Source organism: Chryseobacterium culicis (assembly GCF_900108365.1).
Lineage (GTDB): Bacteria > Bacteroidota > Bacteroidia > Flavobacteriales > Weeksellaceae > Chryseobacterium > Chryseobacterium culicis.
The window spans coordinates 1-89,646 of the sequence record NZ_FNWQ01000010.1 but is presented as its reverse complement, the minus strand read 5'-3'; the positions used below and the strand labels follow the sequence as shown (position 1 = coordinate 89,646).

Below are 89,646 nucleotides of genomic sequence, written 5' to 3'. Positions count from 1 at the left end.
TTTGATGATCTTTTGTTGTGTTGTCATAATACTTAATCTGTTTTTAAAGTTATTCAATTTGATTGTAACTGTCAGATTAAGTATTGACTAATTCATATAAGACTTATATCACTAGTCTATCTATATGGAAAACATCCCCCTCCTCATAAGTGTTTTTTGGGTGATCCCCCTTGTTAGTTTTCGTTTCTAAATTAACAAAGTATCAAAACTCACAAGACCTGCTGGCTTATTTTCAATACAATAAAACCTTTCTTCTTTCTAAGAAAGGTTTATCTTATAGATTAAAATCAACTAAAAACACATTAATTCCAAACACTATTTAGCTTATCAACAGAATCATTATCAGCAAACTTCACATAATTTTGAAAAACAGCAAAATCCTCATGCCCCGTAATTTGCATAATTTCAAGAGGCTGTAAGCCTCTATTTAAACAACCAATAATAAAATACCTTCTACCATAGTGAAAAGTAATCCAATCATATAAAGGCTTTATAATTGAAATCACATCCCCTTTATAATTTTTCTCATTGATTAGAACTTCACTATTTATTTCTGCCTTTATAAGGATTTTTGTTAGATGCTTATTACTTGTCTGGTTTGTATAACCTTTTCCAACACCATAAAGGTCATTAAATTCCTTTATATAAGAAACTGCTTTATCTGACATTGCAATTATATCTGGTCTGTTTTTCTTAGTATTTTTAAAATGATATTTGCCAGCCTTTATATTCTTATAATTTATGTCCAAAACATCCGAATGCCTTAAACCTGTAAGACAGCTGATACAAAATAACCTCCTAGTAATATCTAAATGATTATCATTACTAAGGTCAAGGTTAAATACTTTCTCAAAATCAGCTTCTACAAAATCTACAAATTGTCCTTTTTCATGCTCTCTATCCAATTTTTCAAAAATTTTATTGGTATGGTAATTTCTATCATACATGAACTTTAAAAAGGCTTTAATATTTTTGATTTGCTTTGACCTTGTGTTAGTCCTTTGCTTACAGGTCATTTTCAAATAATTCATAAAGCCATCAAAAAACCTAATATCTAAATCATCAAATAACAAGTTTTTTTTACTAATAGCAACTGAATAAGCTTTCAGATGATTTCTGAGTGTTGTATATGCCTTAACTGTCCCTTCTTTAAGATTTGATTTTCGTATTTCTAAAAATTTTTCAAATGCTTTATCAACAGTTAAATCAGTTTCAGAGTTTTCAAATTTCCCAGCTAGATAAGTCCTAACCTCATCAAAAAATTTGGCTGCCTTCGATTTATCATCCTCCACAAAACTCTTTGTGTACAAATCCAATATTTTAGATTCTATCGTATTGAGTATTTTATTAAAGTTTAATGCATTAGGGGCATTGGCTTTAATTCTCTGGCTGTTTTCATTCCAGTATTTAGGAGTAATTTTTAGGGTTGTGGAAAATTTTGGTCTTTTTCCATTCAGGCTGATTGTAACTAGAACTAATGAATCTTTTATTGATTTTGGCTCTTTTAGGTAAAAGTTAATTTTCATAGTATTTACGTTTAGGGGACACTTTAATTTACATTAGGGACACTAAAGGGGACACTATTTTATGAATATAATTGAACAATCCTGAAAGTAAATATACAAAAAAATCCTCGTATTACTTATGAATACAAGGATTTTACGTTTAACTGTGTTCAGTTGATTTTAACTGTTTTCAGTTGTTTGTGGTCCCACCTGGGCTCGAACCAGGGACCACCTGATTATGAGTCAGGTGCTCTAACCAACTGAGCTATAGGACCTCAAAACTTGGTTAAATTTTGTGTTTGCAAAAATAGTAAAATTTCTTTCACTACAAAATTTTTTATTGCTTTTCTTGGCAAAGTTCTACCAGCACGCCGTTTGTAGACTTTGGATGAAGGAATACAACTAATTTGTTATCAGCACCTTCTTTCGGTTCTTCGGAGATAAACTGAAATCCTTCTTTTTTTAATCTTTCTACTTCTTGCAGGATATCTTCAACCCCAAATGCCAGATGATGGATGCCTTCCCCTTTTTTATCAATGAATTTTGAGATCGGGCTTTCAGGATTACTGGCTTCCAGGAGCTCAATTTTGCTTTCACCTGTCTCATAAAAGGAAGTGACAACTCCTTCCCTTTCTACGCTTTCTTTTTTATAGGATTCTTTTCCTAATAATTTGGCAAAAAGTTCATCAGAAACTCCCAGAGACTTTACAGCAATACCAATATGTTCTAGTTTCATAAGGATAAAAGATATAATTAAATCGTAAATTTGATACTACAGTTGATTTTCAAAGTATCAATTCAAACAAAAGTACTAAATTTGCAGAAATTATGGAAAGTAACAGACAAAGAAAAGTAGCACAGATCATTCAGGAAGACTTCGCAGAGCTATTCCGCAAACAGGCTGCAGAAAGCAAACAGAGCATATTGGTATCTGTTTCAGATGTAAAGGTAACTGCTGACTTAGGAATTGCTAAGATTTATTTAAGCATTTTCCCACAGGAATTCCGTACCGCCGTGATGAAGGAAATTGAAGAAAATAAACCTCAGTACAGAAATTTCATCGGCCAGAAGATGGCAAAACAGGTGCGTATTATTCCACAGCTCAACTTTTATCTGGATACTGCTCTTGATGATGTTGAAAAACTGGAAAGAGAGTTAAGAGGTGAAGGCGATAATCCTGTTTTATAGATCTTGAAGAATATTGCATTTTACATAGCATCCAGATACCTTTTGGCTAAAAAAGGCAGTACTGCTGTTACGTTCATTACGTGGCTGGCTGTAGGTGCCATGACGGTTGCTGTGGCTGCAATGTTCGTAATTATTTCTGTATTTTCAGGGCTTGAAGACCTGAATAAAGATCTTATTTCCAATCTTCACGCAGATCTTACTTTAAAAAGTACTTCCGGAAAAACCATTAAAAATCTGGACAACGTTAATAAAGTACTGACCAGTAATAAAGAAATCAGCAGTTTCTCCCGTGTCATCGAAGAAAAAGTATACATCAGCTTTAATGGAAAAGGTGATATTGCTTATTTAAGAGGTGTTGATTCTGCTTACATCAAGGTAAATCCAATCAATAAAGAAGTATTTTACGGAACCTATCCAAGTTTCAAATATTCTAATGAGGTATTGATGGAAAATAGCCTGGACAACAGACTTTCTATTCCTGTGGATTCATCCAATCATTATGCAACGGTCTTTATGCCGAAACCAGGAACCGGAATCATCAATAAAGAAGAAGATATTTACAATAAAAAAGACATTCTGGTAACGGGTGTTTTCCCGGGAAAAGATCAGCTGGACAGCTATATCATCTCTCCTATTGAACTTACTGAGGAACTGCTTAATCTACCTAAAAAATCAGCTTATCAGATTGTTGTTAAATTAAAAAATCCTGAGAATGCAGATGCTGTAAAACAAAGTCTGATTTCTTCTCTGGGAAAAAACATAGAGATCAAAACCAAGGAAGAAGAAAATGCTGCTTTCTGGAAAATGATCAATACTGAAAAACTATTCATTTATCTTATTTTTGCGCTGGTCATTTTCATTACCACCTTTAATCTCGCCGGAGCCATTATTATTCTCCAGCTTGATAAAAAGGAGCAGGCAAAATCTCTGATATCACTCGGCTTTCCTTTAAGCCATTTAAGAATGACCTATTTCTACACCGGAATACTGATTGTTATTTCCGGAGTTATTACCGGCTTGATTCTGGGAACTGCACTTTGCTATTTCCAGCTTTATACAGAATTTTTCAGAGCCAATGAAACACTGCCGTTCCCGGTAAAAATTGTAGGAAAAAATTACTTTATTGTAGCCCTTACAGCCTCTCTTTTCGGATTTACGATTTCATGGTTCTTTTCAAAAATCAGTAAGGAATATATTACTAAAAACTAATATTTTAAGTTTATATATTACATTAAATTAATATTCTTCGTTTTCATTTTTTTGTACCTTTACGCCCCAATTTTAAATAAATGAAACGAATTCTATCTTTTTTTCTGTTAAGCTTTGTATTTATCAATGTACTGGCTCAAATTCCAGCCGGATATTATAATGCAGCAGCAGGCCTGAATGGCGCATCTCTTAAAACCGCCCTTAAGACTATTATTACCACAGGGCATGCTACCAATATCACTTATAATGACGTATGGAGCGCCTATCAGACCACTGACCGTGATTATGATTATGATAATGACGGTACCATTCTGGATATGTACTCAGAAACACCTGTAGGACCAGATCAATATAATTTCATATACGGGCCCACAGATCAGTGCGGTTCTAACGGTTACTCTAATGAAGGAGACTGCTACAACAGAGAACACGTTGTTCCTCAAAGTTTATTCAATGAAGGTTTACCGATGAAATCAGATGTTCACTTTATCAGAGCTACTGACGGAAAGGTAAACAATGAGAGAGGAAATTTGCCTTATGGAAAAGTAGGCGTCTATAATTACTTATCAAAAAACGGATCCAAAAGAGGGAATTCTGTGTCTCCCGGATACTCGGGAGTCGTTTTTGAACCTATTGATGAGTTTAAAGGAGATATCGCGAGAATGATTTTTTATTTTGTAACAAGATATGAAAGCCAGCTTTCGGGATTCTCTACAGGGAATATGCTTGCGCAAAACACATATCCAAGCCTTCAGGATTGGGAATTGAATCAGCTTTTACAATGGCATACGCAAGATCCTGTATCAGCTTCGGAAATCAGAAGAAACAATGCTACCTATGCATTTCAGGGGAACAGAAATCCCTATATAGATCATCCTGAATATGTCAATATGGTTTGGGGAACTCCGGTAATAGATACGCAGGCTCCAACAGTTCCTACAAATTTAATTGCCAACAACCCAACTTCCAGTTCCATTGCAGTAAGCTGGACAGCTTCAACGGATAACGTGGGAGTAACTTCATATGAAGTGTATGCGAACGGAGCGCTTAAAGCTACTGTTTCAGGAACAACAACTTCTACAGTTGTATCCGGATTATCTCCATTGACTCAGTATACATTCTATGTAATTGCTAAAGACGCAGCAGGAAATTCTTCCCCGCAAAGTACAACGGCTACAGAAACTACTCTGGACGGACCTGCAGGAGGCGGAAGCTGTGGAACAGAAGATTTCAGCACAATACAGGATGGCTCAGCGCTAGCATCTCAATACGCAACAAGAACATGGACAAACAACAATATAACATGGACCGCTACACTGGCAAGAACTGACGAAACAATCAGCGGTAAGGCAGTTTGTACTCAAAAAGGTACATTAACGAGTTCAGTTGTTTCAGGAGGTGTGCAAACATTAACCTTAACAACTCAAAGAAAGTACACCGGAAGTAACGGTACTTTAAATGTCTTAGTAAATGATGTTTTGGTAGGAACCATCCCTTACAGTCCTACTGTTACAACAACCACTATCACTGTAGGAGTAGCCGGAAATGCCGTTATTAAAATTGTAAATCCAAACAATGACAGAGTTGCGATGGATGACCTTACCTGGACATGTGCTGCTTCATTGGCAACAGCTGAAACTAAAAAAGATCAGTCAGAATTCATCATCTACCCTAACCCGGTAAGAAATAATGAACTTTTTGTAAAAGGAGAAAACCTGAGTAAAGTTTCAAAAGCTGATATTTATGATCTTTCCGGAAAACTGATTGAAACAATAGCCAATCCTTTCAGAAATTCCAACAAGATCAACCTTAAAGGCCTGGTAAAAGGAACTTACATCCTGAAAACAGATCATTTCTCTTCTAAATTTATTGTAGATTAATTATTAAAAAATATTTCAAATCAAAGGCCGGATTTTTCCGGTCTTTTTTTTTATTTTTGATCTATGGATTCCAATAAAAAATTAGGATTGATAGGACGAAATATTTCTTATTCTTTTTCTAAAAAATTTTTCGAGAATAAGTTTCAGAAGCTTATGCTGAAAAATTTCTCTTACGATATTTTTGATCTTAAAGAAATCAATGAAGTGGAAAACCTTTTTGCTTCTCCTGAACTTTTAGGCTTCAACGTAACCATTCCTTACAAAGAAAAAATAATTGATTATCTTGATGAACTGAGCGATGAAGCAGAAAAAATAGGTGCTGTAAACTGTGTTCTTATTCAGAATGGTAAGAAAACGGGGTATAATACTGATGCCTTTGGATTTGAAAAAACTTTACTTTTGCACAAAACTCCTGCACAGGATAAAGCGTTGATTGTAGGAAACGGCGGGGCTGCAAAAGCAGTAAAATATGCGCTAGACAAACACAATATTCCCTCAGTAACTGTGTCAAGAAGCACAGAAATCAATTTTGAAAACCTAAGTAAAGAAACGGTTGCAGAACATAAAATAATCATTCAATGTACACCGGTAGGCACTTTCCCGAATGTGAAAGACTGCCTCGAGTTCCCTTTTGACGGACTTTCTTCTGCGCATCTGGTTATTGACCTGATTTACAATCCCAACTATACCCAATTTATCCTCAACGCCTCCGAAAAAGGAGCAAAAACCGTCAATGGGTATTATATGCTTGAACAGCAAGCAGAAAAAGCTTGGGAAATTTGGAATTTTCAAAAAAAATAACATAAATTAGTACTTTAATTGGCCTTAAAGCTATATTTAAAGGATATTAACGCCACTCACATAAAAGATTTGCTATGACTACAGAAAACAATCTTTCTGAAAACGAAGAAAAGAAAATTCCTAACGAAGTATCTCAGGATCCATCAGAAAACGCCGTTTCTCATGATGCAAACCAACATGAAGAGGATGCTGAGCACCTGGAAGAACATGAAGAGGAAGAAATTTCCCTTACGGATGCGTTGAAGGAAATGGAAAAAATCATCAACACTCCCAATGCCGGCGAGAATTTCAAAAGATTCAATCTGCTGAAAGAAAAAGCAAGTCATTACATCCATGATGAAGTGGAAGACAAAAAGCATGAATATGTAGAAGCAGGTAATCCTGCCGAAAACTTCAGCTACGAGCATCCTTCCCAGGCTAAATATTCTGCACTGGTCAACATTTTCAGAGAAAAGCATGACGACTTCCAGAAAGGACAGGAAGAAGAGCAGAAGAAAAATCTTGAGCACCGTCAAAATATCATTGAAAGACTTAAAAACCTATACACAAGCTCCGAGCCGGGCATCAATCTCTTTAAATCCATCCGAGAAATAAAAGAAGAGTGGTCAAAAGCAGGACAGGTTGCAAAATCTGAATTCAAGATTCTCAACAATAACTATTTCCATCACCTGAATCAGTTTTATCAGATGCTGGATCTGAACAAAGAATTTCTGGAGCAGGAATACAGCCATAATCTCGAGAAAAGAGAACATATCATCGCCCGTGCTAAAGAACTTGAAAACGAACCCGTGATTCAGAAGGCTTTGAACGAGCTTCAGTATCTTCATAAACTGTGGAAAGAAGAAGCTGAGCCTGTAGCAGAAGAATTCCGTGAGAAAACATGGGAAGAATTTAAAGAAATTTCAAACAAAATTCACGAAAGAAAATCTGAACTTTCTGCTTCTATTGAAAAAGAGCAAAGTGAAAATCTTGAAAAGAAAAATCAGATCATAGCAGAAATCAGGAAACTTTCTGAGCCTGCAGAAACTCCGAATCATAACTATTGGCAAAACGCCATCAAAAGAGTTGAAGATCTGCGTTCAGAATTCTTAAAAACCGGAAGTGTACCCAGAAAACTATCCAATCAAAACTGGAATGAATTCAAAACTACACTGAGAGGTTTCAATACAACGAAGAATAACTATTACAAATCTTTGAAAGGATCCCAGCAGGCCAATCTTGAAGAAAAACTCAAGCTGATTCAGACTGCACAGGATAATATGAACAATGAAGAATGGGACATTGCCGTTCCGTTATTCAAGAAGCTGCAGGAAGACTGGAAAAAAATAGGACACGTTCCTAAGAGCATGACCAATAAAATCTGGGATGAATTCCGTGATGCCTGCAATGCGTTTTTCAACAATTACAGAGAGAAAAGCAACACTTCTACAGACAACTGGAAAGAAAACTATAAGAACAAGAAAGCACTTCTTGATGAACTGAAAGAAGTTTCCAATGAAGACGGAAGCATCGAAAAAATTGAGCAGATCAAAACTTCATGGAATAACATCGGTAAAGTTCCGAGAGATAAAATTTCAATCAACTCTGAGTTCAACAGAACTTTGAGAGAAAAATTAAAAATCAATAAAATCAATGAACTTGAACTGAAAGAAGAAGGCTTATCTGAAAATCAGCTTACTGATAAAGCGAGAAAGATCAAAAATCAAATCTCCGATCTTGAAGCAGAAATTGTAAAACTGGAAAACAACCTTTCTTTCTTCAACAAACCATCAAGAGAAAATCCTCTTTTAAGAGATACTTACAACACTATTGATGAGAAAAAAGCTCATCTGGAAACCTTAAAACAAAATCTCCACAATATTATCAGCGGAGAATAATACATAACACAATAAATAAAGGCGGAGCAAAGCAATTTGTCTTCGCTTTTTCTTTTTATACAATATGAACAACGACGAACTTTATATTCAAAGATGTATTGAGCTGGCTCAGAAAGCCCTTGGCCATACCTATCCTAACCCTCTTGTAGGAAGTGTGATTGTACACAATGGAGAGATCATTGGTGAAGGATACCATCATAAAGCAGGAGAAAACCATGCAGAAATCAATGCTATCAATTCCGTAAAGAATAAAGACCTTATTCCGGAATCAACAATTTATGTATCTCTGGAACCCTGTGCCCACTATGGAAAAACACCGCCTTGCGCTTTAAAAATTAAAGAGCTTGGATTTAAAAAAGTAGTGATTGGCGCTATGGATTCCCATGATAAAGTGAATGGCAAAGGAAAGAAAATCATTCAGGAGGCAGGAATTGAAGCCATTTCAGGAGTTCTTGAAAAAGAATGTATTGAATTGAACAAAAGATTTTTCACCTATCATGAAAAGAAAAGGCCTTATATTATTTTAAAATGGGCAGAATCCGGTGACGGCTTTCTGGATAAAGATTTTAAACCAACCGCTGTTTCCAATTCATTAGTGAATCAGTTTGTCCATCAGTTAAGAGCTGACGAACATGCTATTTTAGTAGGAACTCAAACCGCTTTACATGACAACCCAAGTCTTACGGTAAGAAATGCCGAAGGCGTAAATCCTGTAAGAATTCTAATTGATTTTGATTTAAAAGTTCCTTCTGACTTTAATATTTATAATGCAGAAGCAAAAACTTTGGTTTTAAACTCCGTGAAAGAATGTATCGAAGGACATATTCAATTTATTAAAATCGATAAAAATAACTTCCTGCCCGAGTTGATGGAGGCCTTATACAAAGAACAGATTCAGTCTGTCATTATTGAAGGCGGCCGTTTTACACTGCAGCAATTCATCAATGCTAATCTTTGGGATGAAGCCATGATTATTAAAAATGAAAATCTGAAATTTGAAAACGGCACAAAAGCCCCGGAATTCAATCATACAGCTTTGAAAACCGAAACATTCAGAGATAACACGATTTCATTTTTTAAAGTAAAATAAACACAATTTATCACCAACAAATGAAATAATTTCATTACATTAGTTTTACAAAAAAAATTAATACTATGAAAAATCTAAAGAAAGTTTCCAAAAAGGAACTGAAGACCATTCAGGGAGGTATTGCCCCCGAATGTTGTTCTTATTATCCCCCATCGCTACAGAACTGCTGTGCCACTCCTTCGAGTATGAGCTGTCCACCACCGTGGGCAGACGGAACATTCCCATGCTAATATTACTAATCCAAAAAAAGATATTATTATGAGAAATTTGAAAAAAGTATCCAGAGCCAATATGAAAACCATTAAAGGCGGTGTTTTTGTAACTTGTACGCTGCCTAATGGAGAGCCTACAAGATGCAGAGACAAATGTCCTCAGGATTTCTGCGGTCCAACCAGCTACATGTGCCTGATTCCAATGGATTTGTGTGGAGATGGAATGTAAAAAGTCTGTTTTCACATCAAAAAATAGATAAGCCGTCAAATTTTGACGGCTTAATTTATGATCATGGTGCAGAATCCTAAAGCATTTAATATTTTTGCATAAACAAAGCAGGAATTCAATGACGTTTGCATACAAAAGCATAGAAAAACCCATAGAAAATACTCTCTTAAAGGAAAAAGGAAGCAAGTTCATAGGCTTTGCCTTCCCGGTAACCAATGAAAAAGAGCTAAAAAATGCACTGGAAAAAATCAGGGAAGAACATCCTAAGGCTACACACCACTGCTACGCTTTCAGAATGGGATTAAACGGCGAAAATTACCGTGCCAATGATGACGGCGAACCTTCAGGAAGTGCGGGACTACCTATTTACAATCAGCTGCTGGCCAATGAGATCACCAATATTCTTGTTATTGTTGTACGGTATTACGGAGGAACCAAATTGGGCGTTTCCGGGCTGGTAAAGGCCTATAAAGAATCCGCCAAAATCACACTGGAAGAAGCCCATATCATAACCAGAGAACTGGAAACTGAAGTGGAAATTCAGTTTAACTTCAATCAGCAGAACACAATATTTACGCTTCTTTCAAAATTTGATGCTAAAGTTTTAAATTTTGATGCTCAAGAAAATTGCATTCTGAAAGCCTCTCTGAAGCTGGCCCAAAAAGAAAGCATCTCAGAAAAACTTTCCGAGATGCAATATGTTTCATTTGAATTTAATGATTAATCCCTTCTTCCACCAAGAAGCAGAGAACCCCAGTACAGAAGCTGCGCCAGAGAACCTAAGGCTGCCACTACATATGTTCTTGCGGCCCACTTTAAGCTATCCTGTACACCGACAAATTCTTCTGCAGTAACCGTTCCGGTATCTTTAAGCCATTTCATTGCTCTGTTACTTGCATCATATTCTACAGGAAGCGTTACAAAAGCAAATAGCGTTGTTACCGCAAACATTGCTACTCCTATGGCAAGAACAGTTGTATTTCCATTCGGATTTTCAATTGTTCTTGATGCAGCCATCACTGCGATACCTGCAATAAGGACAAACTGCATCAGATTAGAACTTATATTAACGATAGGCACTAATTTTGAACGTAAATTCAACATAGAATATCCTACCGCATGTTGTACAGCGTGCCCGCATTCGTGAGCTGCAACTGCCGCTGCCGCTGCATTTCTCTGCATATAAACCCCTTCAGAAAGGTTGACTGTTTTATCTGCCGGATTGTAGTGGTCCGTCAACTGCCCGGGAACTGATATTACCTGAACATCATTAATCCCGTTATCTCTCAACATCTTTTCCGCTACTTCTTTCCCCGAAAGCCCGTTTCGAAGGTGTACATTGGAATAATATTCAAATTTAGATTTCAATCTGGAGGAAACCCACCAGCTCACCAGCATCGAAATACCAATAATGATATAATAACCCACCATTTTTAATAAATTTTGTGTTTAATTTCACCCATAATCATGTAAAAACTGTGCCAAAGTATAAGATAATATTATTTATATTTGTTCTCTAATTTCTCTCAAAAAACATGTCTACAATTTCAATTATTGAAGTAAAAACTGCGGATCAGCTCAAGCAATTCGTAAAGTTTCCCATGGATTTGTACAAAAACAATCCTTACTATGTTCCGTCTTTTATCAATGACGAAATTAACATTTGGAATGCTGATGAAAATCCTGCGCTTCAATATTCGGAAGCAAAGCAGTATATGGCCTATAAGAACGATAAGATTGCGGGACGGATTGCGGTTCTTATCAACCACAAAGAAGAGAGAGAGTTAGGAATTAAAAAGGTACGTTTCGGATGGATAGACTTTATTGATGATGCTGAAGTTTCAAAAGCACTTATTCAAAAGGCGGTTGATTATGCCCGAGAAAAAAATATAGATAAGATTGAAGGGCCAATGGGTTTTACGAATCTTGATAAAGCAGGAATGCTGGTAAAAGGTTTTGATCAGCTGGCAACCATGATCGGCATTTACAACCATAATTACTATCCTAAACACCTTGAAAATCTGGGTTTAGTCAAAGAAAAGGAATGGGTAGAGTTTGAAATCATCTTTCCTGAAACCTTACCTGAAAAGATCCATAAATTCAATCAGCTTATTTCAGAAAAGTACAAGCTGAAAGTATTGAAATTCAAGACAAAAGAAGAAATCATTCAGTATGTGGATCCCATGTTTGATCTTCTGGACGAGACTTACAAGCATCTTTCCACCTACACTCCTATTTCTGATGAGCAGCGTAAAACATACAAAGAAAAATATTTTAAGCTCATTGATAAGGATTTCATTGTGTGTATTGCTGATGAAAACAACCATCTTGTATCTTTTGCCATTACCATGCCTTCGTATTCCAAAGCTTTGCAAAAGTCTGGCGGAAAACTGTTTCCATTTGGCTGGTGGCACTTCCTGCAGGCCGGAAAGAAAAATGACAGGGCAAATTTCTATCTGATCGGAATTCATCCGGATTATCAGAGAAGAGGAGTAACTTCTATTATTTTTAAAGAAATCTGGGATATCTTCAGAAAAAAAGGCGTAAAATATCTTGAAACCAATCCCGAATTGGAGGAGAACAAAAGTATTCAGCTATTGTGGCAGGATTACAATCCGGTTAATCACAAAAGAAGAAGGACCTATTCTATGGAGGTAAACAGATAGTAGTGCGCTTCCATCCTGATAAGAGGAATACCGCAACTTTAACGCTAAATTGAATTTCATGAAACCACAACTCATCATATTTGCTGTTTTAATCGCTGGATTTATCAGTTATAATCTCTTTTTTCAGTCGCAGGATGACAGAATGAATACTATCATCAACATTGCATTTGCCAGTATTCTTTTTGGCTATATCTCATTTATGGCATATACCCTGCTGAAAAAAATGAAGAAATAAGTAAGAAAAACCTCGGTTTGCTCGTCTTCCGGCAGCCAAAACCTTTTCTCCATAAAGAAATCATAAACACCCTTTGTAACTTTAACGGGTGTTATTGTCTGTACTCACTACAAAAAATGGTGAAAAACACGCTAAAAAAATAATAATAAAAAGCTAATTTTTATTGATTCTAAATTACCGATTTAACTCATTTTCACCCTACTTTTAAGCTGATAAATTTCATGCTTTCTTGTTTATTCGCTAAATTTGCAAATTGAGATAATAATGCAAAAATGAATTTACCTGAAAGTTATATTCCAATCCTTATCCAGGCTGGTGTAGCAGTAGGATTTGTAGCTGTTTCTTTGCTTGGTGCACATTTTCTGGGCCCACAGCAGAAAAAAGGAAACTCTGTAAAAAACCAAAGCTGGGAATGTGGAGTTCCTGTAGAAGGAAATGCCAGAACGCCGTTTTCTATCAAGTACTTCCTGACTGCGGTATTGTTCGTCCTATTCGATATTGAAATCGTATTCTTTTATCCTTACGCTGTAAACTTCAGAGAATTTGGTATGGAAGGATTCCTTGCCGTACTTACATTCGTTGCGATATTCTTTATGGCATTTTTCTATGTCTGGAAACGTGGCGCGCTGGATTGGGATAAATAAATTTTAACATTAAAAGATTGAACAATTTAATCGTTAAAATGAACCCAATGATTGAATTACTAAATGCTTTGATCTTTAAACATTTAACAAAAGAAAATGTCAGATAAAAAACCAGTAATAAGAACAGATGCACCTGCTCCCGAAGGATATGAAGGAGAAGGGTTTTTCGCAACAAAACTGAGCAGTGTAATCGGGATGGCAAGAAAGTTTTCACTTTGGCCGTTACCATTTGCTACCTCTTGTTGTGGTATTGAGTTTATGGCTACCCTGAACCCAACATATGATGCTTCAAGATTTGGTATGGAAAGAAACTCTTTCTCTCCAAGACAGGCAGATATGCTGATGGTTTGCGGAACTATATCGAAAAAATTGGGACCTGTCCTGAAAGAAGTGTACACCCAGATGGCTGAGCCGAAGTGGGTGGTAGCAGTTGGAGCCTGTGCTTCCAGCGGTGGTATTTTTGATACGTATTCTGTGCTTCAGGGAATTGATAAAATTATTCCGGTAGACGTGTATGTTCCCGGATGCCCTCCAAGACCTGAGCAGATCATTGAAGGTGTTATGCAGGTACAGGCTCTTGCAGAAAGCGAAAGCATCAGGCGAAGAGACATGCCTGAGTATCAGAAATTATTAGATTCTTACAACATAAGCAACTAACGGAAATGACAAACGAATTTGTATTAGAAGCAATCACAAGAGAATTTCCGGAATCTGTCATTTCAAGCTCAGAACCTTATGGAATGCTGACCATTGAAGTGAAGAAAGATGATATTAAGAAAATCATTCACTACCTTAAAGATTCATCACTGGAAATCAATTTCCTTACTGATGTCTGCGGAATTCATTATCCTGAATTCCCGGAAAAGGAAATTGGAGTTGTTTATCATTTACACAATATGATGACAAATTTCAGATTACGTCTGAAAATCTTCATGTCCAGAGAAAATATTGAGGTGGATTCTCTTACAGATCTGTATGCAGGAGCCAACTGGATGGAAAGAGAAACATATGATTTCTATGGGATTAAATTTAAAGGACACCCGGATCTGAGACCTATTTTGAATATGGAAGACCTGGGATACCACCCAATGTTGAAGGAATATCGACTTGAAGACGGTACAAGGACCGACAAGAACGATAGTATGTTCGGAAGATAAAAAATAATGCATAAGCAGTAAGCAGCAAGCAATAAGCTTAAAGCCTAGAGCCTATAGCCTAAAGCATTTAAATTATGAAAGATAACTCATTATCTAATATACTAAACCAGTACGAAAGTAAGGAACAGATTGACGGACAGTTATACACCCTGAATCTGGGACCTACCCACCCTGCTACCCACGGGATTTTCCAGAATATCTTAACGATGGACGGAGAGAGAATTCTTCATGCAGAGCAAACAGTAGGATATATCCACAGAGCATTTGAGAAGATTTCTGAAAGAAGAAACTATTCTCAGATCACTACCCTTACAGACCGTATGAATTACTGTTCTGCTCCTATTAATAACTTAGGATGGCACATGACAGTAGAAAAACTGATTGGCGTAGAAGTTCCAAAACGTGTAGACTATATGCGTGTTATCCTGATGGAGCTTGCAAGAATCGGTGACCACCTGATCTGTAACGGGGTAACCGGGATGGACTCAGGAGCTATTACAGGTCTTACTTACATGTTCATCGAAAGAGAACGTATTTACGATATGTATGAGCAGATCTGCGGAGCCAGAATGACAACCAATATGGGAAGAATCGGAGGATTTGAAAGAGACTTCACTCCTAAATTCCATGAGTTATTAAAAGACTTCCTGAAAACTTTCCCACCAAGATTCAAAGAATTCTGTACCCTATTAGAGAGAAACAGAATTTTCATGGACAGAACCATCGGTACAGGAGCAATTTCAGCAGAAAGAGCTTTAAGCTATGGTTTCACAGGTCCTAACTTACGTGCAGCAGGAGTAGATTACGATGTAAGAGTTGCACAGCCTTATTCTTCATACCAGGATTTCGACTTCATTATTCCGGTTGGAACTTCAGGAGATACCTACGACCGTTTCATGGTTCGTCAGCAGGAAATCTGGGAATCAATCAAAATTATCAAACAAGCATACGAAAATCTTCCGGAAGGTCCGTTCCATGCGGATGTCCCTGATTTCTATCTTCCCGAAAAGGCAGATGTATATCAGAAAATGGAAGCACTGATCTACCATTTCAAAATCGTAATGGGAGAAACAGATGTACCTAAAGGAGAAGTTTATCACGCTGTAGAAGGTGGAAACGGAGAATTAGGTTTCTATCTTGTGAGTGACGGAGGAAGAAGTCCTTACAGACTTCACTTCAGAAGACCATGTTTCATCTACTATCAGGCATATCCTGAAATGATTACAGGTTCTGTAATCTCAGACGCCATTGTAACGATGTGCAGCATGAATATCATTGCGGGAGAATTAGACGCATAAGAAAGAAGAGGTCAGACATCAGATTTCAGATGTTAGACTCTTCGCTTTATACATAAATTTAAAAATCTGATGTCTACAATCTGACATCTGAAATCTTAGATAAAAAATGAGCGAAACAATAGCTTTTAAACCGGAAAGTTTAGCACAGGTACACAAAATTATCGCAAGATACCCTGAAGGAAGACAAAAATCTGCTCTTCTGCCTGTACTTCACCTGGCACAGAAAGAATTCGGAGGATGGTTGGATGTTCCTGTGATGGATTATGTTGCCGGACTATTAAGTATCCAACCTATTGAGGTATACGAAGTAGCTACTTTCTATACCATGTTTAATATGAAGCCGGTAGGTAAATATGTATTGGAAGTTTGCAGAACAGGACCTTGTATGGTATGTGGAAGCGAAAAAATCCTGAACCATATCAGAACCAAGCTGAACATTAAAGACGGAGAAACTACGGAAGACGGTATGTTCACATTAAAGCCTGCAGAATGTCTTGGAGCGTGCGGATATGCACCCATGATGCAGCTTGGAAAATTCTTTCATGAAAATTTAACGATAGAAAAAGTAGATGAAATCCTTGATCTTTGCAGACAGGGACAAGTTGCTTTAGACTAAATAAATTTTAACAAATTAAAATAGCATAAGTTAGAAGCCAAAAGCCAATAGCTGACTGCTAAAAGCATAATATACAATGAGTAAAAAACTTTTACTTAAAGACGCACATATAGAAGGTATTCGCTACTTTGAGACTTACCGTAAACAGGGAGGTTACACAGCTGCTGAAAAAGCCTTGAAAATGACTCCTGACGAAATTCTTGAAGAAGTAAAAGCTTCAGGACTGAGAGGTCGTGGTGGAGCTGGATTCCCAACAGGAATGAAATGGAGCTTTCTGGCCAAGCCGGAAGGAGTTCCAAGACACCTTGTTGTGAATGCGGATGAATCTGAGCCCGGAACATTCAAGGACAGATATCTGATGGAGTTCCTTCCTCATTTATTGATCGAAGGAATGCTGATTTCTTCTTACTGTTTAGGTTCCAATACTTCTTATATCTACATCCGTGGAGAATATTCATGGATTCCGGATATTCTTGAAGAAGCTATTGAAGAAGCTAAAGCAGCAGGATTTTTAGGTAAAAATATTTTAGGAACAGGTTTCGATCTTGAAATCTATGTACAGAGAGGTGGTGGAGCATACATCTGCGGTGAAGAAACTGCATTGCTGGAATCCCTTGAAGGAAAAAGAGGTAACCCAAGATTAAAACCACCATTCCCGGCTGTAAAAGGTCTATGGGAAAGACCAACGGTAGTTAATAACGTTGAATCTATTGCTGCGGTAGTTCCAATCATTGATATTACAGGTGCTGAGTATGCTAAAATCGGAGTGGGAAGATCTACAGGTACAAAACTGATTTCTGCCTGTGGAAACATCAACAAACCGGGTGTATACGAAATCGATATGACAATCACTGTAGAGGAATTCATCTATTCTGATGAATATTGCGGCGGTATTAAAGATGGTAAAAAATTAAAGGCTTGTATTCCTGGAGGAAGTTCTGTTCCGATTGTTCCTGCCAATTTATTGCTGAGAACAGTGAACGGAGAGCCAAGATATATGAACTATGAATCATTGGCTGATGGTGGTTTTGCTACCGGAACCATGATGGGTTCAGGAGGTTTCATCGTTCTGGATGAAGACCAGTGTATTGTAGAACATACCATGACTTTGGCAAGGTTCTACAACCACGAAAGTTGCGGACAATGTACACCTTGCCGTGAAGGAACAGGATGGATGTACAAGATTTTAAAGAAAATCGAGAAAGGAGAAGGAAAAATGGAAGATATTGATTTGCTTTGGGATATCCAGAGAAAAATCGAAGGAAACACGATTTGTCCGTTGGGTGATGCCGCAGCTTGGCCGGTTGCAGCAGCAATCCGTCACTTCAGAGATGAATTCGAGTGGCACGTGAAAAACCCAGAATTGTCTCAGACACAAAATTATGGATTGGCACATTATGCAGATCCTATTCCGGCTGTAGAAAAGAACGCATAGGTGAAATGAAAAAATTGTTGGTTGTCGGCTTAATGATGTCGAGTTTTGTTTTCGGACAAAATAAAGAAAAGGATTCTTTAATAGATAGAAGTTCAGATAAAGGAGCACTGGTTTCCAGAAAGAAGCCTGAACCTTTAAGCAAGAAAGGACAGATGTTCGTTTTCTTCGGATGGAACAGAGCAGCGTTCAGTAACTCTGATATCCGTTTCACAGGAAATGGTTACGACTTTCAGCTGAATAACGTATCTGCACAGGACAGACCTACCAAGTTTGGTATTGTTTATATCAATCCGGGATGGTTTACTGTGGTTCAGTACAATTTCAGAGCAGGATATTTTATTAAAGATAATTTAGCCCTTGTTTTGGGGATAGACCACATGAAATATGTGATGAATCAGAACCAGACAGTTAATTTTAAAGGCCATATTTCCGATCCTGAATATGCCGCAATGGTACAGAACGGACAGGTAAATCTGGCAGATGAGAAGTTCCTTACTTTTGAACATACAGACGGACTTAACTATGAAAACTTAGGTCTTGAAAGATATCAGAATCTTATCAACAAGAAAAACGTTGACCTGGTTTGGTCTTACGGAGCCGGTATCGGATTTATGTTTCCGAAAAGTAATGTAAAGCTTTTTGGTAATGAAAGAAGTGACCGTTTTCACGTAGCAGGTCTGGGAACCGACCTGAGAGCCAGTCTTAACCTGGTGCTTTGGGACCATGTGATGGTAAGATTAGAAGGAAAAGCGGGTTATATCAATATGTGGGATATCAAAACCACCTTGAATAATAAGCCGGACAAAGCCCAACAGGATTTCGTTTTCGGACAGGTCCTTGCAGGAATTGGATATACATTTAATACTAAGAAATATAAATAACAAAGCCTATTGCTTAATGCATAAAGCTTAAAGCATACAATATGAGCGAAGAAGTTAAAAAATTCAAAATAACTATAGACGGACAGACTACCGAAGTGATGCCTGGCACTTCCATTCTGGAAGCTGCAAGACAAATCGGTGGAAAATCTGTACCTCCTGCTATGTGCTACTACAGCAAACTGGAAACCAGTGGAGGCAGATGCAGAACTTGTCTGGTAGAAGTTTCTAAAGGATCTGAAGCAGATCCGCGTCCTATGCCGAAATTAGTGGCAAGCTGCAGAACGAATGTAATGGACGGGATGGAAGTAAAAAACCTTACTTCCGAGAAAGCACAGGAAGGAAGAAAAGCGGTAACCGAATTTCTATTGGTGAATCACCCGCTGGACTGCCCTATCTGTGACCAGGCCGGAGAATGCCATCTTCAGGATTTAGGGTATGAACATGGTGTGGAAAATACAAGAACAGAATTCGAAAGAAATACTTACGAAGCCGATGATCTTGGACCGAACATCAAATTAAATATGAACCGTTGCATTCTTTGTGCAAGATGCGTTCTGACTGCTAATCAGCTTACAGAAACAAGAGAACACGGTATCCTTTTCAGAGGGGATCACGCTGAAATTTCAACCTATTTAAATAAGGCTTTAGACAATGACTTCATTGGAAACGTTATCGACGTTTGTCCTGTAGGAGCATTGACAGACAGAACCGCTCGTTTTGCAAGCAGAGTATGGTTTACAAAACCGATGAACGCTTCTTGCAAATGTGACAAGTGTTCAGGAAAAGCTGTGGTATGGATGAAAGGTGATGAGATTGTAAGAGTTACCGCCAGAAAAGACCAGTGGGGTGAAGTGGAAGAATTCATCTGTGATACATGCCGTTTCGAAAGAAAAGCCTTGTCAGACTGGAATATTGAAGGTCCTAGACATATCGACAGACATTCTGTAATTTCATTGAACCACTACGAAAAGCCTAAAGATGAGCTAAGAGTTTTAGACAATCCTATGGCTAAAGAAATCAGTGAAAAAGACGAAAAATAATTAATAAGACATCAGATTTCAGACCTCAGACTTCAGACCATCTGATATCTAGCATCTGACATCTTAAAATCTAAATAAAAAATGGATTTACTTACATTTAAACTTATACTTGTACTAGCACTTTTCCTGCTGTCACTAACGATCGCAGCCTACTCTACCTGGGCAGAAAGAAAAGTTGCCTCTATCATGCAGGATAGAATTGGTCCTAACAGAGCCGGACCTTTCGGATTGCTGCAGCCTCTGGCTGACGGTGGAAAGTTTTTCTTTAAAGAAGACTTCACCCCTGCCAATGCAGAAAGATTTCTTTTCGTATTAGGGCCAGCTTTGGTAATGTTTATTTCATTGATTACAGGAGCGGTGATTCCGTGGGGTAAAAGTTTAAATATTGCAGGTACTTCTTTTGATCTTCAGGTGGCAAACATTGACGTTGGTGTCCTTTTCATCATCGGTATGGCATCCATCGGAGTTTACGGAATTATGATCGGAGGTTGGGCTTCGAATAACAAATACTCATTACTAGGTGCTATCCGTGCTTCTTCTCAGATGATTTCTTACGAATTGGCAATGGGGTTGGCACTTCTTTCTATCATCATGATGACAGGAAGTTTAGATCTGAAACAAATTACGGAAAGTCAGACTACCGGAAAATTATGGGGTGTTATTCCTTGGGTTTCCGGAATGAACTGGAATATTTTTTACCAGCCAATCGCTTTCCTTGTTTTCTTTGTAGCTGCTTTGGCAGAAACCAACAGACACCCGTTCGATTTACCTGAGTGTGAGTCTGAATTGGTAACAGGATATTCTACAGAATACTCTTCTATGAAATTGGGATTATATATGTTCGGAGAATACGTAAACATGTTTATTTCTAACGCTTTCATGGTAGTTCTTTTCTTCGGAGGATACAACTATCCAGGTATTGAATGGGTAACGCAGAACTGGGGAGAAAACACAGCAGGAATTCTAAGTATTGTGGCGTTCCTTACAAAAACAGTAATCGGAATTCTGATTTTCATGTGGATCAGATGGACACTTCCAAGATTCAGATACGACCAGTTAATGCACTTGGGATGGAAAACATTAATCCCGATGGCATTGGTAAACCTGTTGATTACAGGAGCTGTAATTTTAGCATTTGCAAACTAAGAGATAAGAATATATTTTTAATGCTGAATAGAAGTTCAGCCTAAAAAAATTAAATAAATGAAACTTACAAACAGATCAAAAGTTGTTTCTAATAAAGAAATGACCCTTGCTGAAAAAATCTACCTTCCTGCTATCTTTACAGGGATGGGGATTACATTTAAGCATGCTGTAAGAACCGTGATAAAGGGTGCTCCCGCAGTATATTCATATCCGGAAGTACAGAAGCCAAGAACCACAATATGGAGAGGCCAGCACGTTCTGAAAAGAGACGAAGAAGGCAGAGAAAGATGTACAGCTTGTGGACTGTGTGCGGTAGCTTGTCCTGCAGAAGCCATTACGATGACTGCTGCTGAAAGAACAAAAGAGGAAAGAGGTCTTTACAGAGAAGAGAAATACGCTTCAGTATATGAAATCAATATGCTAAGATGTATTTTCTGCGGTATGTGTGAAGAGGCTTGTCCTAAATCTGCCATCTATCTTACCGACAGACTGGTAGACGTAGAAACCAACAGAGGTTCTTTCATTTACGGAAAAGATAAATTAGTTGAAAAAATAAATGAAAGGATTGATATTACGACAAGACAATCCGAGAAACAAAAAAATGCGGTAAAATAATGGATCAGTTTTTATTTTTCTTGGTGGCGTTTTTAGCAGTTGCAAGTGCTGTATACTTTGTATTTGCAAGAAATCCTCTTTATGCTATTTTGTCATTAATTGTTACAATGTTTTCAATTGCAGGGATGTACATTCTTCTTAATGCACAGTTTCTTGCAATTATCCAGATTATAGTATATGCAGGTGCCATCATGGTACTTTTCCTTTACATCTTAATGATGCTTAACCTTAATAAAGGAGACGAAAGTAAGAAGAACAATACTTTAAAATTTGTTGGAGTTTTTACAGCAGGTATTCTTTTGGTAGGAGTATTGGGTGTTTTCCGAGGAGTAAGAGAGAACCACATTGTGGTAGATAATGTAGACAGAGGTGTAGGTCTTACAAAAAATCTGGGTAGACTTTTGTTTAATGAATATGTTTTACCGTTTGAGCTTGCTTCTATCCTGATTCTTGCAGGTATTGTAGGCGCGGTATTAATCGGTAAAAAAGATTTATAAAATTATGGGAGAAGTAAATACATTTATACAAAGCGTCCCTTTGGAATACTTCATCATCCTTTCATCAGTATTGTTCTGTTTGGGAGTAATGGGAGTATTGCTTAGAAAAAATGCTATTGTGATTCTGGGCTGTGTAGAACTTATGCTGAATTCAGTAAACCTTTTATTGGCAGCTTTTTCAGCGTATAAAGGCAACGGCGACGGACAACTTTTAGTTTTCTTCATTATGGTGGTAGCAGCTGCTGAAGTAGCGGTAGGTCTGGCAATTATTGCAATGCTGTATAGAAACACCCGTTCTGTAGATGTGAGTATATTTAATAAATTAAGAGGATAAGAATGGAGAATCTAGTATATGCAATAGTACTTTTACCACTTTTAGGGTTTCTTATTAACGGGCTGTTCGGGAAAAATCTTCCAAAAATAGTAGTTGGATCTTTAGCTACTGCAATGGTTTTCGGATCTTTCTGTATTGCTGTAAGTATTTTCATGAATTTCAATTCTGAAAGCCAGCCTGTTATTGTAAAAGCTTTCGAATGGTTTAGAGTAAATGGTGTTCAAATCAATTTTGGGTTCCAGATTGATCAGCTTTCTTTAATGATGGTGATGATCATCACGGGTATCGGTTCACTGATCCACTTATACTCTATCGGATATATGAGCCATGATAAAGGATTCTATAAGTTTTTTACTTACCTGAACCTTTTCATCTTCTCTATGTTACTTTTAGTAATGGGAAGCAACTACCTTATCCTGTTCATTGGATGGGAAGGCGTAGGTCTTTGTTCTTACCTGTTGATCGGATTCTGGTATACCAATGAAGAATACGGAAAAGCAGCAAGAAAAGCTTTCATCATGAACAGAATTGGTGACCTTGCTTTATTGATCGGTATCTTCATGATCGCTTCACAGACCAATGCTGTAGATTACCTTTCTGTAGCAGAAAATGCTTCCAAATTTGAACTAGACGGAACAGTGATTATCTTTATCACAGCGAGTTTATTCATCGGTGCTACCGGTAAATCCGCTCAGGTTCCTTTATATACATGGTTACCGGATGCGATGGCCGGCCCTACTCCTGTATCTGCTTTAATCCACGCGGCTACGATGGTAACTGCAGGGATTTATCTGGTAGTAAGATCCAACTTCTTATTTACCTTGGCACCTACCGTACAGGGAGTCATTTTATTCATCGGATTCCTGACTGCTGCTTTGGCAGGATTCTATGCACTTCGTCAGAACGACATCAAAAAAGTATTGGCATATTCTACGGTTTCACAGCTTGGGTTTATGTTCATCGCTTTAGGTCTTGGAGCATATACTACAGCAATGTTCCACGTAATGACACACGCTTTCTTTAAGGCATTATTATTCTTAGGTGCAGGTTCTGTTATCCACGCGATGAGCAACGAGCAGGACATGCGTTTTATGGGAGGACTTAAAAAATATATTCCTCTTACGCATGCCACATTCCTTATCGGAACCTTAGCGATCTCAGGTTTCCCTTTATTATCAGGGATGATCTCTAAAGACGAAATTTTAGTGGCAGCTTTCGCTAAAAACCCTGTTTACTGGGTCATCTTATTTGTTTTAGCGGCAATCACCGCAACCTATATGTTCAGACTGTACTACCTGACATTCCACGGAGAATTCAGAGGTACTGAAGAGCAGAAACACCACTTACATGAAAGCCCGTCTAATATGACCTTACCATTGATCGTATTGGCTATCCTTTCTGTAATCGGAGGTTTTATCAACCTGCCTCACTTCATCGGTCACGGCCACTATGCTAAACTGATGGAATGGTTAAAGCCTGTTCTTACGGAACAAAGCTTCAGCCAGATGGAAGCTACTCTTTCAGGAGTACCTTTCAATACTGAAATGATCTTACTAGCAGCTACAGTAATTATGTTCTTCTCTGTATGGTTCATCGTTAGAAATACTTATGTAAGTAAGAAAAAGATGGCTGTTGCAGAGGAAAACTATACCGGATGGGAAAAGCTTTCTGCTAAGAAATTATACGTTGACGAACTTTACAACGCATTGATTGTAAAAACTGTTGAAGGATTAGGACGCGGAGGAAAAATGTTTGATAAGGGTATCTTAGACCGTTTTGTAAACTTTGTAGGTGATGGTGCTGAAGACAGCGGAAAAGCTATGAAGCGTGTACAGAACGGAAATGTAGAGACATATATCCTTATCATGTCTTTAGCGGTGGGAATTATATTAATTGTTAACTTTTTATTACAATAATAATGTCTTGTTTGTTATTAACATTATTACTTTTACCTCTAGTAGGTTCGGGATTAGTTTTTGCCTGGAAAAATAGTTCCAGCAAATATTTGGCGCTTGGAATTGCATTGGTACAGATGCTCCTTACCTTCTACATGCTTTCGGATTTCAATTTTGGACCGACCGTAGACAGTAAGCTTCAGTACGAAATCACTTATCCTTGGTCTCAATTTATTAAAAGTTCTCTTCATTTCGGCGTTGACGGAATGAGCATGCTTCTTTTAATATTGACCAATATTCTGGCTCCAATTATCATTTTATCATCTTTCAATGAAAATGTAAACTACAGAAATACATTCTACGGACTGATTCTGTTAATGCAATTTGGTCTTGTAGGAGTCTTTACTTCTTTAGACGGATTGTTATTCTACATTTTCTGGGAAGTCACGCTGATTCCAATTTGGTTCATTGCCGGACTTTGGGGACAGGAGAATAAAAGGTTTGAATTCACTACGAAATTCTTCGTATATACTTTCGTGGGATCATTATTTATGTTAGCAGGATTGATCTATGTGTACAACCACTCTGCATCATTCGCTTTAACAGATTTATACAATGCCCAGCTTAACGAAGTACAGCAGACTGTGGTATTCTGGTTTATTTTCTTTGCTTTTGCAGTGAAATTACCGGTATTCCCTTTCCATACATGGCAGCCTGATACCTATACCTACTCTCCTACTCAGGGATCCATGTTATTATCAGGGATCATGCTGAAGATGGCAGTATATGGTGTAATGCGGTACTTACTTCCAATTACTCCCCTTCCGATTGCCGGAATTTCAGGACAGATTGTGATCATTCTTGCCATTGTAGGAATTGTTCACGGTGCTTTGATTGCAATCATCCAGACAGATATGAAGAGAATCATTGCCTATTCATCTTTCTCTCACGTAGGACTGATGGTAGCGGGGACCTTCGCTTCTGCAGTTGTTACTCTTAGAGGAACTTTCAATGTGGAAGGAGCTGAAGGAGCATTGGTACAGACTTTTGCCCACGGTATCAACGTAGTGGGATTATTCTACTGTTGTGATATTTTATATAAGAGATTCAAATCAAGAGACATCAGACAAATGGGTGGTTTAGCTAAAGTAGCGCCTAAATTTGCTGTATTGTTCCTGATCATTATATTAGGTTCAATGGGAGTTCCATTAACGAATGGATTCATCGGAGAATTTATTTTGTTGAAATCTGTATATGATTTTAACGGAACAGCAGCAGTAATTGCTGGTCTTACGGTAATTCTTTGTGCGGTGTATTTATTGAGATTCTACGGAAAAGCAATGTTCGGAGAAGGAGATGCAGCGGTTTTAAGTACAGCAAAAGATTTATCAGGAGTAGAATTTTCTGTATTGGCAAGTTTAGCGGTTTTTGTGATTTTACTGGGTATTTTCCCACAACCGGTAATCGACATGGTGAGTAGTTCGGTGAAGTTTATCTACCAATCAATGGTAAGTTAATTTGATATTTTAAGAGATGAGTGTTTTAATTATTGTTTTCCTAACGGCAGTTATTGCGTTATTTTCAGGAGTTTTTGAACAAGGAAAATTCGCAAGATACATTGGGATTTTGGGATTAATCATTGCATTGTATGTAAGTTTTATGCCGGAATGTTCGTTCTTCGACCATTACAAGCATATGTATGAGTACAGTGGCAATACCGCATTATTCACTAAAATATCAATCGTAACAACTTTATTATTATTCTTCCTGGGAGGTTTTGCGTTCAGCAACCACAGAAGCCACCAGTCAGAATTATATGCACTGATGCTATTTGCATTATGTGGAGGGATCATCCTTTTCGGATATCAGAACTTAGTGACGATGTTCTTAGGTGTTGAAATCCTTTCTATTCCATTGTATGTAATGGCAGGAGCTAACAAAACTGATCTGAGATCTAACGAAGCTTCTATTAAATATTTCCTTATGGGTGCCTTTGCAACAGGTTTCTTACTGTTTGGTATAGCGTTCATCTATGGAAGTGCAGGAAGTTTTGATCTTTACAAGATTCATGATTTCGGAGTAGCTAATTCCGGAAATGTAATGTTCATTTTAGGAGTATTACTGATTCTTTGTGCATTGGCATTCAAAGTAGCTTTAGCACCTTTCCACATGTGGAGCCCTGATGTATATGCAGGTTCTCCTTCACTGATCACAGCTTTTATGGCGAGTGTGGTAAAGATCTCCGGATTTTTTGCCCTGTTCAGACTGATGACGCTTGGTTTTGCCGGGGTTACTCATGAATGGATTAATGTTCTGGGAGTATTCTTAATCATTACATTACTTTTAGCAAACGTTATGAGTCTTGCTCAGACGAATGCAAAAAGAATGCTGGCTTACTCTTCAGTATCCCACGCAGGATATATCGGATTGGTATTCTTCGGAATGACAAGCCTTTCTACCTATAATTTGGCATTTTACTTATTTGCATATTCTTTATCTACCGTAGGTGTTTTCATGTGTCTGATCTGGGTAGAGAAATTAAAGAGAGAAACTTCTTTCGGAGCCTTTAAAGGATTGGCGAAAACTGAACCTTTATTAGCAACAGCTGCAACAATCTCTATGCTTTCAATGGCTGGAGTTCCGTTAACTGCCGGTTTCATGGGGAAATTTGCTTTATTCTCCCAGGCTATGAACGGTGCCGCTTTCTTAGTATTGGTAGCAGTATTAGGTTCTGCGTTATCCATTGCTTATTATTTAAGACTGATCATTGCAATGTTCTTCTTCAAAGAATCAACATTCAAATCATCAGAAAAAGTAACACTTACTTATAACATTATTGGAGTAGTTGTTATTGTTTTAATTGTTATTCTTGGGGTATTCCCGGATATGTTTGCAAGAATGTTCGGATTGTAACATCTGAATTTACAATATCAAAAGCACAACTTTCAGTTGTGCTTTTTTATTTTTGAAAGTGCTGGAATTCATTAATCAGTAATGCCGCAATTCTGCTTTCCGGATAACAGCAAAAAATTACTAAATACATTGCAGAATTTTCCCAAATATCCTGTGAATTATGTGCAATAAAATAAAAATTTCAGACGGGCAATATTCCGCTTTTTTCATAACTTTACTCTAAATTTCCAGCGCTTGGCTAATCTGTATAAAAAAGACTCCCCTTTTCAAGTTTACATATCATTCAAAAAATATTTGGATGTTCTGGAACATATCCGGTATAATGACAGATTGGAATACAGAGCCAACTATGCAGAGTCCCTGATTGAGAGCACCAGAAATTTTAAAGAGCTTAAAGAGGGCTTTCAGGATACCAATTTTCTGGAGCAGCACGAAGACCTCATCAGACTTCTTCTTGCAGATCTTTTCCCGACAGGCCTTACCAGAAACGAAATAAAAGCGGCAAGCATACCGCTTTCCAATATCACATTCAATTATACGGAAAGGTTTAAAGACATTCTTAAAGATGCCGGAAAAGACTTCGAAATAGAACTCAGGAACATTACAGATAATGAGTTTTATGTTTTCTGCTGCTGCCTGATTCTTCAGAGCTACTTTAAAAAAGACATTAAAAGTACCATCCCGTTCTATTATGATATTCCCAATAAACAGGGAATCATGAAGCATTACAAAATTACCGTCAATTCAGATTTTACAGAAATAACCCCAACGGAAGATGCTAAAATTCCATCTGATGATGTTTTGGATATGCTTTTGGAAAACCTGGATGATTTTAAGCTGTGGAAAAAATATTTCCCTTCGCAGTCCTGGATACTGAAAGGGTTTACGATCATCTCTCTCGTAGACTGCACCTCTGAAGTTGCACTTTCTGACCTGAAATCAAGCATGATAGAAATTGATCCTGAAGATCTGAATCCCAATGAAAATCTTACGGAAATTTTCAAATCTTATTTCGATGTTTCGGAACTGAGTTTCGGGCTGATGACTTTTAATAAAAAAGAACAGAAACTGGATAATCTTCCGATTTATGAGAGCCTTCTGACAAATCATATCCTGGATTTCTGGATCAATGCATTTGACGAAGAGACAAGAAAAAGTACATTCAATAACTTAAATCATAATTCAAAGCCCATAGTTGTTTCCAATGTTAATAATCTGGATGAGAGCGTAAAGCAGCTTCCTTCATTTAGCATTTTAAAGGATAATAATGTCAACAGTTTTATGGTAATTCCTATCATGAAAGACGGTGAACTTCTTGCCATTATGGAATTTACCTCGCCTGTTGCGGGGAGTTTCAATGGTTTGAAGCTTAAAAAGCTTGAGTTCTTTACTGATATGATACTTTTCTCCCTGAACAGGTTTTACTTTGAGAAAAACTATCAGATAGAAGCCATCATCCAGCGTGAATACACTACTATTCACGACAGCGTGGTATGGAAATTCAGAAACGAAGCTGAAAAATATTTTACGGCATCACTTGGTAAGAAAATATATACATTAAAGCAGATTTCGTTTAAAAACCTTACTCCGCTGTTTGGGGTTTCAGATATTCGTTCTTCTTCGGAAAAACGATATAATCTGATGCTGCAGGATCTTAATCAGCAGATTGAATGGCTGAATGAGATTTTTACACTCACCAATTCCGACTCAGAAAAATTTCTGCTGGCATTGGATATTTTTGAAAATGAGCTGAATAACGAAATTAAAGCTGATACAGAACAACGGTTTCAACGGCTGTTAAGGGAAGAAATTCATCCTTTTCTGCAGGGAAAACTGGAAATAAAAACATCCAGGGAAATTAAAACGAAGATCAAGGATTATTTTTCACATGTCTTCACTCCTACTGATTTATTTTATCATCACAGAAAGAATCTTGATGATTCTATTACGCTTGTCAACCGTAAACTGGCCGATCTGCTGGATGAAAGCCAGATAAAGGCACAGGAAATTTTCCCACATTATTACGAAAGATTTAAGTCTGATGGTGTAGAGCATAATCTGTACATTGGTTCTACCATCGCACCTGAACTTCATTATACCTCAAAAGTTGTCCACAAACTGAGATACTGGCAGCTGAAAACCATTTGTAAAATGGAACTTGAATTTCAGTCGTTTAAAAAAAATCTTCCGGTACCGCTGGATATTGCTTCACTGATTTTCGTTTATAATGAGAAAATAGACATCCGCTTCAGAATGGATGAAAAACGTTTTGATGTAGACGGCGCTTATAATTCTTATTATGAGATCATCAAAAAACGCCTTGATAAAGCGCACATCAAAGATTCTTCAGAACGCATCACGGCTCCCGGAAAAATTACCATCGTCTATTTCGGAATGGAAAACCAGAAAGAATACCTCGACTATATTTCCAAACTGCAGAAAAAAGGGGTCCTGCAGCATGATATAGAATTCTTACGGGTAGAGGATCTTCAGGGAATAACAGGACTGCTGGCACTGAGGGTTTCTTTTACGCTTCCGCAGGAATAAATAATTAGACGACAGCAATGATCTGATTTTTTCATTATGAAAAAACCGGTTTAAAATATCATAAGCTCTACAATCAAATTCAGGCTTTATTTACGAATGGATGTTTGTCTTACTAAAGACTAAGAAATGCAGCCCCAAACGAAAGCACGGAAATAATAATCCCAGCCATAAAAATTTTGTAGGTAATAGATAAAAGCTTGTATTTTCTGTTAAGAACCTTCCCCAGATAATAGAGATCTTTCACCATAGAATCGTAGATATAATCTCTGTCTTTGATCAGGTCTTTCATGGCATTATGATAGTCATCAAACAGCATCTGCTGAAAGTTTCCGAAGAAAAGAAGATTTACTTTCCGGTTCGTAATGTCCTGTGAGGTAAATGTAGTTTTTGTCACATTAGGTTTGGTGGATAAGATGGCAAATATAATGGTGAGTACACTTGAAAGCAACAAGATAAAACTCGGAAGAATCAAATGGGAATTCTTAGGAGCATCGAGCTTGGGTACCAAGACAGAAAGACATACTGAAATGATAATTGCATTTACCGATAAAAGAATATTGGCTTTGCTGTCTGCAATATCACTTAGCCTTGTATGGTTATTCAATGTTACCCTGAATAAAGTATCTACGCTTCTGTCAGATTTTTCTTTCTCTTTTTTTCCTTCTGCGCTTTCCTTTTTATTTTCTTTTTTCTCTTCTTCTTTTTCCAGCTTCTTTTCGATCTTTTTGATGTTCTTTTTTTTCAGCGGCTCCCAGTTTTCTTTGGCGTAGTCGGTATAAAAAGTATGCTTATTTTTCAGCATATCAAGATTTCCGGCATTCCATTCTTCGTTGGAAAAACACCTTACGTTGGTCAGTTCCCACTCTTTTCTCAAAGCATCGGAAATGTCACTGTAATCATGGCCTGCAAAATGGCTGAAATCAGCATCTTTTACAATTTTCTCCAGTAAATTCTGAGGTTCGTAATGAATTTTGGTAGCCAGAATCAGTTTTTCAACATCGGCAATGTAGTTTTCCGGGTAATTTTCCTGGTGTAAAAAAGCTTTCATCACCTCCACACTCCTCTCTTCATGGTTCAGAGCACATTCTATATACCCCGTATCATGAAACCATAATGCAACGAGTACTTTCTCCTGATCCTCTTCAGAAACAGGAGTATTTTTCATGATTTCCTCTGCCTTATTCACGGTGTAGGCAGTATGGATAAAATTATGATAAAAATATACTGAAGATAACTTATCTTTGAATAAGATTTCAACATAATTTTTAGCTTTTTGTAAAATGCTCATCCCTGAAATTTTGTTAATGTAAATTTATGAATTTATCCTTTAAAACTCATCTAAAAAATACTTCTATTGTTCTTCGAACGGTAATGTCTGCAGGAGTGCTTTATTCCTGTGCTACCTATAACGTACAAAAGGGCAAAAACTTATTTGAAGTAAAAGATTCCGAAATAAAATCTGATAGTGATTTTAAACTCTTCCTGATTGGAGATGCAGGAAACTCAGATGAACCTCAGGCACAAAAAACACTGAATTTACTGAAAAGTAAACTGGATTCTGCCGACAGTAATTCTATGCTGATCTTTCTTGGAGATAATATCTATCCGAACGGCATGCCGAAAGAAACAGATAGCGGGTATACAACGGCTAAACAAAAACTTGAAAATCAGCTGGCTATAACCAAAAATTTCAAAGGCAAAACGTTAGTCATCCCCGGAAACCACGACTGGTACAGTGGTCTGGAAGGATTGAACACCCAGGAAGGACTGGTAAAAAAATACCTTGACGATAAAAAAGCGTTTCTGCCTAAAAACGGTTGCCCTATTGATGATATTAATGTTTCTAAAGATATAAAGCTCATTGCTATTGATACCGAGTGGGTAATTGCGAATTGGGATAATTATCCGGGTATTAATAAAAACTGCAACATCAAAACGCGTGAAGATTTTTTTACAGAATTTAAAGATCTGATCATTAAAAATCAGGGCAAAAGAATTATTGTGGCGCTACACCATCCTATCATCAGCAGTGGAACACACGCTGGCTTTACTGCTGCAAAATCACATCTTTATCCCTTCAACAGTAAAGTTCCTGTTCCGGTAATTGCCAGTGTAGCCAATATATTACGAAGTTCTTCCGGAGCGAGCCCGGAAGACATCAATAATCAGCATTATGCAGATCTGGCCAACCGGCTGAAAAGTATTGTTCAGGATAAGGAAAATATCATTTTCGTTTCCGGACATGATCATAATCTGCAGTATCATGAAGAAGGAAATATAAGACAGATCATCAGCGGCGCAGGCTCTAAAACAGATCCGTCTACCATTGTGGAAAAAACCGACTTTTCTTACGGAGGCAGCGGTTTTGCCGTTCTAAATTTCAGAAAAGACGAAAGTACCGATGTTGAATATTTTTCAACTAAAGACGCACAGCTTCAAAAACTGACTCATATTTCTGTGATTTCCAAACCGGATGTATTCATCAACAATTTTCCGAATTCTTTTCCGGCTACATTTTCATCAACCATTTATCCGGTACAGCTTACCGAAAAAAGAAAATTTTACAGATGGCTGTGGGGAGATCACTACCGGAAATATTATGGAATCCCGATTGAAGCTCCTACCGCCAATCTTTCAGAACTGAATGGCGGATATATCCCTTTCAGAGAGGGCGGTGGAAACCAGTCTAACAGTTTACGACTAAAATCTGCTGACGGACAGGAATTTGTAATGCGCGGAGTGAAAAAAAGCGCGATCCGCTTTCTTAATAATATGGCTTTCCAGAAAAGTACATTAGGAGAAGAACTGGCTGATACTTTCCCTGAAAAGTTCCTGCTGGATTTTTATACCACCAATCATCCGTTTACTCCATTTACCATAGGAAATATGTCGGAAAAGCTGAATATTTTCCATAGCAATCCAAAGCTGTATTATATTCCTAAGCAGCAGGCTTTAGGAAGATATAACGAAGATTACGGAGATGAGATGTATATGATAGAAGAACGCTTTTCTTCAGATCCGAAAACATTAGCATACCTTGATCATGCTAAAGACATTGTTTCTACAGACGATGTATTAAAAAACCTCAACAAAAGCGATACATATTCTGTTGACAGAGAATCCTACATCAGAGCAAGATTATTTGATATGCTTATCGGTGACTGGGACAGGCACTCTGATCAGTGGAAATGGGCAGAATATGAAGTAGGTGACAAAATAGTCTACAAACCTATTCCTAAAGACAGAGATCAGGCATTCAGTAAATATGACGGTGCAGCATTTAAAATTATTATGAATGTTCCGGCCATTCGTCATATGAAAACCTTTACAGAAGAAATAAGCAGCGTAAAGTGGCTTGCCATGGAACCTTACCCGATGGATCTTGTTTTCTTAAAAGGAGCAGACCAGAGTGAATGGGAAGCACAGGCAAAATATATTCAGGAACATTTGACTGATGCAGATATTGATGATGCCTTCCATAATCTTCCGAAAGAAGTACAGGACGAAACCATTGCAGAAATTCAGAGAAAACTGAAAGCAAGAAAAGCAAAGCTTGTGAACTATGCCAGTCAGTATTATGATGTTCTGCAGAAGAAAGTACCACTGGCAGGAACTGTGAAGCCTGATAAATTCGTTATTACGAAAAATGGGCATTCCGTACTGGTACAGCAATATAAGCTGGGCAAGGATAAAGATAAGAACGAACTTGTTTTTGAAAAAACCTACCATGACTCGAAAACAAAAGAGCTTTGGATCTACGGGCTGGAAGATGATGATACCTATGTAGTAACGGGAAGCGGAAATCCTAAAATGACCATCAGGCTTATTGGTGGATATAATCATGATACCTACAATGTTGCGGATGGACGAAAAGTGAAAATTTATGATTTCAAATCTCAGAAAAACACGTATAATTCCGGAAATGCAACCCGAAATATTACGGACGATTACGATATCAACAGTTACAATTACAAGCATCCGAAATATAATTCCGTTGCAGGATATCCCAATCTGGATTACAACCCGGATGATGGAGTTATTGTAGGCGTTCTGGCTAATTACACGGTGAATAATTTCATTCGTGATCCGTTCACTCAAAAACACAGCCTGAAGGCAAATTTTTATACAGCTACTGCAGGATTCAGTCTTACCTATAAAGGAGTATTTAAAAAAGCGATATCAGGATGGGATTTCAATATTGATGCATTTTATACCACCCCAAGGTTCTCTCAAAACTTCTTTGGCCTTTCCAATGAAAGTGAGTATGACAAGGAAAATACAGAAAGGGAATACAACAGGGCCCGAATTTCCAAGTTCAATTTTGCACCTTCCCTCTATAAGAAAAGCTGGATGAACCTCAGCCACCAGTTTCAGCTGACTTTTGAAGATAACAAAGTACAGAGAAAAGCAGACCGCTTCATTAATCAGTCTCCGGATGTGAGACCAGGTGTATTTAACAGCCAGCAGTTTGTAGGGGCGAATTATACCTTTGGTTATAAAAATGCCGATAATGCGGCCTTCCCTACTCTAGGACTTGAATTTATGCTTAATGCAGACTGGAAAGCGACTCTTTCAGATTTTAATAAAAACTTCGTAACCGTAAAAGGGAAATTAGCTGTTGACCACAGGATTGACAAGAAAGGAAAATTTGTATTTGCCAATTCCAGTAACGTAATGTGGATTAACAATAATAATTTTGAATTTTATCAGGCGGCAGCTATCGGGGGCAACAATGGGATGAGGGCTTTCAGAAATGAAAGATTTGCCGGGAGATCCTATTTCACCAATAATTCCGAAATACGTTGGGATTTTGGAAGAATAAGAAATAATATAGCGCCAGCCAATATGGGAATTCTTATCGGCTACGATATCGGCCGTGTATGGAATGATACTGAAAATTCAAGAAAATGGCATCAGTCTGCCGGTGCCGGCGTATGGCTGAGTATTGTAGAAATGATGTCAGCAAGGCTGAATTATTTCTATGGTTCGGATGGAGGAAGAGTTTCTGCCGGAGTAGGAATGAAGTTTTAACGTGCCTTTTAAAGACAACTCAAATTTACACAACTGAAATCATAATTTTAAATCATTGAAAATCAAAGAATTAAACTAATTAAAAATAAATTATTCGAAAAAAAACACATTTTAATTGAATTTAATAATTCTCATTTTCAGCTAACATTTTTCATCAATAAAACAAATATGGCTTTTAAATAAAAGCCATATTTTCAGCTATATACGTCAATATCATCCATAGCCTTATATGTTTATCAATTCTTTAAAAAACAGACATTTTTAAAACAGTTTATATTTGTGTCAACAAAAAATCAACAATTAGATGAAAAAAAAGCTATTATATATGGCATTATTTGTCATATCCATACCCTTAAGTGCACAAATAGGGATTAAAACTCCTACCCCCCAAAATACCTTACATGTCAACGGCTCTCTTCAGGTAGTGAAAGACCTGAATGTAGGGGGAGATGACAAAACAAAGGGGAATTCCGGAAACAAAGGCGAAGTATTAATGTCTAACGGGGTTGGAAATGCTCCGGTCTGGAAAACAATAGAATCTGAAAATTTTTTAAAGGTGGTCTTTGTAGGAAATAAAACAGACATAAGCCCGGCAAGCGGAAGTTATACAGGCACTCATTCTACCCCGGTCAGTACCCATGAAAGTTATTCACAAACTTATGTCTTCAATGTGAGCAATAAGATTGATACCGCATATTTAACGTATAATACGACAACCGGTCTTTTCACTGTCGTAAAACCAGGATTTTATAATATTGTACCGTACGCCACCTACGATCTTAGCCTGAATCCTTCGGGGCAGACTGCCGGAACTGCTAATTCATACATACAGAAAGTTTCTCCGGCGCAGACCACATTGGCAGGAATATCTACAGGCCACGGTGAGCGCACTATAGGTCTTAATCATAACCTTTCATCCATTAACTTTTTCAATACGGGTGAGACCTTCAGAATACGCTGCCGGTATACCCAGGATTTCAGATTATCGAGTGGTAACATTCATATCTCATATCTTACTCCGTAACCTATAATTTGTCAATCACTTTAATTACATTCATATATCTTAAAAACCCACAGAATAATTCTGTGGGTTTTGAATGGTATTGTGATTTATTCTTTAAAGTGAAAAAGTATATACATTGCCCCCTTCATCCTTAGCTTTCTCGTCTGCGATCATTAATGTTTTATCATCAAGAAAAACAATGGCTTCTTTCTGAGAATTATGATTCAATGGTATTTTCTCAATTTTTGCATCACTGAAATTGCTGGCCGTAAATCCGGTAAGAACATGGACATTTTTGTGGGTCAGCAAAACAATTTTATCTTTTGTACTGTTGATGGTGGCAGAAGTAATCGCAGCATCGTTATAGCCTCCATCCAGCTTTAATGTACCTATTAATTTTGCTTCAAAATTCCCTTCTTTATTGGGTACCTGAAAAACAAGAAAAGTTCCGTCAAAACCCTTGCTTCTGTTTTTGGTGAACAGATAGAAATTTCCATTCATTTCTACAAAAGCTTCACAGTCGTATAACAGGTTGGATTTCTTGGGAGGAAACTCCGTCTGTCCCTGATAATGGAATTTCGTTGTCTGTATAACTTTTGTTACGGTTTGCTTATTATCTTTCAGATCTGTTTTTAAGATAGCCAGATCCTGCCTGTTATTGTCATTATTTCCAAAATCTCCTATATATATATTTCCCTGAGTATCTGAAATGATATCTTCCCAGTCCGTATTTTCAGCATTCTCAACAGGAATTTTGGCTACCAGATCCCCATTACTGCTGACTCCGTATATTGCGTTCTTATTCCCTCGGTCTTCAATCAGCCAAATAGTATTCTTATCCTTGGATAAAGTAATTCCGGAAACTTCCTTCAGCTTTTTAGGAAGAGAAAACTGAACCTTCAGTTCATTTTCATTGGTTGAAGAATTCTGGGCTTTTGGATTACAGCTCAATAAAAGCAAAGCAGGTAAAATAAGAAAGCGTAGCATATTTATTTTTATTTTTTTAACGGAATATAAGAAGCATTAATTGTTCCAATCAGAATTAAGAGAGCTTTTTTGCCTGTTCCCAGAGAACATCCATTTCTTCCAGAGACATATCTGCCAGCTTCAGATCCTGCTGCCCGGCAAGTTTTTCCATCTTCTGAAACCTTGAAATAAATTTCAGGTTGGTTCTTTCCAGGGCTGAATCCGGATTAATTCCTGAAATTCTTGCGTAATTGATCAGGGAGAAAAATACATCACCAAGTTCCTGTTCTTTCTTATCCAAATCTGTCTCAGCATGGAACTCCTGGATCTCTTCATCCACCTTTTTCCATGCATCTTCTGCATTATGAAATTCAAAACCTATTCCTTTTACTTTATCCTGAATTCTATAGGCTTTTACTAAACTCGGCAGGCTTTTCGGCACTCCTCCCAAAATGGATTTATTTCCTTCCTTTAGTTTTAATTTCTCCCAATTCTGCTTCACTTCTTCTTCATCCTTCACTTCAACATCTCCATAGATATGGGGATGGCGGAAAATCAGCTTTTCATTTAAAGAATTGATCACATCAGCGATATCAAAACTTTCTTTTTCTGAACCTATTTTAGCATAAAAAACCAGATGCAGCAGCACATCACCCAATTCTTTTTTTATTTCCTGTAAGTCATTCTGCAAAATAGCATCTGAAAGCTCATAGGTCTCTTCAAGGGTAAGGTGACGAAGAGATTCTAACGTTTGTTTCTGATCCCAGGGACATTTCTCTCGCAGATCATCCATAATATCAAGTAACCTTCCAAATGCCTCTAGTTTCTCCTGTTTCGTATTCATAAGTAATGGGAAATTCAATCTTATACAAATGTAAGGGATATTTTGGGTTTGTGGTAGTGGTTGGAGGGAAAGTTGGGAATATGCGATACAGGTGAAGAGATTCGGGATTTACTATTGATTTAGCCCTAATCCCTGCCAGCTCTGATCTGCCATCCGGAAAAACAAAAAACCCTGTCCGGAAATTCCAGACAAGGTTTGTATTTTGAATTCAGAGATGAATTATCCTTGTTTTCTGTGTGTGCTTTTTGGAGCAGACTTAGCCGCTGAAGTAGCTTTCACTTTGGGAGTTGCCGGTTTTTCAGCTTTTGGAGCTTTCTTAGTTTCTTTTTCGATGCTTACTTCCTCTGCTGCAGGCTCACCTTCCAGTGTTTCAGGCTCTGCTTTCACAAAACTTTCAGGAGTAATATATCCTGCTTTATGAAGGATGTTATACCATTGTGCCAATTTTTTGATATCAGAAGAATATACTCTTTCTGTATCATAATTAGGAAGAGATGCTAGCATGAAGTCTTTCAAATCTGCATCAGAAGATTTGTGAGAAATCGTTTCCTTATAGTCGTTGTTTTTAGCAATATTTTCAAATACTTCAAACAAAGGAACTTCTTTCTCAAATGTAAACATAGCAATATTATCCAGTAAGCTTACCTGGCTTGAGTTTCCAATGCTTACCTTCTTCTTGGTGGTAACATCTTCAATGATGAATCCGTTTCTTAATTGAGAAACTAATTTGAAAAGTCCTGGTTTTCCAGAAATTGAAATTATTTTTTCTAACAGCATAATTTTATTTTTTGTAAATTCTGCAATCAGCACTGGCTTTTTGCTTTTTATTATTCTTTTTTAATCCTTGTTTAAATTACTTTGGAAATCTCATTTTGTAACCGATGCTTACGTCACCTTGAGAGATTTTTGTCAGTTTACCTTTTACCAGTTTCTTTTTCAAAGCACTCAGGTGATCAGTAAATAAAACGCCTTCAATATGGTCATATTCATGCTGAATTACGCGGGCTCTAATATCGGAAAAAGTTTCTGTATGTTTCACAAAATTTTCGTCATAATATTCTATCACGATTGTTCCTTTTCTTTTCACATCTTCTCTTACATCCGGAATAGAAAGACATCCTTCATTGAACTTCCATTCTTCACCGGATTCCTCAAGAATCTGTGCATTGATGAATACTTTTTTGAACTCTGCCAGCTCATCCTTAATATCTTCATAATCCTCATCTTCTGCAAGAGGCGTCACATCTATTACAAACAGACGTATGTCCAAACCAATCTGAGGCGCTGCAAGACCTATGCCATTTGCGCTGTACATGGTTTCGAACATATTATCAATCAGTTCCTGTAATTCGGGATAGTCTTTGTCTATATCTTTTCCTACTTTTCTCAAAACAGGATCCCCAAAAGCTCTTATTGGTAAAATCATCTTACTCTTTGTTCTAAAAAATTCTGCAATATGATAGTTGCACTTACTTTATCTATTAATCCTTTCTCCTGCCTCTTTTTTTTGTTTTTTCCACTTTGTGAAATAAAAAATGAGGCCATTTTGGAAGTAAATCTTTCGTCAAAACGATGAACCGCAATATCTGAAAATTCTTTTTTAAATTCTTCTATGAATTTTAATATATCCGTTTCTACTTCCGAAACATTTCCTTTCAAATCTATGGGAAGTCCGATTACTACTTCATCTACCTTATTTTCTCCGAAATATTTTTTTAAAAAATCCATCAGAGAACGATTCTCTACAGTCTCCAGTCCACTGGCTATAATCTGCATATCATCCGTTGCAGCGATACCACAACGAGCTTTTCCGTAGTCTATTGCAAGGATTTGTCCCATAAGTCTGCAAATTTAGTAAAATTTACTGATTTTATTCATAACGCAGTTTTTTTATATAAATCATGTTTTATTCCATTATTTTTTTTATAATTTTAATCTTCCAAAAAACAATTATATGAAGAAACTCATCCTCGTAAGACATGCAAAAAGCGACTGGCCTGAGGAAACGGAGGACTTTGACAGACCATTGGCAGACAAAGGTTTGGAGGATGCTATGCACATGTCCAGATTCCTGAAAAACAATAACATTTCCATTGATCATTTTGTGTCCAGCCCCGCGGTACGTGCATTGAATACCTGCAAAATTTTTAATCAGACCTATCAGTTGAACTGTTCTACTGATGAAAAATTATACAATCCCTCGGAAAGAAGTTTTGAATCTGTAATTTATGATCTGGATGACAATCTGAATTCGGTTGCTTTCTTCTCTCATAACAACGGAATTTCCAATTTTGCCAATTCCATTTCGGAAGATATTTTCCATTTCCCCACCTGCGGAGTAGCCGGTTTTGAAGTAGACTGTGAATCATGGTCCGAGTTCGACGGTGCTAAAAAGAAACTGCTGTTCTTTTATGAGCCGGGGAAAATATAACTTCAGTTCCTTATTTTTTTATGCCACACTCCTTATTCTTCTTTTCTCCTGCCAGAAACAGAATAAAACTTACATTGAATCTATCGCAAAGAATGATATAAAACTTTCTTCTTTACCAAAACCCGGAAGCTGGCGGTACAACCATGATGAACACTTCCAGACCTTTGAAGATTTTCAGAAATTAAGAAAAATAAAGCCTGAGCCGGGAAAGAACACCATTTATCTTCAGCCGATAGGGACATTTGATGATCTTCAGAAAAAAGAAATAGCACTTACCAGAGAGTACCTGAAAATATATTACCAGCTCGAAACAAAAATACTGCCAGCTCTACCTCATACGGTCTTTCCTGAAAAAGTGAAGAGAATCTCAAAAGAAGGACAGGAACAGATTCTTGCAGGATATGTGCTGGACAGTATCCTCATGAAAAGAAAGCCTGCAGATGCTGTAGTTCTGATGGGAATTACAGAGAAAGATCTTTTTCCCAGACCGGAATGGAATTACATTTTCGGATTGGCCTCTTATAAAGATGGTGTAGGCGTTACTTCAATATACAGGTTTGCCGATGGCCATTTAACCGATTCAAATTTTAATGAAAGTCTTTTAAGATTAATAAAAATAAGTTCACATGAAATTGGTCATATGTTCGGAATCAGCCACTGCCTGAATGCCAACTGCGTAATGAACGGAACCAATTCATTATCGGAAACGGATTATCACCTGGCCAGGGCCTGTTCTCTTTGCCAGAGAAAACTGAATTCGAGCATCCGCTATGATCATAAAAAAAGACTTCTTGAACTAAAGAATTTCTTTGAAAAACAACACCTAGATACAGAGCGTACTTTAGCCCATCAGGATCTGAATCTGGTACCATAAACCCGTATTTCCATTACCGACTGCATATTCCCCTCATCCGGAGGGGTGGCGAAAATTCAAAGAATTTTTGACGGGGTAGTCTTTCCGCTAAAGCCACTATCGTTGTAAACATGAAAAAACGTGCTAAAGCCCGTTCCTATTGAATTATTTCAGTTCTAATTTTCAATGATCATTAAAATTAGTGTTATCTGTGAGTAAATTAGTGGCATTCGTACTTTAAAAAAAAAACGGGCTAAAGCCCGTTCTCAATGAATATTTTTCGATAGTATTATTTTCTTTTCAAATCCAGATCATCAAAATCAAAACTGAAATCCGTTACGTCAGAAATAGCTTTTAATTTTGCTGATTCTGCTTTTCCGTTTTCGTCATAACTGAAAATGATATAGGCATCTGCATCATAACTCCTGTCATCCCACTTGATAATGAAGGAATTATTGGAATATGGCAGCAATTCTCCTTTTAATCTTGGAGAGTTTTTACAAGAAATTCTGTAGGTATTTCCCTGCTGAGCAACTTCTACATCGCCAAACCATGCATCATTATATATTCCGGTGAACTGTTCTGCCTTGGGCTGAAGAGATTTTTCTTTCTTAAAAGCTTCGGATTTTGAAAAAGCATCTTTCTTCTGTTTGCTGAATTCAGCTTCCATTTTAGACATTCTGTCGCCATACGTTTTCAGCCAGTTTCTATCTGCTATCCCCAGGTAAGAATCTTTTACGGTATTGGTAATGGTGTTGAAAGCTGCTCCTGACTGCTGGTTGGTTAATACAACAATTCCCAGCTTCATATCCGGAATTAAGGTAAACTGCGTAACCGTTCCTATCAATCCACCGGTATGCTGTACCTGTTTGTGGCCTTTCACATCACTTAAGAACCAGCCTAATCCATATCCGTAAAAACTTGTATCATATGGATTTTTCGCTGCTACTCTGTCTGGAATCTGAAGGCTCCAAAGCTGTTGTGCATTCTTATCAGAAACTAATTTTTTACCGTCTTTCGTAGTGAAATTATTCAACAGACACTCTGCCCAGGTGGTCATATCTTTGATATTACTCATGATTCCCCCTGCTGCATTGGCTGTTTCGTTCCAGTCATGAGGAACAGCAATTGCTTTTCCGTCTACCGGTGCATGTGCATCAATTTTATTGGCTACAGCCTTTGCTCTGTTGTAACTTCCGAAACTGGAAGTCATTCCTACAGGCTTCATGATTCTTTGTTCAATAAACTCTGCCCAGCTTAATCCGGAAACTCTGTGAATCACTTCTCCGGCAACAATAAACATGATATTGTTATAATCTAATTTTGTTCTGAAAGGATTTTCCGGTTTCAGATATCTCACATTGCGGACAATATCATTCACCGTCATGCTTCCTCCTTCCGGAAAGAACATCAGATCTCCCTGCCCAAGTCCTAATCCGGCTCGGTGGGTTATAAGGTCTTTGATGGTTACATTTTGAGAAACGTACGGATCATACATCTGGAACTCAGGAATATATTTTGAAACTTTATCATCCCAGTTCAGCTTGCCTTCGTCTGCTAAGATGGCCAGTGCTGTACATGTAAAACCTTTAGAATTGGAAGCAATACCCACTAATGTATTATCATCCATAGGCTGTTTCGTTGTAAGAGAGCGTACACCAAATCCCTTGGAATAGATCATTTTCCCGTCTTTTACAATCCCCACGGACATTCCCGGTACATCAAAGGTTTTCAGGGTATTCTGGATCAGCTCATCCAGTTTTTTCTCTTCAACCTGTGCATTGGCCAATCCTACGGTCAAAAGAAAAATGAAAAAAGAAAGTTTCTGTTTCATTGTTTATTTTAATTTTCCCAAATTTACTAAATATTAAGTGATGCTCATTTAGCAGTGCTAAAACTTTAGAATAAATCAGTTGTATTCATGAAAAAGCCTATTTGTATCTGTATTTTCTCTCTTTTCGCGGCCTGTGCTGTCAAAGCTCAGGACAGAACTGCCAATCCTTTGCTTTTGCAGACCTGGAACCTTGATAAAATGGACACCTATATCTATACCTACGAAAAGAAGGATGGTTTTGAGGCAAGAAAAGAAGGAATCAGATTTCAGAAAAATGGAAAAATTACTGGAAACCTTATTAAATCTACTTTGAAATATGATGCTTTGGAAGAGCCTGTTACCAAAAATGAAAAACCAGACCGCTACATCGGAAGCTGGAAAAAGGCTTCAGATTCTACAGTCACCTTAGTTTTCCCTTACAATACTAACATGACCGGTACTTTTGTTATTTCAAAACTTACGGAGAATCAGCTGAAATTAAAAAAGGTTTTCAGTGCGGATATTGAAAAGAAACTGGATTCTATCAGGAAAACAAGAAATATCTCTGAGTAAGATTTCCGTGATTTGGTCATCGCTTCTTTATATTTGCAATCTTAAAAATAACAGTAAAAATGGCAATAAACAGATTATTGACTTTCTTCTTTCTGATAATAAGCTTTAATGTATACTTTTCTCAGGAGGTAACCATTAAAGATGATAAGGTTCTACTGGATGGTAAACAGATCCTGAAAGCTGAAAAAATCAATGTGGCACAATATTCATTTTTTTCCATGAAGGATGATGAGGAAATTCTTCTTTACCGGTATATGGATAATGAAACCCCAAGATACGTAAGTGATGATTACTTTATCCTGAATTTTCTCACCGAAAAAACCAAAGTAGAATCTACTGATCTGGGCAAAATCTCCAATTTCATGAATTCCAGAAAAGGAATGGAAAAGCTTATAAAATGGCTGTTGAAAGAAAGAGTACTTAATCATGACGGGGAAGTAAATACGGAACGTGTAGCTGTATTCAAAGATAAATACCACGAAAATATTACTGAAAGAACCCTTAGATAATGACAAAAGTTCTTCTTCTTTCCGACTCGCATTCTTACATAGATGACAGAATTCTGGAATATGCTTCTCAGGCCGATGAAGTTTGGCACTGTGGAGATTTCGGAAGTCTGGATGTGATTGAACAGCTTGAAAAAATAAAACCGCTGAAGGGTGTGTACGGAAATATTGATAATGCTAAAATCCAGGCAGAATTTCCGGAAGTAAACCGTTTTTTTTGTGAAAAGCTGGAAGTTCTGATGATCCACATTGGCGGCTATCCCGGAAAATATACCCCCCTTACCAAAAAAGAAATTGCAGAGAAAGCGCCGAAATTATTTATTTCTGGGCATTCTCATATTTTGAAAGCCATGTATGATGAGAAAAACAGCCTTCTCCATCTGAATCCCGGTGCTTGCGGAAAACAGGGATGGCATAAGGTGAGAACTATGATGCGCTTTGTAGTAGACGGTGAGGAAATCAAAGATCTGGAAGTAATTGAACTAGGCCCCAGAGTTTGATGGATGAAATTCTATCAAAGCCGGAGCGTTTTCGAGTTTCAGGATAAAGGAGTTGTCTTCTATAGATTTTAGTTTTTACCTTTGCACCAATAATTTTTCAGGCAATTCTTAAAATATATGAAAGTCGGCGATAAGGTTTCGGTGGTAGATGAGGATCTAAGCGGAGTAATTACTTCCGTGAGGGGAAATATTGTCGTTTTTAAAGATGAATATGGCTTTACTCATCAATATCCAAAAGAAAAACTGGTTCCTAAAGACGCTGATCTTTATGAAAATATCAAAGTGGTAAGAAAACCGGAGCCCCAAAAAAATATTTCCAGAAAACATCAGAGAAACCATTTGGTTTTAGACCTTCATTTTCATAATTTGGTAAAAAATCCCAATGACTATGACAGTTTTGAAAGACTGTTTATACAAAAGGAAAAACTGATTGAAGTGATCGGGTTTTGCAGAAAGCATAATCTGAAGAGGCTGGAAATTGTTCACGGCATTGGTGACGGCACTTTGCAGAGGATGGTTTGGGAGGTTTTGGAAAGCCAGGTCAATATTGATTTTTATAATAAGGAAATACTTCACCATCAATCGGGTGCGGTAATGGTAGAATTTCACTAAATTTGCAGGAATTGAAATATGAACGTACTTAATTTACTTTTTACCAAAGACGGATTAATCTATCAGATTGTTAAAAACAAAAGCATTCTGGAGGAAAAGTCTTATTTCGTTACTGAAGAGACACCAGCCAACCTCATCGAGCAAAAGCTGGACGAAGTTCTTATTAAACAGCGCTACGAAGAAATCCAGGTGATTTCAGCATTCAATCATTTTACCCTGATGCCGGAAGGTTTTTCTGAGCATGAGGCAGGATTTGATCTGATAGCTTTCAATGCTCCTGCAGATAAAGAACATGAAGAACTGATGCTCTCTATTAACAAAAAATTCAATATTCAGTTTTATTATACGTTCCCGAAAAGCTATTACAAGAAAATAAAAGAGCTTGCCATACCGGTGCATTTCAATTTCTCCGGAGAAAAATTTTTAAGTTCGATCAGCAATAAAGCCGCTAAAGAAATTCATATCAATCTTTATCATAATCAGTGTGAGTTTTTTGCCATTGACAATAAAAAAATCATTCTTTATAATAACCTGGATGTGAACTCTGAAGTAGATTTTCTTTATTTCATCATGTTTACATTGAGCAAAATAGGTTTCGGCATTAATGAAACCAGCTTTTATGCTTACGGAGAAACTACGGAAAATGAAACCTTCATTTCCGAACTTCAGAAGTTTGTTAAAAACCTGAAAATTGTTTTTGACAATATTCCTAACAAGAATTTTATACTTAATTAGATTGCAGTACGCAGGTAACAGGATCAAAACCCATTCGCCTGCCAACTATCATCTATGACCTAAACCCTAACAAAAATATGTTCAGAATCATATCAGGCAAATGGAAAGCCAAAAAAATTGCCGCTCCTAAAAACTTTGAAGTAAGACCTACGACCGATTTTGCGAAGGAAGCGTTATTCAGCATTCTGGAAAATAAATACGATATGCAGTCCGTCTCCGTGCTTGATCTTTTTGCAGGAATTGGCTCTATCACTCTGGAGTTTGCTTCCAGAGGATGTCAGAATATTACTTCTGTGGAAATGAATCCAAAGCACACGGCTTTTATCAATTCTACGGCGGCTGAACTTGATATGGCGCTTCAGGTAAATGTGCAGAGGGGAGATGTATTTGACTGGCTTAAAAAATTCAGAAATAAAAAGTCTTTTGAGATTGTTTTCTCTGATGCTCCTTTCGAAATGGAAGAGAAAAAGTATCATGAACTGATCTCTCTGGTATTAAACAATAAATACCTGAAAGAAAACGGAGTTCTTATTGTGGAACATCAAAGCCGTATGAAGTTTGATCACCCGAATTTAATAGACACCAGAAAATACGGAAACGTAAGTTTCAGTTTTTTTGAACCGAATAAAGAAGATAATCAGGAACTCTAATTCCTGATTATTTTTTTTGAAATCACCGGAGATTCTTCACCCCATTTTGTGATCGCTTCCAAAACAGGTAATAAAGTCTTCCCAAAGTCTGTTAATTCATATTCCACCACTAAAGGAGGTTTTTCAGTATAAACCTTTCGATCAACAACTCCATCTTCTTCCAGCTGCTTCAGCTGCAAGCTTAATGTTCTTTCCGTAATCGTCGGAATTGATTTTCTTATCTCGTTATATCGTTTAGCTCCGCCAATAAGGTGGTGCAAAATTACTGCCTTCCATTTTCCGCCGATAAACTTCATCGTAACGCTGGTACAGCAGGGGTATGATTTATTATCTATGGTATACATTTTTATACTATCATTTTTTACCGTTATTGCAAAGTTACTAAACTTAAATTACTTTTGTAACTATAAAAATGATAGTATAAAATTATGAATTTTTTAGACAAAATGAAAAACAGGTATACTGTAAAAAAGTATAACCCACAGGGAAAAATAAGTGAAGAACACATTGCAGAACTTCAGCAAATTTTAAATTTAAGCCCTTCTTCCATCAACAGCCAGCCCTGGAATTTTATTTTCGTGAATGATCCGGAGCTGAAAAAGCAATTGGGTGACAAGTCTTATTTTAATAAAGAAAAAGTATTGGATAGTAGTCATGTAATTGTTTTTCAAGTGATCAGAAACATAGAAAACTTTGAAAAACAAATTGAAGAAAACCTTCCGGAAGGCGCTGTTAATTATTACCGGACTATGGTAAAACCTAAGGGAGAAGAAGCAATAAAATCATGGCTTGGTCATCAGGTATATTTATCATTAGGAGTTCTTTTGTCTGCCTGTGCAGCAATGGGAATAGACTCTACTCCAATGGAAGGTATTGAACCTGAAAAATACGATGCTGTTCTGAACAATGAAAAATATGAGACACTATTTGCCGTAGCCATCGGAGAAAGAGATGAAGCAGATACAAACCAGCCGAAGTTCAATCCTAAAAAAAGGCTGAATGCTGAAAAAGTAATTGTGGAAGCTTAATTGTAAATACGAATTCCACCAGTTACTTCACCAGGAACACAAATAAAAAGTCTGCTCTAAATAGCAGACTTTTTATTTATAGTACTTTCAATTCCAAATCAATGGTTTTCCCGAAGAATTTCTTGGATATTTTCTCAAAATTCTTGGTAATATCCGAAAGATAGAAATGGTAATTCGGTTTTGGATTATGATCATGTAAGAGATTGTACTTATCAAGAATGATCTTCAGATGATTGGCTACAATATTCGGGGAATCAATCACACGGACTCTGTTTCCGTAATACTGCTTGATTTCGTCTATTAAAAGAGGATAATGGGTACATCCCAGAATCAGCGTTTCAATATTTTTTAATTTGTTATTGCTCAAATAATTATAAATAATGGCATGGGTTATCGGATGATTTTTGAATCCTTCTTCAATGGCAGGAACCAATAAAGGTGTTGCCAGCTCATCCACTTTAATCCATTTATTATGCTTTCTGATGCTCTTTTTGTACAGTCCTGAATTCACTGTTGCCTTGGTAGCAATTACGCCTACATTCGTATGAATTTCATAGGATACTTTTTCAGCAACCGGATTAATAACGTCTATTACAGGTACTTTTCCAGCAACGGACTGCATTACTTCGTTCAAAGCATTAGCGGTTGCCGTATTACAGGCAATTACAATCGCTTTGCAGTTCTGTTCCAGCAGAAAATTGGTGATTTTTGTAGAATATTCAATAATTGCTTCCTTGGATTTTTCTCCGTAAGGAAGATGCTTTGTATCTCCAAAATAAATCAGATCTTCGTTAGGCAGCAGTCTTTTGATTTCTTTGGCAACGGTAAGACCTCCCACTCCGCTATCGAAAATTCCGATAGGCTGGCTTGGTGAAAGATGTGAATAATCTTGTTTTTTAGTTTTCAAATGAGTTGAAATTTTATACAAAAATAGTGAATTTGTTGGATGCTGGATGCTGGATGCCGGAAGTTTTTCACAAACAACTCTTCCTGCTTCCCACTCCTCACTTCCAATCTAAATGATAAACAAATCCGAGGCAATTCCATCGGCCATAAACCAATGCTTCTCAGGAATTTTCAAATAGTCATTTTCAATGATTAAAATACCTTCTTCCATTTTAGATTTGATTTCTCTCTGAAAGTGCTCTAACATTCTGTCTGAAAATTTGTTTTTTAAACTTTCCAAATCTATGCCCCAAATGGTACGCAGACCAATCATAATCATTTCATTAAACTGGTCTTCCTTGGAAAGAATTTCTTCCTCTTTAGCTAATAATTTATCATTAAGCTTTTTAATGTACTGCTGATTATTGGCTACGTTCCAGCTTCTGACATCAAATCCGTTATAAGAATGTGCTGAAGGTCCTATTCCAAGATATTCCTGGTATTTCCAATACGCGGAATTGTGGCGTGAATAGAAACCGGGTTTTGCAAAATTGGAGACTTCATAGTGTTCAAAGCCATTACCTTTTAAAAAATCTGATAAATAGTAGAATTCTCTGTTCTGCTCTTCTTCTTTAGGACTTTTCACTTTTCCCTTTGAAATCCAGTTTTCCAAAGCAGTTTTGGATTCTACCGTCAAAGCATATGAAGAGATATGAGGTATTTCCAAAGCCATCGTTTTATGAAGATTTTCTTTCCATATCTCAAGATTGGATGTGGGTGAACCATAAATGAGGTCGATACTCAGATTTTCAAAACCAAAATCCTGAGCCCGTTTGATGGAGCTTTCTGCCTGAGAAGCATTATGCGCTCGGTTCATGAGCTTTAAATCTTCTTCAAAAAAGCTTTGAGTACCAATAGAGAGCCTGTTTACCGGTGTTCCGGCCAGTTGTTTTAAGAAGTTCTTATCCAGATCATCAGGGTTTGCTTCCAGGGTGACTTCAATATCTCTTTCAAAGCTGAAGTATTTTAAAACTTCATCTATTAAAGCGTTGATTTCATCTACAGAAAGAATGGAAGGAGTTCCGCCTCCAAAATACAGGGATTTCAGGTTTTTATTCTGTAATTCATCTTTTCTCAATTGTATTTCAGTCTTCATGGCACGAAGCATTTCATCCTTAAAATTCAGGGATGTGGAAAAGTGAAAGTTACAATAGCTGCATTTTTGTTTACAGAACGGAATATGAAGGTATATCATAAAAAAAGCTCTGAAAAATTTCAGAGCTCAAATTTATTTAAATTAAATGAATTAGTATCTAAATCCTCTCGCATTAATGAAATTGTCAAAGTTATAACCAAGACCAATCATGAAGCTGTTTCCTCCATAACTCTGGATGTCAGACAATCCAAGGTTATAGGTAGCTCCGATCATGAATTTGTTGAATCTTACTTTTACAATGGGAGAAATGCTCAGGTTCTGGTTATCAAATCTGTTCTGAACTGTTCTGTAGCTTACCCCGAAAGAGAATGCATTGATCTCATTAGAGAAAGTCGCCATTAGGTTCCAGTCGATCATTCTCGTTGAGTTGGTATTAAGGTTGATCAATGCTGATGGTGCAATGGTAATATTATCAGCAATGTTCCAGTTATATCCTAAGTTTAAGAAGAATTTAATTGGAGAAGGCTCGTAGTTGTTTACGATAGAAGCATCATTGCTTAATGCAATATCATTTACGGAAACACCCCCGAATAATCCTCTGTAGGTTGCCGCCAAACCAAAGTTGGCATATACCATGAAGATATTACTTTCTTCACCTCTTAATAATGGATCACCTCCTTCTTCAGTATTGATTTTTGAATAATCAAAGTTCATGTTATAAAAGTTAACACTTGTACCGAAAGAGAACTGGTCTTTTCTGTCTCCTTCACTACTTAGAGGAATAAAATATGAAGCACCCGCTGTAATTCCCCCTGCAGAAATAGGTCCGTTACTATCTCTGAATACAGAAATACCAGCACCTACTCTATCAAAGATATTCGCATTAATCCCGATTGACTGTACATTCGGAGAGTTGTTGAACTTTGAAAATTGTTGTTGATAGTTGGCGTTGAGCTGTACGTAATCTGTCTTTCCGTATTGAGCTGGGTTGAACAGGAACTCACCATCCAAAAGATATTGCTGATAGTATGGTAGTGATTCTTGTGCTTTGTATGCATTTGACAAAAGAGCTAAACATACGATAGCATATAGTTTTCTCATAACAAATCTTGATTTCAATTCAACAAATATAAAAAAATTCTCAATATATTTTTAGTTTTCTAAATAATTTCTCCATTTTTTTACAGCATCCGCCATATCTTTGGGCATTGGGCTCTCAAAATATAATTCCTTTTTTGTTGTCGGGTGTATAAATCCGAGGGTATGGGCATGAAGGGCATGTCTTGGCAAAATCTCGAAAACATTTTTTATGAATTGTTTATATTTCGGAAGATTTACTCCTCTTAGAGGGGTGTGTCCTTCATATCTTTCGTCATTAAACAATGTATGCCCGATGTGTCTGAAGTGGGCTCTGATCTGATGCGTTCTTCCGGTCTCAAGCTTACATTCCACCCAGGTCATGTATTTGAATCTCTCAAGAACTTTATAATGCGTCACAGCATGTTTTCCCTGGCTTCCGTCTTCATAAACGGACATCTGCATTCTGTTCTTAGGATGCCTTCCGATGTGACCTCTTATCGTACCTTCATCATCCTGCATATTCCCCCATACAAAAGCCCAGTATAATCTCCTGGTAGTACGGTTAAAGAATTGTTTGGCCAGAAAGCTCAATGCATATTCATTTTTGGCAATCACCAGCAGGCCGGAGGTATCTTTATCTATTCTGTGAACAAGCCCTACCCTGTCAAGATCAGATTTTTCACCATTCTTTTCAAAATGGAAAGCAAGCGCATTCACCAGTGTCCCGTCCCAGTTTCCAAATCCGGGGTGGACAACCATCCCTGCTTCCTTATCCACTACTACAAGATCATCGTCTTCATAAACGATATTCACCGGGATATCCTGAGGAATTATAACATTCTCTCTCGGAGGATGGGTAAGCAGTACAGAGATCTGATCTCCCGGCTTTACACGATAGTTCTGTTTCACCGCAGTACCATTCACGATAACGTTTCCGGCTCTGCAGGTCTGGGAAATTTTATTTCTTGAAGAATTCTGTCTGTAGATCAGAAGGAACTTATCAATTCTTAAAGGTTCCTGCTTGCTGTCTACAGTGATATTAAGATGCTCGTACAATCCTTTATTTTCCTCGTCAATATCTATGTTTTCAATACTGTTTGAATCTAATAATTCTTCATCTAAAAAATCTTCGTTATCTTCTGACATTGTTTTATATTTTTTACACAAAAGGCTTCAACATGTTAGAGTTGAAGCCTGTATTTTTGCTATTAATCTGATCTTATTCTACGACTACCTTTTTAGCCTTCGGCTTTTGAGCAGGCTGTTGGGTAGTTGCAGCAGCAGCCGGCTTTGCTGTATTTCCTGTAGCAGGAGTACTGGAAGTTTTAGGCTTCTCTGTTCCCTGACCTGCAGGTTTAGAAGCTGTAGTTTGAGGCCTGGAAGTCTCTGTTTTCGGAACTTCAGGTTTCGGAATTTCTCTTCTAGGCGCTGGAGCTTGAACCGGAGGAGCTTCGTAGCTAGGCTCCGTGTTTACTTCTTCATATCGTACCGGAGGAAGTGATGTATCCACTTTCATTCTGTAGATAGAATTCAGCTGTTCAATCTTACCTCTCAGCTCTGCCGGAGTTTTCCTACTTGCCCAAAGGTCTATCTGCATTCCCTGATCACGAACATCTCCGGAAGCAGGATCCTGATAATAGATAATATCAGATTCATCTTTACTTCCGTCCTCATGCTCCACCAAACCTACTTCAAACATGCTTTTGGTAATAACAGCTCTTGCCTCTTTTACCGTAAGCCCTACTACATTAGGAATAGATATATTTCTCATCGGGCCGGAACCTACTACCACATCAATGATGGAGAATCTAGGTAAACGGGTTCCCGGGTTCACTGCATTTCCTTTATACAATATTCTTAAAAGAGCATCTTTCTGAATGCTTGGTTCATAGATGGTATCTCCAATCTTCAGACCTACCTGGTCCAGCCTCTGGAATGCCAGTCCTGAATATTTATTGATAACATTCGGTACAGCAATAGGCGCCCATGTTCTCGGGTTTACTTTAAGCGTTACAGTTCTTCCGTCTTTTACACGGGAACCTGGTGCAGGATATACCATTAACACCTGGAACGGTCTGTATTTCGGGTCATAATTGGCACTGTCTACTTCATATTCAAGCCCTGTATCATCTAATATTTTAACGGCATCATGCACCGATTTATTTACAATATTGGGAACAGGAATTTCCTGACCGTGATTAGTATGGTACTCCAACCAGCGAAATGTAAGCCATACAAGGCCTACGAAAATACCGATGGCTACTACTAAATTCAGTAAAACTTTCCAATTGAAAAGTGATTTAAGCATACTTAAAAATACTTTAATTATAACCGCAAATATAGCTAATAATTTTAGAATGGACTTTTTATTTAACACAATTCACTTTTGATTTTAAAATTTGCCGATTTCCCATATTGCATTGTATAAAATGATTAAATTTGCCTTAATTGATACTATATGGTTATGAATAAAAAAAGTGTTGCCGTAGTAATGGGAGGCTATTCTGATGAATATGTCGTTTCTTTAAAAAGCGGACAATTGATTTATGATTCTTTGGACAGAAATCTCTATGACGTATATAAAGTAGTAGTGCTTAAAGATGAATGGTATTTTTTAGGTGAAAATGATCAAAAATATGCCATCAACAGAGGAGATTTTTCTGTGACTTTAGATAATGGAGAAACCTTACAATTTGATGTCTGCTTCAATATCATCCACGGAACTCCGGGAGAAAACGGAATACTTCAGGCATATTGGGACGCTATCGGCCAAAAATACACAGGATGCGATTTTTACCAAAGCGCCCTTACCTTCAATAAAAAAGATACTCTTGCTGTTTTATCAAAATATGGAATCCCTTCTGCAAAAAGCATTTATCTAAGAAAAGGAGAAGATATCAATGTAGACGAGATTGTGTCTGAACTTAACCTTCCTTTATTTGTTAAACCTAACCAATCAGGATCTTCTCTGGGAATTTCCAAGGTAAAAGAAAAAGCTGAACTGATTGCCGCTACTGAAATTGCTTTCAAAGAAGATAGTGAAATACTGATCGAAAGTTTCCTGGACGGGATGGAAGTTTCTGTAGGAGTTATTGATTTTAAAGGGGAAACCATCGTCTTAGGAATTACAGAAATTGTTCCTACCAATGAGTTCTTTGATTATGAAGCGAAGTACGAAGGCGCTTCTGAAGAAATTACCCCGGCAAGAATTGACGAAGAAACCACAAAAAGAGTGGAAGAAATTGCCAAAAGAGCCTACAATTCATTAGGAATGAGCGGTTTTTCAAGAAGTGAATTTATCCTGATGAACGGAATCCCTTATATGCTTGAAATGAATACCAATCCGGGGTTCTCTCCTGCAAGTATTCTTCCTCAGCAGGCAAGACATTATGGAATTTCCATTATGGATCTTTGTGGAAATGAAGTAGAAAAAGCACTTAATAAGTAATCAAATCATGAAGTTTCTTACTATTTCATTATTTGTTTCTTCTTTGGCGTTTGCACAGAACTACAAAACTCTTGAATTACAACTGCCTAAGAATTCGGCTGAACCCCAAAGCGTTAAATTTGATGCTGCTACTGTTTATCTTAATGATCAGAAGTGTTTCAATTACATTAAAAAAAACGATGTTATCATTGATAATGAAACAGTTCCCAATTATTTTGAAATCAGTTCTCTGGACAACAAAATCTTGTTTTCAGGAATTATCAAGAAAAATGAAAGTGGAGTTTTTGAAAGTAAGATTAAGTTTCATCCCATTGACAAAGTTTACAAAAATTCAAAAATTATAGGAAGAAATGATTTGATTTTAAATCTGTCTTCCAATCAGGTTCTAAATAACAACTGCAGCCTCAATATTGAAAACCTAAGGCTGTTTTACGAAAAATCAAACGAAAACAACTAGAATATGAAAATTGCTGTTTTCCCTGGATCATTTGATCCTATTACCTTGGGACATTACGACATTATAGAAAGAGCGGCGCCGCTGTTTGATAAATTAATTATTGCGATCGGGCAGAATTCTCAAAAGAAATATATGTTTCCTCTTGAAAAAAGGATGGAATTCATTCAAAATTCAGTGGCAGAATTCCCCAATGTGGAAGTAGACTCATTCGAAGGCTTAACGGTAGATTACTGCTTTGAAAAAAATGCTCAGTACATTATCCGTGGACTGAGAAACCCTGCCGATTTTGAATTCGAAAAAGCGATTGCCCATACCAACAGAACGTTAGCGCACAAAAAACTGGAAACCGTATTTTTACTGACCTCTTCAGGAAAATCTTTCATCAGCAGCAGCATTGTAAGAGAAGTGATCAATCACGGCGGCGAATATGAGCTGATGGTTCCGGACTCTGTGAGAGTGGAGAGATAAATATGAGTAATGAGCAATAAGTCATAAGTAACGAGTAATTTTGATAGAGCAGATTTTAACCAGATTTTCAGGGAAAGGACCAAAAGCTTTTCCATTGCTATCATTAAAACACTTTCTTCATTACCTTTTTCGGATGATATTTCAATAATAAAAAAACAAATTATCAGATCCGCAACTTCTGTAGCAGCCAATTATCGGGCAGTATCCAGAGCAAGATCTGAGAAAGAAAAATTTGCTAATGTGCATAGTTGTCGAAGAAATTGATGAAGCTCAACTTTGGCTTGAAAAATTATTGAAGAATTAGAATATGTAAATCCGGAAAAAATTTTACATTTAAAAGCAGAATGCGAAGAACCCGTAAAGTTATGACCACATATAAGTTTAAATTATCTCAAATTTAAATGGCATAATTTTTATTACTCATTGCTCATTACTTATCATTCATAATATATGCACGAACAGTTCAATTTTGCAATAGAAGTCCTGGGGACCATTGCCTTTTCCATGTCCGGAAGTTTCGCAGCGATGCAGAAACGGCTTGATCCGTTCGGGGTTCTTATTATTGCATTTGTAACTTCTGTAGGTGGAGGAACGGTAAGAGATCTATTGCTGGATATTCCCGTATTCTGGATGCACGACCTTCTGATGTGTGCCCTGATTCTCGTAACCAGTATTTTTTCAATGATTTTCAAATCTCTGGAAAAAAACTTTAAGGTCACCTTATTTATTTTCGACAGCTTCGGGCTTGGATTATTTACCATTATCGGCGTTCAGAAGGGATTAAATGCAGGAATCCATCCTATGATCTGTATTGCATTAGGCACCATTACGGGCTGTTTCGGAGGAATTATCCGGGATATCCTGCTCAACAGGATCCCCTTGATTTTCAGGAAAGAAATTTATGCTACAGCCTGTATATTGGGAGGTTCAGCATTTTTGTTGATGACCAGATATACGACACTGTCATATACATTTATACAAATCTTTACTATTTTACTCATCGTTGCCATCAGGACATTTGCTGTAAAATACCACTGGCAGATGCCTAAATTCTATGGATATGATCAGAATTCGGAAATGTAAAATTATAGTACGGATATAAAAAAAGTACCTTGTTCAGGTACTTTTTGAATTTTATTTTTTCGGATTAGAAGAATTTTCCTCTGTTTCTCATATTAGGATTATGCATATGCTTCTGCATGGTTGGCATTTTCAACTGATCTTTCATCATTTTGATCTGGTCTGTCATCATTCCTGCGCTGTCAAGCCTTTTTGCTTCTTCCAGCAGCTTCTGCCCTTCCTGTTTTCTTCCTTTAGAGATGGCTGCGGCGGCAAGATTTAAAGTCGCCATTGCTCTGTCATGCTTCATGTTTAAACCATATTCCAGAGCTTTTTTCATAAAAGGTTCTACTTTTGCAGGGTGATCCTGAGCTTGTGTCAATCCTGATAAATAATGGAAATATCCATATTGGGTTTTATGAAGCTGTCCTTTATAATCTGTAATTTTCGCCAGCCATTCACCAGCTTTCTCCATATTTTGTTTTCTCAATTGCCAGAATGCCAGCAGAATATATTCATTTTTAAAGAACAGTAAAATGGGAAATGCAGCCAAAAGAAAAACAACAATTCCCCATCCCAGATTTCTTGTGAAAATCATCATATAAAGTCCTAACAGGATAAGAACTGCTGCTACTGCAATTTTTATGTATTTATTCATTATTAAATTTTAGAAGTGCAAAGATAATAAATTTAGGTCTTAAAGTTCAAAAAGTCAATTGTGAATGGTCAATTCGCTACGCTTTTTAATTTTTGTCCCTGTGAGAAATTCACGATTCACTTTGCGAAGCAAAAATTCACTATTGACAATTATGCTTCTTTTTTAATTCTTTCAAACGTCTGAAAACAGAAATCATAGCCATTCTTCTCATCTTTTTCATGGCAGATTTCGTTTGTTTTTTTCCAGATTTTCGGATCTATTTTCGGAAAAAATGTATCCGCTTCAAGATCTGCTTTCACTAAGGTAACTTCCAGTTTATCTACGGCATCCATTGTCTGCTCATAAATATTTCCGCCACCTATCACGAAAACTTCTTCGTCAATTTTTTTAGCAAACTTCAATGCTTCCTTAATGCTTCCAACAATAAGAATTCCTTCCTCAAACCAGTCTTTCTTTCTTGACACAACAATGTTAGTACGGTTCGGAAGAGCTTTCCCAATGCTTTCATAGGTTTTTCTGCCCATAATAACCGGATGTCCTGAAGTAATATCTTTAAAATGTTTCAAATCTTTGGGAAGATGCCAAAGCAACTGATTTTCAAAACCAATTTCATTATTCTCTCCCATTGCCACCACTATTGTTGTCATTCAAATAATTTTTCACAAAATTAGCACATAATTTGTATATTTGGTTAGCACAAAAAATTTAAAAAAAATAAACTATGAAAAATAAAGGATGTTTGGGTGCCGGAACGATCGGTATTGCCCTCCTTATCATTTTGGCTGTTCTGTTCTTCTGGGGGAAAAGCGGATATAACAGCTTTGTAGACAAAGAACAGACTGTCAACGCAAAATGGTCCAATGTAGAAACGGTTTATCAGAAAAGAGCGAACCTTATTCCTAACCTGGAAAGAACGGTAAAATCCTATTCAAAATTCGAGCAGGAAACCTTAACTCAGGTTGTAGAAGCACGTTCTAAAGCAACTTCTATCAACATTGATCCTACAAATATGACTGAAGCAGACCTTGCTAAGTTTCAGGCTGCACAGGGTGAGCTTTCCGGAGCTTTAAGCAGATTGATGGCTGTAGTAGAGTCTTATCCTAACTTAAAAGCAGACCAGCAGTATATCAACTTCCAGAGAGAGTACACTGCTATTGAAAACAGCATCAGAACTGAAACTGTTTATTACAATGACGCTGCAAAGGATTACAACACTTCTATCAAGACCTTCCCGAATAATATTCTGGCGAATTTTACCAACTTTAAAGAAAAACCTTATTTCAAAGCTGATGCAGGAGCTCAGAAAGCCCCTGAAGTATTTAAATAATAATGGGTAATTTCCTAACAAATCAACAGATCGCTTCCCTTGTGGAAGCGATTCAGTCTGCGGAAGATCATTCTACAGGAGAAATCAGGGTGCATATTGATTCCAATACAGAAACCCGTGATGCTAAAACTGCATTTGATGTTTTCAAGAAGCTTGATATGGATAAAACTGCTGAAAGAAACGCAGTGCTTTTCCACGTGAATTTCGAACAGAAATATCTTACCATCATTGGAGATATTGGAATTCATGAAAAAGTGAAACAGTCTTACTGGGATCATCTTCATGATTATATCACCGCTGAATTTGCCAAAGGAAATTATTATAAGGCGCTGAAAAGTGCCATCCTGGAAACAGGTCTGGAACTCAAAAAACATTTTCCTGTAGAAGGAGAAAACCCAAACCAACTCTCGAATGAAATTACGTTCTCTTAAAATAGTACTTTCATTTTTACTGCTTTGCTTTTACACTTTTGTATCAGCACAATACACCATTCCCGAAAAACCAGCAGTTCTTTACCCTGTCTTTGATGAAGCAGGCTTGCTTTCTCAGCAGGAAAAAGATGCGCTTAATAACAAACTCATCAAATTTGCAGATTCTACCTCAACGGAAATTGAAGTAGTGATCATCCGCTCTACCAAAGGAGAAGATGTAAACTTTCTGGCAACCATGTTTGGTGAGAAATGGAAAATTGGAAAAAAAGGGGTGGATAACGGAGTGGTTTTCCTCATCGCAACTGAAGACAGAACGATGTCTATCCAGCAGGGACGTGCTGTAGAGCAATATCTGACCGCTTCAGTAGCCGGACAGATTTTAGATTATATTGTTACCCCGAATTTCAAAAAGGGACTTTGGTATGAAGGAATCAATGGGGGTACCTCAGCGATAATGGAGGCTGTTCAGGGGAAATTCAAACCTGAAGCCACTACGGCACCTTCCGGTAATGGAAGCGCTTTTAAAGTTCTCATCATTGCTTTTATTATTTTTATCATCATTGCGATCCTTTTTGGTAACAGAGGAGGCGGTCGCGGCGGAAATAATGATGATGACGATGATGTGATCATTACCAGAAGAGGGCGCAGAAATTATCCTGGCGGTTTCTTCCCATTCCCGGGCAGCTTCGGAGGAGGAGGCTTCGGCGGTGGAAGTTCCGGCGGCGGAGGTTTTGGAGGCTTCGGAGGTGGAGGAAGTTTCGGAGGTGGCGGCGCATCTGGCGGCTGGTAAACGAACAGGTTATTTCACGAATAATATAGAAAATCAGATCATCACGATCTGATTTTTTTATTTAAAAAGCTAAAATAACATCATTTTTTTAACTTTTCTTACTGGTAAACCGAAGTTTAGATGCCAAAAAATTAACAAAACCTCCTAAAACACTCCTTTTATTCAATATTTTTTTCTTATATTTACTGAAAACAGGATTATGAAGAAGACGCTGGTAGTATTTGCACACCCTTATCTGGAGCACTCCAATTCGAATGTAGAGCTCATCAATTTCTACGTTCGCCACCAGCATTATACCCTGAGAGATCTTTACGAAGAGTACCCTGACTTTCACATTGCTGCTTTCCGGGAAAGAAAACGTCTTAAAAATTATGACCGGTTTGTTTTTCAATTCCCCCTGATATGGTTCGGAATGCCCCCTCTTCTCAGATTATGGATTGACGAAGTTTTTGACAGAGACTGGCTTAAAGAAGGGGAAGAAAATCCTCTTGAAGGAAAAGAAGTTTATATTCTGGTTACGACTGGCGGCAAAGAAAGGTCTTTCAGTAAAACCGGAACCTATCAGTATACCGTGGAAGAACTCATCAGCGGCCTGATTGTCTCCTTAAAGGTTTTTAAAGCAGATATCCGGCATATTAAAATCGTATATGAAGCCAATAAGCTTTCTAAAAAAGAAATCATTTTACACAAAAAAGAATTTACAGAACTACTTAATCAATAGCATATGGAATCCAGCTTAGCGATGAACACATTAATTTTTCTGGGTGTGGCCATTATTATGGTTCCATTAGCCAGAAAATTCGGGTTGAGTTCTGTAATCGGTTATATTTTAGGAGGAATTATCATTGGACCTTATGCACTTAAGCTTACGGGAAACAATGTAAATGATATCATGCATGCCAGTGAGTTTGGGGTGATCATGCTTTTATTTCTTGTAGGTTTAGAGCTTGAACCCCGGAAATTCTGGGAAATGCGTAAAAAGATAATGGGCCTGGGTCTTTCTCAGATGGCACTTACGATTCTGCTGCTGTTCTTAATATTTATAAGTGTAGGCTGGAGACTGGATAAAGCCATCACCATTGCCATGTGTTTCGCTCTTTCCTCTACAGCAATTGTTCTGCAGACTTTACAGGAAAAAAACAATCTGAAAACAACTGCCGGAGAAGCCTCCTTCTCTACCCTGCTGTTTCAGGATATTTCTGTGATCCCTATATTGGCCATACTTCCTATTGTAGCTAATTATAAGGCCCAACATCATGATAACGAAATTCAGATCCTGATCCAGAAACTTCCGGAATGGCTTCAGGCCGGGACAGTAATTTTCGGAGTAGCTTTACTTATTTTGCTGGGCAGATATGTCTTTGTTCCTTTCCTGCGTTATGTTTCCAAATCCGGAATGACGGAACTGTTGACTGCCTCCTCCCTATTCCTGGTTATAGGGGTTTCGGAGTTAATGGTGGTCATTGGACTTTCTCCTGCATTGGGAGCCTTTCTTGCTGGGGTAATGCTTGCCAACAGTGAATTCCGTCATGAACTGGAAGCCCAGATTGATCCTTTCAAGGGATTGCTGTTAGCCGTTTTCTTCGTCAGTGTGGGATCAACTATCAATTTTAATGTGATTCAGAAAGATCCATTATTTATTTTCAGTACCGTTTTTGCTGTGCTGGCTGTAAAATTTGCGGTTTTATACACTATAGGAAAGTTTTTCAGGATAGATACTTCTCAAAGTCTTTTTTATGCGTTTGCTCTTTCCCAGGTGGGAGAGTTTGCATTTGTACTCCTCAATTATGCATCGGATCTCTATCTTTTAGGGCCTGAAATGAATGCACAAATGATGGCCGTTACTGCCATTACCATGTGTATCACTCCCATTCTTCTGATCATTAACGAGAAGTTTATTACTCCAAAATTCATTAAAGAAATTCCTGAAGAAGAGCATGATTTCAACATTCTCGACAGTAATGTTTCCCAAAAGAAAATTATTATTGTAGGTTTTGGGCATTTTGGAAGTACAGTGGGGCGTCTTTTAAAAGCCAATAAAATACCGGCTACCGTTCTGGACCGTGATTCAGACCGTGTAAAGCTGCTCAGAAGCTATGGTTTTAAAGTATATTATGGTGATGCGACAAGAATACCCATCTTAAGGGCCGCCGGAATTGAAGATGCTGAAATTCTGGTTTTGTGTCTGGATGATCCGGATGACAACAAATTCATAGCAGAACTCGTCCGTGAACACTATCCTGATGTGAAAATTTTTGTAAGAGCGAAAAACAGAATTGATGCGTATGATTATCTTAACAACGGAATCAATCATATTTACCGTGAAACATTAGGAACGGCAGTGGATATGGCGGTTGATGTACTGCACGAAACAGGGATGAGGAAATACGCAGCGAGACGCCTGGGACAAAGATTTATGGCGATAGATAAAGCTTCTGTCAGAAAGCTGGCCAGGATGAAAGAAAATGATGATGATATCACGCTGTTTACCACAAAAGAAATCCTCCAGCGGGAGGAGGAATTATTAGCGTACGATAATCTTAATTTCGATAATAAAAACTGGGAAGGCTCCTCATCCGCCGATGAGGAAGATGAGGAAGAATCCCAGGATTAGTTTATTGGATGTTTACGCTTCCGCCGCTGCTTTCGTCTTTACTTACATTCTTAAGTTCTCCTTTTTTAGAGATATCCACACTTCCACCTGAAGAAGCACCTGCTTTCACACTGGAAACAGCACTGATATGAATACTTGCACCACTGGAAGCATCTGCCTCTACCTCATCAGCAATCACACCTTTAGCTGAGACACTGCTGCCTGAAGAAGCACTGATGTCAGCCTTTTTTGCTTTTCCTGAGATATCTAGCGTGGATCCTGATGAAGATTCAACATCAAGGTTTACGGCCCATATTTTGCCATCAAAACTACTGCTGCTGCTGATGTTGATATCCATATCATTTGCCTCCAGATCCCCGGATATACTTCCTGCACTTGATACTTCCACATCTGTTTTTTCCTGAGTGAATTTATCTTTTATGATAATTCTCGCTGCCGAATCAGCAAGAAGTTTCTTAAAGTCTTTGGTGTAAATTTTTGCAGTTACTTTGCTGATATTCATCACTCTGATACCAGGCTTATAATGAATATGAAGCCTTCCGCCATCATTATCCACAAGAATCTCATCTATAATATTTTGTGGAGCTGAGATAACCACTTTTTCATTATCAGATTTTATGACCTCAGCCTCAATTGCCTGTGAAACCTGGATTTCATCAAAATCTCCGCTAAATTCTTTATGCTGGATCGGTCCGCTTTCCTTGCTTACCACTTTCTCTACCCAATTACTTCTGTCTCTGTCTCCCTCTCTATTTCTGTTCTCATGTTTATCATTACATGAGGCTAATGCCACTAAGGCTGAAAAAATAAATAAAGTACTTGTTTTCATGCTTATTTCTTTTGTTAATTATTTTTGTTGATTTCTTTAATTAAATAACAACTAATTTATAAAAAATATTACATTACATTTAAAAATACTGCAAGAGCCTGGCGTACTGATTTTTTACAATACCTTTCTGTATCTAACAGACTTAACTTAGTAACTCTAAAACATACAGCATATCATTTCAGTAAATACGTCTCCGAAAATAGATTTTATGATACAAGTTTTTAATATCTTTATGCTTTAATAACAACTATATTTATGAAGAATATTTCATCGGTATTATTAATTTCTGCCTTGGCGTTCAATCAATCTTGTACTACAATGAAACAGACCGATATTCAACAGGAGCTTCCTGCACCTGATCCCTCTTTATCTTCCAATCCGTTTATGAAGAAAAGCAAGCTTCAGTACGAAGCTCCGGAGTTTGACAAAATTAAAAATGAGCATTTCAAACCTGCTTTCGACTTTGGTTTAAAGCAGCATGAAGCTGAAATCATAAAAATTGCGAACAATCCTGCCGCTCCTACATTTGAAAATACCATCGTTGCATTGGAAAAAAGCGGTGAAGTATTGAGAAGGGCTCAAATTGTTTTTTCTAACCTTACCGGTGCAAATACCAATCCTACCTTACAGGCTTTGGATGAAGAATATGCTCCTATATTTGCTGCTCATTCTGATAAACTGTACCTGAATGAAAATCTTTATAAAAGAATACAATCCATCAGGGAAGACGGTCTTGATTCTGAAAGCAAAAGACTTTTACAATATTATAAGCAGAATTTTGAAATTGCCGGAGCTAACCTTTCCGCGGCTGATAAAGAAAAACTAAAGCAGATCAATCAGGAGTTAGCATCTCTTTCTACCCAATATTCTAATAAATTACTGGAAGCAAGAAAGCAGGGAGGTGTATTTTTCTCTGATGCAAAGGAACTGGACGGACTTTCTGCAGATGAGATTGCAGCAGCAGCTTCTGATGCTAAGACGGCCGGACAACCGGGAAAATATCTTCTGGCCTTACAAAACACGACACAACAGCCTCTTCTTCAAAATTTAAAAAACAGAGCCACCAGAGAAAAGCTGTTCAAAGCTTCATGGACAAGAGCTGAAAAAGGAGATGCCAACGATACCAGATCAACCATTGAACAATTGGCGAAACTAAGACTGAAGAAAGCGCAGATTTTAGGCAAGAAAAACTTTGCTGAATGGAAACTGCAGGATCAGATGGCAAAAACTCCTGAGGCAGCTACTAAACTGATGAATCAGATTGCCACTCCGGCAGTAGAAACGGCAAGACGTGAGGCAAAAGATATTCAGGATCTAATTGACCAGCAAAAAGGAGGCTTCAAAGTAGAGCCATGGGACTGGAATTTCTATGCCGAGCAGGTAAGAAAAGCTAAATTCGATCTTGACGAGAGCCAGATAAAGCCTTATTTCGAAATCACAACCGTTCTTGAAAAAGGAGTTTTCTTCGCCGCTGAAAAATTCTACGGACTGACATTCAAAAAGAGAACTGATCTTCCTGTTTACCATCCGGATGTAGTAACCTATGAGGTTTTCGATCATGACGGAAAATCTATCGCAATCTACTATCTGGATTTCTATACCAGAGATTCTAAAAACGGTGGAGCATGGATGAGTAATTTTGTTGAGCAGTCTTATTTATTAGGAACAAAACCTGTTATCGTCAACTGCTACAATTATCAGAAACCGGCTCCGGGGAAGCCTTCATTAATCAGTTATGATGATGTTTCCACTATCTTCCATGAATTTGGACACTCTATTCACGGGATGTTTGCCAGCCAGAAATACCCTTCACTTTCAGGAACAAACGTACCGAGAGACTTTGTGGAATTCCCATCTCAGATCAACGAGCACTGGGCTTTGGATCCAGTTGTTCTGAAAAATTACGCTGTACATTATGAAACAAAACAGCCTATTCCTCAGGCTTTGGTAGATAAAATTAAAAAAGCATCCACTTTTAATCAGGGTTACATGACTACTGAACTGGTGTCTGCTGCTGAACTTGATATGGATTGGCATACCGTAAGCAATGAGAGTCAGTTTATTCCGGTTCTGGATTTTGAGAAGCAGTCTTTAGCCAGCCATGGATTCAATCTGGCAACGGTACCTCCAAGATACCACACTCCATACTTTGCCCACATCTGGGGCGGTGGATATTCTGCAGGATACTACGCTTATCTGTGGTCCGAAACATTGGATAATGATGCTTGGGAATGGATCAGTAAAAACGGAGGGTTAACCAGAGAAAATGGTGACCGTTTCAGAAAATATATTCTTTCTGTAGGAAATTCTGTGGACCTGAATCAGGCATTCAGAGATTTTACGGGACATGATCCGGATATCAAGCCTTTATTGAGAAACAGAGGGTTTATAAAATAAATCAACAGGAAGCATTCTTTAATTAGAGTGCTTCTTTTTTTATACCTATTTGTGATAAATAAAATTTTCTATGTTTCGGCTGAAGCCGATGGATTTTGTTTGTTTATTTTGAACGGGCTAAAGCCCGTTCCTATTGAAGATATTATCATTCAGCATATTAATGCCATTATAAAATTCAAATATACAGAAGGCCGTTTCTAATGAGATTCATTATTTTTGCAATTCAAAATTTAAAATACCATATATGAACTGTCCATGCTGTTCAGGAAAATCTTACGAAGAATGCTGTAAACCTTATCATACCGGAGAAAACCATGCTCCTACCGCTGAAGCACTAATGCGTTCCCGATTTTCTGCTTTTGCCATCCCGAATGGTGAATATCTGATGGAGACAACTCTCCCCGGAAAAAGAAAATTCCACAGCAAGAAAGAGCTTCAGGAATGGGGAGAAATTAATCAGTGGACAAAACTGGAAATTATCCGAACTCCGGCTTTAAATCATGTGGAATTTAAGGCTTATTATACCGATCAGGATGGTCACCAGCAGATTCATCATGAGTTTTCTGTTTTTCAGAAAATGCATGAGCGCTGGTATTATGTTTCAGGGGAGTTTTTGGATTAGGAAAGCTGTTGAGGAATATATTGTGGAGTAATGCTTTGCGTATAGAACCATCCCGTCAAAAATTCTTTGAATTTTCGCCACCGAGGGGAATGCCAAGCATTCAACACCTAATGTAGCCACATAAATAAAAATAAGCCACAGAAGTATCTGCGGCTTATTTTTTATCTAAAAAATGTCCGTAAAAACGAACTTTACATTATTTTTTAGTGAGATTCGTTTCCATCAATTCCGTGAGCGTGGCCATGTGCCAACTCTTCTTCTGTTGCCGGACGAGTGTTTAGAACTTCCACCTGGAAATCTAAAACTTTACCCGCCATAGGATGGTTAAGATCTGCTACTACCACTTCCGGAGTAATTTCTACTACAAAAGCCTGGAAATTATTCCCCTGGTTGTCAGATAGCGGTAAAATAGCTCCTACAGGCGGAAGACCTGATTCGTTGAACATTTCCACTGGTAGTTGAGCGATAGCATCCGGTTGTCTTTCACCATAAGCTTCTTCAGGCTGAATCGTAAAAGCAGCTTTATCTCCAGCTTTCAAACCAAGGATATTCTGTTCAAATTTAGGAATCATCATCCCCACACCATACAAAAATGTAAGCGGATTTTCTGTTGTTGTTTCTTCTACAAGAATCTTACTTCCATCTGGTTCGATAGTGTGAAGTATATACTTTACAGCTACAACGTGATTGTTTTCAATTGTCATATTTTTTCTTTTTTTCGTGATTTTGTTTCACGATTAATGTTACAAATATACTATTTTTGAAATGATTCAATGAGCCCGTAAGCTGTGGGATGGAAGAAGGAAACTATGAAAGACATAAAGAAAAACAGATCTTCTTTATACTTTAAACGAATTCTATAATGATTCAGGAACTTCTACCCTTTATTGCTTCTGCCCTCATCTCTTTTTTTCTGTCTCAGCATAAAGAGGTAGAGACTTTCTACTTTAGTTCTTGCCCAGGGGGTTTTCCTTAAAAACTTCAGGGAAGAATTTATACTGGGGTTATCTGTAAAGCATTTTATATTGATCTGTTCGCCTAGTCTTTCAAAACCTTCGTAGTATTCTACCAGCTCTTCAAGAATAGCATCCAGCCTTTTTCCATGCAGAGGATCTTTGGACTGTTGTTCCATCTTTTTTTTTGCTAAATTAATTTATTATAAGTTTATATGGAAATCCACCCCCCTTCTTCCTTTTTGTTTCTTATTTTTGAGGAAGCTATTTCTTACCGATAAATATGAGTAAAAATAATGATGCAAACCGAAAAAAAAATAAAAAGAAGATCGATCAGAAAAAACGGAAAATACAAAATGCCGAGGTAGAAAGAAAAGCACGCTTAAAACAAATTTTAGAGGATTTTAAAGCAAAGGAAACTGATAATGAGCGATAAATCCGTTGTAATTTTATCTATTTACTGTAAACAAAGATCAACTTTTTATGAAAATTCTGCATACAGCCGACTGGCATTTGGGTAAACGCCTCGACCGTTTTTCAAGACTGGAAGAACAGGCTCTTGTTATGAATGAAATTGTTCACATTGCTGATGAACAAAATGTTAATTTGGTTTTAATTGCCGGAGATCTTTTTGATAATTTCAATCCAAGTGTAGAGTCTGCTGAACTTTTTTATAAAACCTTAAAACGTTTATCCCTGAATGGGAAACGTCCGGTAATTGCTATTTCGGGTAATCATGATTCTCCCAGCTTAATTAATGCTCCGGATCCTCTGGCAAGAGAGTGCGGAATTATTTTGATAGGACATCCAAAAGCTGAAATCACTCCTTTTGGAACAGAACATTTCAGCATTACCCACTCAAAAGAAGGTTTTATTGAACTTGAAATTGAAGGAATAGATTTTCCGGTCCGTGTACTTCATACTCCTTTCGCGAATGAGATCCGCTTAAAAGAATATTTTGGAGAAAATAAGGAGGAAGAAATTAACAAAGTGCTTTCCCAGAACTGGAAAAACCTTGCTGATCAGTTTTGTGATAACGCCGGAGTGAATCTTCTTACCGCTCATTTATATATGAACAAAAGGGGTTCAGAAATCCTGGAAGAACCGGAAGGAGAAAAGCCTATTAAAATAGGCAATGCAGACCTGATTTTTTCAGACAGTATTCCTGAGCAGATTCAGTATACGGCATTAGGCCATCTCCATGGTTTTCAGAACATTGGAACAAAAGAAAAACCCGTTGTGTATTCCTCTTCTCCCTTATGCTACAGCTTCAGTGAAGCCGGACAGACGAAGTATGTTTCCATTATTGATGCAGAGCCTGGAAAAGCAGTTATCTATGAGAAAAAAGTACTGTCTGGCGGAAGAGCTTTAGTAAGGAAAACATTTACTTCCATTGATGACGCCGTTCAATGGATGAGTGAAAATCCAAATACATTTATTGAACTTACACTGGAAAGCGAAACTTTCTTAACAGCTGACGAAAGAAGGTTGATTTATCAGTCTCATAACGGAATTGTTCATCTTATTCCCAAAATCAGAAATCTTGAATTGGGCGAGAATCAAACCCGTGAAATTAATTTGAGTCAGGATATTGATGTTTTATTCAAAGATTATTTTAAATCTAAAAATGGCGGTCAGGAAGCCAATGAGGAACTGATGAATTTGTTTAACGAAATTTTAAATGCGTAAGCCATGATCCCTGTTCAATTAACGATCGAAGGACTTTATTCGTACAAAGAACGCCAGACTATTGATTTCAGGAATCTTACTGAAGCCGGGCTGTTTGGAATTTTCGGTGCGGTGGGCTCCGGAAAGTCTTCTGTTCTTGAAGCTATTTCGTTTGCTTTATACGGCGAAACGGAACGTCTGAACATGCGTGACAAAAGAGCTTACAACATGATGAATTTAAAGTCAAACAGCTCTTACATTGAATTTGATTTTGTGAATTACGAGAATAAGCTTTTCCGTGCTACCCGCGATTTTAAGCGAAATTCCAAGAAATTCGAAGAGGTAAAACCAAATGCTGTTACATTTTATGAAAATATTAATGGCCAATGGATTCCTTTAGACCATTCAAATGCAGAATCCATTATCGGGTTAAGCTATTCCAACTTCAAAAGGACAATCATAATTCCGCAGGGTCAGTTCAAAGAATTCCTTGAATTGGGCGCTGCAGAAAGAACGAATATGATGAAGGAGATCTTTAACCTTCAGAAATTTGATCTTCAAAATAATGTTGCTGCACTCAATACAAAAAACAGATCCGAACTGGACCAGCTTGAAGGACAGTTAAAAGGATTTGAAGAGATCAATGAAGAGAAAATCACACTCCAGAAAGAACAGCTGACAGAAGAACAGAAACTGCTCTCTGAATCCAATGAAAAGCTGGAGAAGGTTTCCCAGGTTTATCAACAGCTGAAAAGTTTAAAAAGCGACTTTAACAGTTTACAGCAGAATAAAGAAAAATTCGAAATACTTTCTCAGGAAAAGTCTCAAATGGATGCTCTGGAAGTACAGGCGATATTGTATGACCGTGTTTTCAGGCTATTCAACCCATTAATTGTTGAAAAAAATAAGCTTTCAAAAGAGATTTCGGTCAAGCAAGATGAGAAAGAACAACAGATCAAAAACCGGCAGGAAACTGAAAAAGCTTTTAATCTCGTAAAAGAAAGGCTCTCAGCTCTTGAACCTCAGTTTAAAGCTTTGGAGCAATCCAGAATTCAGGAAAATGATGTAAGCCTTATCCTTCAAATGATCGGATTTTCCGAGGAAATCAAAATTCTGAATGAAAGAACTCAAAAAGGCTCCGAGAAAGTAAAAGAAGTAGATCTTCATAAAGAGAAAATTCAAAAGGCCATTAATGAATTCTCTGCACAGATTAATACTTTAAAAGAACAGAAACTTGATTCTTCTTTGCTTTCCGAAGTGAGCAGCTGGTTTATTCAGCAAAGGAATTTAAAAAAATCACTTCAGGAACAAACCGAAAAGATCGAGAAACATCAAAAGCAGATTGGAGAAATTGAAGAACAATTAAAGCCATTTGTTTATACCGAAAATTATAAAGAAGATTTCAGGATTATAAAAGAAACTTTAGAAACTAAGAAAAAGGAACTTTCCCAGAAGCTCGATCATCTTAAAATTCAAAAAGAACTTTCCCGTTTCGCCAGCGAACTTCATGACGGTGAGAACTGCCCTCTTTGCGGATCTCAGGAACATCCGCATATTGTGGAATTTCATGATGTGAATGCTGAGCTGCAGGAAATTCAGGAGAAAATAACATCTTTAGAACAGGAAATAACTGCTATTCAAAGGAAGGAAGCAGAGGTTGAAAAAATCCTGGACCGTAAAAAAATCTTTGAAGAGCAGCTTCTTTCTGAGCAGAAAATTACGGCTCAGATTCAGAAAAGTATTGAAGATCATATTCAGAAATTCAACTGGAAAACATTTTCACCAGATCAGGAAGAGGAGTTTGAAAAAAAACGGGCGTACTCATTTACTTTAGAAAAAAAGATTGAAGAAACTGAGCGGAATATTGCTTTGGAACGAGATAATCTGGAAAGGGAAACCAAAACTTTGGAAAAGTATAAGAGCGCTCTGGAAGCATTCCGTCTGGAAGAAGTTTCAAAGGAGGAACAGATCAATATCAGCCGTTCCGGCCTTAAGATTCTGGATTGGAATTTATACATCCAGAAAGAAAAAGCTGAGATTGAAGAAACCTATCAAAAGCTGGTACAATCTAATAAAGAAATTGAGGCAAATTATCAAAAGGCATTGGAACAGGAAAAAATTCTTTCTCCAAAATTAGCAGAGCAAAAAACCATTGTCAGTCAGTCTGAGAAACAGATTACAGAACTGGAAAAAGAAATTTCTGATAATGAAGGCGCGGTGGCGAAGGCTTTGGCTGATCAAAATTTCAGTGAATTTAAAGAAGTGGAGAATATTTTACTTCAGGAAATCAATGTTGAATTAGTAAGAGCCAAAATTCAGAATTTTAAAGTAGAATTTGAAGCTTTAAAAAAGTTCATCGGAGAGCTCGAGCTCAAGCTTAAAGGGCTTTCATTTGATAATGAGCAGTTTTCTCTGGCTGAGCAGCAATTTCTTGAAGCGCAAACTGAACAGAAAAAAATCAGTGATTCTGTAGTGACTAAAATTGCAGAAATAGACAGACTGGAAAAAGAGTTTGTGAAGAAAGAGACTCTTTTAAAAGAGCTTGTAAAATTGCAGAAACGTTCGGAAAATTTAAAGATTATGATAAACCTATTTAAAGGAGCAGGTTTTGTACAATACGTTTCGTCTATTTATTTGAGACAGCTTTGTGATCATGCCAATGTACGTTTTCACCGCATGACAAGAAATCAGCTGAGCCTTCAGCTCAATGAAAATAACGATTTTGAAATCATAGATTATCTCAACGAGGGAAAGAGCAGAAATGTAAAAACACTTTCGGGAGGACAGGCATTTCAGGTATCTCTGAGCCTTGCTTTAGCGCTCGCAGAAAGTGTTCAGGCCAATGCGCAGGCAGATAAAAACTTCTTCTTCATAGATGAAGGTTTCGGTACCCAGGATACGGAATCTGTAAATATTGTATTTGAAACGCTCACCAGCCTGATGAAAGAAAACAGGATTGTAGGAATTATTTCGCACGTTGAAGAGCTGAAAGAAAAAATCCCCACAGCACTCAACATTATTAAAGACGAGGAAAGAGGCAGTCTGATTGAAATTGTTTAATGATATTACATATAAACAACAAAAGCCACAAAGATCTCTCTGTGGCTTTTGCTCCTCATAAACTTCTGTTTTTACAGCCCTTTTATAACAGGCTTCACTTCATTTCCAAACAATTCTATAGACTTCATCATCACATCACGGGCAGGATCCCCCACATCCATGTGTCCGATAAATCTTGTAATTCCGAAAATTTCTTTCATGTAAGCAATTTTATCGGCTACTTCTGCCGGACTTCCTATAAACAATGCTCCGTCTTTGCTTCTTCCGCCCTCATACTGAGCTTTTGTGTAAGGTGCCCATCCTCTGGATGCTCCTATCCTATCCATCTGGGATTTATAATTATGGAAATATCCATCCACTACTTGTTGGTCATCACTTACAAAAGTATGCGAATGAATCGCAATCTGCATTTTCGAAACATCGTGCCCTGCTTTCTGGTATTCCTGCTTATAGAACTCGATCAGATTTCTAAACTGGATTGGCATTCCTCCAATGATAGCTACCACTAAAGGCATTCCAAGCTGTGCTGCACTCAAAACAGACTGGGGAGTTCCTCCAACAGCTCTCCAGATTGAAAGTTTACCGTCATTTTTTGCCCTTGGATAAACGGTCTGATTCTGCATCGGAGCACGAAGCTTTCCAGACCAGCTTACATTTTCTTCTGAATTGATTTTCAGCAATAATTCTAATTTTTCGTCAAATAATTGTTCATAATCATTCAGCGAATAACCGTAGAGGGGAAATGATTCAATGAAACTTCCGCGTCCCACGAATATCTCTGCTCTTCCGTCTGAAATAAGATCCAGTGTTGAAAAATCTTCATATACTTTTACCGGTTCAGAAGAACTTAAAACAGTCACTCCACTGGCCAGCTTTATATTTTTGGTAATGCTTGCTGCTGCTGCCAAAACGATCTCCGGAGAGGAAACAGCATAATCCGGACGGTGGTGTTCTCCCATTGCGAAAACATCAATTCCTACCTCATCCATGAATTTTACCTGATCCAGTATTTCACGGATTTTGATTCCTGCATCTTTATATTTTCCGGTAGACGGGTCTAAAGCCAGATCTCCGAACATTCCTATTCCTAATTCCATATTGTTGATTTTAGTACTACAAAAGTACCACTATGCAAAATCAAAAACATTGATGTTTGTTAAGATCGGAAGGGCTGTTGAATACTGAGGATTTTTTTGTTGGATAACGTAAGGGCGCAAGGATTTTTTATATTTATACTGTTTTAAGATGCAAGAAAATCAAAGATTTTCAGCAAAGATTTGTACATATAGTATTAGAACTGTACAATTTTATCGCAGATAAAATCCTTGAGTCTTAAAATATGCTCTATTCAATACACTCTGCGCCTTTGCGTTTTCAAAAAATCCTAATCCTTTTTAGCGAAACAAAAAATCCAGCCTAAAGCTAGACTGGATTGTATTATTATTTCTTCAGATACAGATCAAAATAATCTGTGATTTTCTGCATCAGGTGAACTCTGTCTTTCCCGATCACGTTATGCGGATGTCCCGGATACGTAAAATAATCCAGCTGAACGCCGTTATCCACAGCAGACTTAATAAATTTAATAGAATGCTGCCATACTACGACATCATCCTGAGCTCCATGGATCATCAGTAATTTCCCTTTCAGGTTTTGCACTTTATCCAGAAGATTAGCCGTTGCATATCCCTGCGGATTTTCCTGAGGAGTATCCATATATCTTTCTCCGTACATGATCTCGTACATGCTCCAGTCGATTACCGGCCCTCCTGCTACTCCTACTTTAAATACATCCGGTTTACGGAGCATGAAGCTGGTTGTCATAAATCCGCCGAAACTCCATCCATGGATTCCCATTTTGTCTCCATCTACATAAGGAAGTGACTTTAAGTACTCTACTCCTTTCATCTGGTCATTCATTTCTGTAGTTCCCAGATTTCTGAATACCGCCTGCTCGAATTTCAGTCCACGGTTAGAAGAACCTCTTCCGTCCATGGTAAAAATAACGTAACCGTTCTGAGCCATGTATTCATACCATAGATTTCCTGATGCCGGAAAACTGTTGGTGATCAGCTGTAAGTGGGGTCCGTTATACAGATAAACAATAGTTGGGTATTTTTTATTCGGATCAAAATTTGTAGGAAGAATGATCTTTCCGTACAAAGGAGTTCCGTCATCTGCTTTTAGTGTAACGTTTTTAATTTCCGGTCTCTGGTAATTCTTTAATGGATTTTCAGAAGTCAGGATATTCGTAGTTTTTAAGTTCGCTGTATTGATAATGTTGGCCACTCTCGGTGAATTGGCATTGCTGTATGCATCATAAAGATAGTTTCCATCACTGCTCAATGTTCCAATGTGCATACCTTCTGCATCATCCAGCTTTTGCATCTTGAAGTTGGTCCAGTTGATTCTATATAAATGTCTTTCTAAAGGAGTTTCTTTTGTAGAAGTAAAATAGATTTCCTTTTTCTTTTCATTGAATCCTAAGATATCGGTTACCAGCCAGTCCCCTTTTGTGATTTGAGATATCAGTCCTTTTTCAAGGCTGTAGTGAAACAAATGATTGTAGCCCGTTCTCTGGCTCTGCCATATGAAGTCTGTATTAGAATTAGGGAAAAAAGTAAGCGGATGCTGTGGCTCTACGTATTTACTGTCTGTTTCTTCAAATAAAGTTTTCACCAATTCTCCTGTAGCAGCATCATACTGATTCATCTTCATATGATTCTGGCCTCTGTTCAGAACTCCTACAAAGATGTATTTTGAATCCGGGCTCCATGTAACGGCCGTCAGATATTGATCTTTTTCTCCCTCCACTTTTAAGAACACAGTAGATTGGGTTTTGATATTGAAAACCCCTAATGTTACCTGATGGGAAGTCTGCCCGGCCATTGGGTATTTGATATTGTGGTTTACAGCAGGGGTTACAGACCAGTCGATGATCGGGTAATCTGCTACCATGCTCTGATCCATTTTATAGAATGCTACACTTTCAGAGTTGGGAGCAGGAAAAATTCCCGTATCAATACCGAATTCATTTCTGTGAACCGCCTGTCCGCTGATGATATTTTCATTGGTTTCGTTGGTTACAGCAATGGTTTTTCCGTTTCTGTTTACAAATAAATTATTCTTTGCGGTAAAGGCGAAAGTTTCACCGTCACCAAACATTTTCACATTCGCAGCATCTTTATCAATTGTTGCCGTATTTTTAACCTTCCAGTCATTTCCTGATTTCTCGATCCATGACATTTTACCATCGGTAGTAAAGTATCCCTTGGTATTTCCTGTAAATTTAATGGGAGGAACAGCTTTAAGCTTAGCATTGGAAAGGTTTCTGTTCAGTTGATTCAACGAGATCAGAGTATCCTGTTTGTTGGTTTTGAGATCTGTGATCAGATAACCGCCTTTCACTGCCTGGATATATGATTTTCCGTCTGCAGCCCATGAAAACTGAGAAATATTTTTCACAGCAAGGTTGGTTCTCATTCCATTTACAGCCTCTGCCATGGTAAACTTTTGGGTCTGGGCAAATGCAGAACTGCCTAAAACCAGCATCAATAAAGAAAATTTATGTAGTCTCATTGTATAAAATTGAATCCACCAAAAATAAGAAATAAAAACCAATCGTTAAGAAATGTTAAATTAAAACATTCATAAAATGAAATTCATACGTTAAAAGAAATTATTCCTTACCTTAATAGTAGAATTTTAGAATAAGTCAATTGTGAATAATCAATCTGCTGCGCTTGTCAATTTTTAGTTGTTGAAAAGCTATGGTATTCACCATTCACTTGTGAAGCAAAATTGACAATTTACCCAAAAACTTATTTCTTATCCTATATCAATGACTTGTATATGCTCTCTATCCTAAATTTGCATTATCAATAACAAACAAAAAATATAAAATACAATGGCAACAAAATGGATTTTAGACCCTACGCATAGTGAAATTACTTTCAAAGTAAAACACATGATGATCTCTAACGTTAAAGGAAGTTTCAGAACTTTCACCGCAGAAATAGACTCTGAAGATGAATTTTTTGCAAATGCAAAAACAACTGCAACCATCCAGACGGATTCTGTATTCACCAACAATACAGACAGAGATAACCACTTAAAATCTGCAGAATTCTTCAATGCTGAAGTACATCCTACCATCACATTTGAATCTCAGGCTTTAAATAATTCTATCGTTGGAAATCTTACCATCAACGGAATTACAAAACCTGTTAATCTTGATGTAGACTTCGGAGGAATTAATGTAGACCCTTGGGGAAATACCAAAGCAGGCTTCTCTTTTGAAGGAAAAATCAGCAGAAAAGATTTCGGATTAAACTGGAATGCAGCGCTTGAAGCAGGTGGTGTAATGGTGAGTGATGATGTAAAAGTAGCTGGTGAATTACAGTTTGTAAAACAGGCATAGTAAATAACATATATTACAAAAGGTTCAGGGATTTGTCTAAAAGCCTTGGACCTTTTATTTTTTATGATCTTCAATATTTATCTGTATGAACCTCAACGATCTTCAAAACATAAGCAACAGTTTTAAAAGCACCCCAAGAATGCCTGTTTTATTTCTTGGACATGGTTATCCTATGAATGCCATTGAAGAGAATCAGTTTGTACAGGGTTTCCGGAAAGCAGCTTCAGAAATTCCTAAACCGAATGCAATTCTTTGTATTTCCGCCCACTGGTATACAGACGGAACTTTTATAACGGCTATGGATATGCCAAAAACCATCCATGATTTTTATGGTTTTCCCAAGGCACTTTTTGATGTGCAGTATCCTGCTCCGGGAAGTCCGGAATTAGCCAGAGAAACGGCAGAACTTCTTCTTCCCGCAGAGGTGGAAGAAGACCACAGCTGGGGTCTTGACCATGGTGCATGGTCAGTGATTAAACATATGTATCCTGATGCGGATATTCCTGTCATTCAGCTAAGCATTGATCATACAAAACCTCCGCAGTATCATTATGATCTGGCCAAAAGACTCAATAAGCTCCGCGAAAAAGGGATCCTGATTATTGGAAGCGGAAATATTGTGCATAACCTCCGCCTCATCGACTGGAAAAACATCAATACGGTGGGTGCCGGCTGGGACTGGGCAGTAGAAGCAAGAGAAAAGACCAATAACTGGCTTCTTGACGATAATTTTCAGAATATTATTGATTATCAGAAGCAGGGAACTTTTCTACAGTATGCAGTCCCCACGCCTGATCACTATCTGCCTCTATTGTATACTTTAGGCTTAAAAGATCAGTCTGAAGAACTTACTTTATTCAATGATGAGCTTATCGGGGGATCATTAAGTATGACGAGTGTAAGAATCGGATAACTGCTTTATGCTCAAAATAAAAAAGGAAATACCTTATACAGATATTTCCTTTTCTTTTTATGAAATGAATATTTATTGTACTGCTTTCAGAACATTGATGTTTCCGTAGCCGTAGCTTGAATTTACATTGGGATAATAGGTGGCAGACTGTCTCATTTTGTTAAGCACCTGCTCTCTCGTCCATGACGGATTCTTAGCCCAAACCAACGCTGCAATTCCAGCAGTAGCTGCCGTCGCTACTGAAGAACCTCCTACATAATCTGCCTGTCCGTTATAATAGCTCAATACAGGAACCGTATTTCCTGAGGGTCTCTCCATCTGGAAAGTAAAGTCGATCTGACTTCCGGAGTGGCAAACATCACATTTCTGATTGGATGTATTCTCTTTTACCCCTGTGATGGCTTGAGTTTCCGACATGGATGCAGGGAAAATAACCCCTACAAAATTAGTAAAGCTGGTAGAAGTTCCTCCGGCACAGAAAATCAGTTTTCCTTTAGAGTAAGCATATTTAACTCCGTCTTCAATTTTTCCAACGGAAAAGATATGTCCCATCGACATAGAGATGATTTTTACATTCGTATTGTTTCCTAGTTCTGTAAACGCTGTTTTTACAGCTGTCTGCTCGCTTGATGTTTCAAGAACAACGTTTTCTGCGGCTCTGTAAGCGATCAGGCTGGCATTGTAGGCAACTCCTACCGGTAATCCAGCATTATTTCGGGGAGCGGCCATTACAGACGCCATTTTTGTTCCGTGCCCGCACTGATCTCCGGATCCGTCAGAATTATACACTCCGATTTTACTGATTGTTCTTCCTGAAGAAGCACCATTATTAAAACTTCCTCCCAGTAAAGTCTGCTCAGGAGAAACGCCTGTATCAATAAGTCCTATTGTAACGCCAGCACCTGTGCTGTAGCTCCATGCATCAGGAATATTATGCTTTGCAAAAGCCCAGGGAATTTTTGCACTGGGCGTAGTAGATGTATAGTCTGCTGCATTTAATGTTGCTGAGGAAAAGCCACAACCTGATGAACCGCTTCCTGAAGATTTTGCAGCAGCATTATATTGCGCTTCAAATTCAAAATAGTGATAGTCTGCCGGCTCTACATACCGGATGTTTTTCATTTGTCTCAGAGCAGCTATGGTTTCTTCATTTTCTATCACCACATCCATCTGATTAAGATACTGATCTGAAAGAAGAAGGAAATTTCTTTCTTCCTTTCCTTCATATTTTCTGATGACAGAAAGGACTTCTTTTTCCATATCACCGCTGTTAGGCGATTTACTTCTGTCAAAATCATCTTTAGAAGCTCCAAAGCCGATAGATACCATTTTGTTTCCGCGGAAAACAGCACTCCATACAAAGTGATCAGATTCATTCTTCCAGTTGAAAGTGCCATCTGTTTTAATAGCCTGATTGATCCTTTCATTGATTTGCTTGGCAGTCAGTGGATCTTTCTGTGCCATTTCTGTTTTTACATTTTCATTCTGAAGTTCTTCTCGGGAGCAGGAGTTTAAGGCAAAAAATATTGCCAGTAGGAATACAGTTTTTTTCATAATGTTATTATTTTGGTTGGAACCACAATATAACACTTTAACGGGAATTAAAAACTTAAAAAAAATGAATTTAGCATTACATGAATATTAAATTACAATATCTTCTCGTAGCAGACACTTTGCTCTATTCCAACGTATTGTCCATAATTGGGTATTCTGTAAAATCCGCTTTTTTCGTACACGGAAATAGCATTTTTCAGATCCTGAGAAGTTTCTAAAACCGCCTTTTTAAAATTCAATTCTGCGGCCCAGCTTTCCAGTTCCTTTATAATCGCTGAACCCAGTCCTTTTTTCCTGAATTCCGGATTGGTGAACATTCTTTTTATTTCTATTGTATCTTCGGAAAAAGCTTTGAATGCTCCGCAAGCTGCCGGAACAGCATCAATATAAACGATAACACAGTTTTTGATCGTGTCAATTTTATTATACTGAGCAAAGAAATCATCATGGTCTCCATTATGCTCAGACAAAGTGGCATCGAGGGATTTTACAAGATTCTGAAAATCTTTATGGGTAGAATCTGTTCTGAGGATGTGCATTTTTAATTAATGTAAAGATTTAAAAATTGAAGGATTTAAAGATTGTAAACAAAAAAGCCCCCTTTCGGAAGCCTTTACTTGGGATTAGTTCACCACAAATTTTCTCTCATTGATCAGTTCTGCAATCGCCAGCATATCTTTTCCGATCAGCCTGTCATCCTCAAGTTTGGCAACTTTAGTACGAAGTATTGCAAAGTTTTCTTCAATCACTTTAGAGCATTTTGCAGGTCTTCTGAATTCCAGTCCCTGAGCAGCAAACATCAACTCTACAGACAGAATATTGACGAGGTTTCCAAGAACCTGATTGAATTTTCTTCCGGAGATACTTCCCATGGAAACGTGATCTTCCTGTCCTAAACTTGTAGGGATGGAGTCTGCTGATGCCGGGAAGCACAATGTTTTGTTTTCTGTAACCAAAGCGGCAGACGTATACTGCGGGATCATAAATCCGGAATTAAGTCCGGAGCTTTCTGTCAATAGCCTTGGAAGGCCATACTTTCCTTCTAATAATAAGTAACTTCTTCTGTCTGAAATATTCCCTAATTCTGCAGCCGCCAGTGTAGCATAGTCTAATGGCAGTGCCATCAGCTGTCCGTGGAAGTTTCCACCTGAGATAGATTCTTCAGAGCTTAATACAATTGGGTTATCCGTTACCGAGTTCAATTCGGTTTCTGCCATACTTCTAAGGTGCTCAAAAGCATTTCTGCTTGCTCCGTGAACCTGTGGCACACATCTCATAGAGTAAGGATCCTGAACTCTCTCACAATCTTCGTGAGCTTTCATATTTTCTGATCCTTTTAAAAATTTAAGCATTCTTGCCGCTACTTTTCTACTGCCGTCAAAAGGTCTTATCTCATGAAGTTCTTTTTTGAAGGGGCTTTCAGAACCTCTGTATGCTTCCAGACTCATGGCAGCCGTCATGTCTGCAAGATCTAATAAATATTCAAATTTTTCGAGTCCTTTAATGGCATGAGCAAGGATAAACTGAGTTCCGTTAATTAATCCTAATCCTTCTTTCGGCCCTAAAGCCAGAGGTTCCAGATCATGTTTATTCAGAATATCCATTGTTTCGAAGATCTGATCTCCTTCCCAAACCTGTCCTAAACCAAGTAAAGGCAGTACCAAGTGTGCCAGCGGGGCAAGGTCTCCTGAAGCTCCTACAGACCCTTGTTCCGGCACTACAGGAATGATATCTTTTTCCAGCATCACGATCATTCTTTCAATCACTTCCAGAGAAACTCCGGAGAACCCTTTTGAAAGTGCGTGCACTTTAGCAATCATCATGATTTTGGAGAATTCTTTATCAATAGGTTTTCCAACGCCTACTGCATGGGAAATAATCAGATTATATTGTAACTGAGCGGTTTCGTCAGCTGAGATTTTGGTATCACATAATGGCCCGAATCCTGTATTGATTCCATAAACACATCTGTCGGACTCTACTATTTTCTGTACGTTTTTCTGAGATTTTAAGATTTGTTCCTTTGCGGCTTTGTTGAGTTTCGCTTTATTTGGCTTTTTACAGATTTCCAGAACATCATGGAAAGTAAAAACATCTACCCCGTATATCATTTCTAAAAAATTTTCTTAAAATTACGCATTTAACAATAATTGGAAAAACTAAATTTCAATCTTGTAGATTTTTATAAAAAGAAGTGAATTAATTTGTTACTTTTAGCCCCGAAAATTAAAACCAATATACATGAGAATGAAAACTCTACTGCTTGCTTTATGCGTTGCAGGTACAGCTGCTTTTGCACAGAAAGTAAAATATTCAAAGGAAGAAAGAAAAGAAATGAACCGTTATCTGTTTAACGAAGGCTTTAATACAGCAACAGATAAAAAAGTTTCTACCATTATTTTAAAGGATAATACGGAACATCAGGGCTACAGCAAATCATGGGAAAGGCAGAAAGGGCAAATTCTTTCTATCACCATAGAAGATGTGGATACCAAAAAGCCTATGAAATTTACTGCAGCAGATATTGCTGAAATGTACTTATATCCTACTGAGACTGAAAAGTCCATGAAAGCGGCAAAATTTATTTCCAACATGAGAAATTACAGTACCAAGAAATACAGTAAATCGGTAACCGATGATGCTGTTCTCTATGAAAACCAGATTGTTTCTTTGAAAAACAAAAAAGAACCCAGAGCTTTTTTAATGCAGGTTATTAATCCTGAATTTAATGAGCTTATTTCCGTTTATCACGATCCGTTTGCATCAGAAACAGCTACTACAGGCTTTGTAGGTGCTCCAGCTTTTGGGGGTGGTGTTATCAAATCCTATTATGTAAGGAAAGGCAGTAAGGTAATATGGCTTCACAAAGATGACTTTGAAGACAACTACGATTTTTTATTTGGAGATAATGCGGAATTCATAAAAAAATATCCGAAAAATTCTGTAGAGTGGAACTATTTGAGCTTTCTTATTTACCAATATACTGAAATGAACCACGGATAAAACATTCAATCTAAATACCGGAACCTGTAGAATCATCTGCAGGTTTTTCTTTTTTTAAATAGGGAAAGTTTCCTTAATTTTGTTGTATGAATCCTTCTTTAGAACTACAGCTCAAAACTTTACCATCCGAACCCGGCGTTTATCGTTATTATGATAAAAATGAACAGCTTTTGTATGTTGGGAAAGCAAAAAATCTGAAAAAGAGGGTTCTATCCTACTTTAACAAGAATCTTTCCGGATACCGAATCAAAATAATGGTTAGTAAAATCCAAAGGCTGGAAACAACTATTGTAAACAGTGAATATGATGCACTTTTATTGGAAAACAATCTGATCAAAGAACATCAGCCGTTTTACAATGTCATGCTGAAGGATGATAAAACTTATCCGTGGATCTGCATCAAAAATGAAGATTTCCCAAGGATTTTTCTGACGAGAAATGTGATTAAAGATGGATCAGAATATTATGGCCCTTACGCGAAAGTACGTCCTGCAAAGATTTTATTGGACACCATAAAACATATTTACAAACTCAGAACCTGCAATCTGAATCTTTCTCCTTCCAAAATAGCAGACGGAAAATACAAAGTATGCCTGGAATATCATATCAAAAATTGTGAAGGGCCATGTGAAGATTTAGAAAGCAAGCAAGATTATGATGAAAAAATAGATGCCATCCGCGGAATCATCAAAGGAGATTTCCGGAAAGCCAAAGATTATCTGGTCAATCAGATGATGAAACTGGCATCTAACCTTAAATTTGAAGAAGCTCAGATCATTAAAGAAAGACTGGACATACTGGAAGATTATCAGGCCAAAAATACGGTAGTCAATCCCAATATTGATGATGTGGATGTTTTCGGGATGACCAGTGATGAAACTGCAGCCTATGTTAATTTCTTCAAGATACGAAATGGGAATATCATTCAAAGTTTCACTACAGAAATCAAAAAAATTCTTGAAGAAACAGATGAAGATATTATGGAGGAAGCTTTGATAGAAATCCGGCAGAAGTTTTCTTCCGATTCTAAGGAAGTTCTTTTGCCATTCCATTTGTCTGTAGAAATACCCAATGTGAAACTGATAGTTCCTAAAGTAGGAGACAAAAAAAGAATTGTAGAGCTTTCTGAAAAAAATGCGAAGGAATATCGTCTGGAAAAGCTTAAACAGGTCCAGATTGTGGATCCTGAAAGACACACCAACAGAATTATGGCAGAAATGCAGAAACTTCTGAGAATGCCTGTGGAACCAAGACATATTGAGGGATTTGATAACTCCAATATTCAGGGAACGAATCCTGTATCGGCATGTGTTGTTTTCAAAGACGGTAAACCGAGTAAAGCAGATTACAGAATTTTCCATCCTAAAACAGTGGAAGGTCCCAATGATTTCGCAACCATGGAAGAAATTATCTACCGTCGTTATAAAAGAATGATTGATGAAGGAGAAAGTCTTCCGCAGCTCATTCTTATTGATGGTGGAAAAGGACAGCTTTCTTCAGCTGTAAAAAGTCTCAGATTACTGGGACTTTACGGAAAAATTACCATTGTAGGGATCGCGAAAAGACTGGAGGAAATCTTTTTCCCGGAAGATCCTATACCTTTATACCTGGATAAAAAATCCGAGACATTAAAGATTCTTCAGCGTGTGCGTGACGAGGCTCACCGATTCGGAGTAAAGCATCACAGAACGAGAAGGAAAAACTCTACTATAAAATCTGAGCTGGAGGAAATTCCGGGGGTTGGGGAGAAAACTATCGAGCTTCTTCTTTCTAAGCTGAAGTCTGTAAAACGCATCAAAGAAGCCAATCTGGAGACTCTTGAAGAAATTTTAGGAAAAAGTAAAGCAAAGGTGATTTGGGAGTTTTTTAATGCCCATTAATTACTGCCGGGCTAACTGTTATTTTTTTCTTAACCAAAATCCACTTTTCATAGGATTTTACAGCCATTTTCTATTTCATTCAAAAGGGATAAAAAATCAACAATTTTTCAAAGTAAAATGAAATACGACAATAAAAAATATAAATAAATAAATATTTTATCAAATAATATTATTATTTGTATTTTTTTCATAAATTAGTATTATTAACTAATAACAATAATACTGTGAAAATTATCCTCAATTTGTAAATCTTTTTAATATTCCATTTATACTACACCTGGAACTTATTTTCTTTTTTCTTTATAGTATTTTTTCTTTGTAAAAAGATAAATCCTATTTCAAATTTCCGGAATAATGAAAAACACATCAGCATATATACTATAAAAGGCTCTTTTTTCAAGAGCCTTTTAGATTTTATTTTTTCTGTTAATGCGTGCCGCTATTTTGCCACAAATACTTCTTTTGAATATCTTCCATCCGCCTGTGGGATATCAATCACAATATTCCCGTTTTCAAAATACCCTACTGTTGTACTTCCATTATCCAGTTTTACAATAAAGACAGAATCCTTAGAAGTAGTTTTGAAGGCTGCAAAGGGAACTGAACTACCAGATTTAGCCAGAATGAACTGACTGGGATCAATCTGTATTTTCTGAAGACTTACTTTCCCATTTGAGAAATTGCCAGACTCAGACGATACTGCAGTTGCAACAGGCTCAGGAGATGACTTCTGAGTGTTTGCCGTTATAGCAGATGTATCAGAGACAACATTAGTAGATGCCGGTAATAGTGCTACGGGGTTAGATACGGGCACTGCTATTAAAGCCTGTTTCAAAGCGTCATGGAAACCTTCTTCAAAGTCTTTGATATTTGAACTTCCTCTGGTTTCCAGAATCATCTTATTATTACAGTCTTTAAACTGAACAATAAGTTTATTTTTGAACAAACTTTTATCCTTCAGAATATCAGCTGTAACCACATTACAGTAATTATTTTTAGCATCCGAAGGCCAGTTATCCTTAATAACAGGAAGTGCTATATATTTCTTCCCTGCCATAGCTTTACTAAAAAGGTCTTTCAAGCTATAATCTTCCTTAAATGTTTCAAATTTTTCAGGAACTGCAACATATTTGTAGTCTGAAACTTTCTGTGCAAAAGCTATTGTTGAACACACTGCCAACATCAGCATTGATACCTTTTTCATTTTTATTATTTTAATCGTTTCTGAATGCTCCCATATCCAGCTTCAATGAGAAGAAATTGGAATAGAAGTTAGATCCGCCTATCCCTGAATTCGTAATGGCATAATCCAATGTAAGCCCTCTGTATCTTATTCCAAGACCTGCGCTCGGCTGGAAAGAAACTTTTCTCTTAAGATCTTCTATATCTGTAATAGACTGGAATCTGTTGATCCCCAATCTCACAAAAATCATTTTCTGATATCCCAGTTCAGCTCCGGCATAAGGACTGATACTGGCAAAATCTGTGGAAATCAAAGAAGCAGTTTTAGCAAAATCTACATTAATACCTGCCTCCGGCAATACATATACACTGCTGTTGATTTCAAATAATTTGCTGGCGCCAACATTAAGCTTAGGCATTGTAAGTTCCAGCTTGTCCTTAGGCGCAGGGTTGAATTCTTCTCCGTTTACAACAGTGGAAAGCTCTTTCTGATTAATCGTCCAGAAGTTGACTGTAGTAGTAATATCTCTTACCATCCCACCAAATTTCCAGCCGTTATCAGCCTTATAAATAGCTCCGACATCAAAACCGAACCCATAACCACTTGCAAATTTACCCACATTTCTGTAAACAATCTTTGCATTCACCCCTACATCAAGCTTAGGATTTCCTCCCGGCCGGAATGCATAAGAGAGAATGGCAGCATAATCGGATTGGGAAAACTTAGTGATTTTATCATAATCAATATTCCCTTCTGAGTCGATCATCTGGGTTGTATTCAAAATGTTATCTACCCCGAGTCTTACTACGGAAACACCAAAAACACCTTCCTCAAGTACTTTTGCATAAGCCAGATAGTCATATTTAGCAATAGACTCAAAGTATTCTGCGTGCATTGCTGCCCCCTGCCAGTCTCTTTCAATAGACATTAAACCTGCAGGGTTCCACATTGGAGAGTAAACGTCATCCTGATTGGTGATTACTGCTCCTCCCATGGCAAGACCTCTTGCTCCGGCACCAATATTTAAAAATTCATTGGAGTATTTCCTGATTATCTGAGATTGAGACAGCCCAAACAGCAGTAAAAATGCAAGTAAAAAATATTTTTTCATCATATAAATTTGATGCTTAGTTTAAGTTTTTAGTTTTTCTGGCTTTTATTAATCCATTTGCAATGATTGCCAGTATCATAACACCTGAAGCGATATAAAATATAGGGCTCATATGTTCTGATTCCCCAAAGATAAAAAAAGCTAGTATAATTCCGTAGACCGGTTCTAAATTAACTGTTAAAATTAAAGTAAAAGGTGATATATACTTCATTAAATTAACGGATTCTAACATAGGAAATGCAGTAAAAACACTTGCTAATAAGCATATTAACGCCAGATCTCTGTAGTTTATTTCGTTCATCTGAAAAATTTGACCTGAAAACAGATAGAATAACATTAAAATAAACCAGCCACAGAAAATTTCATAAAAAATAATATTACCAGAGCTTGTTTTACCAAACATTTTACCGTTAAAAACAGAGAATATCGTTCCAAATATGGCGCATAGAATTCCATAAATAATTCCTTCTTTAAAATGAAATTCTGTTTTAAAGATCAAAAGTATACAGGCCACAATAACCGCTCCCATGATCACTTCGGAAATATCTATCTTCCTTTTGAAGATAATTGGCTCCAAAATAGAAGCAAAAAGAGTAGATAATGAAAGACAGCTTAATGCAATAGAAACATTGGAGACTTTTATAGAATAAAAAAAGCAGTACCAATGGAGTGCCATCGCAAAACCTATAGCAGCCAGCTGAAAGAATATTTTTTTGCTAACCTTTATACTTTCCTTTTTAAAAACTCTGATGAATACGAAAAGAAAAACGGAAGCAAAAAGCATTCTGTAAAATACCAGGATTTGCGCATTGGCCTGAATCAATTTTCCTAAAATTGCAGTGAACCCCCACAAAAATACGATTAAGTGCAACCTGAAAAGCGCCAATTTATGCATAACCTATCTGCTTTGAATTTTAAATGTGCAAATTTACAAATACGCTTTTATAAATCTTACAAAAAAACATAAATTTGTGTTAATAAATGGATGATAAAATAAAATTTTTAATAGTTTTTCTTCCAGTTTAAAACCTTTTCTATTAATTTAATAAAAAGACCAAAGATCAAAAATTAAGATGAGATTGACTCCAAATATTGAAATCCAAACAGAACATTTAATCTTACAGCCTGTACAAGATTTGTATATAGATGATATTCTGGAGCATTTCACCAATGATATCACCACATATATGCCTTTTAACCCACAAGGCAACAGGAATGATATAGTCCACTTTGTTGAAGAATCAAAAAGAACTTTGTCACAAAATACAGATCTGGTAATGGTGGCGGTGGATTCTGATAAGAGCTTTGTGGGCTGTTGCGGTATCCATAATATAACAGCAGAATCTGCTGAGCTTGGGCTATGGTTAAAAAAGGACTCTCAGGGAAAAGGATTGGGAACCGAAATCATAACAACTCTTATAGAATTCCTGGAAAATAATTTTACTTTTAACTATATTGTATATCCTGTGGATGAAGAAAACATAGCAAGCAAAAAAATTCCGGAAAAACTTGGCTTCATTCCTGTAAAAAAATACAGAAAATATAAAAACGATACCACCGATCTCAATATTGTAGAATATAGAAAATATTACCAGCGTTTACCGTCTGAACATAAAAAACCCTGAAAATGTGTTAAACTTTCAGGGCCTTCAAATAATAAACTATTAAAAAAATAAACTAGGAACAGAGTAATTTTCAGAGGTTATCACCCTCCATTACTCTTATGTAAAGTTAGAAAAAATATAAATTATTTGAAAATAATTTTTAGTTAAAAATTTCACAATTTACTAAAAACCAAATAATTAAACATCTGTTTTACTTCCGATCCATATTCCTCATAAAAATAGTATCTTTAAGCGTAAAAAATTGAAAATTTTATGGACATCGAATTCAATAAACGAGAAGATCAGAACAGATTAAAATTATCAGAAATAAATCGCCTACTTACTGACATCAAAAAAGGAGGGGGTGAGAAGAGGCTTCAAAAACTTCGTGATGAAGGAAAAATGACAGCAAGAGAAAGAATAGATTATCTTCTCGATAAAGATTCAGATTCTATAGAAATAGGTGCATTTGCAGGCTATGAGATGTATGAAGAGCATGGAGGATGTCCTAGCGGAGGAGTGGTAGTGGTTATTGGCTACGTTTCCGGAAGACAGTGCATTATCGTTGCCAATGATGCTTCTGTAAAAGCAGGAGCATGGTTTCCTATCACAGGAAAGAAAAACCTGCGGGCACAGGAAATTGCCATGGAAAACAAACTTCCTATTATTTATCTGGTAGATTCTGCCGGCGTTTATCTGCCTATGCAAGACGAAATTTTTCCTGATAAAGAACATTTTGGAAGAATTTTCAGAAATAATGCTAAAATGAGCTCTATGGGAATCATCCAGATTTCTGCCGTAATGGGCAGCTGCGTAGCTGGTGGAGCCTATTTACCTATCATGAGTGACGAAGCTATGATTGTGGACAAAACAGGTTCTATTTTCCTTGCCGGAAGTTATCTGGTAAAAGCAGCTATTGGAGAAAGTATTGATAATGAAACACTGGGGGGAGCTACTACACACTGCTCAATTTCCGGCGTAACAGATTATAAAGCGAAAGATGACAAAGATGCTCTGAATAGGATCAGAACCATCATGAAATCTATCGGAAGTACTGAGAAAGCAGGATTTGACAGAATAGAAAGCTTCCCGCCAAAAGAAAATCCTGAAAATATTTTTGGGATAATGCCCGTTTCAAGAGCGGAACAGTATGATACCTACGAAATTATCAAATGTATTGTGGATAACTCCGAATATGATGAATATAAACCAGACTACGGTAAAAGTATTATCTGTGCAACGGCAAGGGTTGACGGCTGGTCTGTAGGAATTGTGGCCAATCAGAGAAAGCTGGTTAAGAGCGGAAAAGGAGAAATGCAGTTTGGAGGAGTAATTTATTCTGATTCTGCAGATAAAGCTACCCGATTTATTGCGAACTGTAACCAAAGAAAAATACCGCTGATCTTCCTGCAGGACGTTACCGGGTTCATGGTAGGATCAAAATCAGAACATGGAGGAATCATTAAAGATGGAGCCAAAATGGTGAATGCAGTTTCAAATTCTGTTGTTCCTAAATTTACGATCATTACAGGAAATTCCTATGGAGCAGGAAACTACGCAATGTGTGGTAAAGCTTATGATCCAAGATTAATTGTTGCATGGCCTTGGGCAGATCTGGCCGTAATGGGTGGAGCGCAAGCTGCAAAAGTTTTAGCGCAGATTCAGGAGTCTACGTTAAAAAAGCAAGGAAAAGAAATCTCTGAAGAAGAACACAACGAAATTTTGGATAGCATTTCAAAAAAATATCAGAAACAGACAGAATCTACTTATGCCGCCGCAAGATTGTGGACAGATGCAATTATTAACCCCGCGGATACAAGAAAATGGATTTCTATGGGGATTGAGGCTGCCAATCATGCTCCAATCACTGAGAAATTCAATTTAGGAGTAATACAGGTATGATCATCTAATTCCTAGAAGAGAAAATAAAAACGGCTATTTCATTGGAGATAGCCGTTTTTTAATTTATATTTTTAAGATAAAAACCATATTATTTACCATATTCTTCTTTGCAAAATTCTATTGGTCCGCCAAGTCTCACACAACATTGATAATAGCTCAGGCAGATACCGTTAGGCCATCCAGGAGGATAACACATTCTGAATTGTAATTCTTCCAGACATGCAGGTCCTGCGCCCCCATTCAGTGATTTTAAACGCTCTCGTGAAATCTTTGCTAGATTTTTCATAGTTATTTAGTTTTAATTGCTTCCTACTCTATTTAAGCTTTTCGGATAACGCTGCTCTAAAATACTATTTTTTCATCAACTGGTGAAATTTAATTGAAAATTGAGTATAAAATTTTTTGGATCATTAAAAATTGCTTTGAGTTAAGGATTTTGGGTAATTGGTTGAAGAGCTATTGAGTTACTTCCCTGTACACGCATTGAGGATATGCAGAAGGAGCGTGCATTAACCGGCGTCTTGTACAGTACTGTACTGTACTGTACTGTACTGTACTGTACTGTACTGTACTGTACTGTACTGTACTGTACTGTATGTATTGTACTGTATTGTATAGGGTATAAAAACAAAAAAACCTTTATCGTTATGATAAAGGTTTTTTAAAAATAAAATAAAAACTGGCGGCGGCCTACTCTCCCGCTTTCGCAGTACCATCGG

General features: G+C 37.4%; 90 protein-coding genes and 1 tRNA gene. 59 read left to right on the top strand and 32 right to left on the bottom strand.

Going from position 1 to position 89,646, the window contains the following annotated elements; all coding sequences use genetic code 11:
* Positions 1–302: 302 nt before the first annotated feature.
* The 3 genes from BLW74_RS21975 to mce form a co-directional block, all read right to left on the bottom strand.
* Positions 303–1,526 (bottom strand): site-specific integrase, encoded by a 1,224-nt coding sequence (locus BLW74_RS21975; RefSeq protein WP_089697037.1) that lies wholly within the window; start codon positions 1,524–1,526, stop codon positions 303–305.
* 180 nt (positions 1,527–1,706) lie between these two features.
* Positions 1,707–1,780, bottom strand: a tRNA-Ile gene (locus BLW74_RS21970).
* 62 nt (positions 1,781–1,842) lie between these two features.
* Positions 1,843–2,241 (bottom strand): methylmalonyl-CoA epimerase, encoded by a 399-nt coding sequence (gene mce / locus BLW74_RS21965; protein ID WP_089697035.1) that lies wholly within the window; start codon positions 2,239–2,241, stop codon positions 1,843–1,845.
* 92 nt (positions 2,242–2,333) lie between these two features.
* On the opposite strand from mce, the gene rbfA reads away from it, so the two are divergent.
* From rbfA to BLW74_RS21925, 9 genes are all read left to right on the top strand, one after another.
* The gene (gene rbfA / locus BLW74_RS21960) at positions 2,334–2,693 is read left to right on the top strand and encodes a 30S ribosome-binding factor RbfA (RefSeq protein ID WP_089697032.1); all 360 of its coding nucleotides are present in this window, start codon (positions 2,334–2,336) and stop codon (positions 2,691–2,693) included.
* Between the two features lie 3 nt (positions 2,694–2,696).
* Positions 2,697–3,902, top strand: a complete 1,206-nt coding sequence (locus tag BLW74_RS21955) for an ABC transporter permease (RefSeq protein ID WP_089697029.1) — start codon at positions 2,697–2,699, stop codon at positions 3,900–3,902.
* Positions 3,903–3,982: 80 nt separating this feature from the next.
* A complete protein-coding gene (locus tag BLW74_RS21950; RefSeq protein WP_089697026.1) occupies positions 3,983–5,782 on the top strand; it encodes an endonuclease in 1,800 nt (599 codons plus the stop codon).
* Positions 5,783–5,845: 63 nt separating this feature from the next.
* Positions 5,846–6,583 (top strand): shikimate dehydrogenase family protein, encoded by a 738-nt coding sequence (locus BLW74_RS21945; RefSeq protein WP_089697023.1) that lies wholly within the window; start codon positions 5,846–5,848, stop codon positions 6,581–6,583.
* Between the two features lie 74 nt (positions 6,584–6,657).
* Complete coding sequence (locus tag BLW74_RS21940) at positions 6,658–8,460, top strand: DUF349 domain-containing protein (protein WP_089697020.1); 1,803 nt, start codon at positions 6,658–6,660, stop codon at positions 8,458–8,460.
* 64 nt (positions 8,461–8,524) lie between these two features.
* Positions 8,525–9,550 carry a bifunctional diaminohydroxyphosphoribosylaminopyrimidine deaminase/5-amino-6-(5-phosphoribosylamino)uracil reductase RibD gene (ribD, locus tag BLW74_RS21935; protein WP_089697019.1) on the top strand — a complete coding sequence of 342 codons (1,026 nt, stop codon included), beginning with the start codon at positions 8,525–8,527 and terminating at the stop codon, positions 9,548–9,550.
* Between the two features lie 65 nt (positions 9,551–9,615).
* Positions 9,616–9,780: a bacteriocin-like protein gene (locus BLW74_RS22275; protein ID WP_139265778.1), complete on the top strand. Its 165-nt coding sequence runs from the start codon at positions 9,616–9,618 to the stop codon at positions 9,778–9,780.
* Between the two features lie 28 nt (positions 9,781–9,808).
* Positions 9,809–9,991 (top strand): bacteriocin-like protein, encoded by a 183-nt coding sequence (locus BLW74_RS21930; RefSeq protein ID WP_089697015.1) that lies wholly within the window; start codon positions 9,809–9,811, stop codon positions 9,989–9,991.
* A gap of 118 nt (positions 9,992–10,109) precedes the next feature.
* Positions 10,110–10,715, top strand: coding sequence for an IMPACT family protein (locus BLW74_RS21925; RefSeq protein WP_089697012.1), 606 nt, complete (start codon positions 10,110–10,112; stop codon positions 10,713–10,715).
* Here the strand turns inward: BLW74_RS21925 and BLW74_RS21920 are convergent.
* Positions 10,712–11,422: a zinc metallopeptidase gene (locus tag BLW74_RS21920; protein ID WP_185097845.1), complete on the bottom strand. Its 711-nt coding sequence runs from the start codon at positions 11,420–11,422 to the stop codon at positions 10,712–10,714. The two genes, BLW74_RS21925 and BLW74_RS21920, sit on opposite strands and share 4 nt — an antisense overlap.
* Positions 11,423–11,526: 104 nt before the next feature.
* Between BLW74_RS21920 and BLW74_RS21915 the strand changes: the two genes are divergently transcribed.
* The 18 genes from BLW74_RS21915 (at position 11,527) to BLW74_RS21835 (ending at position 29,910) form a co-directional block, all read left to right on the top strand.
* Positions 11,527–12,657 (top strand): GNAT family N-acetyltransferase, encoded by a 1,131-nt coding sequence (locus BLW74_RS21915; protein ID WP_089697009.1) that lies wholly within the window; start codon positions 11,527–11,529, stop codon positions 12,655–12,657.
* A gap of 58 nt (positions 12,658–12,715) precedes the next feature.
* Entirely contained in the window at positions 12,716–12,892 is a 177-nt protein-coding gene (locus tag BLW74_RS22590) for a hypothetical protein (RefSeq protein ID WP_167358489.1), read from the top strand.
* Positions 12,893–13,164: 272 nt separating this feature from the next.
* On the top strand, positions 13,165–13,536 hold the full coding sequence (locus tag BLW74_RS21910) for an NADH-quinone oxidoreductase subunit A (RefSeq protein ID WP_002983537.1): 372 nt from the start codon (positions 13,165–13,167) through the stop codon (positions 13,534–13,536).
* 96 nt (positions 13,537–13,632) lie between these two features.
* Positions 13,633–14,193, top strand: coding sequence for an NADH-quinone oxidoreductase subunit B (locus BLW74_RS21905; RefSeq protein ID WP_002983540.1), 561 nt, complete (start codon positions 13,633–13,635; stop codon positions 14,191–14,193).
* Between the two features lie 5 nt (positions 14,194–14,198).
* Positions 14,199–14,693 (top strand): NADH-quinone oxidoreductase subunit C, encoded by a 495-nt coding sequence (locus BLW74_RS21900; RefSeq protein WP_089697006.1) that lies wholly within the window; start codon positions 14,199–14,201, stop codon positions 14,691–14,693.
* A gap of 74 nt (positions 14,694–14,767) precedes the next feature.
* Positions 14,768–15,991, top strand: coding sequence for an NADH dehydrogenase (quinone) subunit D (nuoD, locus tag BLW74_RS21895; protein ID WP_089697003.1), 1,224 nt, complete (start codon positions 14,768–14,770; stop codon positions 15,989–15,991).
* Positions 15,992–16,097: 106 nt separating this feature from the next.
* Entirely contained in the window at positions 16,098–16,607 is a 510-nt protein-coding gene (locus BLW74_RS21890; RefSeq protein ID WP_076597192.1) for an NADH-quinone oxidoreductase subunit NuoE family protein, read from the top strand.
* A 76-nt stretch (positions 16,608–16,683) separates the two neighbouring features.
* Positions 16,684–18,042 carry an NADH-quinone oxidoreductase subunit NuoF gene (nuoF, locus tag BLW74_RS21885; RefSeq protein WP_089697000.1) on the top strand — a complete coding sequence of 453 codons (1,359 nt, stop codon included), beginning with the start codon at positions 16,684–16,686 and terminating at the stop codon, positions 18,040–18,042.
* Positions 18,043–18,047: 5 nt separating this feature from the next.
* On the top strand, positions 18,048–18,923 hold the full coding sequence (locus BLW74_RS21880; RefSeq protein ID WP_089696997.1) for a hypothetical protein: 876 nt from the start codon (positions 18,048–18,050) through the stop codon (positions 18,921–18,923).
* A gap of 41 nt (positions 18,924–18,964) precedes the next feature.
* Positions 18,965–19,963, top strand: coding sequence for an NADH-quinone oxidoreductase subunit G (locus BLW74_RS21875; protein WP_089696994.1), 999 nt, complete (start codon positions 18,965–18,967; stop codon positions 19,961–19,963).
* Positions 19,964–20,044: 81 nt separating this feature from the next.
* A complete protein-coding gene (nuoH, locus tag BLW74_RS21870) occupies positions 20,045–21,109 on the top strand; it encodes an NADH-quinone oxidoreductase subunit NuoH (protein ID WP_089696991.1) in 1,065 nt (354 codons plus the stop codon).
* Between the two features lie 57 nt (positions 21,110–21,166).
* Positions 21,167–21,724 (top strand): NuoI/complex I 23 kDa subunit family protein, encoded by a 558-nt coding sequence (locus BLW74_RS21865; RefSeq protein WP_034693420.1) that lies wholly within the window; start codon positions 21,167–21,169, stop codon positions 21,722–21,724.
* Complete coding sequence (locus BLW74_RS21860; RefSeq protein WP_089696988.1) at positions 21,724–22,221, top strand: NADH-quinone oxidoreductase subunit J family protein; 498 nt, start codon at positions 21,724–21,726, stop codon at positions 22,219–22,221. The genes BLW74_RS21865 and BLW74_RS21860 overlap by 1 nt, the downstream gene beginning before the upstream one ends.
* 4 nt (positions 22,222–22,225) lie before the next feature.
* Entirely contained in the window at positions 22,226–22,555 is a 330-nt protein-coding gene (gene nuoK, locus BLW74_RS21855) for an NADH-quinone oxidoreductase subunit NuoK (RefSeq protein ID WP_089696983.1), read from the top strand.
* Between the two features lie 2 nt (positions 22,556–22,557).
* Positions 22,558–24,471: an NADH-quinone oxidoreductase subunit L gene (gene nuoL / locus BLW74_RS21850; protein WP_089696980.1), complete on the top strand. Its 1,914-nt coding sequence runs from the start codon at positions 22,558–22,560 to the stop codon at positions 24,469–24,471.
* A 2-nt stretch (positions 24,472–24,473) separates the two neighbouring features.
* Positions 24,474–25,967 (top strand): complex I subunit 4 family protein, encoded by a 1,494-nt coding sequence (locus BLW74_RS21845; RefSeq protein ID WP_167358488.1) that lies wholly within the window; start codon positions 24,474–24,476, stop codon positions 25,965–25,967.
* 16 nt (positions 25,968–25,983) lie between these two features.
* Positions 25,984–27,363: an NADH-quinone oxidoreductase subunit N gene (locus BLW74_RS21840; RefSeq protein ID WP_089696977.1), complete on the top strand. Its 1,380-nt coding sequence runs from the start codon at positions 25,984–25,986 to the stop codon at positions 27,361–27,363.
* Between the two features lie 294 nt (positions 27,364–27,657).
* Positions 27,658–29,910, top strand: a complete 2,253-nt coding sequence (locus BLW74_RS21835) for a GAF domain-containing protein (protein ID WP_228425014.1) — start codon at positions 27,658–27,660, stop codon at positions 29,908–29,910.
* A gap of 112 nt (positions 29,911–30,022) precedes the next feature.
* Here BLW74_RS21835 and BLW74_RS21830 read toward each other — a convergent pair whose 3' ends face one another.
* Positions 30,023–31,198, bottom strand: a complete 1,176-nt coding sequence (locus BLW74_RS21830; protein WP_089696971.1) for a Pycsar system effector family protein — start codon at positions 31,196–31,198, stop codon at positions 30,023–30,025.
* Between the two features lie 26 nt (positions 31,199–31,224).
* Between BLW74_RS21830 and BLW74_RS21825 the strand changes: the two genes are divergently transcribed.
* Both BLW74_RS21825 and BLW74_RS21820 read left to right on the top strand, forming a co-directional pair.
* The gene (locus tag BLW74_RS21825; RefSeq protein WP_089696968.1) at positions 31,225–34,941 is read left to right on the top strand and encodes a metallophosphoesterase; all 3,717 of its coding nucleotides are present in this window, start codon (positions 31,225–31,227) and stop codon (positions 34,939–34,941) included.
* Between the two features lie 304 nt (positions 34,942–35,245).
* A complete protein-coding gene (locus BLW74_RS21820; protein ID WP_089696964.1) occupies positions 35,246–35,965 on the top strand; it encodes a hypothetical protein in 720 nt (239 codons plus the stop codon).
* Between the two features lie 93 nt (positions 35,966–36,058).
* Here BLW74_RS21820 and BLW74_RS21815 read toward each other — a convergent pair whose 3' ends face one another.
* From BLW74_RS21815 to ruvX, 5 genes are all read right to left on the bottom strand, one after another.
* Positions 36,059–36,931: an SdiA-regulated/phytase-like domain-containing protein gene (locus tag BLW74_RS21815; protein WP_089696961.1), complete on the bottom strand. Its 873-nt coding sequence runs from the start codon at positions 36,929–36,931 to the stop codon at positions 36,059–36,061.
* A 55-nt stretch (positions 36,932–36,986) separates the two neighbouring features.
* Positions 36,987–37,754 (bottom strand): nucleoside triphosphate pyrophosphohydrolase, encoded by a 768-nt coding sequence (gene mazG, locus BLW74_RS21810; protein WP_089696958.1) that lies wholly within the window; start codon positions 37,752–37,754, stop codon positions 36,987–36,989.
* A 219-nt stretch (positions 37,755–37,973) separates the two neighbouring features.
* Positions 37,974–38,531: a DUF5606 family protein gene (locus BLW74_RS21805; protein WP_089696954.1), complete on the bottom strand. Its 558-nt coding sequence runs from the start codon at positions 38,529–38,531 to the stop codon at positions 37,974–37,976.
* 76 nt (positions 38,532–38,607) lie between these two features.
* Entirely contained in the window at positions 38,608–39,180 is a 573-nt protein-coding gene (gene def / locus BLW74_RS21800) for a peptide deformylase (protein ID WP_089696951.1), read from the bottom strand.
* Entirely contained in the window at positions 39,177–39,593 is a 417-nt protein-coding gene (gene ruvX / locus BLW74_RS21795) for a Holliday junction resolvase RuvX (RefSeq protein WP_089696947.1), read from the bottom strand. Before ruvX ends, def begins: the two co-directional genes overlap by 4 nt.
* A 115-nt stretch (positions 39,594–39,708) precedes the next feature.
* On the opposite strand from ruvX, the gene BLW74_RS21790 reads away from it, so the two are divergent.
* Together BLW74_RS21790 and BLW74_RS21785 are read left to right on the top strand one after the other, a co-directional pair.
* Positions 39,709–40,185: a SixA phosphatase family protein gene (locus BLW74_RS21790; protein ID WP_089696944.1), complete on the top strand. Its 477-nt coding sequence runs from the start codon at positions 39,709–39,711 to the stop codon at positions 40,183–40,185.
* The gene (locus BLW74_RS21785; protein WP_089696941.1) at positions 40,166–41,059 is read left to right on the top strand and encodes an archaemetzincin; all 894 of its coding nucleotides are present in this window, start codon (positions 40,166–40,168) and stop codon (positions 41,057–41,059) included. Before BLW74_RS21790 ends, BLW74_RS21785 begins: the two co-directional genes overlap by 20 nt.
* A gap of 268 nt (positions 41,060–41,327) precedes the next feature.
* Here BLW74_RS21785 and BLW74_RS21780 read toward each other — a convergent pair whose 3' ends face one another.
* Complete coding sequence (locus BLW74_RS21780; RefSeq protein WP_089696938.1) at positions 41,328–42,872, bottom strand: serine hydrolase; 1,545 nt, start codon at positions 42,870–42,872, stop codon at positions 41,328–41,330.
* An 87-nt stretch (positions 42,873–42,959) separates the two neighbouring features.
* Here BLW74_RS21780 and BLW74_RS21775 point away from each other — a divergent pair, with 87 nt between their 5' ends.
* The 6 genes from BLW74_RS21775 (at position 42,960) to BLW74_RS21750 (ending at position 46,427) form a co-directional block, all read left to right on the top strand.
* The gene (locus BLW74_RS21775) at positions 42,960–43,424 is read left to right on the top strand and encodes a hypothetical protein (RefSeq protein WP_089696934.1); all 465 of its coding nucleotides are present in this window, start codon (positions 42,960–42,962) and stop codon (positions 43,422–43,424) included.
* Between the two features lie 59 nt (positions 43,425–43,483).
* Positions 43,484–43,933, top strand: a complete 450-nt coding sequence (locus tag BLW74_RS21770; protein ID WP_089696930.1) for a hypothetical protein — start codon at positions 43,484–43,486, stop codon at positions 43,931–43,933.
* Positions 43,933–44,430, top strand: a complete 498-nt coding sequence (locus BLW74_RS21765; protein WP_089696927.1) for a metallophosphoesterase family protein — start codon at positions 43,933–43,935, stop codon at positions 44,428–44,430. The genes BLW74_RS21770 and BLW74_RS21765 overlap by 1 nt, the downstream gene beginning before the upstream one ends.
* 117 nt (positions 44,431–44,547) lie before the next feature.
* Entirely contained in the window at positions 44,548–45,042 is a 495-nt protein-coding gene (locus tag BLW74_RS21760; RefSeq protein ID WP_089696925.1) for a Smr/MutS family protein, read from the top strand.
* A gap of 18 nt (positions 45,043–45,060) precedes the next feature.
* Positions 45,061–45,777 (top strand): DUF3822 family protein, encoded by a 717-nt coding sequence (locus BLW74_RS21755; protein WP_089696922.1) that lies wholly within the window; start codon positions 45,061–45,063, stop codon positions 45,775–45,777.
* A gap of 77 nt (positions 45,778–45,854) precedes the next feature.
* Positions 45,855–46,427, top strand: a complete 573-nt coding sequence (locus tag BLW74_RS21750; protein WP_089696919.1) for an RsmD family RNA methyltransferase — start codon at positions 45,855–45,857, stop codon at positions 46,425–46,427.
* On the opposite strand, the gene BLW74_RS21745 is transcribed toward BLW74_RS21750, so the two are convergent.
* Positions 46,424–46,771: a winged helix-turn-helix transcriptional regulator gene (locus BLW74_RS21745; protein WP_089696916.1), complete on the bottom strand. Its 348-nt coding sequence runs from the start codon at positions 46,769–46,771 to the stop codon at positions 46,424–46,426. The genes BLW74_RS21750 and BLW74_RS21745 overlap by 4 nt on opposite strands.
* Positions 46,772–46,855: 84 nt before the next feature.
* On the opposite strand from BLW74_RS21745, the gene BLW74_RS21740 reads away from it, so the two are divergent.
* Positions 46,856–47,455 carry a nitroreductase family protein gene (locus tag BLW74_RS21740; RefSeq protein ID WP_089696913.1) on the top strand — a complete coding sequence of 200 codons (600 nt, stop codon included), beginning with the start codon at positions 46,856–46,858 and terminating at the stop codon, positions 47,453–47,455.
* 76 nt (positions 47,456–47,531) lie between these two features.
* Here BLW74_RS21740 and murI read toward each other — a convergent pair whose 3' ends face one another.
* The 5 genes from murI to BLW74_RS21715 form a co-directional block, all read right to left on the bottom strand.
* The gene (murI, locus tag BLW74_RS21735; protein WP_089696910.1) at positions 47,532–48,362 is read right to left on the bottom strand and encodes a glutamate racemase; all 831 of its coding nucleotides are present in this window, start codon (positions 48,360–48,362) and stop codon (positions 47,532–47,534) included.
* A gap of 108 nt (positions 48,363–48,470) precedes the next feature.
* Positions 48,471–49,595, bottom strand: coding sequence for a radical SAM family heme chaperone HemW (gene hemW / locus BLW74_RS21730; RefSeq protein ID WP_089696907.1), 1,125 nt, complete (start codon positions 49,593–49,595; stop codon positions 48,471–48,473).
* 51 nt (positions 49,596–49,646) lie between these two features.
* Positions 49,647–50,597: a PorP/SprF family type IX secretion system membrane protein gene (locus tag BLW74_RS21725; protein WP_089696903.1), complete on the bottom strand. Its 951-nt coding sequence runs from the start codon at positions 50,595–50,597 to the stop codon at positions 49,647–49,649.
* Between the two features lie 51 nt (positions 50,598–50,648).
* A complete protein-coding gene (locus BLW74_RS21720) occupies positions 50,649–51,722 on the bottom strand; it encodes an RluA family pseudouridine synthase (RefSeq protein ID WP_185116379.1) in 1,074 nt (357 codons plus the stop codon).
* Positions 51,723–51,795: 73 nt separating this feature from the next.
* On the bottom strand, positions 51,796–52,884 hold the full coding sequence (locus BLW74_RS21715; RefSeq protein WP_089696901.1) for a PASTA domain-containing protein: 1,089 nt from the start codon (positions 52,882–52,884) through the stop codon (positions 51,796–51,798).
* Between the two features lie 156 nt (positions 52,885–53,040).
* Between BLW74_RS21715 and BLW74_RS21710 the strand changes: the two genes are divergently transcribed.
* The 5 genes from BLW74_RS21710 to BLW74_RS21690 all read left to right on the top strand — a co-directional run bounded on the left by BLW74_RS21710 (position 53,041) and on the right by BLW74_RS21690 (position 56,032).
* On the top strand, positions 53,041–54,024 hold the full coding sequence (locus BLW74_RS21710) for a D-alanine--D-alanine ligase (protein WP_089697040.1): 984 nt from the start codon (positions 53,041–53,043) through the stop codon (positions 54,022–54,024).
* A gap of 7 nt (positions 54,025–54,031) precedes the next feature.
* A complete protein-coding gene (locus tag BLW74_RS21705; protein ID WP_089696897.1) occupies positions 54,032–54,481 on the top strand; it encodes a hypothetical protein in 450 nt (149 codons plus the stop codon).
* Positions 54,482–54,484: 3 nt separating this feature from the next.
* Positions 54,485–54,949 carry a pantetheine-phosphate adenylyltransferase gene (gene coaD, locus BLW74_RS21700; protein WP_034693345.1) on the top strand — a complete coding sequence of 155 codons (465 nt, stop codon included), beginning with the start codon at positions 54,485–54,487 and terminating at the stop codon, positions 54,947–54,949.
* Positions 54,950–55,012: 63 nt separating this feature from the next.
* Positions 55,013–55,213, top strand: coding sequence for a four helix bundle protein (locus BLW74_RS22750; protein ID WP_228425016.1), 201 nt, complete (start codon positions 55,013–55,015; stop codon positions 55,211–55,213).
* Positions 55,214–55,399: 186 nt separating this feature from the next.
* Entirely contained in the window at positions 55,400–56,032 is a 633-nt protein-coding gene (locus BLW74_RS21690) for a trimeric intracellular cation channel family protein (protein WP_089696895.1), read from the top strand.
* Between the two features lie 64 nt (positions 56,033–56,096).
* On the opposite strand, the gene BLW74_RS21685 is transcribed toward BLW74_RS21690, so the two are convergent.
* Both BLW74_RS21685 and BLW74_RS21680 read right to left on the bottom strand, forming a co-directional pair.
* Positions 56,097–56,666, bottom strand: a complete 570-nt coding sequence (locus tag BLW74_RS21685; protein WP_089696892.1) for a hypothetical protein — start codon at positions 56,664–56,666, stop codon at positions 56,097–56,099.
* A gap of 149 nt (positions 56,667–56,815) precedes the next feature.
* Positions 56,816–57,313 (bottom strand): dihydrofolate reductase, encoded by a 498-nt coding sequence (locus BLW74_RS21680; RefSeq protein ID WP_089696889.1) that lies wholly within the window; start codon positions 57,311–57,313, stop codon positions 56,816–56,818.
* 74 nt (positions 57,314–57,387) lie between these two features.
* Here BLW74_RS21680 and BLW74_RS21675 point away from each other — a divergent pair, with 74 nt between their 5' ends.
* The 5 genes from BLW74_RS21675 to BLW74_RS21655 all read left to right on the top strand — a co-directional run bounded on the left by BLW74_RS21675 (position 57,388) and on the right by BLW74_RS21655 (position 61,828).
* On the top strand, positions 57,388–57,993 hold the full coding sequence (locus BLW74_RS21675; RefSeq protein WP_089696885.1) for a LemA family protein: 606 nt from the start codon (positions 57,388–57,390) through the stop codon (positions 57,991–57,993).
* 2 nt (positions 57,994–57,995) lie between these two features.
* On the top strand, positions 57,996–58,424 hold the full coding sequence (locus tag BLW74_RS21670) for a TPM domain-containing protein (protein ID WP_185116378.1): 429 nt from the start codon (positions 57,996–57,998) through the stop codon (positions 58,422–58,424).
* Positions 58,405–59,214, top strand: a complete 810-nt coding sequence (locus BLW74_RS21665; protein WP_089696879.1) for a TPM domain-containing protein — start codon at positions 58,405–58,407, stop codon at positions 59,212–59,214. The genes BLW74_RS21670 and BLW74_RS21665 overlap by 20 nt, the downstream gene beginning before the upstream one ends.
* A 199-nt stretch (positions 59,215–59,413) precedes the next feature.
* On the top strand, positions 59,414–59,935 hold the full coding sequence (locus BLW74_RS21660) for an NAD(P)H-dependent oxidoreductase (protein ID WP_089696877.1): 522 nt from the start codon (positions 59,414–59,416) through the stop codon (positions 59,933–59,935).
* Positions 59,936–59,938: 3 nt separating this feature from the next.
* Positions 59,939–61,828, top strand: coding sequence for a monovalent cation:proton antiporter-2 (CPA2) family protein (locus BLW74_RS21655; protein ID WP_089696874.1), 1,890 nt, complete (start codon positions 59,939–59,941; stop codon positions 61,826–61,828).
* Between the two features lies 1 nt (position 61,829).
* Here the strand turns inward: BLW74_RS21655 and BLW74_RS21650 are convergent, their stop codons facing one another.
* The gene (locus tag BLW74_RS21650) at positions 61,830–62,657 is read right to left on the bottom strand and encodes a GIN domain-containing protein (RefSeq protein ID WP_089696871.1); all 828 of its coding nucleotides are present in this window, start codon (positions 62,655–62,657) and stop codon (positions 61,830–61,832) included.
* Between the two features lie 255 nt (positions 62,658–62,912).
* On the opposite strand from BLW74_RS21650, the gene BLW74_RS21645 reads away from it, so the two are divergent.
* Positions 62,913–65,054, top strand: a complete 2,142-nt coding sequence (locus tag BLW74_RS21645) for a M3 family metallopeptidase (RefSeq protein WP_089696863.1) — start codon at positions 62,913–62,915, stop codon at positions 65,052–65,054.
* 244 nt (positions 65,055–65,298) lie between these two features.
* Positions 65,299–65,676 (top strand): YchJ family protein, encoded by a 378-nt coding sequence (locus BLW74_RS21640; protein WP_089696861.1) that lies wholly within the window; start codon positions 65,299–65,301, stop codon positions 65,674–65,676.
* Positions 65,677–65,879: 203 nt separating this feature from the next.
* Here the strand turns inward: BLW74_RS21640 and BLW74_RS21635 are convergent, their stop codons facing one another.
* Together BLW74_RS21635 and BLW74_RS21630 are read right to left on the bottom strand one after the other, a co-directional pair.
* Complete coding sequence (locus BLW74_RS21635) at positions 65,880–66,380, bottom strand: FKBP-type peptidyl-prolyl cis-trans isomerase (RefSeq protein ID WP_089696858.1); 501 nt, start codon at positions 66,378–66,380, stop codon at positions 65,880–65,882.
* A gap of 173 nt (positions 66,381–66,553) precedes the next feature.
* Complete coding sequence (locus BLW74_RS21630; RefSeq protein ID WP_089696855.1) at positions 66,554–66,808, bottom strand: VF530 family protein; 255 nt, start codon at positions 66,806–66,808, stop codon at positions 66,554–66,556.
* Between the two features lie 104 nt (positions 66,809–66,912).
* On the opposite strand from BLW74_RS21630, the gene BLW74_RS22585 reads away from it, so the two are divergent.
* From BLW74_RS22585 to BLW74_RS21620, 3 genes are read left to right on the top strand one after another with little or no spacing between them, the layout of a single operon-like run.
* Positions 66,913–67,065, top strand: a complete 153-nt coding sequence (locus BLW74_RS22585; protein ID WP_164723326.1) for a hypothetical protein — start codon at positions 66,913–66,915, stop codon at positions 67,063–67,065.
* Between the two features lie 47 nt (positions 67,066–67,112).
* Complete coding sequence (locus BLW74_RS21625) at positions 67,113–68,318, top strand: metallophosphoesterase family protein (protein ID WP_089696852.1); 1,206 nt, start codon at positions 67,113–67,115, stop codon at positions 68,316–68,318.
* A 3-nt stretch (positions 68,319–68,321) separates the two neighbouring features.
* The gene (locus tag BLW74_RS21620; protein WP_089696849.1) at positions 68,322–71,357 is read left to right on the top strand and encodes an AAA family ATPase; all 3,036 of its coding nucleotides are present in this window, start codon (positions 68,322–68,324) and stop codon (positions 71,355–71,357) included.
* A gap of 71 nt (positions 71,358–71,428) precedes the next feature.
* On the opposite strand, the gene BLW74_RS21615 is transcribed toward BLW74_RS21620, so the two are convergent.
* Together BLW74_RS21615 and BLW74_RS21610 are read right to left on the bottom strand one after the other, a co-directional pair.
* Entirely contained in the window at positions 71,429–72,454 is a 1,026-nt protein-coding gene (locus BLW74_RS21615; RefSeq protein ID WP_089696847.1) for an LLM class flavin-dependent oxidoreductase, read from the bottom strand.
* Positions 72,455–72,797: 343 nt separating this feature from the next.
* On the bottom strand, positions 72,798–74,936 hold the full coding sequence (locus BLW74_RS21610) for a S9 family peptidase (protein WP_089696844.1): 2,139 nt from the start codon (positions 74,934–74,936) through the stop codon (positions 72,798–72,800).
* Between the two features lie 328 nt (positions 74,937–75,264).
* Here BLW74_RS21610 and BLW74_RS21605 point away from each other — a divergent pair, with 328 nt between their 5' ends.
* Positions 75,265–75,777, top strand: a complete 513-nt coding sequence (locus tag BLW74_RS21605; RefSeq protein ID WP_047428539.1) for a YceI family protein — start codon at positions 75,265–75,267, stop codon at positions 75,775–75,777.
* A gap of 85 nt (positions 75,778–75,862) precedes the next feature.
* Entirely contained in the window at positions 75,863–76,690 is an 828-nt protein-coding gene (gene ygiD / locus BLW74_RS21600; protein WP_089696840.1) for a 4,5-DOPA-extradiol-dioxygenase, read from the top strand.
* 72 nt (positions 76,691–76,762) lie between these two features.
* Here the strand turns inward: ygiD and BLW74_RS21595 are convergent, their stop codons facing one another.
* The 3 genes from BLW74_RS21595 to hutH form a co-directional block, all read right to left on the bottom strand.
* Positions 76,763–78,244, bottom strand: coding sequence for a S8 family peptidase (locus tag BLW74_RS21595; protein WP_089696836.1), 1,482 nt, complete (start codon positions 78,242–78,244; stop codon positions 76,763–76,765).
* Positions 78,245–78,336: 92 nt separating this feature from the next.
* Positions 78,337–78,783 carry a GNAT family N-acetyltransferase gene (locus tag BLW74_RS21590; protein ID WP_089696832.1) on the bottom strand — a complete coding sequence of 149 codons (447 nt, stop codon included), beginning with the start codon at positions 78,781–78,783 and terminating at the stop codon, positions 78,337–78,339.
* 84 nt (positions 78,784–78,867) lie between these two features.
* Complete coding sequence (gene hutH, locus BLW74_RS21585; protein WP_089696829.1) at positions 78,868–80,355, bottom strand: histidine ammonia-lyase; 1,488 nt, start codon at positions 80,353–80,355, stop codon at positions 78,868–78,870.
* A 136-nt stretch (positions 80,356–80,491) separates the two neighbouring features.
* Here hutH and BLW74_RS21580 point away from each other — a divergent pair, with 136 nt between their 5' ends.
* Positions 80,492–81,247, top strand: a complete 756-nt coding sequence (locus BLW74_RS21580) for a hypothetical protein (protein ID WP_227413307.1) — start codon at positions 80,492–80,494, stop codon at positions 81,245–81,247.
* Between the two features lie 86 nt (positions 81,248–81,333).
* Positions 81,334–83,127 carry an excinuclease ABC subunit UvrC gene (uvrC, locus tag BLW74_RS21575; protein ID WP_089696822.1) on the top strand — a complete coding sequence of 598 codons (1,794 nt, stop codon included), beginning with the start codon at positions 81,334–81,336 and terminating at the stop codon, positions 83,125–83,127.
* Between the two features lie 439 nt (positions 83,128–83,566).
* On the opposite strand, the gene BLW74_RS21570 is transcribed toward uvrC, so the two are convergent.
* Genes BLW74_RS21570 through BLW74_RS21560 form a run of 3 tightly spaced genes read right to left on the bottom strand, consistent with a single transcriptional unit; the run spans position 83,567 to position 86,316 of the window.
* Complete coding sequence (locus BLW74_RS21570; protein WP_089696818.1) at positions 83,567–84,331, bottom strand: hypothetical protein; 765 nt, start codon at positions 84,329–84,331, stop codon at positions 83,567–83,569.
* Between the two features lie 10 nt (positions 84,332–84,341).
* The gene (locus BLW74_RS21565; protein ID WP_089696813.1) at positions 84,342–85,424 is read right to left on the bottom strand and encodes a putative type IX sorting system protein PorV2; all 1,083 of its coding nucleotides are present in this window, start codon (positions 85,422–85,424) and stop codon (positions 84,342–84,344) included.
* 13 nt (positions 85,425–85,437) lie between these two features.
* Positions 85,438–86,316, bottom strand: a complete 879-nt coding sequence (locus tag BLW74_RS21560) for a DMT family transporter (RefSeq protein WP_089696810.1) — start codon at positions 86,314–86,316, stop codon at positions 85,438–85,440.
* A gap of 178 nt (positions 86,317–86,494) precedes the next feature.
* Between BLW74_RS21560 and BLW74_RS21555 the strand changes: the two genes are divergently transcribed.
* Together BLW74_RS21555 and BLW74_RS21550 are read left to right on the top strand one after the other, a co-directional pair.
* Positions 86,495–87,046, top strand: coding sequence for a GNAT family N-acetyltransferase (locus BLW74_RS21555; RefSeq protein ID WP_089696808.1), 552 nt, complete (start codon positions 86,495–86,497; stop codon positions 87,044–87,046).
* Between the two features lie 252 nt (positions 87,047–87,298).
* Entirely contained in the window at positions 87,299–88,927 is a 1,629-nt protein-coding gene (locus BLW74_RS21550) for an acyl-CoA carboxylase subunit beta (RefSeq protein WP_089696805.1), read from the top strand.
* An 88-nt stretch (positions 88,928–89,015) separates the two neighbouring features.
* Here the strand turns inward: BLW74_RS21550 and BLW74_RS22270 are convergent, their stop codons facing one another.
* Positions 89,016–89,213 (bottom strand): bacteriocin-like protein, encoded by a 198-nt coding sequence (locus BLW74_RS22270; RefSeq protein ID WP_139265777.1) that lies wholly within the window; start codon positions 89,211–89,213, stop codon positions 89,016–89,018.
* A gap of 223 nt (positions 89,214–89,436) precedes the next feature.
* On the bottom strand, positions 89,437–89,646 hold a 210-nt coding region (locus tag BLW74_RS22745; protein ID WP_228425012.1), incomplete at its 5' end, for a hypothetical protein.

What these genes read in the sequence shown, in the direction of transcription:
- BLW74_RS21975 (WP_089697037.1), bottom strand. Translation starts at nt 1,526, where the DNA reads ATGAAAATTAACTTTTACCTAAAAGAGCCAAAATCAATAAAAGATTCA.
- mce (WP_089697035.1), bottom strand. Translation starts at nt 2,241, where the DNA reads ATGAAACTAGAACATATTGGTATTGCTGTAAAGTCTCTGGGAGTTTCT.
- rbfA (WP_089697032.1), top strand. Translation starts at nt 2,334, where the DNA reads ATGGAAAGTAACAGACAAAGAAAAGTAGCACAGATCATTCAGGAAGAC.
- BLW74_RS21950 (WP_089697026.1), top strand. Translation starts at nt 3,983, where the DNA reads ATGAAACGAATTCTATCTTTTTTTCTGTTAAGCTTTGTATTTATCAAT.
- BLW74_RS21945 (WP_089697023.1), top strand. Translation starts at nt 5,846, where the DNA reads ATGGATTCCAATAAAAAATTAGGATTGATAGGACGAAATATTTCTTAT.
- BLW74_RS21940 (WP_089697020.1), top strand. Translation starts at nt 6,658, where the DNA reads ATGACTACAGAAAACAATCTTTCTGAAAACGAAGAAAAGAAAATTCCT.
- ribD (WP_089697019.1), top strand. Translation starts at nt 8,525, where the DNA reads ATGAACAACGACGAACTTTATATTCAAAGATGTATTGAGCTGGCTCAG.
- BLW74_RS22275 (WP_139265778.1), top strand. Translation starts at nt 9,616, where the DNA reads ATGAAAAATCTAAAGAAAGTTTCCAAAAAGGAACTGAAGACCATTCAG.
- BLW74_RS21930 (WP_089697015.1), top strand. Translation starts at nt 9,809, where the DNA reads ATGAGAAATTTGAAAAAAGTATCCAGAGCCAATATGAAAACCATTAAA.
- BLW74_RS21925 (WP_089697012.1), top strand. Translation starts at nt 10,110, where the DNA reads ATGACGTTTGCATACAAAAGCATAGAAAAACCCATAGAAAATACTCTC.
- BLW74_RS21920 (WP_185097845.1), bottom strand. Translation starts at nt 11,422, where the DNA reads ATGGTGGGTTATTATATCATTATTGGTATTTCGATGCTGGTGAGCTGG.
- BLW74_RS21915 (WP_089697009.1), top strand. Translation starts at nt 11,527, where the DNA reads ATGTCTACAATTTCAATTATTGAAGTAAAAACTGCGGATCAGCTCAAG.
- BLW74_RS22590 (WP_167358489.1), top strand. Translation starts at nt 12,716, where the DNA reads ATGAAACCACAACTCATCATATTTGCTGTTTTAATCGCTGGATTTATC.
- BLW74_RS21910 (WP_002983537.1), top strand. Translation starts at nt 13,165, where the DNA reads ATGAATTTACCTGAAAGTTATATTCCAATCCTTATCCAGGCTGGTGTA.
- BLW74_RS21905 (WP_002983540.1), top strand. Translation starts at nt 13,633, where the DNA reads ATGTCAGATAAAAAACCAGTAATAAGAACAGATGCACCTGCTCCCGAA.
- BLW74_RS21900 (WP_089697006.1), top strand. Translation starts at nt 14,199, where the DNA reads ATGACAAACGAATTTGTATTAGAAGCAATCACAAGAGAATTTCCGGAA.
- nuoD (WP_089697003.1), top strand. Translation starts at nt 14,768, where the DNA reads ATGAAAGATAACTCATTATCTAATATACTAAACCAGTACGAAAGTAAG.
- BLW74_RS21890 (WP_076597192.1), top strand. Translation starts at nt 16,098, where the DNA reads ATGAGCGAAACAATAGCTTTTAAACCGGAAAGTTTAGCACAGGTACAC.
- nuoF (WP_089697000.1), top strand. Translation starts at nt 16,684, where the DNA reads ATGAGTAAAAAACTTTTACTTAAAGACGCACATATAGAAGGTATTCGC.
- BLW74_RS21880 (WP_089696997.1), top strand. Translation starts at nt 18,048, where the DNA reads ATGAAAAAATTGTTGGTTGTCGGCTTAATGATGTCGAGTTTTGTTTTC.
- BLW74_RS21875 (WP_089696994.1), top strand. Translation starts at nt 18,965, where the DNA reads ATGAGCGAAGAAGTTAAAAAATTCAAAATAACTATAGACGGACAGACT.
- nuoH (WP_089696991.1), top strand. Translation starts at nt 20,045, where the DNA reads ATGGATTTACTTACATTTAAACTTATACTTGTACTAGCACTTTTCCTG.
- BLW74_RS21865 (WP_034693420.1), top strand. Translation starts at nt 21,167, where the DNA reads ATGAAACTTACAAACAGATCAAAAGTTGTTTCTAATAAAGAAATGACC.
- BLW74_RS21860 (WP_089696988.1), top strand. Translation starts at nt 21,724, where the DNA reads ATGGATCAGTTTTTATTTTTCTTGGTGGCGTTTTTAGCAGTTGCAAGT.
- nuoK (WP_089696983.1), top strand. Translation starts at nt 22,226, where the DNA reads ATGGGAGAAGTAAATACATTTATACAAAGCGTCCCTTTGGAATACTTC.
- nuoL (WP_089696980.1), top strand. Translation starts at nt 22,558, where the DNA reads ATGGAGAATCTAGTATATGCAATAGTACTTTTACCACTTTTAGGGTTT.
- BLW74_RS21845 (WP_167358488.1), top strand. Translation starts at nt 24,474, where the DNA reads ATGTCTTGTTTGTTATTAACATTATTACTTTTACCTCTAGTAGGTTCG.
- BLW74_RS21840 (WP_089696977.1), top strand. Translation starts at nt 25,984, where the DNA reads ATGAGTGTTTTAATTATTGTTTTCCTAACGGCAGTTATTGCGTTATTT.
- BLW74_RS21830 (WP_089696971.1), bottom strand. Translation starts at nt 31,198, where the DNA reads ATGAGCATTTTACAAAAAGCTAAAAATTATGTTGAAATCTTATTCAAA.
- BLW74_RS21825 (WP_089696968.1), top strand. Translation starts at nt 31,225, where the DNA reads ATGAATTTATCCTTTAAAACTCATCTAAAAAATACTTCTATTGTTCTT.
- BLW74_RS21820 (WP_089696964.1), top strand. Translation starts at nt 35,246, where the DNA reads ATGAAAAAAAAGCTATTATATATGGCATTATTTGTCATATCCATACCC.
- BLW74_RS21815 (WP_089696961.1), bottom strand. Translation starts at nt 36,931, where the DNA reads ATGCTACGCTTTCTTATTTTACCTGCTTTGCTTTTATTGAGCTGTAAT.
- mazG (WP_089696958.1), bottom strand. Translation starts at nt 37,754, where the DNA reads ATGAATACGAAACAGGAGAAACTAGAGGCATTTGGAAGGTTACTTGAT.
- BLW74_RS21805 (WP_089696954.1), bottom strand. Translation starts at nt 38,531, where the DNA reads ATGCTGTTAGAAAAAATAATTTCAATTTCTGGAAAACCAGGACTTTTC.
- def (WP_089696951.1), bottom strand. Translation starts at nt 39,180, where the DNA reads ATGATTTTACCAATAAGAGCTTTTGGGGATCCTGTTTTGAGAAAAGTA.
- ruvX (WP_089696947.1), bottom strand. Translation starts at nt 39,593, where the DNA reads ATGGGACAAATCCTTGCAATAGACTACGGAAAAGCTCGTTGTGGTATC.
- BLW74_RS21790 (WP_089696944.1), top strand. Translation starts at nt 39,709, where the DNA reads ATGAAGAAACTCATCCTCGTAAGACATGCAAAAAGCGACTGGCCTGAG.
- BLW74_RS21785 (WP_089696941.1), top strand. Translation starts at nt 40,166, where the DNA reads ATGAGCCGGGGAAAATATAACTTCAGTTCCTTATTTTTTTATGCCACA.
- BLW74_RS21780 (WP_089696938.1), bottom strand. Translation starts at nt 42,872, where the DNA reads ATGAAACAGAAACTTTCTTTTTTCATTTTTCTTTTGACCGTAGGATTG.
- BLW74_RS21775 (WP_089696934.1), top strand. Translation starts at nt 42,960, where the DNA reads ATGAAAAAGCCTATTTGTATCTGTATTTTCTCTCTTTTCGCGGCCTGT.
- BLW74_RS21770 (WP_089696930.1), top strand. Translation starts at nt 43,484, where the DNA reads ATGGCAATAAACAGATTATTGACTTTCTTCTTTCTGATAATAAGCTTT.
- BLW74_RS21765 (WP_089696927.1), top strand. Translation starts at nt 43,933, where the DNA reads ATGACAAAAGTTCTTCTTCTTTCCGACTCGCATTCTTACATAGATGAC.
- BLW74_RS21760 (WP_089696925.1), top strand. Translation starts at nt 44,548, where the DNA reads ATGAAAGTCGGCGATAAGGTTTCGGTGGTAGATGAGGATCTAAGCGGA.
- BLW74_RS21755 (WP_089696922.1), top strand. Translation starts at nt 45,061, where the DNA reads ATGAACGTACTTAATTTACTTTTTACCAAAGACGGATTAATCTATCAG.
- BLW74_RS21750 (WP_089696919.1), top strand. Translation starts at nt 45,855, where the DNA reads ATGTTCAGAATCATATCAGGCAAATGGAAAGCCAAAAAAATTGCCGCT.
- BLW74_RS21745 (WP_089696916.1), bottom strand. Translation starts at nt 46,771, where the DNA reads ATGTATACCATAGATAATAAATCATACCCCTGCTGTACCAGCGTTACG.
- BLW74_RS21740 (WP_089696913.1), top strand. Translation starts at nt 46,856, where the DNA reads ATGAATTTTTTAGACAAAATGAAAAACAGGTATACTGTAAAAAAGTAT.
- hemW (WP_089696907.1), bottom strand. Translation starts at nt 49,595, where the DNA reads ATGATATACCTTCATATTCCGTTCTGTAAACAAAAATGCAGCTATTGT.
- BLW74_RS21725 (WP_089696903.1), bottom strand. Translation starts at nt 50,597, where the DNA reads ATGAGAAAACTATATGCTATCGTATGTTTAGCTCTTTTGTCAAATGCA.
- BLW74_RS21720 (WP_185116379.1), bottom strand. Translation starts at nt 51,722, where the DNA reads ATGTCAGAAGATAACGAAGATTTTTTAGATGAAGAATTATTAGATTCA.
- BLW74_RS21715 (WP_089696901.1), bottom strand. Translation starts at nt 52,884, where the DNA reads ATGCTTAAATCACTTTTCAATTGGAAAGTTTTACTGAATTTAGTAGTA.
- BLW74_RS21710 (WP_089697040.1), top strand. Translation starts at nt 53,041, where the DNA reads ATGAATAAAAAAAGTGTTGCCGTAGTAATGGGAGGCTATTCTGATGAA.
- BLW74_RS21705 (WP_089696897.1), top strand. Translation starts at nt 54,032, where the DNA reads ATGAAGTTTCTTACTATTTCATTATTTGTTTCTTCTTTGGCGTTTGCA.
- coaD (WP_034693345.1), top strand. Translation starts at nt 54,485, where the DNA reads ATGAAAATTGCTGTTTTCCCTGGATCATTTGATCCTATTACCTTGGGA.
- BLW74_RS21690 (WP_089696895.1), top strand. Translation starts at nt 55,400, where the DNA reads ATGCACGAACAGTTCAATTTTGCAATAGAAGTCCTGGGGACCATTGCC.
- BLW74_RS21685 (WP_089696892.1), bottom strand. Translation starts at nt 56,666, where the DNA reads ATGAATAAATACATAAAAATTGCAGTAGCAGCAGTTCTTATCCTGTTA.
- BLW74_RS21680 (WP_089696889.1), bottom strand. Translation starts at nt 57,313, where the DNA reads ATGACAACAATAGTGGTGGCAATGGGAGAGAATAATGAAATTGGTTTT.
- BLW74_RS21675 (WP_089696885.1), top strand. Translation starts at nt 57,388, where the DNA reads ATGAAAAATAAAGGATGTTTGGGTGCCGGAACGATCGGTATTGCCCTC.
- BLW74_RS21670 (WP_185116378.1), top strand. Translation starts at nt 57,996, where the DNA reads ATGGGTAATTTCCTAACAAATCAACAGATCGCTTCCCTTGTGGAAGCG.
- BLW74_RS21665 (WP_089696879.1), top strand. Translation starts at nt 58,405, where the DNA reads ATGAAATTACGTTCTCTTAAAATAGTACTTTCATTTTTACTGCTTTGC.
- BLW74_RS21660 (WP_089696877.1), top strand. Translation starts at nt 59,414, where the DNA reads ATGAAGAAGACGCTGGTAGTATTTGCACACCCTTATCTGGAGCACTCC.
- BLW74_RS21655 (WP_089696874.1), top strand. Translation starts at nt 59,939, where the DNA reads ATGGAATCCAGCTTAGCGATGAACACATTAATTTTTCTGGGTGTGGCC.
- BLW74_RS21650 (WP_089696871.1), bottom strand. Translation starts at nt 62,657, where the DNA reads ATGAAAACAAGTACTTTATTTATTTTTTCAGCCTTAGTGGCATTAGCC.
- BLW74_RS21645 (WP_089696863.1), top strand. Translation starts at nt 62,913, where the DNA reads ATGAAGAATATTTCATCGGTATTATTAATTTCTGCCTTGGCGTTCAAT.
- BLW74_RS21640 (WP_089696861.1), top strand. Translation starts at nt 65,299, where the DNA reads ATGAACTGTCCATGCTGTTCAGGAAAATCTTACGAAGAATGCTGTAAA.
- BLW74_RS21635 (WP_089696858.1), bottom strand. Translation starts at nt 66,380, where the DNA reads ATGACAATTGAAAACAATCACGTTGTAGCTGTAAAGTATATACTTCAC.
- BLW74_RS21630 (WP_089696855.1), bottom strand. Translation starts at nt 66,808, where the DNA reads ATGGAACAACAGTCCAAAGATCCTCTGCATGGAAAAAGGCTGGATGCT.
- BLW74_RS22585 (WP_164723326.1), top strand. Translation starts at nt 66,913, where the DNA reads ATGAGTAAAAATAATGATGCAAACCGAAAAAAAAATAAAAAGAAGATC.
- BLW74_RS21625 (WP_089696852.1), top strand. Translation starts at nt 67,113, where the DNA reads ATGAAAATTCTGCATACAGCCGACTGGCATTTGGGTAAACGCCTCGAC.
- BLW74_RS21620 (WP_089696849.1), top strand. Translation starts at nt 68,322, where the DNA reads ATGATCCCTGTTCAATTAACGATCGAAGGACTTTATTCGTACAAAGAA.
- BLW74_RS21615 (WP_089696847.1), bottom strand. Translation starts at nt 72,454, where the DNA reads ATGGAATTAGGAATAGGAATGTTCGGAGATCTGGCTTTAGACCCGTCT.
- BLW74_RS21610 (WP_089696844.1), bottom strand. Translation starts at nt 74,936, where the DNA reads ATGAGACTACATAAATTTTCTTTATTGATGCTGGTTTTAGGCAGTTCT.
- BLW74_RS21605 (WP_047428539.1), top strand. Translation starts at nt 75,265, where the DNA reads ATGGCAACAAAATGGATTTTAGACCCTACGCATAGTGAAATTACTTTC.
- ygiD (WP_089696840.1), top strand. Translation starts at nt 75,863, where the DNA reads ATGAACCTCAACGATCTTCAAAACATAAGCAACAGTTTTAAAAGCACC.
- BLW74_RS21595 (WP_089696836.1), bottom strand. Translation starts at nt 78,244, where the DNA reads ATGAAAAAAACTGTATTCCTACTGGCAATATTTTTTGCCTTAAACTCC.
- BLW74_RS21590 (WP_089696832.1), bottom strand. Translation starts at nt 78,783, where the DNA reads ATGCACATCCTCAGAACAGATTCTACCCATAAAGATTTTCAGAATCTT.
- hutH (WP_089696829.1), bottom strand. Translation starts at nt 80,355, where the DNA reads ATGATATACGGGGTAGATGTTTTTACTTTCCATGATGTTCTGGAAATC.
- BLW74_RS21580 (WP_227413307.1), top strand. Translation starts at nt 80,492, where the DNA reads ATGAAAACTCTACTGCTTGCTTTATGCGTTGCAGGTACAGCTGCTTTT.
- uvrC (WP_089696822.1), top strand. Translation starts at nt 81,334, where the DNA reads ATGAATCCTTCTTTAGAACTACAGCTCAAAACTTTACCATCCGAACCC.
- BLW74_RS21570 (WP_089696818.1), bottom strand. Translation starts at nt 84,331, where the DNA reads ATGAAAAAGGTATCAATGCTGATGTTGGCAGTGTGTTCAACAATAGCT.
- BLW74_RS21565 (WP_089696813.1), bottom strand. Translation starts at nt 85,424, where the DNA reads ATGATGAAAAAATATTTTTTACTTGCATTTTTACTGCTGTTTGGGCTG.
- BLW74_RS21560 (WP_089696810.1), bottom strand. Translation starts at nt 86,316, where the DNA reads ATGCATAAATTGGCGCTTTTCAGGTTGCACTTAATCGTATTTTTGTGG.
- BLW74_RS21555 (WP_089696808.1), top strand. Translation starts at nt 86,495, where the DNA reads ATGAGATTGACTCCAAATATTGAAATCCAAACAGAACATTTAATCTTA.
- BLW74_RS21550 (WP_089696805.1), top strand. Translation starts at nt 87,299, where the DNA reads ATGGACATCGAATTCAATAAACGAGAAGATCAGAACAGATTAAAATTA.
- BLW74_RS22270 (WP_139265777.1), bottom strand. Translation starts at nt 89,213, where the DNA reads ATGAAAAATCTAGCAAAGATTTCACGAGAGCGTTTAAAATCACTGAAT.